General features: G+C 77.4%; 98 protein-coding genes, 1 rRNA gene, 2 pseudogenes and 1 riboswitch (1 of these 102 running past the window's edge). Of the genes and pseudogenes, 62 read left to right on the forward strand and 39 right to left on the reverse strand.

The window, feature by feature from the left end:
• Positions 1-152 precede the first annotated feature (152 nt).
• From rrf to LO771_RS18985, 12 genes are all read left to right on the forward strand, one after another.
• Positions 153-269, forward strand: a 5S ribosomal RNA gene (gene rrf, locus LO771_RS18930).
• A gap of 157 nt (positions 270-426) precedes the next feature.
• Entirely contained in the window at positions 427-1,035 is a 609-nt protein-coding gene (locus LO771_RS18935) for a CDP-alcohol phosphatidyltransferase family protein (RefSeq protein ID WP_230654054.1), read from the forward strand.
• Between the two features lie 99 nt (positions 1,036-1,134).
• Positions 1,135-3,630, forward strand: coding sequence for a mannose-1-phosphate guanyltransferase (locus tag LO771_RS18940; protein WP_230654241.1), 2,496 nt, complete (start codon positions 1,135-1,137; stop codon positions 3,628-3,630).
• A gap of 200 nt (positions 3,631-3,830) precedes the next feature.
• Positions 3,831-4,739, forward strand: a complete 909-nt coding sequence (locus LO771_RS18945) for a DUF881 domain-containing protein (RefSeq protein ID WP_230654056.1) — start codon at positions 3,831-3,833, stop codon at positions 4,737-4,739.
• Entirely contained in the window at positions 4,736-5,068 is a 333-nt protein-coding gene (locus LO771_RS18950; RefSeq protein WP_230654058.1) for a small basic family protein, read from the forward strand. Before LO771_RS18945 ends, LO771_RS18950 begins: the two co-directional genes overlap by 4 nt.
• A 111-nt stretch (positions 5,069-5,179) precedes the next feature.
• Positions 5,180-6,457: a DUF881 domain-containing protein gene (locus tag LO771_RS18955; RefSeq protein ID WP_374228197.1), complete on the forward strand. Its 1,278-nt coding sequence runs from the start codon at positions 5,180-5,182 to the stop codon at positions 6,455-6,457.
• Between the two features lie 115 nt (positions 6,458-6,572).
• Positions 6,573-7,466, forward strand: a complete 894-nt coding sequence (locus LO771_RS18960) for an FHA domain-containing protein (protein ID WP_308188944.1) — start codon at positions 6,573-6,575, stop codon at positions 7,464-7,466.
• Positions 7,467-7,749: 283 nt separating this feature from the next.
• Positions 7,750-8,445 carry a MerR family transcriptional regulator gene (locus tag LO771_RS18965; protein WP_230654060.1) on the forward strand — a complete coding sequence of 232 codons (696 nt, stop codon included), beginning with the start codon at positions 7,750-7,752 and terminating at the stop codon, positions 8,443-8,445.
• Positions 8,446-8,533: 88 nt separating this feature from the next.
• Positions 8,534-9,010: a bifunctional nuclease family protein gene (locus LO771_RS18970; protein ID WP_230654062.1), complete on the forward strand. Its 477-nt coding sequence runs from the start codon at positions 8,534-8,536 to the stop codon at positions 9,008-9,010.
• Between the two features lie 349 nt (positions 9,011-9,359).
• Positions 9,360-10,010 carry a MerR family transcriptional regulator gene (locus tag LO771_RS18975; protein WP_230654063.1) on the forward strand — a complete coding sequence of 217 codons (651 nt, stop codon included), beginning with the start codon at positions 9,360-9,362 and terminating at the stop codon, positions 10,008-10,010.
• A 407-nt stretch (positions 10,011-10,417) separates the two neighbouring features.
• Positions 10,418-11,137: a vancomycin high temperature exclusion protein gene (locus tag LO771_RS18980; protein ID WP_230654247.1), complete on the forward strand. Its 720-nt coding sequence runs from the start codon at positions 10,418-10,420 to the stop codon at positions 11,135-11,137.
• Between the two features lie 66 nt (positions 11,138-11,203).
• On the forward strand, positions 11,204-12,721 hold the full coding sequence (locus LO771_RS18985) for a DNA polymerase IV (protein WP_230654064.1): 1,518 nt from the start codon (positions 11,204-11,206) through the stop codon (positions 12,719-12,721).
• A 267-nt stretch (positions 12,722-12,988) separates the two neighbouring features.
• Here the strand turns inward: LO771_RS18985 and LO771_RS18990 are convergent, their stop codons facing one another.
• The 3 genes and pseudogenes from LO771_RS18990 to LO771_RS19000 form a co-directional block, all read right to left on the reverse strand.
• Positions 12,989-14,485, reverse strand: coding sequence for an MFS transporter (locus LO771_RS18990; RefSeq protein ID WP_230654066.1), 1,497 nt, complete (start codon positions 14,483-14,485; stop codon positions 12,989-12,991).
• Positions 14,486-14,670: 185 nt separating this feature from the next.
• Positions 14,671-15,639 carry a DUF2382 domain-containing protein gene (locus LO771_RS31390; RefSeq protein WP_308188950.1) on the reverse strand — a complete coding sequence of 323 codons (969 nt, stop codon included), beginning with the start codon at positions 15,637-15,639 and terminating at the stop codon, positions 14,671-14,673.
• Between the two features lie 3 nt (positions 15,640-15,642).
• A pseudogene (locus LO771_RS19000) lies at positions 15,643-16,005 on the reverse strand (PRC-barrel domain-containing protein); the annotation flags it as partial.
• A gap of 267 nt (positions 16,006-16,272) precedes the next feature.
• Positions 16,273-16,378: riboswitch (glycine riboswitch) on the forward strand.
• Positions 16,379-16,632: 254 nt separating this feature from the next.
• On the opposite strand from LO771_RS19000, the gene gcvP reads away from it, so the two are divergent.
• The gene (gene gcvP / locus LO771_RS19005; protein ID WP_230654068.1) at positions 16,633-19,554 is read left to right on the forward strand and encodes an aminomethyl-transferring glycine dehydrogenase; all 2,922 of its coding nucleotides are present in this window, start codon (positions 16,633-16,635) and stop codon (positions 19,552-19,554) included.
• A gap of 97 nt (positions 19,555-19,651) precedes the next feature.
• Here gcvP and LO771_RS19010 read toward each other — a convergent pair whose 3' ends face one another.
• Both LO771_RS19010 and LO771_RS19015 read right to left on the reverse strand, forming a co-directional pair.
• A complete protein-coding gene (locus tag LO771_RS19010) occupies positions 19,652-19,849 on the reverse strand; it encodes a DUF5999 family protein (protein ID WP_230654069.1) in 198 nt (65 codons plus the stop codon).
• Between the two features lie 357 nt (positions 19,850-20,206).
• Positions 20,207-20,857 carry a hypothetical protein gene (locus tag LO771_RS19015; protein ID WP_230654071.1) on the reverse strand — a complete coding sequence of 217 codons (651 nt, stop codon included), beginning with the start codon at positions 20,855-20,857 and terminating at the stop codon, positions 20,207-20,209.
• 355 nt (positions 20,858-21,212) lie between these two features.
• Here LO771_RS19015 and LO771_RS19020 point away from each other — a divergent pair, with 355 nt between their 5' ends.
• The 3 genes from LO771_RS19020 (at position 21,213) to LO771_RS19030 (ending at position 25,255) form a co-directional block, all read left to right on the forward strand.
• Positions 21,213-22,718, forward strand: a complete 1,506-nt coding sequence (locus LO771_RS19020; RefSeq protein ID WP_230654072.1) for a glutamate--cysteine ligase — start codon at positions 21,213-21,215, stop codon at positions 22,716-22,718.
• Between the two features lie 147 nt (positions 22,719-22,865).
• A complete protein-coding gene (locus LO771_RS19025; protein WP_230654074.1) occupies positions 22,866-23,654 on the forward strand; it encodes a CPBP family intramembrane glutamic endopeptidase in 789 nt (262 codons plus the stop codon).
• A 167-nt stretch (positions 23,655-23,821) separates the two neighbouring features.
• The gene (locus tag LO771_RS19030; protein WP_230654250.1) at positions 23,822-25,255 is read left to right on the forward strand and encodes a CoA transferase; all 1,434 of its coding nucleotides are present in this window, start codon (positions 23,822-23,824) and stop codon (positions 25,253-25,255) included.
• Positions 25,256-25,342: 87 nt separating this feature from the next.
• On the opposite strand, the gene LO771_RS19035 is transcribed toward LO771_RS19030, so the two are convergent.
• Positions 25,343-26,176 carry a PhzF family phenazine biosynthesis protein gene (locus LO771_RS19035; RefSeq protein ID WP_230654075.1) on the reverse strand — a complete coding sequence of 278 codons (834 nt, stop codon included), beginning with the start codon at positions 26,174-26,176 and terminating at the stop codon, positions 25,343-25,345.
• A gap of 277 nt (positions 26,177-26,453) precedes the next feature.
• Between LO771_RS19035 and LO771_RS19040 the strand changes: the two genes are divergently transcribed.
• Genes LO771_RS19040 through LO771_RS19050 form a run of 3 tightly spaced genes read left to right on the forward strand, consistent with a single transcriptional unit; the run spans position 26,454 to position 29,883 of the window.
• Positions 26,454-26,978 carry a PadR family transcriptional regulator gene (locus tag LO771_RS19040; protein ID WP_230654077.1) on the forward strand — a complete coding sequence of 175 codons (525 nt, stop codon included), beginning with the start codon at positions 26,454-26,456 and terminating at the stop codon, positions 26,976-26,978.
• Positions 26,975-27,661, forward strand: coding sequence for an ABC transporter ATP-binding protein (locus LO771_RS19045; protein WP_230654079.1), 687 nt, complete (start codon positions 26,975-26,977; stop codon positions 27,659-27,661). Before LO771_RS19040 ends, LO771_RS19045 begins: the two co-directional genes overlap by 4 nt.
• The gene (locus LO771_RS19050; protein WP_230654081.1) at positions 27,658-29,883 is read left to right on the forward strand and encodes an ABC transporter permease; all 2,226 of its coding nucleotides are present in this window, start codon (positions 27,658-27,660) and stop codon (positions 29,881-29,883) included. The genes LO771_RS19045 and LO771_RS19050 overlap by 4 nt, the downstream gene beginning before the upstream one ends.
• Positions 29,884-30,208: 325 nt before the next feature.
• On the opposite strand, the gene LO771_RS19055 is transcribed toward LO771_RS19050, so the two are convergent.
• Entirely contained in the window at positions 30,209-30,622 is a 414-nt protein-coding gene (locus tag LO771_RS19055) for a hypothetical protein (protein ID WP_230654082.1), read from the reverse strand.
• 230 nt (positions 30,623-30,852) lie between these two features.
• Here LO771_RS19055 and LO771_RS19060 point away from each other — a divergent pair, with 230 nt between their 5' ends.
• Entirely contained in the window at positions 30,853-31,461 is a 609-nt protein-coding gene (locus LO771_RS19060) for a PadR family transcriptional regulator (RefSeq protein ID WP_230654084.1), read from the forward strand.
• A 28-nt stretch (positions 31,462-31,489) separates the two neighbouring features.
• On the opposite strand, the gene LO771_RS19065 is transcribed toward LO771_RS19060, so the two are convergent.
• On the reverse strand, positions 31,490-32,035 hold the full coding sequence (locus LO771_RS19065) for an HAD domain-containing protein (protein WP_230654086.1): 546 nt from the start codon (positions 32,033-32,035) through the stop codon (positions 31,490-31,492).
• 325 nt (positions 32,036-32,360) lie between these two features.
• Positions 32,361-33,107, reverse strand: a complete 747-nt coding sequence (locus LO771_RS19070; RefSeq protein WP_230654088.1) for a VOC family protein — start codon at positions 33,105-33,107, stop codon at positions 32,361-32,363.
• Positions 33,108-33,704: 597 nt separating this feature from the next.
• On the opposite strand from LO771_RS19070, the gene LO771_RS19075 reads away from it, so the two are divergent.
• The gene (locus LO771_RS19075; RefSeq protein WP_230654090.1) at positions 33,705-34,454 is read left to right on the forward strand and encodes a pyridoxal 5'-phosphate synthase; all 750 of its coding nucleotides are present in this window, start codon (positions 33,705-33,707) and stop codon (positions 34,452-34,454) included.
• 234 nt (positions 34,455-34,688) lie between these two features.
• On the opposite strand, the gene LO771_RS19080 is transcribed toward LO771_RS19075, so the two are convergent.
• Positions 34,689-35,390, reverse strand: a complete 702-nt coding sequence (locus LO771_RS19080; RefSeq protein ID WP_230654092.1) for a dienelactone hydrolase family protein — start codon at positions 35,388-35,390, stop codon at positions 34,689-34,691.
• Positions 35,391-35,763: 373 nt separating this feature from the next.
• Here LO771_RS19080 and LO771_RS19085 point away from each other — a divergent pair, with 373 nt between their 5' ends.
• The gene (locus tag LO771_RS19085) at positions 35,764-36,327 is read left to right on the forward strand and encodes a Clp protease N-terminal domain-containing protein (protein ID WP_230654094.1); all 564 of its coding nucleotides are present in this window, start codon (positions 35,764-35,766) and stop codon (positions 36,325-36,327) included.
• Between the two features lie 133 nt (positions 36,328-36,460).
• On the opposite strand, the gene LO771_RS19090 is transcribed toward LO771_RS19085, so the two are convergent.
• From LO771_RS19090 to LO771_RS19100, 3 genes are all read right to left on the reverse strand, one after another.
• Positions 36,461-37,936, reverse strand: a complete 1,476-nt coding sequence (locus tag LO771_RS19090; RefSeq protein WP_255744558.1) for a sugar porter family MFS transporter — start codon at positions 37,934-37,936, stop codon at positions 36,461-36,463.
• A 223-nt stretch (positions 37,937-38,159) separates the two neighbouring features.
• The gene (locus LO771_RS19095) at positions 38,160-38,813 is read right to left on the reverse strand and encodes an FMN-binding negative transcriptional regulator (protein ID WP_230654096.1); all 654 of its coding nucleotides are present in this window, start codon (positions 38,811-38,813) and stop codon (positions 38,160-38,162) included.
• Between the two features lie 43 nt (positions 38,814-38,856).
• On the reverse strand, positions 38,857-39,579 hold the full coding sequence (locus LO771_RS19100; RefSeq protein WP_230654097.1) for a pyridoxamine 5'-phosphate oxidase family protein: 723 nt from the start codon (positions 39,577-39,579) through the stop codon (positions 38,857-38,859).
• A gap of 34 nt (positions 39,580-39,613) precedes the next feature.
• Here LO771_RS19100 and LO771_RS19105 point away from each other — a divergent pair, with 34 nt between their 5' ends.
• Together LO771_RS19105 and LO771_RS19110 are read left to right on the forward strand one after the other, a co-directional pair.
• Entirely contained in the window at positions 39,614-40,966 is a 1,353-nt protein-coding gene (locus LO771_RS19105) for an aminotransferase class I/II-fold pyridoxal phosphate-dependent enzyme (RefSeq protein ID WP_230654099.1), read from the forward strand.
• A 251-nt stretch (positions 40,967-41,217) separates the two neighbouring features.
• Complete coding sequence (locus LO771_RS19110) at positions 41,218-42,708, forward strand: bifunctional phosphatase PAP2/diacylglycerol kinase family protein (protein WP_230654101.1); 1,491 nt, start codon at positions 41,218-41,220, stop codon at positions 42,706-42,708.
• Between the two features lie 54 nt (positions 42,709-42,762).
• Here the strand turns inward: LO771_RS19110 and LO771_RS19115 are convergent, their stop codons facing one another.
• From LO771_RS19115 to LO771_RS19125, 3 genes are all read right to left on the reverse strand, one after another.
• Positions 42,763-44,223: a glycoside hydrolase family 47 protein gene (locus LO771_RS19115; protein ID WP_230654103.1), complete on the reverse strand. Its 1,461-nt coding sequence runs from the start codon at positions 44,221-44,223 to the stop codon at positions 42,763-42,765.
• Positions 44,224-44,385: 162 nt separating this feature from the next.
• Positions 44,386-46,029, reverse strand: coding sequence for a cell wall metabolism sensor histidine kinase WalK (locus LO771_RS19120; RefSeq protein ID WP_230654254.1), 1,644 nt, complete (start codon positions 46,027-46,029; stop codon positions 44,386-44,388).
• A 56-nt stretch (positions 46,030-46,085) separates the two neighbouring features.
• A complete protein-coding gene (locus tag LO771_RS19125; protein ID WP_230654256.1) occupies positions 46,086-46,868 on the reverse strand; it encodes a response regulator transcription factor in 783 nt (260 codons plus the stop codon).
• A gap of 254 nt (positions 46,869-47,122) precedes the next feature.
• On the opposite strand from LO771_RS19125, the gene LO771_RS19130 reads away from it, so the two are divergent.
• The 3 genes from LO771_RS19130 to LO771_RS19140 all read left to right on the forward strand — a co-directional run bounded on the left by LO771_RS19130 (position 47,123) and on the right by LO771_RS19140 (position 50,169).
• Positions 47,123-48,520 (forward strand): ferric reductase-like transmembrane domain-containing protein, encoded by a 1,398-nt coding sequence (locus LO771_RS19130; protein WP_230654104.1) that lies wholly within the window; start codon positions 47,123-47,125, stop codon positions 48,518-48,520.
• Positions 48,521-48,652: 132 nt separating this feature from the next.
• Complete coding sequence (locus LO771_RS19135) at positions 48,653-49,213, forward strand: FMN-binding protein (protein ID WP_230654106.1); 561 nt, start codon at positions 48,653-48,655, stop codon at positions 49,211-49,213.
• Positions 49,214-49,344: 131 nt separating this feature from the next.
• A complete protein-coding gene (locus tag LO771_RS19140; RefSeq protein WP_230654258.1) occupies positions 49,345-50,169 on the forward strand; it encodes an FAD:protein FMN transferase in 825 nt (274 codons plus the stop codon).
• On the opposite strand, the gene LO771_RS19145 is transcribed toward LO771_RS19140, so the two are convergent.
• Complete coding sequence (locus tag LO771_RS19145; protein ID WP_230654108.1) at positions 50,149-51,507, reverse strand: NAD(P)/FAD-dependent oxidoreductase; 1,359 nt, start codon at positions 51,505-51,507, stop codon at positions 50,149-50,151. The two genes, LO771_RS19140 and LO771_RS19145, sit on opposite strands and share 21 nt — an antisense overlap.
• 240 nt (positions 51,508-51,747) lie before the next feature.
• Between LO771_RS19145 and LO771_RS19150 the strand changes: the two genes are divergently transcribed.
• Complete coding sequence (locus tag LO771_RS19150) at positions 51,748-52,506, forward strand: HipA family kinase (protein WP_230654110.1); 759 nt, start codon at positions 51,748-51,750, stop codon at positions 52,504-52,506.
• On the forward strand, positions 52,503-52,949 hold the full coding sequence (locus tag LO771_RS19155; RefSeq protein WP_230654112.1) for a DUF3037 domain-containing protein: 447 nt from the start codon (positions 52,503-52,505) through the stop codon (positions 52,947-52,949). Before LO771_RS19150 ends, LO771_RS19155 begins: the two co-directional genes overlap by 4 nt.
• A gap of 146 nt (positions 52,950-53,095) precedes the next feature.
• Here LO771_RS19155 and LO771_RS19160 read toward each other — a convergent pair whose 3' ends face one another.
• Both LO771_RS19160 and LO771_RS19165 read right to left on the reverse strand, forming a co-directional pair.
• Positions 53,096-53,803 (reverse strand): cache domain-containing protein, encoded by a 708-nt coding sequence (locus tag LO771_RS19160; RefSeq protein WP_230654260.1) that lies wholly within the window; start codon positions 53,801-53,803, stop codon positions 53,096-53,098.
• Between the two features lie 222 nt (positions 53,804-54,025).
• Positions 54,026-54,769, reverse strand: coding sequence for a FadR/GntR family transcriptional regulator (locus LO771_RS19165; protein ID WP_230654114.1), 744 nt, complete (start codon positions 54,767-54,769; stop codon positions 54,026-54,028).
• A 161-nt stretch (positions 54,770-54,930) separates the two neighbouring features.
• On the opposite strand from LO771_RS19165, the gene LO771_RS19170 reads away from it, so the two are divergent.
• The 9 genes from LO771_RS19170 to LO771_RS19210 all read left to right on the forward strand — a co-directional run bounded on the left by LO771_RS19170 (position 54,931) and on the right by LO771_RS19210 (position 63,533).
• Positions 54,931-56,013, forward strand: a complete 1,083-nt coding sequence (locus LO771_RS19170; protein ID WP_230654116.1) for an ABC transporter ATP-binding protein — start codon at positions 54,931-54,933, stop codon at positions 56,011-56,013.
• A gap of 131 nt (positions 56,014-56,144) precedes the next feature.
• Complete coding sequence (locus LO771_RS19175; RefSeq protein WP_230654118.1) at positions 56,145-57,341, forward strand: ABC transporter substrate-binding protein; 1,197 nt, start codon at positions 56,145-56,147, stop codon at positions 57,339-57,341.
• Positions 57,308-58,204, forward strand: coding sequence for an ABC transporter permease (locus LO771_RS19180; protein ID WP_374228198.1), 897 nt, complete (start codon positions 57,308-57,310; stop codon positions 58,202-58,204). The genes LO771_RS19175 and LO771_RS19180 overlap by 34 nt, the downstream gene beginning before the upstream one ends.
• 105 nt (positions 58,205-58,309) lie before the next feature.
• Positions 58,310-59,125 (forward strand): ABC transporter permease, encoded by an 816-nt coding sequence (locus LO771_RS19185; RefSeq protein WP_230654119.1) that lies wholly within the window; start codon positions 58,310-58,312, stop codon positions 59,123-59,125.
• Positions 59,126-59,292: 167 nt separating this feature from the next.
• Complete coding sequence (locus LO771_RS19190) at positions 59,293-59,937, forward strand: thiol:disulfide interchange protein DsbA/DsbL (RefSeq protein WP_230654121.1); 645 nt, start codon at positions 59,293-59,295, stop codon at positions 59,935-59,937.
• Positions 59,938-59,990: 53 nt separating this feature from the next.
• Positions 59,991-60,449, forward strand: a complete 459-nt coding sequence (locus LO771_RS19195) for a MarR family winged helix-turn-helix transcriptional regulator (RefSeq protein ID WP_230654123.1) — start codon at positions 59,991-59,993, stop codon at positions 60,447-60,449.
• A 127-nt stretch (positions 60,450-60,576) separates the two neighbouring features.
• Entirely contained in the window at positions 60,577-62,007 is a 1,431-nt protein-coding gene (gene purB, locus LO771_RS19200; RefSeq protein ID WP_230654125.1) for an adenylosuccinate lyase, read from the forward strand.
• Positions 62,008-62,188: 181 nt separating this feature from the next.
• Positions 62,189-62,617 carry a hypothetical protein gene (locus tag LO771_RS19205; RefSeq protein ID WP_230654127.1) on the forward strand — a complete coding sequence of 143 codons (429 nt, stop codon included), beginning with the start codon at positions 62,189-62,191 and terminating at the stop codon, positions 62,615-62,617.
• A gap of 247 nt (positions 62,618-62,864) precedes the next feature.
• A complete protein-coding gene (locus LO771_RS19210; protein ID WP_230654129.1) occupies positions 62,865-63,533 on the forward strand; it encodes a class I SAM-dependent methyltransferase in 669 nt (222 codons plus the stop codon).
• A gap of 55 nt (positions 63,534-63,588) precedes the next feature.
• Here LO771_RS19210 and LO771_RS19215 read toward each other — a convergent pair whose 3' ends face one another.
• Positions 63,589-65,961 carry a SpoIIE family protein phosphatase gene (locus tag LO771_RS19215; protein WP_230654131.1) on the reverse strand — a complete coding sequence of 791 codons (2,373 nt, stop codon included), beginning with the start codon at positions 65,959-65,961 and terminating at the stop codon, positions 63,589-63,591.
• Between the two features lie 125 nt (positions 65,962-66,086).
• Here LO771_RS19215 and LO771_RS30765 point away from each other — a divergent pair, with 125 nt between their 5' ends.
• On the forward strand, positions 66,087-66,212 hold the full coding sequence (locus LO771_RS30765; protein ID WP_255744560.1) for a hypothetical protein: 126 nt from the start codon (positions 66,087-66,089) through the stop codon (positions 66,210-66,212).
• Between the two features lie 402 nt (positions 66,213-66,614).
• Here the strand turns inward: LO771_RS30765 and LO771_RS19220 are convergent, their stop codons facing one another.
• The 4 genes from LO771_RS19220 to LO771_RS19235 all read right to left on the reverse strand — a co-directional run bounded on the left by LO771_RS19220 (position 66,615) and on the right by LO771_RS19235 (position 69,756).
• A complete protein-coding gene (locus tag LO771_RS19220; protein WP_374228199.1) occupies positions 66,615-68,105 on the reverse strand; it encodes a chloride channel protein in 1,491 nt (496 codons plus the stop codon).
• Between the two features lie 155 nt (positions 68,106-68,260).
• On the reverse strand, positions 68,261-68,893 hold the full coding sequence (locus LO771_RS19225) for a potassium channel family protein (RefSeq protein ID WP_230654133.1): 633 nt from the start codon (positions 68,891-68,893) through the stop codon (positions 68,261-68,263).
• 90 nt (positions 68,894-68,983) lie between these two features.
• Positions 68,984-69,292 (reverse strand): SHOCT domain-containing protein, encoded by a 309-nt coding sequence (locus tag LO771_RS19230; protein ID WP_230654135.1) that lies wholly within the window; start codon positions 69,290-69,292, stop codon positions 68,984-68,986.
• A gap of 5 nt (positions 69,293-69,297) precedes the next feature.
• Positions 69,298-69,756, reverse strand: coding sequence for a DUF6325 family protein (locus LO771_RS19235; protein ID WP_255744578.1), 459 nt, complete (start codon positions 69,754-69,756; stop codon positions 69,298-69,300).
• A 381-nt stretch (positions 69,757-70,137) separates the two neighbouring features.
• Between LO771_RS19235 and LO771_RS19240 the strand changes: the two genes are divergently transcribed.
• The 3 genes from LO771_RS19240 to LO771_RS19250 all read left to right on the forward strand — a co-directional run bounded on the left by LO771_RS19240 (position 70,138) and on the right by LO771_RS19250 (position 73,491).
• A complete protein-coding gene (locus tag LO771_RS19240) occupies positions 70,138-70,584 on the forward strand; it encodes a hypothetical protein (RefSeq protein ID WP_374228200.1) in 447 nt (148 codons plus the stop codon).
• A gap of 382 nt (positions 70,585-70,966) precedes the next feature.
• Entirely contained in the window at positions 70,967-72,355 is a 1,389-nt protein-coding gene (locus tag LO771_RS19245; RefSeq protein ID WP_230654137.1) for a hypothetical protein, read from the forward strand.
• A gap of 200 nt (positions 72,356-72,555) precedes the next feature.
• On the forward strand, positions 72,556-73,491 hold the full coding sequence (locus LO771_RS19250; protein ID WP_230654138.1) for an aldose 1-epimerase family protein: 936 nt from the start codon (positions 72,556-72,558) through the stop codon (positions 73,489-73,491).
• 76 nt (positions 73,492-73,567) lie between these two features.
• Here the strand turns inward: LO771_RS19250 and LO771_RS19255 are convergent, their stop codons facing one another.
• The 3 genes from LO771_RS19255 to LO771_RS31110 form a co-directional block, all read right to left on the reverse strand.
• On the reverse strand, positions 73,568-74,971 hold the full coding sequence (locus tag LO771_RS19255; RefSeq protein WP_230654140.1) for a DUF2252 domain-containing protein: 1,404 nt from the start codon (positions 74,969-74,971) through the stop codon (positions 73,568-73,570).
• Positions 74,972-74,982: 11 nt separating this feature from the next.
• Complete coding sequence (locus LO771_RS19260; protein WP_230654142.1) at positions 74,983-75,315, reverse strand: carboxymuconolactone decarboxylase family protein; 333 nt, start codon at positions 75,313-75,315, stop codon at positions 74,983-74,985.
• A 173-nt stretch (positions 75,316-75,488) separates the two neighbouring features.
• The gene (locus tag LO771_RS31110) at positions 75,489-76,535 is read right to left on the reverse strand and encodes a CAP family protein (RefSeq protein ID WP_304944840.1); all 1,047 of its coding nucleotides are present in this window, start codon (positions 76,533-76,535) and stop codon (positions 75,489-75,491) included.
• A 260-nt stretch (positions 76,536-76,795) separates the two neighbouring features.
• Here LO771_RS31110 and LO771_RS19270 point away from each other — a divergent pair, with 260 nt between their 5' ends.
• From LO771_RS19270 to LO771_RS19335, 14 genes and pseudogenes are all read left to right on the forward strand, one after another.
• Positions 76,796-77,917: a PP2C family protein-serine/threonine phosphatase gene (locus LO771_RS19270; RefSeq protein WP_230654143.1), complete on the forward strand. Its 1,122-nt coding sequence runs from the start codon at positions 76,796-76,798 to the stop codon at positions 77,915-77,917.
• A 377-nt stretch (positions 77,918-78,294) separates the two neighbouring features.
• Positions 78,295-79,758, forward strand: a complete 1,464-nt coding sequence (locus tag LO771_RS19275; RefSeq protein WP_374228201.1) for an MFS transporter — start codon at positions 78,295-78,297, stop codon at positions 79,756-79,758.
• A 110-nt stretch (positions 79,759-79,868) separates the two neighbouring features.
• Positions 79,869-80,252 carry a chaplin gene (locus tag LO771_RS31115; RefSeq protein WP_230654146.1) on the forward strand — a complete coding sequence of 128 codons (384 nt, stop codon included), beginning with the start codon at positions 79,869-79,871 and terminating at the stop codon, positions 80,250-80,252.
• Positions 80,253-80,595: 343 nt separating this feature from the next.
• Positions 80,596-81,033 (forward strand): DUF2267 domain-containing protein, encoded by a 438-nt coding sequence (locus LO771_RS19285; RefSeq protein ID WP_230654148.1) that lies wholly within the window; start codon positions 80,596-80,598, stop codon positions 81,031-81,033.
• A 95-nt stretch (positions 81,034-81,128) separates the two neighbouring features.
• A complete protein-coding gene (locus tag LO771_RS19290) occupies positions 81,129-81,521 on the forward strand; it encodes an archease (RefSeq protein WP_230654150.1) in 393 nt (130 codons plus the stop codon).
• A 116-nt stretch (positions 81,522-81,637) separates the two neighbouring features.
• On the forward strand, positions 81,638-83,050 hold the full coding sequence (locus LO771_RS19295) for an RtcB family protein (protein ID WP_230654152.1): 1,413 nt from the start codon (positions 81,638-81,640) through the stop codon (positions 83,048-83,050).
• 259 nt (positions 83,051-83,309) lie between these two features.
• Positions 83,310-83,744, forward strand: a complete 435-nt coding sequence (locus LO771_RS19300; protein ID WP_230654154.1) for an SRPBCC family protein — start codon at positions 83,310-83,312, stop codon at positions 83,742-83,744.
• A 112-nt stretch (positions 83,745-83,856) separates the two neighbouring features.
• Positions 83,857-84,777: pseudogene (locus LO771_RS19305) on the forward strand (hypothetical protein).
• A 254-nt stretch (positions 84,778-85,031) separates the two neighbouring features.
• Positions 85,032-86,714, forward strand: a complete 1,683-nt coding sequence (locus LO771_RS31395) for a PP2C family protein-serine/threonine phosphatase (protein WP_230654156.1) — start codon at positions 85,032-85,034, stop codon at positions 86,712-86,714.
• A 22-nt stretch (positions 86,715-86,736) separates the two neighbouring features.
• Complete coding sequence (locus LO771_RS19315) at positions 86,737-87,795, forward strand: B12-binding domain-containing protein (protein ID WP_230654157.1); 1,059 nt, start codon at positions 86,737-86,739, stop codon at positions 87,793-87,795.
• Between the two features lie 29 nt (positions 87,796-87,824).
• The gene (locus LO771_RS19320; RefSeq protein ID WP_230654159.1) at positions 87,825-88,226 is read left to right on the forward strand and encodes an STAS domain-containing protein; all 402 of its coding nucleotides are present in this window, start codon (positions 87,825-87,827) and stop codon (positions 88,224-88,226) included.
• Between the two features lie 204 nt (positions 88,227-88,430).
• Positions 88,431-89,918 (forward strand): phytoene desaturase family protein, encoded by a 1,488-nt coding sequence (gene crtI, locus LO771_RS19325; RefSeq protein WP_230654161.1) that lies wholly within the window; start codon positions 88,431-88,433, stop codon positions 89,916-89,918.
• On the forward strand, positions 89,915-91,486 hold the full coding sequence (locus LO771_RS19330) for an FAD-dependent oxidoreductase (RefSeq protein ID WP_230654163.1): 1,572 nt from the start codon (positions 89,915-89,917) through the stop codon (positions 91,484-91,486). Before crtI ends, LO771_RS19330 begins: the two co-directional genes overlap by 4 nt.
• Positions 91,487-91,654: 168 nt before the next feature.
• Positions 91,655-92,485, forward strand: coding sequence for a hypothetical protein (locus tag LO771_RS19335; protein ID WP_230654165.1), 831 nt, complete (start codon positions 91,655-91,657; stop codon positions 92,483-92,485).
• Positions 92,486-92,534: 49 nt separating this feature from the next.
• Here the strand turns inward: LO771_RS19335 and LO771_RS19340 are convergent, their stop codons facing one another.
• The 5 genes from LO771_RS19340 to LO771_RS19360 form a co-directional block, all read right to left on the reverse strand.
• Positions 92,535-93,536 carry a DUF5914 domain-containing protein gene (locus LO771_RS19340; RefSeq protein ID WP_230654167.1) on the reverse strand — a complete coding sequence of 334 codons (1,002 nt, stop codon included), beginning with the start codon at positions 93,534-93,536 and terminating at the stop codon, positions 92,535-92,537.
• The gene (locus LO771_RS19345; protein WP_230654169.1) at positions 93,533-94,489 is read right to left on the reverse strand and encodes a phytoene/squalene synthase family protein; all 957 of its coding nucleotides are present in this window, start codon (positions 94,487-94,489) and stop codon (positions 93,533-93,535) included. The genes LO771_RS19340 and LO771_RS19345 overlap by 4 nt, the downstream gene beginning before the upstream one ends.
• Positions 94,486-95,229, reverse strand: a complete 744-nt coding sequence (locus LO771_RS19350) for a class I SAM-dependent methyltransferase (RefSeq protein ID WP_230654171.1) — start codon at positions 95,227-95,229, stop codon at positions 94,486-94,488. Before LO771_RS19350 ends, LO771_RS19345 begins: the two co-directional genes overlap by 4 nt.
• Positions 95,230-95,347: 118 nt before the next feature.
• A complete protein-coding gene (locus tag LO771_RS19355) occupies positions 95,348-95,800 on the reverse strand; it encodes a GNAT family N-acetyltransferase (RefSeq protein WP_230654173.1) in 453 nt (150 codons plus the stop codon).
• 98 nt (positions 95,801-95,898) lie between these two features.
• Complete coding sequence (locus tag LO771_RS19360) at positions 95,899-97,212, reverse strand: lycopene cyclase family protein (RefSeq protein WP_308188945.1); 1,314 nt, start codon at positions 97,210-97,212, stop codon at positions 95,899-95,901.
• 209 nt (positions 97,213-97,421) lie between these two features.
• Between LO771_RS19360 and LO771_RS19365 the strand changes: the two genes are divergently transcribed.
• Positions 97,422-98,105, forward strand: a complete 684-nt coding sequence (locus tag LO771_RS19365; RefSeq protein ID WP_230654174.1) for a CBS domain-containing protein — start codon at positions 97,422-97,424, stop codon at positions 98,103-98,105.
• A gap of 336 nt (positions 98,106-98,441) precedes the next feature.
• On the opposite strand, the gene LO771_RS19370 is transcribed toward LO771_RS19365, so the two are convergent.
• The 3 genes from LO771_RS19370 to LO771_RS19380 form a co-directional block, all read right to left on the reverse strand.
• Positions 98,442-99,071 carry a hypothetical protein gene (locus LO771_RS19370; RefSeq protein WP_230654175.1) on the reverse strand — a complete coding sequence of 210 codons (630 nt, stop codon included), beginning with the start codon at positions 99,069-99,071 and terminating at the stop codon, positions 98,442-98,444.
• 56 nt (positions 99,072-99,127) lie between these two features.
• A complete protein-coding gene (locus LO771_RS19375) occupies positions 99,128-99,814 on the reverse strand; it encodes a CBS domain-containing protein (RefSeq protein ID WP_230654176.1) in 687 nt (228 codons plus the stop codon).
• A gap of 285 nt (positions 99,815-100,099) precedes the next feature.
• Positions 100,100-100,600 (reverse strand): universal stress protein, encoded by a 501-nt coding sequence (locus tag LO771_RS19380; RefSeq protein WP_230654177.1) that lies wholly within the window; start codon positions 100,598-100,600, stop codon positions 100,100-100,102.
• A 321-nt stretch (positions 100,601-100,921) separates the two neighbouring features.
• Here LO771_RS19380 and LO771_RS19385 point away from each other — a divergent pair, with 321 nt between their 5' ends.
• Both LO771_RS19385 and LO771_RS19390 read left to right on the forward strand, forming a co-directional pair.
• Entirely contained in the window at positions 100,922-101,812 is an 891-nt protein-coding gene (locus tag LO771_RS19385; RefSeq protein ID WP_230654179.1) for a universal stress protein, read from the forward strand.
• 339 nt (positions 101,813-102,151) lie between these two features.
• On the forward strand, positions 102,152-103,042 hold the full coding sequence (locus LO771_RS19390; protein WP_230654181.1) for a universal stress protein: 891 nt from the start codon (positions 102,152-102,154) through the stop codon (positions 103,040-103,042).
• Here LO771_RS19390 and LO771_RS19395 read toward each other — a convergent pair.
• The 3 genes from LO771_RS19395 to LO771_RS19405 form a co-directional block, all read right to left on the reverse strand.
• Entirely contained in the window at positions 102,984-105,935 is a 2,952-nt protein-coding gene (locus tag LO771_RS19395) for a cation-translocating P-type ATPase (RefSeq protein WP_230654183.1), read from the reverse strand. The genes LO771_RS19390 and LO771_RS19395 overlap by 59 nt on opposite strands.
• Positions 105,936-105,938: 3 nt before the next feature.
• Positions 105,939-106,823 carry a universal stress protein gene (locus LO771_RS19400; RefSeq protein WP_230654185.1) on the reverse strand — a complete coding sequence of 295 codons (885 nt, stop codon included), beginning with the start codon at positions 106,821-106,823 and terminating at the stop codon, positions 105,939-105,941.
• 178 nt (positions 106,824-107,001) lie between these two features.
• Positions 107,002-107,631 (reverse strand): DoxX family membrane protein, encoded by a 630-nt coding sequence (locus LO771_RS19405; RefSeq protein ID WP_230654187.1) that lies wholly within the window; start codon positions 107,629-107,631, stop codon positions 107,002-107,004.
• A gap of 456 nt (positions 107,632-108,087) precedes the next feature.
• Between LO771_RS19405 and LO771_RS19410 the strand changes: the two genes are divergently transcribed.
• Positions 108,088-109,719 carry a pyridoxamine 5'-phosphate oxidase family protein gene (locus LO771_RS19410; protein ID WP_230654189.1) on the forward strand — a complete coding sequence of 544 codons (1,632 nt, stop codon included), beginning with the start codon at positions 108,088-108,090 and terminating at the stop codon, positions 109,717-109,719.
• Between the two features lie 289 nt (positions 109,720-110,008).
• Here LO771_RS19410 and LO771_RS19415 read toward each other — a convergent pair whose 3' ends face one another.
• Positions 110,009-111,346: a sodium:proton antiporter gene (locus tag LO771_RS19415; protein WP_230654191.1), complete on the reverse strand. Its 1,338-nt coding sequence runs from the start codon at positions 111,344-111,346 to the stop codon at positions 110,009-110,011.
• Positions 111,347-111,898: 552 nt separating this feature from the next.
• On the opposite strand from LO771_RS19415, the gene LO771_RS19420 reads away from it, so the two are divergent.
• Together LO771_RS19420 and ppdK are read left to right on the forward strand one after the other, a co-directional pair.
• Positions 111,899-112,750, forward strand: coding sequence for a universal stress protein (locus tag LO771_RS19420; protein ID WP_230654193.1), 852 nt, complete (start codon positions 111,899-111,901; stop codon positions 112,748-112,750).
• A gap of 130 nt (positions 112,751-112,880) precedes the next feature.
• Positions 112,881-114,518, forward strand: the 5' portion of a protein-coding gene (gene ppdK / locus LO771_RS19425; RefSeq protein WP_230654195.1) for a pyruvate, phosphate dikinase. It continues 1,086 nt past the right edge of the window; 1,638 of the gene's 2,724 nt are visible here — the first part of the coding sequence; it begins with the start codon at positions 112,881-112,883; its stop codon lies beyond the right edge, outside the window.

A 114,518-nucleotide genomic window follows, 5' to 3' on the forward strand; every position in this document is an offset into this window, starting at 1 on the left:
GATAGGCCGGGTGTGGAAGCCGAGTGATCGGTGGAGCTGACCGGTACTAATAGGCCGAGGGCTTGTCCATAGTTGCTCCGCGTCCACTGTGTAGTTCTGAAACCACGACCGCATTGCCCCTGGCCGGGGGGCGGTTGACAGTTTCATAGTGTTTCGGTGGTCATAGCGTGAGGGAAACGCCCGGTTACATTCCGAACCCGGAAGCTAAGCCTTACAGCGCCGATGGTACTGCAGGGGGGACCCTGTGGGAGAGTAGGACGCCGCCGAACAATTGTTGAGGGAGGGCCCCGCAGCCGGGAACGGCAGCGGGGCCCTTTCGCATGCCCGGAAACGGGACCGCACCGCAGGCAGGGCCGTCGTCGGCCGGCTTCCGGCGGCGGGTACAGTCGGCGTGCACCGTCATCGCCCCGGACAGGAGGCCCCCGGGTGGAGGTCCAGGAGACGCGCGTCCAGACCGACCGCGTCCTCACCATCCCCAATCTGCTCAGCATGGCGCGCCTGGTCGGCGTGCCCGTGTTCCTCTGGCTGGTCCTCTGGCCCGAGTTCGGCGGCCCCGACTGCGACGGCTGGGCGCTGCTGATCCTGCTGCTGAGCGGGGTGAGCGACTACCTCGACGGGAAGCTCGCGCGCAAGTGGGGCCAGATCAGCCGGCTGGGGCAGATCCTCGACCCGGCCGCGGACCGGCTGTACGTCTTCTCGACGCTGCTCGGCCTGACCTGGCGGGAGATCATTCCCTGGTGGCTCACGGCGATTCTGCTGCTGCGCGAGCTCTTCATGGGCGTGATGCTTCTGATCCTGCGCAGGAACGGCTACGGCCCGTTCCAGGTGAACTTCCTCGGCAAGGCCGCGACCTTCAATCTGATGTACGCATTCCCGCTGCTCCTTCTGAGCGGCAGGGGCGACTGGCTGGGCAATGCCGCAGATGTTTTCGGATGGGCCTTCGCCTGGTGGGGTACAACCCTCTACTGGTGGGCAGGAATCCTGTACGCGGTGCAGGTCCGCCGGATCCTGAAGGCGGACACCGCGGCCGGCTGATCCCGTTGCGTCGGACGGGTCGTACGTCGCCCGAGCAGGGGGAGCTGGGAACAGCCGGACGGACTGATGTCCACAGCCCTGAAGGAGGACGCACCCGACATGAAGGCCGTCGTGATGGCCGGAGGCGAGGGCACTCGCCTGCGCCCGATGACCTCGAGTATGCCGAAGCCGCTCCTGCCGGTGGTCAACCGGCCGATCATGGAGCACGTCCTGCGGCTGCTCAAGCGGCACGGTCTGCACGAGACCGTGGTCACCGTGCAGTTCCTCGCGTCACTGGTCAAGAACTACTTCGGTGACGGCGAGGAACTGGGCATGAGCCTGACCTACGCCAACGAGGAGGTGCCGCTCGGTACCGCGGGCAGTGTCAAGAACGCGGAGGACGCCCTCAGGGACGACTCCTTCCTGGTCATCTCGGGCGATGCCCTCACCGACTTCGACCTCACCGACCTGATCCGGTTCCACCGCGAGAAGGGCGCGCTCGTCACCGTCTGCCTGACCCGGGTGCCCAACCCCCTGGAGTTCGGCATCACCATCGTCGACGACGAGGGCAAGGTCGAGCGGTTCCTGGAGAAGCCCACCTGGGGCCAGGTGTTCTCGGACACGGTGAACACCGGCATCTACGTGATGGAGCCCGAGGTCTTCGACTACGTCGCCGCCGACCAGTCCGTCGACTGGTCCAGCGACGTCTTCCCGCAGCTCCTCAAGGAGGGCAAGCCGATCTACGGCTACGTCGCCGAGGGCTACTGGGAGGACGTGGGCACCCACGAGAGCTACGTCAAGGCCCAGGCGGACGTCCTGGAGGGCAAGGTCGACGTCGAGATCGACGGCTTCGAGATCTCGCCCGGCGTGTGGGTCGCGGAAGGGGCGGAGGTCGACCCGGACGCGGTCCTGCGCGGGCCGCTGTACATCGGCGACTACGCCAAGGTCGAGGCGGGCGTCGAGCTGCGGGAGCACACCGTGCTCGGCAGCAACGTCGTCGTCAAGCGCGGCGCCTTCCTCCACAAGGCGGTGGTGCACGACAACGTCTACATCGGTCCGCAGAGCAACCTGCGCGGCTGCGTCATCGGCAAGAACACCGACGTGATGCGCGCCGCCCGGATCGACGACGGCGCCGTCATCGGCGACGAGTGCCTCATCGAGGAGGAGTCGATCATCGCGGGCAACGTCCGCGTGTACCCCTTCAAGACCATCGAGGCCGGCGCCTTCGTCAACACCTCGGTCATCTGGGAGTCCCGGGGCCAGGAGCACCTCTTCGGTGCCCGCGGCGTGTCCGGCATCCTCAACGTCGAGATCACCCCCGAGCTGGCCGTGCGGCTGGCCGGCGCCTACGCCACCACCCTGAAGAAGGGCGCCACGGTCACCATCGCGCGTGACCACTCCCGCGGCGCCCGCGCGCTCAAGCGGGCGATGATCTCGGCGCTGCAGACCAGTGCCATCGACGTCCGCGACCTGGAGAACGTCCCGATGCCCGTCGCCCGTCAGCAGACGGCGCGCGGCAGCGCGGGCGGCATCATGCTCCGCACCACGCCGGGCGTGCCGGACTCGGTCGACATCATCTTCTTCGACGAGCGCGGCGCCGACCTCTCCCCGGCCGGACAGCGCAAGGTCGACCGGGTGTACGCGCGGCAGGAGTACCGGCGGGCGTTCCCCGGCGAGATCGGTGACCTCACCTCCTCCTCCCGGGTCTTCGACGCCTACGCGGGCACCCTTCTGAAGGCCGTGGACATCAGCGGCGTGGCCGGCTCCGGCCTCAAGGTCGTGGTGGACGCGGCCCACGGCAGCGCCTCCCTCGTCCTGCCGACCCTGCTGGGCCGGCTCGGCGTCGAGGCGCTCACCGTCAACGGCGGACTCGACGAGACGCACCCCACCGAGACCGCCGAGGACCGGCGGGCCGGCCTGGTGCGCCTGGGCGAGATGGTCGCCTCCTCGCGTGCGGCGTTCGGCGCCCGCTTCGACCCCGTGGGCGAGCGGATCTCCTTCGTCGACGAGCGGGGCCGGATCATCGAGGACGACCGCGCGCTGCTGGTCCTCCTGGACCTGGTGGCCGCCGAGCGGCGCAGCGGCCGGGTCGCGCTCCCCGTCACCACGACCCGGATCGCCGAGCAGGTGGCCGCGTACCACGGCACCGAGGTGCTGTGGACGACCACCTCGCCGGACGACCTCACCCGGGCGTCGTCCTCCGAGGGCACGGTCTTCGGCGGCGACGGGCGCGGCGGGTTCGTGGTCCCGGAGTTCAGCGGCGTCTTCGACGGCGCGGCGGCCTTCGTGCGGCTGATCGGCCTGGTGGCGCGCACCCAGCTCACGCTCAGCCAGATCGACGCCCGCATCCCCAAGGCGCACGTCCTGCGCCGCGACCTCGCCACCCCCTGGTCCGCCAAGGGCATGGTGATGCGGTCCGTCGTCGAGGCGGCGGGCGACCGGGAGGTCGACACCACCGACGGCGTGCGCGTGGTGGAGCCGGACGGGCGCTGGACCATGGTGCTGCCCGACCCGGCCGAGGCCGTCACCCATCTGTGGGCCGAGGGTCCGGACGAGGCCTCGACGGAGGCGCTGCTCGACGAGTGGGCGACCGTCGTCGAGGGCGCCGGCCGGTAGCAGGGCGGCCGGGCGGGCGGCAGGCCCGGCGACCCCGCCGCGGGAACGGCCCTCCGGGGGCGTTCCCGCGGCGTCGTCCTGCCTTCCCCCGCGCTTTCCCCCGCCGTATCGGAGGCTTTGTCACGATCGTGTCCCCGATCACGGCGCGTGTGGCGGGGGTTGTGCGAGCGGACCCCCGTCGACATGCGACGATGTCCCGCATGCCGGAGAAGCGGACGACCCGAGAGCCCGACGCGCGGTACGCGCGCCCGGACGCCTCCATGTCGCTGCTGACCAGCGTCATGGACAACACCCTGGACGACGGGTACGCCGAGGCGGCGCGCCGCAGGGGCGAGTACGGGACCAGCAGGATGCCGTCCGCGGGGCGCGGGCGGCTGGTGCTGGCCGCGGGTCTGGCGCTGGCAGCCGTCGTCATCACCGTGGCCGGGGTGCAGTCCCACAAGGCCGCGCCGACGCTGGCCAAGGAGCGGCAGGAGCTGGTCGACCGCATCAACACCGCCGGATCCTCGGCGGACCGCCTGCAGCGCGACATCGAACGGCTCCGGAGCCGGGTGGCGACCGCGCAGCAGCAGGCGCTGCGGTCGACCGGGGAGGACGTGCGGCTCCAGGAGCTGGGGGTGCTCTCCGGCACGCTCGCCGCGTCCGGTCCGGGCGTGAAGCTCGTCGTCGACGACGCCGCGGACGCCGGGGGCACGGAGGGCGGCACCGACCCGCGGGAGGCGGGCGGCTTCGGCAACAGCGGGCGGGTCCGCGACCACGACCTGCAGCTCGTCGTGAACAGCCTCTGGGAGTCCGGCGCGGAGGCGGTCTCCGTGAACGGGCAGCGCCTCACCGCCCTCTCCGCCATCCGGGCCGCCGGCGACGCCATACTCGTCGACAACCGTCCGCTGGTGCCCCCGTACACGGTCCTGGCGATCGGCGACGGCAAGCAGCTCGCCGCGGGCTTCCGGGACAGCGTGGGCGGCCGCTACCTCAAGCTGCTGCAGGACAACTACGGGATCCGTGCGAACATCTCGGCCCAGGGGAACGTCGACGTGCCGGCCGCGACCGGGGTGACGCTGCGCTACGCCTCGCCTGACGGGGCAGGGACAGGAGGAGCAACACCGTGATTGCCGTACTGGGGCTCGTCATCGGGGTCGTGGTGGGACTCGTGGTCCAGCCCGAGGTGCCCGACGCCGTCGTGCCCTACCTGCCGATCGCCGTGGTCGCCGCGCTGGACGCCGTGTTCGGCGGTCTGCGGGCGATGCTGGACGGGATCTTCGACGACAAGGTCTTCGTCGTCTCGTTCCTCTCCAACGTGGTCGTCGCGGCCCTGATCGTCTTCCTGGGCGACCAGCTCGGCGTCGGGTCCCAGCTGTCGACCGGCGTGGTCGTCGTGCTCGGCATCCGGATCTTCTCCAATGCGGCGGCCATCCGGCGCCACGTCTTCCGGGCGTGAGGACCGGTGGCGGTGCGGGGCGGCCGGGCGGACGTGGCGGCACGGTGAGTACGGCGGGACGATGAACACGGGGACACTGGACGACTGCGGGGCCGGGCGGGAGCACGACGGGTGAGTCAGGACGAGAGCGAGCCGAGGCGCGGCGACGGCACCGGGGCAACGCCCCCGGAGCGGCCGGACGGGCCCGTGCTGCCCGAGGGCGGTGCGGCCGCGGACGCCGGGCGCGGGCCGGACGCGCCCGCGGGCCCGGTGCCCGCCGGGCCGGGAGAGGCCGAGGCGGGGGAGGCCCGCGGGCCGGGCGGGGCCCGGGGCGCGGGGGAGGCGGCGCCGGAGCGTCCGCAGGACCCCGTCTCCCGGACCTGGGGGTCCGCGCCCGGCGGCCCGGCGGCCCGGGACCGGATGCCCGGAGGCGGCCGCGTCCCCGGACCCGACCGCGACCGCTCTCCCGAGGGCCGCGGCGCCGAGGACCGCACCCCGGGGGACCGCACCCCCGTGGGCATGCCCTCCGAGGGCCGTGCCCCCGACGGCCACGGCCCGCTCGGCGACCGCTCCGGCAGCCCCCGTGACCCCGGCGTCCCCGCCGACGGCGACGTGCCCTCCGACAGCTCCTCCTCCGGGGCCGCCGGGACCGGCGCCGGGAGCGGCTCCGCCGCGGGCGGCCCCCCGCGCGACGGCCGCCGCCGCCTGCTGTCGGCGGCGTGGCCGCCGCGGTTCTCGCGCGCCCAGCTGGTCGTCGCCGTGCTGCTCTTCGCCCTCGGGCTGGGCCTGGCGATCCAGGTCAGCTCCACCAACGACCAGAGCCGCCTGCGCGGGGCCCGCCAGGAGGACCTGGTGCGCATCCTCGACGAGCTCGACAGCCGGCAGCAGCGGCTCCAGGAGGAGAAGCACCAGCTGGAGCAGTCGCTGGCGCAGCTGGAGAGCAGCTCCAACCAGGCCAAGGAGGCCCAGGCGCAGACCCGCCGCAAGGAGGAGGAGCTCGGCGTGCTGGCCGGCACGGTCCGGGCGACCGGGCCCGGCATCACGCTGACGATCAGGGACCCCGGCGGCCACGTCAAGGCGGATATGCTGCTGGACACCCTGCAGGAGCTGCGGGCGGCGGGTGCGGAGGCGATCCAGATCGACAACGTGCGGGTGGTGGCGGACACGTACTTCACCGATCCCGCGTCGGGGGGTGTCCAGATCGACGGAAGGAGCGTGTCGCAGCCCTACGTCTTCACCGTGATCGGCAATCCTCAGGATCTGCAGCCGGCCCTCAACATCCCCGGCGGCGTGGTGCGTACCCTGGAGAAGGAGCAGGCCACGGCCACCATCCAGGAGCAGCGGAAGCTCACGGTGGACGCCTTGATCCAGCCGAAGCCGCCTGAGTACGCTCGGCCGGCGCAGCCATGACCGGTGCGTCCGCGCGCCCCCGGTGCCGCCCGCGGCGGGTGCGTCCGCAAGACTGTCCGACGACCACACCACCTCGCCCCGCGGGCGGGTTCGTTTCTTTCAAGGGGATTCGCCCGTGAGTCTGTTCTCGAAGCTGTTCGGCCGCAACGCCCGCCGCGGTGCGGAGGAGGCGCAGACGGCCCGCCACCGCCGTGCCGGCGAGGACCCCGGCGGCGTGCCGGGCATGCGCGGGGCCCCGCAGGGCGACGAGTTCGCCACGCAGGTGGGCGAGCGCCCGCTCTTCCGCGACCAGGCGGGGGGGCAGGGCGGCGGTACGGGTGGCCGCGGCGGCGTCCCCGGCGCGTCGGTTGACCCCTCGGGCGCGCCGCGCATAGGTTTCGACGCGGGACCCTCAACCTCGGGTGGAGGGTTCTCCCCTGACCCCTACACGGCCGCCGCCCACCAGGGCGGCCCGCGCCAGGAGGCTGCGAACGCCATGGCTGCGACGGTGTGCACCCGGTGCGGGAACCACAATCCGGAGGCGGCCCGGTTCTGCTCCAACTGCGGGGCGCCGCTGCGCGGTGGGCAGCCCGTGGAGCGTCCGGCCGAGACGACCTCGACCATCTCCATCTCGGGTCTGGAGTCCTACGACCCCGACGCGACCGGCACCGGCACGCAGCCGGCGCTCTCGCCGGAGGTGCTGGCGGCGATCGACGCCCTGCCCGCCGGCTCGGCGCTGCTGATCGTCCGCCGGGGCCCCAACTCGGGCAGCCGCTTCCTCCTCGACTCCGACCTGACGACGGCCGGACGCCACCCGGAGAGCGACATCTTCCTGGACGACGTCACCGTCTCCCGCCGCCACGTGGAGTTCCGCCGCACGCCGACCGGCTTCACGGTGGCGGACGTCGGCAGTCTCAACGGCACCTACGTGAACCGCGAGAGCATCGACGAGTGGACGCTGTCCAACGGCGACGAGGTGCAGATCGGCAAGTACCGGCTGGTCTTCTTCGCCGGTCACCGCGGGTTCTGACCGGCGGTGTCCGGCCGGTGGGGCCGGTCCGGCGGGCTGCCGGACCGGCCCCTGGCCGGCGGCCCGGGCCGGTGCGGCCCGGGCGGCACGGCTTCGAGCAGCGGAGGTACGGGCGCCGGGGGTCCGAGCAGCCCGACCGGGAGGAGCGCACCCAGCCGTGCCCAGTGACCAGGGAGCCCGCAGTGACGCCGGCGGCGTCCGCCCGCCCGCGGCGGCGGGGACGGTGCCGGCGTCCCGGTCCGTGGACCGCCCGCGGGCGAGGCCGGCGGGCCGGGACAGGCCGATGAGCATCGGCGCCGTCCTGGCGCTGCTGCGCGACGACTTCCCCGAGGTCACCATCTCCAAGATCCGCTTCCTGGAGGCGGAGGGCCTCGTCGAGCCGTCGCGGACGCCGTCGGGCTACCGGAAGTTCGGCCCCTCCGACGTCGAGCGGCTCGGCTACGTCCTGCGCATGCAGCGCGACCACTACCTCCCGCTGCGCGTCATCCGCGAGCACCTGGACGCCATGGACCGGGGCGAGGCGCCCCCGGCGCTGCCCGGCCCCGACCAGCGTCCGGGGCCGGTGGCCGAGGCCGAGCGCGAGCTGGTCCCCGGCGTCGGCGGACCGGGCGGGGTCCGGCTCGGCCGGGCCGAGCTGCTGGCCGCCGCGGAGGCCGAGGAGTCCGAGCTGCGCGAGTGGGAGTCGTACGGCCTGGTCAGCGCGGGACCGGACGGCGGCTACGACGCGGAGATGCTCCAGGTGGCCCGTCTGGTCGCCGAGTTGGGCCGGTTCGGACTGGAGCCGCGCCACCTGCGGGCGGTCAAGGCCGCCGCGGAGCGGGAGGTCGGCCTGGTCGAGCAGGTGGTCGCGCCGCTGCGCCGGCACCGCAACCCCCAGACGCGCGCCCACGCCGAGGCCACTGCCCGGGAGCTGGCGGCCCTCTCCGTGCGGCTGCACGCCGCCCTGGTCCAGGCGGGGCTCCGGGCGCTGCCGCAGTGACCGGCGGGCGGCCCACGGGTCCGGCGCGCCGTGCCCGTGGCGGCGGCTGCGCTTTCATATCCGGGGCGTGGGCCATAGGGTTGCTCTTGTGAACGAGCTCGACGTCGTGGGTGTCCGGGTCGAGATGCCCTCCAACCAGCCGATCGTCCTGCTTCGGGAAGTAGGGGGCGACCGGTACCTTCCCATCTGGATCGGTCCGGGGGAGGCCACCGCGATCGCCTTCGCCCAGCAGGGGATGACGCCGGTCCGGCCGCTGACCCATGATCTCTTCCGCGACGTGCTGGAGGCGGTGGGGCAGCAGCTCACCGAGGTCAGGATCACCGACCTGCGGGAGGGCGTCTTCTACGCCGAGCTGGTATTCGCGAGCGGCGTCGAGGTGAGCGCCCGGCCGTCCGACGCGATAGCGCTCGCCCTGCGCACCGGTACGCCCATCTACGGGAGCGACGGGGTGCTGGACGAGGCCGGGATCGCGATCCCGGACGAGCAGGAGGACGAGGTCGAGAAGTTCCGCGAGTTCCTCGACCAGATCTCCCCGGAGGACTTCGGGAGCACCGGGCCCCAGTAGCGGCCCCCGTGCGCGGGCGCGGCGCGGGCGCGCACGCCCGGGTGCTCCGCCGCCCGCGGACCCCGGGCCGTGCCCGCGGGCCGGCCGGGTCGACCCGGCCGGCCCCGTCGGCGGTGCCCCGGTGGGAGGGCTCCGGTCACGATGCGGTGACGCTCTCCGGGGACCCTCCTGATCGTTTTGCCAAAACGTTCAGTCGTACCCACACTAAGGGCACGCGAAACCACTCACGCGGTGGACTTCGCCCGGCGTGCCCAGCGTGGCGATCGTTGACGCGCCCCTGGCGACTGCCTACCGTCGGGAGTGTGCCCGGAGTCCGACGGCCCCGGGAGACGAGTGGACGGAGGTCGGCGTGAGCAGCACCGGCGACAGTACAGCCGCAGGTGGCTCCAGCCCCGTCCACCCGGTGCGCGAGGACCGCCGCCAGGTGCGGCGCACCTGGGAGGCGCGCGTGTCCGAGGTCCCCGCAGACCCGTCCCCGCAGGACGACGCGCATCCCGGCCCGGCCTCGGCCCTCGTCGGGTTCCGCGGTCCGACCGCCTGCGCCGCGGCCGGCATCACCTACCGGCAGCTCGACTACTGGGCCCGGACCGGGCTCGTCGAGCCGAGCGTCCGCCCGGCCCAGGGCTCCGGCAGCCAGCGGCTCTACAGCTTCCGCGACATCCTCATCCTCAAGATCGTCAAGCGGCTCCTGGACGCGGGCGTCTCCCTGCAGAACATCCGAGTGGCCGTCACCCATCTGCGCTCCCGCGGTATCGCGGACCTCACCGGCGTCACGCTCATGAGCGACGGCGCCACCGTCTACGAGTGCACCTCGCCGCACGAGGTCGTCGACCTGCTCCAGGGCGGCCAGGGCGTCTTCGGGATCGCCGTGGGCGCGGTCTGGCGCGAGCTCGAGGGCTCGCTCGGCAGGCTCCACGCCGAGCGGACGGACACCGGCGAGACCCTGGTCGCCGACGACCCGGGCGACGAACTGGCCCGCCGCCGCATCCGCGCCGTCTGACCCGCTCCCCGCGCCCCCGGCCCCGTCCTGCGGGCGCTGCGCCCCGCGAGCCCCGTTCCGCGAGCCCCGTTCCGAAGGCCCCGCTCCGCGCGGCCGCCGTCCGGACCGCCCCGTGGCCGCCCCGGGCGCGGCCCGCGCGTCCGTACCGTGCCCGCCCGGTGCGCGTCCGGCAGGCGGCGCGACCCGCCCCGGCGGTCGTGCCCGACCGAGCGGCCCTGGCGGCCAGGCCCCGCAGGGAACCGTCCCGCGCCCGGGAGCGTCCGCAGCCGTGGAGGAGGACCACGGTGCGGCGGCGGGAGGAAGCGGTGGGCGTGGCGGGACGTCGGTCGAAGCGGCCGGACCGGCCCGGCAGGGGAGCGGCCCCCGCCGGGCCCGGCCTCCGGGCGGCCCGCGGGCCCGCCGCGCGGCTGCGGGCCCCCGCCGCCGCGGCGGCCGCACGGGTGCGCCGCCTCCTCGCCACCCGGCGGGGCCGCCGCCGGGCCCTGCGGGCGCTGGTGGCGCTCTGCACCGCCGCCCTCCTCCCCGCCACCTGGCTCTGGCTCACGGCGGGCGACCGCGTCCGCACCGAGGCCACGGTGCCGTCCGAGCCGGTCGCGGTCGTCTTCGGCGCGGGCCTCCTCTCCGGCCGCCCCTCGCCATACCTGGCGAACCGGGTCCACACCGCCGCCCGGCTGTACCGGGCGGGCCGGGTGCAGGCGGTCCTGGTGACCGGTGACAACAGCACCACCGACTACGACGAGCCGACCGCTATGCGCGACCAGCTCCGCCGCGAGGGCGTCCCCGCGGTCCGCATCGTCCTGGACTACGCCGGCTTCGACACCTGGGACTCCTGCACCAGGGCGCACCGGATCTTCGGCGTCGACCGGGCGGTGCTGGTCAGTCAGGACTTCCACATCCGCCGCGCGCTCGCCCTGTGCCGCGCGGCGGGCATCGACTCCTACGGCGTCGGCGTCGCCGAGCCGCACGACGCCACCTGGTACTACGGCGGGGTGCGCGAGCTGGCCGCGGCCGGCAAGGCCGCGGTCGACGCCGCCGTCCGGCCGGACCCGCACTTCCTCGGCCCCGCCGAGCCCGGCGTCGCACGCGCGCTGGCCGCGGCCCGCACCGCCGGCGGCCGCAGCCGATAACAGGCCGTGGCGCCCCTCGTGCGGCGGGGCCCGGCGACTGTCCGACCGGTGAGGGAGGATCGGGGGGTGCGCTCCCTGCCGACGATCCTGCACCTGGACATGGACGCCTTCTTCGCCTCGGTGGAGCAGGCGGCCAAGCCCAGCCTGCGCGGGAGGCCGGTCGTGGTGGGCGGCCTCGGCGGGCGCGGCGTGGTCGCCACCGCCTCGTACGAGGCGCGCCGCTTCGGGGTGCACTCGGCGATGGCCATGGCCCACGCCCGGCGCCTCTGCCCCAACGCGGCCTACCTGGTGCCGCGCTTCGAGCTCTACCGGCAGGTCAGCGAGACCGTCATGGGCCTGCTGCGGCGGCTCTCCCCGCTGGTGGAGCCGCTCAGCCTGGACGAGGCGTTCGTGGACCTGGAGGCCGGCCCGTACGGGGAGGTGCTGGCCGGTGCCGCGCCCGCCGCCGGCGCCGACCTGGTCCGGGCGCTGGGCGAGGACCTGCGGGCGGACATCGCGGCCGCCACCGGGCTCACCGGCTCGGTCGGCCTGGCGAGCTGCAAGCTCCTGGCGAAGATCGCCTCGGAGGAGGCCAAGCCGGACGGCCTGGTCCTGGTCGGGCCGGGCACCGAGCGGGCCGTGCTGGCCCCGATGCCGGCCCGGGCGCTGCCGGGCGTCGGCCCCGCCACCGCGGAGACGCTGCGGCGGGCCGGCCTGACCACGGTGGGGGACGTCGCCGCCGCGGCGGAGCCGGAGCTGGTGCGGCTGCTGGGCAGGGCGCACGGGGGCTCGCTCCACGCCATGGCGCTGGGCCTGGACGACCGGCCGGTGGTGGCGGAGCGCGACGCGAAGTCCGTCTCGGTGGAGGACACCTTCGAGGTCGACCTGGTGGAGCGGGACCGGATCGTCCGCGAGGTGGACCGGCTGGCGGCGCGGTGCGTGCGCAGGCTGCGCGGGGCGGGCCGGTCGGGCCGCACGGTGGTGGTGAAGGTGCGGCGGTTCGACTTCAGCACGCTGACCCGCTCGGAGACCCTGCGGGCGCCGACGGACGACCTCTCGGTGATCGCGGAGACCGCCCGGCGGCTGGTGGAGCAGGTCGACGTGACGGGGGGCGTGCGGCTGCTGGGGGTGGGCGTGTCGGGCCTCGCCGACTTCACGCAGGAGGACCTCTTCGCGCAGGCCGCCCAGCGCCCCGGGGAGGACGCGGCGGGGCAGGCGCAGGGCGGGGACGCGGCGCACGGGGACGCGGCGTACGGGGGACCGGGGCAGCCGCGGGCCTTCCACCCCGGCCGGTCCGCCGCTCCGGACGGGGCGGCTGCCGGCGGTGCGGATGGCTCCGACGACGGGGACGACGGGGACGGGGGCGCGCCGGCGGCCCGGCGGTGGATGCCGGGGTACGACGTGCACCATGCGGACTTCGGGCCGGGGTGGGTGCAGGGCAGCGGGGTGGGCCGGGTGACGGTCCGCTTCGAGACCCCGGACTCGCCCCCGGGCCGGGTGCGGACCTTCCGGGTGGACGACCCCGGGCTGCGGCCGGCGCCGCCGGTGCCGCTCGTCGCCTCGGACGGGACGGCCGGCGTGGCCGCGTCCGGCGGCGGCGACTGACGGGTCCGGCCGGGACCTCGCCCCGCGGCTCCCGACGAGGCCTCGGCGGGAGCCGCGGCACAGGGGCGTCGGTGCGGGGGCCGTTCCAGGCGGGTCGGGGCGGGTCGGGGGAGCGGGTGCGGCCGGTACGCCGTGCGCCCCGCGCGGGGAGTGGGATGCCCTTCCACTCTCCACGCGGGGCGCGGTCGGCCCTCGGTGACCCGTCCCTTGGCACCGGGGCCCGTGCGCCGGGGTGTGTCCTCACCCGGCGTCGGTGCGGCGCCCTTGTCAGGCGCCGGTCCTGACCCCCTCGGGGGAAGCCGCCGGCTCGGCGGCGGCGGGCACGGCCCCGGCTGCCGCAGGCGCGGCGCTCGCGGCGGTGGCCGTGCGGCGGATGGCGAAGGGGACGACGGCGGCGACCAGGCAGCCGACCGCGGTGATCCAGAAGGCGTGGCGGTAGGCGTCCAGGGTGGGCAGCCCGATCGCCGGGATGGTGTCGCCGGTGAGCACCGCGCCCATGACGGCGGTGCCGATGGCGCCGCCGACGGTGCGGAGCACGGCGTTCATGCCGTTGGCGATGCCGCTCTGCTCGGCGGGCACCGCGCCGTTGATGTACGCGGGCATCGCGGCGTAGGCGAGGCCGACCCCGAGGCCGAAGAGCCCGGACGCGGTGTAGACGTCGCCCTCGCGGCCGTGCCGCAGGGCGAGGTAGCCCATGGCGACCGCGCCCAGCAGGGCGCCGAGGACCAGCGGCAGGCGCGGGCCGCGGCGGGCGATGAGCAGGGCGCCCACCGGGGCGGCGACCAGGCTGCCGAGGGCGGAGGGCAGCAGCATCACGCCGGCGTGCAGCACGGTGGCGGAGAAGCCGTAGCCGACCTTGGCGGGGGTCTGCGCGAAGTCGCTGATCACCATGAACGAGCCGTACATGCCGAAGCCGACGAGCAGGCCCGAGAGGTTGGTGAAGGCCACCGCCGGGCGGGCCATCATCGACATGTCGACCAGCGGGTGGGCGACCTTGAGTTCCAGGGCGACCCAGGCGGCCGCGACCACCGCGGCCACGGCGAACAGGCCGAGGGTGCGGCCGGAGGTCCAGCCCCAGCCGTTGCCCTGGCTGACGGCGACCAGGAGGGCGGAGAGCCAGGCCGCCAGGGTGAGGGCGCCGAGCGGGTCGGCGCCGCCGGCGCGGTCGACGACGGGGTCGGAGGGGACGCGCAGCGCGACCAGCAGGAGGGCGACGAGCCCGAAGGCCAGGCCCATCCAGAAGATCGACTTGTAGCTCCAGTGCTCGATGAGCAGGCCGGTGGCGACGAGGCCGAGGCCGCTGCCGACGCCCATGCTGGCGCTGATCAGCGCGACGCCGCCGGTGACCTTCCGCGGGGGCAGCTCGTCGCGGACGATGCTGATGGCCAGCGGCAGCACACCGCCGCCGGCGCCCTGCAGGACCCGGGCGACGACCAGCCAGCCGAAGGAGTGGGTGGCGACGGCGATCCCGGAGCCGGCCACCAGGCCGGCGAGGGAGAGGAGCAGGACGGGCTTGCGGCCGCGCAGGTCGCCGAAGCGGCCGAGCAGCGGGGTGAGGACCGCCGCGGCCAGGAGGTTGGCCGTCATCAGCCAGGTGATGCTGGACCCGGTGGCGTGGAGCTCGCGGGCCAGGGACGGCAGGATCGGCACCACCGCGGTCTGCACCACGGAGAAGGCCAGCATGGCGAGGACGAGGGCGGGCAGCACCCGCCCGCTTCCCTGCTGCACGGGGGCCGTGGCGGCGGGCTGGGGTGCCTCACTCACGGGTCTTCCTCCCAGAAGTCATAGTCGTTCATGCCCATTAAGCTTGAAGTGGTGAAGCAATCGTGCGGAAGTTGCTTCAGCGTGTCAAATTTCAAAGTATGAAGTTTAGGTAAAGCGAAGCCCGCGGCCAGGAGGTCCTGGCCGCGGGCTTCGCTGCTGCGGGGGATCGGGGGATCGGGGGCCGGTCAGCCGATCGGCTGATCGCGCTGCGAGACCGGGCCCGAGCCGTTGTACTGCACGACGTGCGGGGGCTCCTGCGGGCCGCCCGCGGCGCCGTGACCGTACACCTGTCCCTGTCCCTGTCCCTGGCCGCCGGCCTGCTCCGGCGTGCCGGACGCACCCGCCGGGCCCCGGCCCTCGGCTCCCGCGTCGCCGCCGTCGTGCACCTTCACCTGCTCGCGGCGCAGCTGCGTGCGGACGACCTCCTCGTGCGTGACGCGCTCGACGACCAGCCGCACCCGCTCGATCGGCACCATCCGCTTGCGGACCACCGGGCGCTCCTCGCGCAGGGTGACCTCCTCCACGGCCTCCGCGATGTCCTCCTCGCTCATCCCCGCGAGCTCGGCCTCGCCCACCGGCACCCGCTCGACCCGGACCCGCTCGCGGACCACCGGGATACGGCGCTCCACCTCCTCGGTCACCACGTACTTGCGCAGCCGGGCGGTGCCGAGGACGTGCCACTCCGTGCCGACGTCCACCCGCTCCTCGCGGCAGACCACGTCGAGGTGGGAGGGGCCGGGGGCGGCCGCCGCCCGGACCTGGCCCTGCTCCGCCGGAGCGGCCTGCTCGCGCCGCGGGTGCTCCTGCAAGGAGGGGGCCTGCACGGAGGGGGCCTGCGCGGCGGGGGCCTGGACGGTGGGCGCCTCGGCGAAGCGGGGCGCCGGGTGGACGTGCTCGGCCGCCGGCCGCACCGCCTGGGCCGTCTGCTGGGGCTGGTACGTCTCGACGGGCCGCGCCTCCTGGGGCCGGTACTCCTGCACGGGCTGCGGCTGCGGCTGCGGCTGCGGCTGCGCTTGGGCGTAGGGCTGGGGCTGCGCCTGGTGCTGGGGCGCCTGCACCTGGGCCTGCGCCGCCTGGGCCTGCTGCTGGTACGCCTGGTGCGGCGGCTCGGCCGCCGCGCCGCGGGCGTCCGGCGCGGGGCTGGCGGCGGGCACGGCGCCGAACTCCCGGTCGGGGGCGTGGGGGGCGCCCTGCGCGGGCCGGCCGCCGGGGGCGTCGAGGCCGTAGTAGCGGTAGAGCTGCAGTTCCTGCGCGGGGGAGAGGTGCTGGCCCGCGCCGAAGTCCGGCGACTCCTTGACGAGGGACTTCTCGTACGGCACCCGCAGCTGGTCGCCCGAGAACTCGCTCGCGTTCAGGGGGACGAAGGCGTCGCGGCCGAAGACGCCGGTGCGCACGGCTGCCCACTCGGGACGTCCGGTGGCGTCGTCGAGGTACACCTCGTCCACGGTGCCGATCTTGTCCCCGTTCCGGTCGACGGCCTTGTGGCCGATCAGGTCCCGCGGATCGATGTCGGTCTGCACGGTTCCTCCAGTGCAATTTCCCGGCATGCGCCGGCGGCCCCGGGCGCCGGGGCGGCGAATGAGTGGCAGGCGGTCACACCGCCAATTCACACAAAAATGCATATTCCGCCCGATGTCGACCCGGGGAGGGCCGTGCGGGATTCCGGTGGACCGTTCGGGGGTAGGCGTGCGGCTCCACCAGCGGCGCTCCGTGTACGGGCGGGCCCGGACGGGAGGCGGGCGAGCCGGGGCGTGCGGGCGCGCCGCTGGTAGTGTGGGATCGACCGTCGAGCCCGTTCGGGAGAGTCCTCACGCCCCCGCCCCGGCGGGAGCAGGGCGCCGAAGGAGCAACTCCTCCCCGGAATCTCTCAGGCATCCGTACCGGACGGGCGAGGTCACTCTGGAAAGCAGGGAAGGGTGCGGCCGGCACAGGCGCCGGCGGCCGGTCCCTCACCGACGGTGCAAGCCGGCGGGCGCGGGCGCGGGGGTGTTCCCCCGGGCGCGGGTGCGCGGCGAAGCTCTCAGGTTCCGATGACAGAGGGGGAGGCCGTCCGGGCCCGCACGCGCCGGCCGCCGGCCCCGCAGGACGCCGGCGCACCGTACGCGCGCGAGCCCCCACCGGTCCGTGACCAGGAGGCCTCAAGCGCCATGAACGCCGACCAGACCCTCGGGCGCCCCCGCGCCGCGACGCAGCCGGCGACCCTCGCCGAGCTGGAGCAGGCGAGCCCCTTCGAGAACCGCCACATCGGCCCGGACCGGGCCGAGCAGGACAAGATGCTGGCCCACGTCGGCTACGGCTCCCTCGACGAGCTGACCGCCGCCGCCGTGCCCGAGGCGATCCGCAGCCTGGAGGCGCTGGACCTGCCCGGGGCCCGCTCCGAGGCCCAGGTCCTCGCGGAGCTGCGCGAGCTGGCCGACCGCAACACCGTCCTCACCCCGATGATCGGCCTCGGCTACCACGGCACCTTCACCCCGCCGGTGATCCTCCGCAACGTGCTGGAGAACCCCGCCTGGTACACGGCCTACACCCCCTACCAGCCGGAGATCTCCCAGGGCCGGCTGGAGGCGCTGCTCAACTTCCAGACCGTCGTCGCGGACCTCACCGGCCTGCCCACCTCCGGCGCCTCCCTGCTGGACGAGGGCACCGCCGCCGCCGAGGCCATGGCGCTCTCCCGCCGCATGGGCAAGGTCAAGGGCGGCGTCTACCTGGTCGACGCCGACTGCCTGCCGCAGACCACCGCCGTCCTGCAGACCCGCGCCGAGCCCACCGGCGTCGAGGTCGTCGTCGCCGACCTCTCCGGCGGCATCCCGGCCGACGTGGCCGAGCGCGGCGTCTTCGGCGTGCTGCTCCAGTACCCCGGCGCCTCCGGCGCGGTGCGCGACCTCGCCCCGCTCGTCGAGCAGGCCCACGCCCTCGGCGCGGTCGTCACCGTCGCCGCCGACCTGCTGGCCCTCACCCTCCTGCGCGCGCCCGGCGAGCTGGGCGCGGACATCGCGGTCGGCACCACCCAGCGGTTCGGCGTGCCGATGGGCTTCGGCGGCCCGCACGCCGGCTACATGGCCGTGCGCGCCGAGTACGCCCGCAGCCTGCCCGGCCGCCTGGTCGGCGTCTCCGTCGACGCCGACGGCAACCGCGCCTACCGGCTGGCGCTGCAGACCCGTGAGCAGCACATCCGCCGCGAGAAGGCCACCAGCAACATCTGCACCGCCCAGGTGCTCCTCGCCGTCATGGCGTCGATGTACGCGGTCTACCACGGCCCCGACGGCCTGGCCGCCATCGCCCGCCGCACCCACCGCTACGCCGCGGTCCTCGCCGAGGGCCTGCGGGCCGGCGGCGTGGAGGTCGTGCACGGCTCCTTCTTCGACACCGTCACCGCCCGGGTGCCCGGGCGCGCCGCCGAGGTCGTCGCCGCCGCCCGCGAGAACGGCGTCAACCTGCGCCTGGTCGACGCCGATCTGGTCTCCGCCGCCTGCGACGAGACCACCTCCCGCGAGCACCTGGCCGCCGTCTGGGCCGCCTTCGGCGTGGCCGTCGGCGACGCCGACGCGCTGGACGCCGCCGCGGGCGAGGTGCTGCCCGAGGCGCTGCTGCGCACCGACGAGTACCTGACCCACCCGGTCTTCCACAGCCACCGCTCCGAGACCGCCATGCTGCGCTACCTGCGCCGCCTGGCGGACCGGGACTACGCGCTGGACCGCGGCATGATCCCGCTGGGCTCGTGCACCATGAAGCTCAACGCCACCACCGAGATGGAGCCGGTGACCTGGCCCGAGTTCGGCCAGCTGCACCCCTTCGCCCCCGTGGAGCAGGCGGGCGGCTACCTCACGCTCATCCGCGAGCTGGAGCAGCGCCTCGCCGAGGTCACCGGCTACGACGCGGTCTCGCTCCAGCCGAACGCCGGCTCCCAGGGCGAGCTGGCGGGCCTGCTCGCCGTCCGCGCCTACCACCGGGCCAACGGCCAGGAGCAGCGCGACGTCTGCCTCATCCCGTCCTCCGCGCACGGCACCAACGCCGCCTCCGCCGTCATGGCGGGCATGCGGGTGGTCGTGGTGAGGACGAGCACCGACGGCGACGTGGACGTCGAGGACCTGCACGCCAAGATCGCGCAGCACCGCGACGCGCTCGCCGTGCTCATGGTCACCTACCCCTCGACCCACGGCGTCTTCGAGGAGAACATCACCGACATCTGCGCCGCCGTGCACGACGCGGGCGGCCAGGTGTACGTGGACGGCGCCAACCTCAACGCGCTGGTCGGCCTCGCCAAGCCCGGCCGCTTCGGCGCGGACGTCTCGCACCTCAACCTGCACAAGACCTTCTGCATCCCGCACGGCGGCGGCGGCCCCGGCGTCGGCCCGGTCGCGGTCCGCGCCCACCTGGCGCCGTACCTGCCCAACCACCCGCTGCAGCCCGAGGCGGGCCCGGCCACCGGCGTCGGCCCGGTCTCGGCCGCCCCGTGGGGCTCGGCCGCGATCCTGCCGATCTCCTGGGCGTACGTGCGGCTCATGGGCGGCGAGGGCCTGCGCCGCGCCACCCAGGTGGCGGTGCTCGGCGCCAACTACGTCGCCAAGCGCCTCGCGCCGTACTACCCCGTGCTCTACACCGGCCCCGGCGGCCTGGTGGCGCACGAGTGCATCATCGACCTGCGGCCGCTGACCAAGGCCACCGGGGTGACCGTGGACGACGTCGCCAAGCGGCTCGTCGACTACGGCTTCCACGCCCCGACCATGTCCTTCCCGGTGGCCGGCACGCTGATGATCGAGCCCACCGAGAGCGAGGACCTGGGCGAGCTCGACCGGTTCTGCGACGCCATGGTCGCGATCCGCGCCGAGATCGAGAAGGTCGGCGCGGGGGAGTGGCCGGCCGACGACAACCCGCTGCGCAACGCCCCGCACACCGCGGCGGTGCTGACCGGCGAGTGGACGCACCCGTACGGGCGCGAGGAGGCGGTCTTCCCGAAGGGCGTCAGCCCGGCCGACAAGTACTGGCCGCCGGTGCGCCGGATCGACGGCGCCTACGGCGACCGCAACCTGGTCTGCTCCTGCCCGCCGCTGGACGAGTACGGCGCCTGACCCGGCAGGCCCCGGGGGTCCCGCGGACCCCCGGGGCGCACGGAGGGGCGGGGCGGCGCGTGGTGCGCCGTCCCGCCCCTTCCCGCAACCGCGCGCCTCAGCGTGCGCCCGCGCCGGCCAGCGGGCGGTGGGGTGCGATCACCCGGCCGTCCGGCAGGAGCTCGCCGGTGTCGTCGAAGACCAGCACGCCGTTGCACAGCAGGCTCCAGCCCTGCTCGGGGTGGCAGGCCACGGTCAGGGCGGCCTCGCGGTCCGGGGAGTCGGCCGACGGGCACTCGGGTCGGTGCTGGCACATGTCGTACCCTCGCTTCGCAGGTTTCCGGTCACCGCGCGGCGGCCCGCAGCCCCGGTGCCGGGGATCACGCCCCCGGCAGGTGTGAGCCGTCCGCTCACGGGGTAGGACATTGGGCCCTCCGCGCTGGTTCCCAGTGTCTGCATCCGGGGACCGTCCCGCAGCCGTTTGGTGACACGCGCCACACGCCCGCGCCGCCGGACCACCCGTCGGGGTGGCCCCGGCGTCCCCGGACCACCCGGAAGGACCCCCGCGTCCTGGTCCGTCCGGAGGGGTGCGGGAGGGCCCGTCAGCAGGGGGCGGGCAGGGCCCGTCCGGGCGGGGGCGGCGGCCCGGCGCGCGCCGGACCCCCGCCCCGCGTCACCGGCCTGCCACGGTCAGCGCGTCCGGGTCGGCGGGCGGCGCACCGTGCTTCCCCTTCCCCGCCGCGCCCTTCCCCGCCGCGCCCTTCCCCGGCGTACCCTTCCCCGGCGCCGCGGAGCGCCGGAACAGGCCCAGCAGCTCGCCCGCCGGGTACGGCCGGTGCGCCGCCACGCCCAGCGGCGCCGGCGCCAGCGGGATCAGCAGGTCCGCGCCGCCGGGCCGCAGCGGGTGCAGCCACAGCGCGGTGGTGTACAGCGCCGGCACCGACAGCAGCCGCGGCTCGTACGGGCCCGCGGGCCCCGCGGCGCGCCCGGCCTGCCTCAGGGCCCGGAGCGTCGCCTCCAGATAGGGGCCCTCGGCGAAGTGCGAGAACGCGTGGCCGTCCCGCGTCTCCAGGGTCTCCGCCGCGGCGACCACCTCCTCCCCGCACCGGATCAGGAACCGCCAGCCGGTGCGGGGCGCCGCATCCAGCGGGGTGCCCGGCCGCAGCAGGTGCACGGGCAGGGGGTGGGCGGGCACCGGTGGACGGGCGGCGTCCGGCGAGCGCAGGCCGGGCGCGGTGACGTGGCGCACCGCGGTGGGCGACGCGAGGGCGGTGAGGACGGAGCGCAGGGCTCCGTCGGGCGGCGCGGTGAGTTGCAGGGTCATGGCGGGTCGCCTCTCCGGTAGAGATCGGCGTGCAGGCGCTGGGCGGTTCGGCGTGCGGTGCCGGCGGGGCTGCGGGCACGCGGGCGGCGGCGGGTGGGGCCTCCGGGCGGGCCGGCGGACCGGGCGCGGGCGGTGACTGCCGACTGTGACTCTTGTATGGCGCCCGGCGGCGCCGCGCAAGGGGACCTCCCCCCGCGGGCGCCCCTCCGGCGCGTGATCCCGGGCACGCGCCGCCGGTCCGTGGTGTGAGCGGCGCGCGGGCGGAAAGGCGTCCCGCCGCAGATGAAGGGCCGGGCTATCGATCACCCCGTCGGGGCATGATGCAGGCACGGTGCACCGAGGAGGGATGGCGCCCATGGGCGAGAAGGTCGCGGCCGCTGGTTCCGACCTGTCCGACCGGCAGCTCTACCGCAGGAAGCTCAGGACGTGCCTGGAGGCACTGGAGCGCATGCTGCGGGAGAAGCGGTTCGACCGCCCGAGGGCGGTGATGGGCCTGGAGATCGAGCTGAACCTCGCCGACGAGCAGGGCCTGCCGGTCATGCGGAACGAGCAGGTGCTGAAGGCGATCGCCAGCCCGGACTTCCAGACCGAGCTGGGGCAGTTCAACATCGAGGTGAACATCGCCCCGCACCGGCTCGGCGGCCGGGTCTTCGAGGAACTGCGCGAGGAGATCGACACCGGTCTGCGCTACGCGGACCGCAAGGCGTCCGAGGTCGGCGCGCGGATCGTGATGGTGGGCGTGCTGCCCACCCTCACCAATGACCACGCCGTGCTCGACAACATGTCGCGCAACGACCGGTACAGCCTGCTGAACGACCAGATCCTCGCCGCCCGCGGGGAGGACATCGCCCTCGACATCGACGGCGTGGAGCGGCTGGAGGTGGAGTCCGCGTCCATCGTCGCCGAGGCCGCCTGCACCTCCCTGCAGCTGCACCTCCAGGTCACCCCGGAGCGGTTCCCCGCCGTGTGGAACGCCGCCCAGGCGCTGGCCGGGGCCCAGGTCGCGGTGGGCGCCAACTCGCCGTTCCTCTTCGGCCGCGAGCTGTGGCGCGAGACCCGCCCGGTCCTCTTCGAGCAGGCCTGCGACACCCGCCCCGAGGAGCTCAAGGCCCAGGGGGTGCGGCCGATCACCTGGTTCGGCGAGCGGTGGGTGGAGTCGCCGCTGGAGCTCTTCGAGGAGAACGTCCGGTACTTCCCCTCGCTGCTGCCGATCTGCGACGACGAGGACCCGGCGAAGGTGCTCGCCGACGGCGGCGTGCCCCGGCTCTCCGAGCTGCGGCTGCACAACGGCACCATCTACCGCTGGAACCGCCCGGTCTACGACGTCGCCGACGGCGTCCCGCACCTGCGGGTCGAGAACCGCGTCCTGCCGGCCGGCCCCACGGTCGCCGACACCCTGGCCAACACCGCCTTCTACTACGGCCTGGTGCGCTCGCTCGCCGAGCAGCAGCGGCCGGTGTGGACGCGGCTGCCCTTCGCGCTGGCGTCGGAGAACTTCCACGCCGCCGCCCGCGCCGGCATCGACGCCGTCCTGCACTGGCCGCGCCAGGGCCGGGCCGGGCGCGGCGGGCCGCCGGTCCGGGTGCCCGCCGTGGAGCTGGTCCTGGAGGAGCTGCTGCCGCTGGCCGCGCAGGGCCTGGACGCCTGGGGCGTGGAGGCCGCCGACCGCGACCGCTACCTCGGGATCATCGAGGCCCGCTGCCGCCGGCGCACCAACGGCGCCTCCTGGCAGAGCGCCACCTTCCACCACTTCCGGGACCGCTACGGCCAGGACCGGGCGACCGCGCTCGCGTCCATGACCCGGCGGTACATGGAGTACATGCGCGGCGGGGAGCCGGTCCACACCTGGCCGGTGGGCTGAGGGGCGGCCGGCCCGGGGCGACGGGGCCGGGGCCGGGCGGCGCCCGCCCGGCCCCGTCGTGGCCGGGGTGAACCCGCCGCGCACGGCGTGCGTGAACGGCTGTGGAATGATGATCCGCCCGGCCCTTCGCGCGTGTGGGAGCCCCCTTTGACCACCACCGAGAACCCCGCGCACGCCCCCGCGGTACCCCGGCGCCTGCTCGGCCAGGAGACGGTCATCGTCCTGGCCCTGTCGCTGGGCGCCAGCGGGCTGAGCGCGCTGATCCACTTCGTCGGCTCGCTCACCAGCCCCGCCGCCCTCAAGCAGCAGACCGCCACCCTCAACGGCTCCCTGGCCCCCGGCCGGCCCTGGCTCGACCTCGCCTGGCAGCTCTTCGACGTCGCCACCGCCCTGGTGCCGGTCGCCCTGGTCGCCCACCTGCTGCTCCGCGAGGGCTCCTCGGTCCGGGCGGTCGGCTTCGACCTCACCCGCCGCCGCTCCGACCTGGCCCGGGGCGCCGTGGTGGCCGCCGCCATCGGCGGCTCCGGCCTCGCCCTCTACCTCGGCGCGCGGGCGGCCGGCGCCAACCTCACCGTCGTGCCCTCCTCGCTGCCCGACGTGTGGTGGCGCATCCCCGTCCTGGTCGCCTCCGCCTGGCAGAACGCCGTGGTGGAGGAGGTCATCGTCGTCGGCTACCTGCTGCGGCGCCTCTCCCAGCTGGAGTGGTCCTGGCCGGCGGCGCTGGCGGCCAGCGCGCTGCTGCGCGGCTCGTACCACCTCTACCAGGGCGTCGGCGGCTTCGCCGGCAACGTGGTGATGGGCGTGGTCTTCTGCCTGCTGTACCGCCGCTGGGGGCGGGTCGGGCCGCTGGTCGCCGCGCACGGCCTGATCGACACGGTGGCGTTCGTCGGCTACGCGCTGCTCGCCGGGCACGTCGGCTGGCTGCCGACGGGCTGACCGTCCGGTCCGCCGCCCCGGCGGTGCCCGATCCCCGACCCCCGGGGGCCGGGGCCGGGGCGTAGGGTCGCGGACGGAGGGCGCCCGGCGGGCGGGCGGCCGGAGGCGGCGGAGGACGGGGAGCGGACGTGACGGAGCCTCAGGAGGAGCGCCGGCAGGCGCAGGCGATGCTCGGCGAGGCGTGGACGCTGCTGGGCGGCGACCCCGCCGCACCGTACCGGGTCCGCTGGACCGGGCCGGAGGGCCTGCTGCCGGCCCGCCTCCCGCTCGCCGCCCTCGCGGGCGCCGCCGTCGGCGCGGCGGCCCTCGCCGCGGCCGAGCTGGCCGCCCTGCGCACCGGCGCCGCCGGGCCCCCGGCGGTCACCGTCGACTCCGCCGCCGTCGCCACCGCCTTCGCCGGCGAGAGGCACCTGCGCCGCGACGGGGAGCCCTGGCACGCCTGGGCCCCGCTCTCCCGGTTCTGGCCGGCCGCGGACGGCTGGGTCCGCACCCACGCCAACTACCCCCACCACCGCGAGCGGCTCCTCGCGGCCCTCGGCGTCCCCGACTCCGCCGCCGACCCCGCCGCCGCGGTCGCCGCCGCCGTCGCCGGGCGGCCCGCCGAGGAGACCGCCCGGCTCGTCACGGACGCGGGCGGCCTCGCCGTCGCCGTCCGCACCCCGCAGGAGTGGGCCGCCCACCCGCAGGGCGCTGCGGCCGCCGCCCTGCCGCTGCTGACCCTGGAGCGGACCGGCGCCGCCCCCGCCGCCCGCCCCGGTCCGCCGGCCGCGGCCGACGGCCCCCTGCCGTCCGGCGACGGCCCGCTGCTGCCCGCCGCCGGCCTGCGGGTTCTCGACCTCACCCGGGTGATCGCCGGACCGGTCGGCACCCGCACCCTCGGCCTGCTCGGCGCCGACGTGCTGCGGATCGACAGCCCCCGGCTGCCGGAGATCCCCGAGCAGCACCTGGAGACCGGCTTCGGCAAGCGGTCCGCCCTCCTCGACCTCGACCGGCGGACCGACCGCGACCGCTTCGAGGAGCTGCTCGGCGGCGCCGACGCGGTCGTCACCGGCTACCGGCCCGGAGCCCTGGACCGCCACGGCCTGTCCCCCGAGGCCCTCCTGGAGCGCCGCCCCGGCCTGACCGTCGCCACCGTCGACGCCTGGGGCCCGGTGGGGCCGTGGGTCGGGCGGCGGGGATTCGACAGCCTCGTCCAGGCCGCGAGCGGCATCGCCCACCTGCACGCCGCCGCCGACGGCACCCCCGGCGCCCTGCCCGTGCAGGGGCTGGACCACGCCACCGGCTACCTGCTGGCCGCCGCCGTCCTGCGCGCCCGGGCGGACGCCGCCGTTGACGGGGGAGGGCGCGTCGCCCGCCTCTCCCTCGCCCGGACCGCCGCCTGGCTGCTGCGGCAGCCGCGCCCGGAGCCGTCCTCCGCTCCGGCCCCCGCGGCATCCGCCGCCGACGCCGCGGAGGCGGCCGCGGCGCCGTACCTCGCCGAGGCCGACACCCCGATGGGCCGCGTCCGCCACGCCCTGCCGCCGGTGCACCTCGACGGCGGTCCCCGCGACTGGCGGCGCCCGGTCGGCCCCTGGGGAGCCGACCCGGCCGCCTGGGCGTGACACCGGACCCGGGGCGTCCGCCCGGCCCGGCGGGCTCCCCGGGGCCGCACCCCGCCGCAGGCCCGTCCTGCGGGCCGGCGGTCCCGCTCAGACCCGGAGGACGCCGTCCAGGACGGTGACCGCGTGCCCGGACAGCAGGACGCGGTCGCCGCGCAGCCGGGTGCGGACCACGCCCGAGCGCGGGGACACCTGCAGGCCGGTCAGGTCGCTGCGGCCCAGCCGGGCCGACCACAGCGGTGCCAGCGCGGTGTGGGCGCTGCCCGTCACCGGGTCCTCCGGAACGCCCACGGCCGGGCCGAAGAACCGCGAGACGAAGTCGTGGGCCGCCGCCGGGTCCTCCGCCGCCGCGGTGACGACGACGCCCCGGGTCTCCAGGCGGGCGACGGCGGCCAGGTCGGGCTCCAGGGCGCGCACCGTCCGCTCGTCGGCGACCTCCACCAGCAGGTCGCCGAGGGGCCCGGTGTCGTAGGCGGCCGTCACCGCCGCCCCGAGGGCCTCCGCGGTCCCCGCGGGCACGGGGACGGGCACGACGGGGGAGGCGGGGAAGTCCAGGGTGAGCCCGCCGTCCGGTGCGGCCCGGGCGGTGAGCACGCCGCTGCGGGTGGCGAACCGGACGCCGCCCCCCGCGGCCTCCCCGCTCTCCCGGAGGAGCCCGTCGGACCGCAGGGCGTGCGCGGTGGCGAGGGTCGCGTGCCCGCACAGGTCGACCTCCACCGCCGGGGTGAACCAGCGCAGCCCCCAGTCGGCGTCTCCGCCGGGCGGCAGCGGACGGGCGAAGGCCGTCTCGGAGAGGTTGAGTTCGGCGGCGACCTGCCGCATGCGGGCGTCGTCCGGCCAGGTGTCCCCGTCGAGGAGGCAGACGCCGGCCGGGTTGCCGGAGAAGGGCCGGTCGGTGAAGGCGTCGATGATCCTGATGCGCATGGGCCGAGGGTAGGCGCCCGGCGCCGGGCCCCACCACGGCCGATCCACCACCGGTGGCCTGCCGCGCAGCGGACGGGGGGACGGGCCGTCCCCTCCGCCGACCCGACGAACCGGCGAACCGGCGAACCGGCGAACCGGCGAGCTGCCGACCCGCCGACCCGGAGAACCGGCGAGCTGCCGACCCCCGGGCCGCGCCGCCGGTGCCGCCCGCGCGATCGGGGCGCCTTACTCTCTCCGACTCTACACTCGGTGTATACATCTGATGTATGGTCACCTCATGAGTGTTCCCCTGACCCTCCTCGGGCTGCTGGAGCGAGAGCCCAGCCACGGCTACGACCTCAAACGCGACTACGACGCCTTCTTCGGCCGGGGCAAACCCCTGCCGTACGGCCAGGTCTACGCCACGCTCGGCCGGCTGGCGCGGGACGGCAAGGTCGTGGCCGGAGAGGCGGAGCCCGGCGACGGCCCCGAGCGCAAGCGCTACGTCATCACCGAGGCGGGCGTGACGGAGTTCGAGACCTGGCTCACCGAGCCGGTGGCGCCCGAACCCACCCTGCAGACGGTGCTGTTCACCAAGGTGGTGCTGGCCCTGATGCTCGGCCGCGACGCCGGGCAGTACCTCGACACCCAGCGCGCCGCCCACATGCGGCGCATGCGCGAGCTGACCGAGCTGCGGCGCACGGGCGCGCTGGTCGACGCCCTGCTCGCCGACCACGGGCTGTTCCACCTGGAGGCCGACCTGCGCTGGATCGACCTGACCGCCGCCCGGCTGGACGCGCTCGCCGAGGCGGTGCGGCCGTGACGCACCTCATCGAGGCCCGCGACATCCACCTCGCCTTCGGCGAGACCCCCGCCCTGCGCGGCGCGAGCCTGGCGGCGGACGCCGGCGAGGTGCTCGCCGTCATGGGCCCCAGCGGCTCGGGCAAGTCGACGCTGCTGCACTGCCTGGCCGGCATCCTCACCCCCGACGCGGGCGAGGTCCGCTTCGACGGCGAACGCATCGACACCCTGGGCGAGGCGCAGCGCAGCGCCCTGCGGCGCGACCGCTTCGGCTTCGTCTTCCAGTTCGGCCAGCTCGTCCCCGAGCTGACGGCCGAGGAGAACGTCGCCCTGCCGCTCCTGCTGAACGGCACCCGCCGGACGGCCGCCCTGGCCGAGGCCCGGCCGTGGTTCGCCCGGCTCGGGCTGGACGGCCTGGAGCGGCGCCGCTCCGGCGAGCTGTCGGGCGGTCAGGCGCAGCGCGTCGCCCTCGCCCGCGGCCTGGTGGCACGCCCCCGGGTGCTCTTCGCCGACGAGCCGACCGGCGCGCTCGACTCGCTCACCGGCGAGCAGGTGATGGAGCTGATGGTCGGCGCCGCCCGCGAGCAGGGCACCACCGTCGTCCTGGTCACCCACGAGCCCCGGGTCGCGGCCTACGCCGACCGCGAGAGCGTCGTCCGGGACGGCCGGGCCACCTCGCTCTCCGCGGAAGGGGTCGCCCCGTGATCCGGTTCGCCCTCCGCCTCGCCGTCAGCGGCGGACGGGAGGCCGCGGCCCGGCTGGCCCTCATCGCGGCCGCCGTCGCCGTCGGGGTCGGCCTGCTGCTGTCGACGCTGGCCTGCATCAACGCCGTCGGCAAGGCCAACGGCCGGCTGCTCTGGTACAACACCGGCTCGGCGGCCCGGACCGCGACGGCGGCCGTGGACCCCCTGTGGTGGTGGGCCCACGACGACCACTACCGCGGCAGGCTGATCTTCGAGGTGGACGTCGCCGCCACCGGGCCGGCCTCGCCCGTGCCGCCCGGCCTCGCCGCGCTGCCGGCGCCCGGCACGTACGCCGCCTCACCGGCCCTCGCCGCGCTGCTGCGCCGCACCCCGGCCGCCGAGCTTGGGGGCCGCCTCCCGGGGAGGATGGCCGGCGTCCTCGGGGACGAGGCGCTGCAGTCCCCGGACTCCCTGGTCGCCGTCGTCGGCCGCACCCCGGACCAGGTGAGGGGCGCACCCGGGGCCAGGACCGTCACGACCATCGCCACCGACCTGCCCGCCCACTGCCAGGACTGCCCCGGGCGCGGCGTCCGCGGCGACGCCATGACACTCGTCCTCTCCGTCGTGGCCGGCGCCCTGATCTTCCCGCTTCTCGTCTTCATCGGCACCGCCACCCGGCTCTCCGCCGCCCGCCGGGAGCAGCGGTTCGCCGCGATGCGGCTGGTCGGCGCCACCCCCGGCCAGGTGTCGGTGGTCTCGGCGGTGGAGTCGACGCTGGCCGCCGCCGTCGGCACGGCCGCCGGTTTCGGCGTCTTCCTCCTGCTGCGTCCCGCCGTCGCGACCGTCCCGTTCACCGGCGAGCGCTTCTTCACCGCCGACCTGACGCTCACCGGGGTCCAGGCCCTCGCGGTGGCCCTCGGCGTCCCGGCCGCGGCGGCGGTCGCGGCCCGGATCGCCCTGCGGCGGGTCGTCATCTCCCCTCTGGGCGTCGCCCGGCGGGTGACCCCGCCCCCGCCCCGGGCCCGGCGACTCCTCCCGCTGCTGGCCGGCCTCGGCGAGCTCGCCTGGTTCGTCGGCCGTCGCCCGGATACCAGCAGCGGGCAGACGGCGGCCTACCTCTCCGGCTTCCTCCTGGTCATGACGGGCCTGGTCGTCGCGGGCCCCTGGCTCACCATGGCCGCAGCCCGGGCCGTGGCCCGGCGCACCGGCCGGCCGGCCACGCTGATCGCCGTGCGGCGGCTCGCGGACGACCCGAAGGCCGGCTTCCGCTCGGTCAGCGGCCTGGTCCTCGCCCTCTTCGTCACCAGTGCCACCGTCGGCATCATCGGCACCATCAACGCCCACCGCGGAGTCCTCAGCGGCGCCCCGCAGACCCGCGCGGCGGTGGAGCACGGCGCGCTGCCGGACGAGCCGCCCCTGACGGACTCCGTGCCGGACCGCGTGCGGGCGGACGTGCGGGCCGTCCCGGGCTCCCGGGGCCTGGCCGTCGTCCACGCCAACCCCGGAGGCGTCGCGGAGGACACGGACCCGCACGCCCCCTGGCCTCCCGGCCTGGTGCTCTGCTCCGACCTCGCCCGGATCCCGGTGGTCGGGCACTGCCCGGCCGGGGCGCGTGTCGCGGCCGTCCCGCTCTTCGCCTTCCTCGACCTGCGGTCCCAGGAGGCGCAGGAGTGGCCCGCCGCCCCGATCGCACCGGAGGCCGCCGCGCGGCTGCCCGTGCAGCTGCTCTACGCGACCACCGACGGATCCCCGGCGGCCATGGAGCGGACCCGCACCGTCCTCACCCGCGCCTACCCGCACGCCATGTCACGGACCGTCGACGACTGGGCCTCCGGACAGCAGCGCGAACTGGCCGGCTGGCGGCAGCTGGCGGACGTGGTGCTCCTCACCACCCTGCCCATCGCGGGCTGCAGCCTCGCGGTGAGCGTGGTCGCGGGCCTCTCCGACCGCCGGCGGCCGTTCGCGATGCTGCGGCTCACCGGCGCGCCGCTGCGCCTGCTCCGGCGGGTGGTCGGCCTGGAGAGCGCGCTCCCGCTCCTGGTGGTGGCGGCGGTCGCGACCGGGACGGGCTTCCTGGCGGCGCACCTCTTCCTCAGGTCGCAGATGAACTACACGCTGGTGGGGCCGGGCGCCGCCTACGTCGTCCTCGTCGCCCTCGGGCTGGCGGCCTCGCTCGCCGTCATCGCCTCGACGCTCCCGCTGCTGCGGCGGATCACCGGCCCCGAGGCGGCCCGCAACGGCTGACCGCGACGGGGCCGGCCGCGACGGCTCCGCACCCTGGTGGGCACGGCCCGGGCGCCTGCGGCGTCCGGGCCCCGGCGGTGCCGCCCCGGCGCCGGACCCGGAAGCTCCCTGACGTGCCATCAGGCGGCCGGGTTCCCCCGGAGCGGCGGGTGGACGCGCCGCGGCCCTCCGGCGGCGGCGCACCCCGGCCGGTCCGGGCCCCGGCGCCGGGCGGTCCGTGCCGGGGGCCGCAGGACGGCTCCGTCCCGTCCCGGCGGATTCCGACCGCTCTCGCCGGAGTCCGACCGCGCGGTGGGCCGAGCCCGGGAACGGTGACACCCGACCCCTACGGACGTGCGGGCCCGGCGTCCCCGGCTCTCGCGGCGGCCGCCGCCTCCAGCAGGGACCAGCCGTCGACCTCTGCCGCCTGCCGCTCCTCCGGCCGCCACCCCCGGGCCAGCGCCGTGTCCAGCAGGGCCCGGACGGCGCCCGGTTCGTGCAGGTTCAGGGAGCCGCCCCGGACGTACCCCACATCCCCGGAGCCCATGGGGAACCCGCCCGGGACGTACCGGCCCGGCCCCTCGGTGAAGACGATGCGCAGCGGCCCGCCGGTGCCGGCGGGCTGCGGGTGCAGCGTGAGGGTCTCGCGGCACTCCGCGGACCGGCCGCCGACCGGCACGTGGTGGCTGTGGCGGAGCGTCCACAGGTACACGCGCCCGTCGGCCACCAGTCGACGGGGCTTCTTCGCACGGCGGGGCACGGGACCGAGGCTACGCGCTCCGATCCGCGAGGCACCCCCGTACCGGCGATCGGACCTCGACGGGACGGGCGGGCCGGCCGGGCCGGCCGTCCGGCTCCGGCGGGGCCGGTCGGGGTCCGATGGGGCGGGACGACGGCCGGGGCCCTTCGGAATCCGTTGACCGTCGACTGTTGCCGATATATCGTCGAGACATCGAGATGCTACGGCCAACGCGGAAGGTGGCAGACGCCATGCGACCCGGATTCCCCTTCGGCCCGGGCAGGCCCGGGCCCCACCCCCACGCGGGCCCCTGCGCCCGTCCCGCCTTCGGCTCCTTCGGGCCGCCGTTCGGCGGACCCGGCTTCGGGGGCTTCGGCCCCGGTCCGCGCGGCCCCCGGGGCCGGCACGGCGGCCGTGCCCGGCGCGGCGACGTGCGCGCCTCGCTCCTCGCCCTGCTGCGGGAGCGCCCGATGCACGGCTACGAGATGATCCGGGAGATCGCCGAGCGCACCTCGGGCGCCTGGCGCCCCAGCCCCGGCTCGGTCTACCCCAACCTCCAGATGCTGGAGGAGGAGGGGCTGATCCGCAGCCGGGAGGAGGGCGGCAAGCGCCTCTTCGAGCTCACCGACAGCGGCCGCGCCGAGGCCGACGCCGGTCCCGAGGCCCCCTGGGAGGAGGCGGCCGGCGGTCCGGGCCCGGACTGGGAGGCCGCGCAGGACGCCATGAAGTCCCTCGGCGGCCTCGCCGACGCCCTGCGGCAGGTCGTGGCGGCCGGCAGCGCCGAGCAGCGCACCAAGGCCCTCGCGCTCCTCGCCGAGACGCGCCGGAGGCTCTACCTGATCCTCGCCGAGGAGGACTGAGCCGCCGGGCCGCCGCCGCGTCCCGCGGCTACCGAGCCGAGGAGGGCCGGGCCGGACGCCTGCCGGCCCGGCCCAGCAGTCCCGGCGCCGGGGGCCGGGCCAGCAGCCGGTCCACGTGCCCGCGCGTCAGCCCCTCCAGCGGGTCGACCCGGAGCAGCAGCCGGTCGCGCCGCAGCAGGGAGCGCCGCACCAGCCGCGGCGGGATCACGTCGTCGACCCAGGCGAACGGGCGGCCCGCCGCGTGGCGCAGGAGCGGCGCCCACTTCCGGGCCGACAGGAGCTCCATCAGGGGCACCCGGGGGTCGCCGGGCTGCGGCCGGTACCCGGTGAACCGCACCACCGGCAGGGGCGGGACGCCCAGCAGCGGCGCGAGGTGCACGTTGGCGTCCTCCTCCCAGGTGGTCGCCCACACCAGGGTGTAGACGTCGGCGAGCTCGCGGAGCCAGGCGCCGTGGCGGGCGTGGAGCCGCACCGTCAGGCCGAGCACGCGCCGGTCCTCGAAGTCCGTGCCGGGCGGCGGCGCCAGGGGGTTGAGCACCCCGTCGACGTCCAGGTACAGCAGCGGCCTGTGCATGCGACCCCTCCCCGCGCCCGGCGGCCTCGGGGGAGACGACGCGCGGGAGGGGAGGGCGGTTGCGCCGGCAGGAGCGGCCCGCCCCGCGGCGCCCGGCCCGGCCTCCGTCGTTCCCCGGGGCCGCCCCGCGGCCCGCGCGCCTTCGGCGGACCCGGGCCCGGCCGCGCCGGGAGGACGCCGGCCCCCGGGGCAGGGGTCGGCCGCCGAAGCCCCCGCGCAGGACCGGGTGCCGCCGGCGGCCGTGCACGGGCGGACCGGTCCCGCCCGGTGGCGGCCGGCGCCGCTGTCCGGGGTGCCGGGGCCCGCCGCCGGTCGGGACCCGGCGTCAGGACCGCGTCGCGAGGACGCAGAACTCGTGGCCCTCCGGGTCGGCCAGGCACCTCCACGGGACGTCCCCCTGGCCGAGGTCGAGGTCGGTGGCGCCGAGGGCCCGCAGCCGGGCCACCTCCGCCCCCTGGTCGTCGCCCGGGTACGGCAGCAGGTCGAGGTGGACGCGGTCCGGCACGGTCTTCACGCCGGGCACCCGGAGGAACTCGAGGTACGGGCCGACCCCCTCGGCCGAGCGCAGCACCGCATGGTCGTCCGCCACCTCGTGCACCCTCCAGTCCACCGCCTCGCCCCAGAACCGGGCCATGGCCCGCGGATCCGCGCAGTCGACGACCACCGCGGCGATCGGCCCGGTGTCCCGGTAGACCTCCCGGGGCTCCAGCACGCAGAACTCGTTGCCCTCCGGGTCGGCGAGGACCGTCCACGGCACGTCGCCCTGGCCCACGTCGGCGGGCGTCGCCCCCAGGGCCCGGAGGCGCGCGACCAGCTCCGCCTGATGGGCCGCGGAGGTGGTGGCGAGATCGAGGTGCACGCGGTTCTTCACCGGCGGCTTGGGCTCCGGCACGACGACGACGTCGACGCAGACGGCGACCGGGTCCGGCCGGACGAAGCCGCCGCCGGGTTCGACGTTGGTCACGCCGGGCCCCTCGCTGGAGACGCCCCAGTCGAGCGCCTCCGCCCAGAACCGGCCGACCGCCGAGTCGTCGAGAGCCTTGATGTTCACCTGGACAGGTCGCAGCGCCATGCGGGCGATCCTATGCACCCGTTCCGCGACGACGCAGGCACCGTCACCGAACGGGGACCGGCCCGCCCGCCGGCAGCGTGCCCGGCTCCCGACCGCGTGCCCGGCTCCCGGCCGGAGCGCGCGGCCCCGCCGGGTGGAGCGCCGGGCCGCGGCCGCCGCGGGACCGCTGCGGGGCGGCCTCCGGAGACCGGGTCGGCCTGCGGAGGCCGTGTGCGGGGGCACGCGGCCGAAGGCGCCGCTGGTGTGCCGCGTGTTGCGGACGGTCGTCCCCGGTGCCCGTGAGCAGGCCGCCGAGGTCCGGGTGCCGCCCGCGGGGCGTCCACCGCCCGGCTGCAGGCAGCGGTGGGCCCACCCGCGTCCGGCCCGGAACGCCCCCCGGGGCGGCGGCGTGCGAGGGGTGCCCAGGGGGCGTGCAGGGGTGCGGCTGCGGAGTCCGGTCGGCCCGGTCCCGCCCGGCGGTCCGGCCGCCGCGCCGCCGGGCGTCCCGTCTTTCGCCCGGCTTCTGGTGATCCGGCCCGGACGAGCCCGCGCCGCGCGGGGCGCGCCCGTGCCGGACGGCCCCTCCCGCCTGCGGGTGTGCGGCAGTATGGGCGGGGAATGATCACCGAGGTCGCCCGCCGGGGCGGCAGTGAGGAGGCTGCTGTGCAGCACACGGTGGAGGGCGCCGGGGCGGGCGGCCGGGCGGAGGGGCCGCTGGCGGCCCTGCTGCGCGGGCGGCCGCCGATGGCCCGCGAGCTCCCCTCCTTCGACGTCGGGCACGTGCCGGACGAGCCCGGCCCGCTCTTCGTCGACTGGCTGCTGCAGGCGTTCGAGGCGGACGCCCCCGACGCCCAGGTGGTCACCCTGAGCACGGTCGACGCCGACGGCCGCCCGGACGCCCGGATGCTGGTCCTGCGGGACGTCGACGTCGCCCGCGGCGCCTGGTGGTTCGCCGCGGACGCGGACAGCCCCAAGGGCCGCCAGCTGGCCGCCACCCCGTGGGCGGCGCTCACCGTGTACTGGCCGGTGCAGGGCCGCCAGGTGCGGCTGCGCGGCCGGGTGGAGACGGGGGACCCCCGGCTCGCCGCCGCCGACTTCCTCGGCCGCAGCCCCGCCTCCCGGGTCGCCGGCCTGGTCGGCCGCCAGAGCGAGCGACTCCAGGGCGCGGGCGAGCTGGACGCCGCCTGGCAGGAGGCCGCCGCCCTGATGGACGCCGACCCCGGGTTCGTGGCCCCCGGCCACACCCTCTACGGCCTGGTCGCCGACGAGGTGGAGTTCTGGCAGGGCGACCGGCACCGCCGGCACGTCCGGCTCGCCTACACCCGCCACGCCGACGGGACCTGGGGCCGCGGCCTCCTCTGGCCCTGACGGCCCGGTCGGCGCCGCGAGCGGGGGCGGCGCCGGCCCGCAGGGCGGGCGGTGGAGCGGTTCTCGCCGCGGCGCGGGGCCGCCGGGCGTGCTGCGGCCGACCGGGGCCGCCGCCCGGTGCGGCCGGACGCCGGCGGGCCGGGCGGACCGGACACCGCCCGGCGGCCCACCGGCAGTACGACGGCCCGGCGCGGTCCTCCTGCGCCGGGCCGCCGGGCCGCCGGGCCGCCTGCCTCAGCCGAGGACGCCGTGCAGGAAGGCCAGCGTCCGCCGCCAGGCGATGGCGGCCTGCTCCGGGTCGTAGGTGCCGATCAGGTTCTCGTCGTTCATGAAGGCGTGGCCGGCCGGGTAGAAGTGGATCTCCGGCTTGCGTCCGGAGGCCGCCTCGATCCGCTCCGCCGCCTCGTCCACCGCGGACATCGGGATGCCCGCGTCCTGCTCGGCGTAGTGGCCGAGGACCTGTGCGGTCAGCCCCCGGTAGTCGTACCCGGGGACGCGCGGCAGTCCGTAGAACGGGACCGCGGCGGCCACCCGGTCGCCCTCCTGGGCGGCCAGGACCAGCGCGAAGCCGCCGCCCATGCAGAAGCCCACCACGCCGACGGCGTCCCCGGTGGCCGCCGGGTGCTCCAGCAGGAAGTCCACCGCGCCCCGCAGGTCGCGCGCGGCCCGCTCGACCGGCATCTCCTGCAGCAGCCGCGCGGCCTCCTCCTTGTCGTGGGTGGTGGCGCCGCCGTACAGGTCGGGCGCCAGGACCGTGAAGCCCTCGGCGGCGAACCGGTCGGACATCTCCGCGATGTGCGACGTCAGCCCCCACCACTCCTGGACCACCACCAGGCCGGGCCCGGATCCCGAGGGCGGCGGGGCGAGGTACCCGTGGGCCTCACCGCCGTTGCTCGGGAAGGTCACGTTCTGCCGGGAGCCTCCCGGGTCTGCCATGGCCCCTCCTCTGGGACGGCGCGTGCGGCGTGCGGGCGCTGCCGCCCGTGCCGACGATCGTATGCGGACGCCGCCGCCCGGGGGCGTCACCACGCTGACCTCTTCCGACGCCGGGGCCGCTCCGGATGCGGCGGACCGGCCGGAAATCCGGCTGGTGCGACGTCACTCCTGCTTCCGCGGTGCACCGGAGGGGCGATGGTGCCTGTGGGTTGACGCCCCGTCACCGTACGCAGCACACTGCTCGCAGCCGTCCCGGCCGGGGCGGCCTCCTTCCCGCGGAGGAGTGCGGCCCGCGTCGGCCCTCCTCCCGGTGGATCCCGGGCGGTACCCCGGGCGGACGACCGCACCCGGGGCCGAGTGATGGGGTGGAACCGTGCAGCCAGAACTCCTCCGCACCACCCCTCTGCCCGCAACACCCGCCGTCCTGGGCGCCGTGGCGGCCGCGGCCCGCCGCAGGGCCGCGCGGGCCGGCGACGAGGCCGTCGACACCGGCCACCTGCTGCACTCGCTGCTGGAGTCGGACGCCGCCGCGCTGGAGGCCGCCGCGCCCCTGCCCCGGCAGGCCGTGCGGCTGATGGGCTACCTGGTGCAGCGCTCCATCGGCTTCGGCCGGGGCTGGCGGGCCACCGCCGAGCAGCCGGGCGCCGACGCCGACGCCGAGGGTGATGCCGATGCCGATGCCGAGGGTGGTGCCGTTCCCGACACCGCCGGTGCCGAGGCGCCGCGGAGCGCCCCCGACCGGCCCGGCCTGAGCGGGGCGGCCGTCGCCGCCCTGGAGGAGGCCGCCGCGCGCCCGGAGGCCCTCCCCGTCGGCCACCGCCTCCTCGCCGCGCTGCTCGCCGACCCCGACAGCCGGGCGGCGCAGATCCTCCGCTCGTCCGGCATCGACCCGGTGGCGGTCCGGGCCCGCTGCGCCGGCGTCCGGCAGACCGTCTGAGGCCCGGCAGCCGCCCGAGGCGCGCCCGGCCGGTGCCGGGAGGCCTGCGACACCCGTACGCCGACGGGCGGCCTGCGCGGACGCCGTGTCCGCGCAGGCCGCCCGTCGGCGGTCCGTACCGGCCCGTGCCGGCTCAGCCCATCGACTCCAGGGTGCGGCCCCGGGTCTCCTTGATGGCGAACATCACGAACGGGATCGACAGCAGGGCGAACCCGGCGTAGATCGCGTAGGTGGCCGACAGGTTCCAGTTCGCGAGGGACGGGAACGTGACGGTGATCATCCAGTTGGCGAGCCACTGGGCGGAGGCCGCCACGCCGAGCGCCAGGGCGCGGATCCGGTTGGGGAACATCTCGCCCAGCAGGACCCACACCACCACGCCCCAGGAGAAGGCGAAGCAGAGCACGAAGAAGTGCGCCGCCACCAGGGCGATCACGGCCTGCAGGTTCGGGATCTGGGCCGTGTCGCCGGTGCCGGTGCGGTACGAGAACGCCCACGAGGCGACGGCCAGGGCGACCATCATGCCCGCCGAGCCCGCGAGCGCCAGCGGCTTGCGGCCCACCCGGTCCACCAGCGACATCGCGATCACCGTGCCGATGATGTTGATGATCGACGTGGAGAGGCTGATCAGCAGCGAGCTGCTCTCCTTGATGCCCACCGACTGCCACAGCAGCGACGAGTAGTAGAAGATCACGTTGATGCCGACGAACTGCTGGAACACCGAGGCGCCGATGCCGATCCAGACGATCGGCAGCAGCCCGAAGCGGCCGCCCAGCAGGTCGCGCAGGCTGGAGCGCCGCTCGGTCGCCATGACCGACCGGATCTCGGTGATCCGGGCGTCCAGGTCGGCCTCCGGGCCCTCGACCTCGGCGAGCACCTCGCGCGCCTTCGCCTCGCGGCCGGAGGCGATCAGGTAGCGCGGCGACTCCGGGATCGCCAGCGACATCAGGCCGTACACGAGGGCGGGGATGGCCTCGACGCCCAGCATCCACCGCCAGGCCTCGATGCCGGCCAGCTGCCCGCTGGAGTCGCCGCCCGCCGCCTGGTTCAGGGCGTAGTTGGCGAGCTGGGACACGGCGATGCCCAGCACGATCGCCATCTGCTGGAACGACCCCAGCCGCCCCCGGTAGGCGGCGGGGGACACCTCCGCGATGTAGGCGGGGGCGATCACGGACGCGATGCCGATGGCGATGCCGCCGATCACACGCCACATGGCCAGGACCTCGATGTTCGGCGGGAACATCGACCCGACGCCGCTCACGGCGAACAGCACGGCGGCGAGCTGCATGATGCGGATGCGGCCGAACCGGTCGGCCAGCCACCCCGCGCCCGCGGCGCCCACCGCCGACCCGAGGAGGGCCGCCGCCACGGTGGCGGCGGTCTCCCCGCTGCCGACGGCGAAGTGCTTCTGGATGCCCGTCACCGCGCCGTTGATCACCGCGCTGTCGTAGCCGAAGAGGAAGCCGCCCATGGCGGCGCTCGCGGCGATGAAGACGACGTGGGCGAGGGGGGTCTCTCCGGCCTGGTGTGCCGGTCTGGTGCTGGTCAGGGTGTGCTCCCGAGGACTGGGGCGGGCCGCCCGCGAGGCCGGATGGACGTCGTCCGCTCCCATGACATCAGGTAAACGGTCATACCGCACGCAAGGGTGCGATACCACCTTTTCCGGATCCGGGAGCCGTCGGTCCCTTGCCCCCCGGCCCCTGCCCCGCCGTCCGGCGGCCAATCTCCCCCGGTCGGAGCCCGGTTGGCGGCCTGCCCCGGCAGCTCCCCGCCCCGCCCCGGCAGCTCCCCGCCCCGTCCCGCCCCGGCCGCCGGCCGCGCCGCCCGGTCGGCGGTCAGGCGGGGAGGTCCCCGGCGCGCGCCGCGGCGCGGCGCAGCAGCTGCCGCCGGGCGCCCGCGTCGCCGGGCCGGCCCCGCTCCGCCAGCCGCTCCCCGGCGGCGGCCTGCCGGGCGGGCGTCAGCTTGTCGTCGTACTTGAACTTGGCCCGCACCTCCCGCACCGTGAGCCGCAGGCCGCGCAGCCCGGGCAGCAGGCCGCCGAAGGGCGCCGCGCCCGGCGCGACCGACAGGCCCGGGGTCTCCGGCTGGAAGTGCGCCAGCTGCCGGGTGAGCAGCTCCGCCTTCTCCTCCGGGTCGTCCACGATCGCGGCGGTGCAGTGGAACTGCACGGAGGCGTAGTAGCTCGTGGGGGTGCCGTGCTCGGGCGGCGCGCCGTCGGGGGCGCGCCACGTGCCGGGGGCGAAGGCGTGGTCGCCGGTGACGGTGAGGGTGACGTGCGGGTCCGCCCGCAGCGCCGCCCAGAGCGGGTTGGCGGCGGAGAGGTGGGCGAGGATCTCGGTGCGGTCGGCGTCGAGGACGAAGTGGGCAGGGGTCACCACCGGACCGCTGCCGGCCGGGCCGTTGGCGGCGAGCAGTCCGAAGTCGCGGCCCTCGGCGAGCCAGGCGCGCCACTCGCCCTCCTCGCCGCGGTCCCAGGGGCGGATGAGCACGGTACGTCCTCTCGTCGGCGGGTCCTCGGTCCGTCCGGCGGCCTCAGTCGGCGCCGCGCAGGTAGTCCGGCAGCGGCCGCCCGGGCGGCAGGGCGGGGTCGGGCACGGGCGCGTCGCGGACGGTGCGGACCGGGACCACCCCGGCCCAGTGCGGCAGCCCCAGGTCCTCCGGGTCGTCCTCCGCGCCGTCGGCCCGGACCTTCGCCGACACCTCGTCGAGGTCGAGCCGCAGCACCGCGGTCGCGGCCAGCTCGCGGGCGTTCGCGGGCCGGCAGTCCCGGGACCGGCCGGGGACGGCCTGGTCCACGATCGCGTCGAGCGCCACCGCCAGCTCCCCGGGGTCGGTGACCCGGTGCGCCGTGCCGTGGGCGACGACGGAGCGGAAGTTGACCGAGTGGTTGAACGCGGAGCGGGTGAGCACCAGCCCGTCGACCAGGGTCACCGTCACGCAGACCCGCACGCCCTCGCCGGTCCCGCCGTCCCCGCCCCCGGCGGCGCGCAGCGGGCGGCTGCCGGTCGAGCCGTGGACGTACAGGCGGTCGCCGACCCGGGCGTACACGGTGGGCAGCACCACCGGGGCGCCGTCCGCCACGAAGCCCAGGTGGCAGACGAAGCCCTCGTCCAGGACGGCCCGGACCGCCTCCCGCTCCCAGGTGGCGCGGTCGCGGTACCGGGTCGGGGTCGTGCGCGGGGTGCGCGCGTACTCCCCGGCCTCCCCGGCCCCTCCGGCCGTCCCGGTCCCGTCCGCGTCCGTGTGCGCCGACATGACAGCCCCTCTGCACTAGTGCATACTCTGCTTTGTGCTAGGAGATTATCGGATCCGTGGCCGCCGTGCCACGGAGATCGCAGCCGACGTCGAGCGCGCGGTCGGCTCCGGTGAGCTGGCGCCCGGCCAGGCCCTGCCGCCGCTGCGCGACCTCGCCGCCGGCCTCGGCGTCAACCCCAACACCGTCGCCGCCGCCTACCGCCTGCTGCGCGACCGCGGCGTCATCGAGACCGCCGGGCGGCGCGGCAGCCGCATCCGGCCCCGGCCCGCCGTGGCCCCCCGCGACCAGATCCGGGTCGAGGTGCCCCCGGGCGTCCGCGACCTGTCCACCGGCAACCCCGACACCGCCCTGCTGCCCCCGCTCGCCCCGGCCCTCGCGGCCGCGGCCGCCGCGCTGGACCGCGAGCCCGTCCTCTACGGCCACCCCGCCGCCGACCCCGGGCTGCTCGCCCTGGCCGCCGCCGCCTTCCGCGCCGACGGCGTGCCCGAGGGGCCGCTCGCCGTCGCCTCCGGCTCCCTCGACGCCGTCGAGCGCATCTTCACCGCCCGCCTGCGCCCCGGCGACGCCGTCGCCGTCGAGGACCCGGGCTGGGGGAGCCTGCTCGACCTCGTCCCCGCGCTCGGCCTGCGGCCCGTCCCCGTCGCCGTCGACGACGAGGGCCCGCTGCCCGACCGCGCCGCCCGCGCCCTCGCGGCGGGCGCCCGCGCCCTGGTCGTCACCAGCCGCGCCCAGAACCCCACCGGCGCCGCCCTCACCGCCGCCCGCGCCCGCGACCTGCGCGCCGTCCTGGCCCGCCACCCCGACGTCCTGCTGGTCGAGGACGACCACGGCCACGGCATCGTCGACCAGCCGTACCGGCCCCTCGCCGCCGCGCCGGACGGGCGGCCGACGGTCCGCCACTGGGCGGTGGTCCGCTCGGCGGCCAAGGCGTACGGGCCGGACCTGCGCCTCGCCGTCGCCACCGGCGACACCGACACCGTGGACCGGGTGCTCGGCCGCCAGCGGCTCGGCGCCGGCTGGGTCAGCCACCTGCTCCAGCGCACCGTCGCCGAGCTGTGGCGCACCGACGCCGCCCCCGCCGCCCGCAACGCCGCCGCCTACCGCGAGCGGCGCGACGCCCTGCTGGCCGCGCTCGCCGCGCACGGGGTCGCCGCGCACGGCGCCGGCGGGCTCAACGTGTGGGTGCCGGTCCGGGACGAGGCGGCCGCCGTCGCCGGCCTCCTCCAGCGGGGCTGGGCCGCCGCGCCCGGGGCCCGCTTCCGGCTGGAGTCGCCGCCCGGGATCCGGCTCACCGTCTCGCCGCTGACGCTCCACGAGGTCCCCGCCCTCGCCGCCGACACCGCCGCCGCCCTCGGCCGCGGCGCCGCCTCCGGCCGCCCGGTCTGAGGCGCCCCGCCCCGACCGGCCCGCTTCTGCCCCGACCGGCCCGCTCCCGCCCGTACCGGCCCGCTCCTGCCCGTACCGGCCCGTCCCGCCCGGCACCGGCGGGACGGTACCGGTCCGCCCGCCCGCCCGCCCGGCCCGCCGGCCGCCGCCCGCCCGGGCGGTCCGCCCCCGCGTACCTGCCCGTCCCCCCGCCCCGGGCGTGTCGGCCCTGCCCAGGCGTGTCCGGACGCCGCGAGGGGTATCCGCCGGGCATGCAGAGGATCAGCGAGTTCGACCGGCGGCTGTTCGAACGCGTCGCCGCCGCCCGCCTGCGCGGCGCCCACCCCGTCCTGCCCCGTCTCAGCCGCGCCGCCGACCACGGCGTGCTGTGGATGGGCGCGGCCGCGGCCCTCGGCGTCGTCGGCACCCGCAGCGCCCGGCGCGCCGCCCTGCGCGGCATCGGCTCCCTCGCGGTCGCCTCGCTGGCCACCAACACCGCCGCCAAGTGGGCGGCCCGCCGCACCCGGCCCGGCATCGGGCCGGTCCCGCTGATGCGGCGCCTGTCCCGGCAGCCGCTCAGCAGCTCCTTCCCCTCCGGCCACTCCGCCTCGGCCGCCGCCTTCGCCACCGCCGTCGCCCTGGAGGCCCCCCGCTACGGCGCGGTCCTTGCGCCGGTCGCGGCCGCCGTCGCCGCCTCCCGCGTGTACGTCGGCGTCCACTACCCCGGCGACGTGCTGGCGGGCTGCGCCCTCGGCATGGGCGCCGCGGCCCTCACCACCCGCTGGTGGCCGCTGCGCCCCGAGTCGCCGGCCGAGGCCCGGGTGCGGACCTCCGCGCCCGCGCTGCCCGGCGGCGAGGGCCTGGTCGCGGTGGTCAACGACCGGGCCGGACTCGGCACGTCCGACCCGGCCGCGGACCTCCCCGCCCGGCTGCGGGCCCTGCTGCCCGCCGCCGAGATCGTCCCGTGCGGGCCCGACGACGACCTGGCCGAACTGCTGGAGAAGGCCGCCCGCCGCGCCGCCGAGCTGGGCGGCGCGCTCGGGGTGTGCGGCGGCGACGGCAGCGTCAACGCCGCCGCCGTGACCGCGGCCCGCGCCGGGCTGCCGCTCGCGGTCTTCCCCGGCGGCACCCTCAACCACTTCGCGCTGGACCTCGGCATCGACGGCCTGCAGGCGTGCGCCGACGCGGTGTGCGCGGGCGAGGCCGTCAGCGTCGACCTCGGCCTGGTGCGCGCCGCGGGGCCGGACGGCGGTCCGGAGACCGAGCGGGCGCGCTTCCTCAACACCTTCAGCATCGGCGTCTACCCCGACCTGGTCCGCGCCCGCGAGCAGCTGGAGAGCCGCCTCGGCAAGTGGCCGGCCGTCGCCGTCGGGCTGGTGCGGGTGCTGCGGACCGCCGAGCCGCTGCGGGTCGAGGTCAACGGCAGCCCGCGCCGCCTGTGGCTCCTCTTCGCCGGCAACGGCGTGTACCGGCCCGACGGCTTCGCCCCCACCTACCGCGACCGGCTCGACGACGGGCTGCTCGACATCCGGACGGTGGACGGCAGCACGCCCTTCGCCCGGACCCGGCTCATCGCCGCCGTCCTCACCGGCACCCTGGGCCGCTCCCGGGTGTACGGGGCCGCCCGCCTGCACCGCCTGCGGCTCTCCGGACTGGAGGACGTGGGGCACATGGCGTTCGACGGCGAGGTGGCGCCCGCCCCCGACGCGCTGCTGCTCGACAAGCAGCGGCAGGCGCTCACCGTCTACCGCCCCGCCGACTGACCGGCGGCCCCGGCGGCGGCCGGCCCCGCCCGGGCCGGCCGCCGCCGCGCGCGGTCAGGACCGCACCGCGCCCCGCAGGATCTTGCCCTCGGTGGAGAGCAGCCCCTTGCGCTGGTCGAAGCGCCTCGTCCGGGCGAACATCAGGTACAGGTACTTGGGGTTCTCCGCGAACCAGTACCCGGGCGTCAGGTCGCCCAGCTGCACCGGGGACGTCGTCACGTCGGCCGCCACCGTGTACCCGCCGGGCACCCGCAGGTGGTCGCGCAGGCCCTTGAAGTACCGGTACGCCGTGCGCTTGTAGGACGCGTCGCCCGTGAGCCGCCACAGGTCGAAGGAGGAGTTGACGTACTCCGGCCGCAGGTCGTTGCGCGCCGACAGGATGGTCCCCTCCCCGAAGTCGACGGCCTCGGGCAGCACCGGGTGCCGGTCCAGCAGCATCGTCCAGGACTTGTAGTAGTCCTCGCCCGCGGCGCGGTCCCCGCCCTTGCCGAGCAGCCCGGCGTAGAAGGCGCCGAGCTCCGACTGGCTGCGGCCGACGACCTCGCCGGTCTCCTGGTCGACCTGGGCGAACCACAGCCGCCCGTCGCTCCGCTCGCCCTGCGCCCGCAGCACCGCGTCGGTCAGCAGCCGGTACCAGTCGCGCAGCTCGGGGTCGCCGAAGAGCTCGCCGCCCGCCCACAGGTACTCGTAGAAGGAGTCCACCGGCGGGTTGGGCACGCTGGAGGTGGTGTCCGTCCAGCGCCCGCTCTCGGTGTCGATGCTGGTGCCGAGCAGGTCGAGCGAGGAGCGGCGGTCCAGCACCGCCCGGTAGGCGCGCTTGGCCGCGTCGAAGTAGCGCCGGTCGCCGGTGAGCTGCGACAGCACGCCGAACTCCAGGATGTTGCTGCCCACCTCCGCCAGCGGCGGGTTGGTGCCCGACACCGCGCCCGTGCGCAGGTTGACCCGGGTGTACGGGATGCCCGTCGGGGACGCCGTGAACGCGGGGAGCAGCCGGTCCGCCAGTTCGCGGCAGCGGGCCAGCAGCTTGGGGCGGCCGGTGCACAGGTGGCCCGAGAGCAGGCCGCCGACCAGGCGGATCACCGCCTCGAAGACGTGGATGTCGCCGTCCTGCGCCGGGTCGAAGTGCTTCTCGATCCAGTCGGCGGCCCGTTTCACCTCGTGGTCCAGCTCCATGACCCACAGGGTGTCCAGGGCCTCGACGATGGACAGGCCGAAGGTGCGGCCGGGCAGGTAGAAGTCGTTGTGCCCGGCGGACAGGGGACGCACCTCGTCGCGGCCCCAGGCGCTGCGCTTGTACCCCTCCCAGCTGTGCACGAACTCGGCGCGCACCTGCCGGGCGACCTCCGTGTCCGAGGGCAGGGCGCGCAGGCCGTCGGCTGCGGCGGCGGGCGGGGGCGCCGCGGCGGAGGCCCGGCGCGCCGGCAGGAGGGAGGCCACGGAGGCGGCCGCGCCGGCGCCCAGGACGGCACGGCGGGGCAGCCGCGCGCGGAGCGCGGCGGGGGAGAGCGATCGCATGGTTGTGGGACGCTACCGCCGCCCCGCGCCCGCGCCGGGACCCGCAGGTGCGGCGCGGCGCCGCCCCCGGGGCCCGGGACCGGTATCCCGCCGGGCCTCCGGCCCGTCCGGCCCCGCCGCGGGACCACTCCCACGGGTGACCCGGCCGTGGTGCAGCCGGCGTCACCCGGAGGGGTGCACCCGGCCGCCGTACGGGGATCCGCCGCCCGCGGGGCCGCGCTCCTCCGCGTCCCCGGCCGCGGCGCCGCCGTCCTCCGGGACCCTGTCCGCGGCGCCGCCCGGGGACTGCGGGCGGGCCGACGGCAGCGCCACCCGGAACGCGGTGCGGCCCGGACGGCTCTCCACGGACACCGAGCCCCCGTGCGCCTCCGCCACGGCCCGGACGATCGCCAGCCCCAGCCCGGTGCTGCCGGTGGCACGGGAACGCCCGCGGTCCCCGCGCACGAACCGGCCGAAGACCGCGTCGCCCAGCCCCGGCGGCAGGCCCGGGCCGTCGTCGGTGACGGTCAGCACCACCGGGCCGCCCGGCACGGCCGCCGGGTCCACGCGCAGCGTCACCGTGGTGCCCTCCGGGGTGTGCGTGCGGGCGTTGGCCAGCAGGTTGCCGACGACCTGCTGCAGCCGGTGGGAGTCGCCGGGCACCGACACGGGCTCCTCGGGCAGCTCCAGCCGCCAGCGGTGGCCGGACCCGGCGGACCCCGCCCCGGCGGCCCGGACGCCCGCGGCCTGCACGCCCGCGGCCTGCACGTCGGCGGCCCGGGCGTCGGCGGTGCAGTCCAGCGCCAGCCGGGTCAGGTCGACCTGTTCGCGGGCGAGCGGGCGGCCCGCGTCGAGCCGGGCGAGCAGCAGCAGGTCCTCCACGATCGCGCCCATCCGCAGCGACTCGGCCTGGACGCGCTCCAGCGCGTGGCGCACCTCCGGCGGCACCGGCCCCGGGTGCCGCAGCGCCAGCTCCGCGTGGCCCCGCACGGCCGCGACCGGGGTGCGCAGCTCGTGGCTGGCGTCCGCGGCGAAGGCCCGCAGCCGCTCCTCCACGGCGTGCCGCTGGGCGAGGGAGTCCTCGACGTGCCCGAGCATCCGGTTGAGGGAGGCGCCGACCCGGCCGACCTCGGTCCGCGGGTCGGCGTACGGCACCCGCTCGGACAGGGCGACCCGCCCGCTGGCCAGCGGCAGCTCGCCCACCCGCTGCGCCGTGTCGGCGACCCGCCGCAGCGGCCGCAGCGACAGCCGCACCCACGCCGCGCCCGCCGATCCGGCGACCACCAGCGCGACGGCGAAGACCACGGCCTCCACCGCGGCCAGCCGGTGCACGGTCTGCTCCACCGGCGCCAGCGGCAGGCCGGTGACCAGGACGTCCCCGTCGCGTCCGGGCACCGCGCGCATCCGGTACGGCGGCAGGGAGGCGAGGTGCACCGTCCGGGCGCGGCCGTCGGCGGGCAGCGCGGCCAGGGCGGCGCGGTCCCGCCCGGCGAGGGGGACCGCGTCGTCGGTCCCGGCCGCCGAGTCGTCGCCGTCGCCGTCGACCACCCCGGCCCGGGTGACCTGCCCGCCGACCAGGCGGGCGCCGAAGGTGCCGTCGGCCTGCCCCCGGGTGTCGCCGCCCTGCCCGGGGCGCTCGTCGTCGTGCTCCAGGCTGGCCGCGTACCGGCCGCCGGTGTCCGCCAGCTGCTGGTCCAGCCGGTCCACCAGGAACCGGCCGAGCGCCGCCGTGGTCGCCAGGCCCACACCGGCGCAGGTGACGGCCAGCAGTACCACCAGCCCCGCGATCAGCCGGGCCCGCAGGGTGCGCGGCACCAGCCGCCGCAGGCCGCGCGGGCCGACGGCTGCCCGCCCGTCCGCCGCGGCTCCCGCCCGTCCGCCGGTCACTGGGCCTGCTTGAGGACGTACCCGGCGCCCCGCACCGTGTGGATCAGCGGCGCACGCCCGGCGTCGATCTTCTTGCGCAGGTAGCTGATGTACAGCTCCACCACGTGGGCCTGGCCGCCGAAGTCGTACGACCACACGTGGTCCAGGATCTGCGCTTTGCTCAGCACCCGGCGCGGGTTGCGCATCAGGTAGCGGAGCAGGGCGAACTCGGTGGGGCTGAGCTCCACCGCCTCGCCGCCCCGGGACACCTCGCGCGCCTCCTCGTCCATCACGAGGTCGCCCACCACCAGGCACCCCTCGCCGTGGACCGGCCCCGCGTCCCGGCCCGGCGCGGGCGCGCCCGCCCGGGACATGCCCGCCCGGCGCAGCAGGCCCCGCAGCCGGGCCACGACCTCCTCCAGGCTGAACGGCTTGGTCACGTAGTCGTCGCCGCCGGCCGTGATGCCCGCGATCCGGTCCTCCACGGCGTCGCGCGCGGTGAGGAAGAGCACGCACACCTCCGGCTGCGCCGCCCGGATGCGGCGCAGCACCTCCAGGCCGTCGACGTCGGGCAGCATCACGTCCAGCACGACGGCGTCCGGGCGGAACTCCAGGGCCCGCGCCACCGCCGCGGCGCCGTCCGCGGCGCCCCGGACCTCCCAGCCCTCGTAGCGCAGCGCCCCGCACAGCACGTCCACCAGGTCGGGCTCGTCGTCCACGACCAGGACCCGCACGGGGCCGTCGCCGTCCTGCGCGGCCGCCGCCGGCGCGGTGGCTGCTGCTGCGGTCTGCTCGTCCATCGTCCCCGTCCGGTCCGCCGTCAGGTGCCCCGGCACCCGTGCTCCTCCCGACAGTGTCACGCCTTCCTCTGAGAACCCTATGAGAACCCTGGGGGGACCCGGAGGCCCCGGACGCCCTCCGCACCGCTCCGACCTGCGGGTTCGCCGTCCGGGGGCGGTCGGGGGGCCGCAGGGCTCAGAGGGAACGCAGAGGGAGCGGTGCCAGGGTTGCGGCGTACCGGCCCCCACGCCGGCCCCGGCGAAGGAGGAACCCCATGGCGACTGTCACGGACGGACGCACCCGCACCGGCGGCCCCCCGGCACACCGCCGTCCCGCCGCACCCGGGAGCCCCGCCCTGCCCCCGGGCGTGCTCCCCGCGGCGGTCCTGGCCCTGGTGTGGGCCGGCGCCGCCGGCGTCCTCGCCCTGTGGTGGACCGGCACCCCCGCCGTCCCCGGCACCGGCGCCTGGCTCACCGGGGCGGGCCGCATCACCGGCCTGCTCGCCGGCTACGCCGCCCCGCTGCTGGTGCTGCTCATGGCCCGGCTGCCGCTCCTGGAGCGCGGCGTGGGCGCCGACCGGCTCGCCCGCTGGCACGCCATGGGCGGCCGGTACATGATCAGCCTGGTCGCGGCCCACGTGGTGCTGACGATCTGGGGCTACGCGCTCACCAACCGCCACGGCGTCGCCGGCGAGACCGTCGACATCGTGCTCCACTACCCGGAGATGCTGAAGGCGACCGCCGCCACCCTGCTGCTGTTCGGCACCGCCGCCGTCTCGGCCCGCGCCGCCCGCCGCAGGCTCGGCTACGAGGTCTGGTACTACCTCCACCTGGCCACCTACGCGGCCGTCGCCCTCGGCTTCGCCCACCAGCTCGCCAACGGCGCCGACTTCGTGTCCAGCGCCCCCGCCCGCGCCGCGTGGTACGGGCTCTACCTCGGCACGGCCGCGCTGCTCGGCTGGTACCGGCTGCTCGTGCCGTTCCGGCTGGACCGCCGCCACCGGCTGCGGGTCGCCGAGGTGCGCCCCGAGGGACCGGGCACGGTCTCGGTCTTCCTCACCGGCCGGCACCTGGAGGAGCTGCGGGCCGAGCCCGGGCAGTTCTTCCGCCTGCAGTTCCTCGCGCCGGGCCTGCGCTGGGCCGCCAACCCGTACTCGCTCTCCGCACCCGTCCACCCGCGGTACCTGCGGTTCACGGTCAAGGACCTCGGCGGCCACAGCCGGGCCGCCGCCCGGCTCCGGCCCGGCACCCGGGTCCGCGCCGAGGGCCCGTACGGCGCCTTCACCGCCGCCCGCCGCCGCTCGCGCAAGGTGCTGCTGCTGGGCGCCGGCGTCGGCATCACCCCGCTGCGCGCCCTCTTCGAGACCCTGCCGGCCGCGCCCGGCGACCTCACCCTCGTCTACCGGGCGAGCCGCGCCGAGGACCTGCTCTTCCGCGGCGAACTGGAGGCGATCGCGGCGGGCCGCGGCGCCGCCCTGCACTACCTGGTGGGCCGGCGGGCCGAGGTCGGCGAGCCGCTCAACCCGGACACGCTGCGCCGCCTGGTGCCCGACCTGGCCGCCCACGACGTCTACCTCTGCGGCCCCGACGCCATGGCGGAGACCGCGGTCCGGGCCCTGCGGGCGGCGGGGGTGCGGCGGAGCCGGATCCACCACGAGTCCTTCGCCCTCTGAGGCCGGAGGCCGGCCCGCCTGTCCCGGCCCGCCCGCCTGTCCCGATCCGCCCGACCCACCCGACCTGCGCGATCCGCCCGACCCGCGCGATCCGCCCGACCCGATCCGATCCCGGACAACGAGGAGCCCGCCGTGCGCCGAGCCGTCATCACCAGCGCAGCCACCGTCTCCGGAGTGGTGCTGCTGCTCTCCCTCAAGCCCCACGGGCAGTCCACCGCCGGAGCGCCCGTCTCGACCGGCGCGGGGGGCGGCACGTCCACCGCGTCCGGCGGGACCGCCGCAGGGGGCGACGACCAGGGCGGTGCCGGCGGCGGGACCGACGACGGCGGCACCACCGGGTCCACCGGCTCGTCGGGCTCGTCCGGCACGTCGGGCTCGTCGGGCTCGTCCGGCTCGTCCGGTACGGCGTCCGGGACCGCCCGCACCGTGACCGGCGACGCCGCCGACACCCGCTACGGGCCGGTCCAGGTGAAGGTCAGCGTCCAGGGGAAGAAGATCACCGACATCTCGGTGGTGCAGTACCCCAACGAGGACCACCGGGACCAGGAGATCAACGGCTACGCCCTGCCGATCCTCAACCAGGAGGCCCTCAGCGCCCAGAGCGCCCGGATCGACGCCGTCTCCGGCGCCACCTACACCAGCGACGGCTACACCCGCTCCCTGCAGAGCGCGCTCGACAGGGCGGGCCTGTGACCGCCGCCGCGCCGGCCGGCGCCACCCCGGAAGGCCCCCCGGCCACCTGTCCCGCAGCCGTCGACCCCGCGACCACCGACCCCGCGACCACCGACCCCGCTGCGCCCCCGCTGCGCCACGTCGAGCACGCCATGGGCACCGTCTTCTCCTTCGACGTCCGCGACGCGGGCCGCGGCCGACGCCGGGCCGCCGTCGAGGACGCCCTGCGCGAGGCGGTCGTCTGGCTGCACCGGGTGGACGCCGTCTTCTCCCCCTACCGCGAGGACAGCCAGATCAGCCGCCTCGACCGCGGGGAGACCGCCCTGGGGGAGTGCGACCCCGACGTCGCCCTGGTCCTGGAGTGGTGCGAGGAGGCGTCCCGGGAGACCGGCGGCTGGTTCACCGCCCGCCCCGCCGGGCGCCTGGACCCCTGCGGCCTCGTCAAGGGCTGGGCCGTGGAGCAGGCCGCCCGGCTGCTGCGCGAGGCGGGCTCGCGGAGCCACAGCGTCACCGGCGGCGGCGACGTGCAGACCACCGGCGGCCCGGCGCCCGGCCGGCCGTGGCGGATCGGCGTCGCCCACCCCCTGCTGCCGGGGCGGCTGGCCGCGGTGGTCTCCGGGTACGGCATCGCGGTCGCCACCTCGGGCACCGCCGAGCGCGGCGCCCACATCACCGACCCGCACACCGGCCGCCCCGCCACCGCGCTCGCCTCGGTCACCGTGGTCGGCACGGGCCTCACCGAGGCCGACACCTGGGCGACCGCGGCCTTCGCGATGGGTCCCGCCTGCGTGGCGCGGCTGGAGGCCCGTGAGGGACTGGAGGCGCTGGCGGTCCTGCCCGACGGCGCCCTGCGCCGCACCTCCGGCTTCCCCGACGCGCCCGAGGCACCCGACGCGCCGCGGGCCGCCCCCGCCCGGGCCTCCGCGGACCCGGGCGAGTGGCGGCCCGCCGTGCCGTCAGCCCTTGGCCAGCAGTGACCGGGTGTGCTCCCGGACCTGCTCCGGGGTCAGGTACGCGTCGGTGTACTCGAAGTCCCGCAGCGCGGCCGGGCGCCGAGCGAGGAAGCCGGTCCGCACGAAGTCGTCGCCGGCCGTGGCGTTGAGCGTCCAGTTGGTCGACACCCTGACCTTGGCGACGTTCGTCCGCAGCGCCATGAGGTGGTAGCCGCGGGCGACCACCTGGGCGGGCAGGCCGTGCAGCTCCACGCCGAGCGGGCGGGAGACCGCGTCCATGCCGCCGAGGTCCACCACGAGGCCCAGGTCCTTGTGCCGGTAGGGCTTCAGCGGCTGGTTGCGCAGCGCCGCCACCACGTTGCCGGCGACCGCCTTGCCCTGCCGCATGCCGTGCTGGGCGGTGGGCGGGCACACCGCGCCGTCCCCCTTCTCCAGGTCGGGCACCGCCGCCGCGTCGCCGAGCGCGAAGACGCCCTCCACGCCGGGCAGCCGCATCTCGGCGGTGACCGCCAGGCGGCCCTTGACCGTCTCGGCGCCGAGGGTGCCGATCAGCGGGCTGGCGGCGACGCCGGCGGTCCAGATGAGGGTGCGGCTGGGGATGAGCCGCCCGTCGGTGAACTTCACGCTGTCCTCGCCGACCTCGGCGACGGACACCCCCAGCGACACCTCGATGCCGCGCCGCTGCAGGATCTCCAGCGCGGTGCGGCCCAGCTTGTCGCCGAGTTCGGGCATGAGCCGGGGTGCGATGTCGATGAGGTGCCACTTGATCAGCCGGGGGTCCAGCCGCGGGTACCGCTTGGCGGCGGCCGTGGTGAGCCGCTGCAGGCAGGCGGCGGTCTCGGTGCCCGCGTAGCCGCCGCCGACCACCACGAACTGCAGCCGGGACTCCCGCTCGGCCCGGTCCGTCGTCGCCGAGGCCAGGTCCAGCTGGGAGATCACGTGGTCGCGGATGTACGCGGCCTCGGCGAGCGTCTTCACGCCCCGCGCGTACTGGTTCAGGCCCGGGATGTCGAAGGTGCGGGTGATGCTGCCGGGTGCCAGCACGATGTAGTCGTACTTCTTGACGATCACCTTGTCGGTGATCGTGCGGATCACGCACATCTTGGCCTGGGTGTCCACGCCGATCGCGCCGCCGGGGATGATGTTGGTCCGCCGCAGGACGCGTCGCAGCGACACGGCGACGGACTGCGGGGTGAGCACGCCGGCCGCCACCTGGGGCAGCAGCGGCAGGTACAGCTGGTAGCTGAAGGGCGTGACGAGTGCGATCTCCGCCTCGGCCGGGGCGAGCTTGCGCTCCAGCCGCCGGGCGCACTCGACTCCGGCGAAGCCGCCGCCCACCACCAGGATCCGGGGTCGTTCCATCAGGCATCCCTCACAGCGCTGGTCTCGTCACTGCCGCCGGTGTCCCCGAGCGGCGGCACCGTCGCCGCCTGCGGCCACAGTGGCACGGCGCCGTCGGCCCCGCCACCGGTCCGCACGGCCTCGTCCCTGCTCCTCACCGGCCCGCAGCGGATCATGCGCGGCGGACGGGTGCGGTCGGTGCGGCCGCCCCCGCGGACCGCGGATTCCCGGCGGCCGTCCGGTGGTGGGTAGGGTGTGCGGGTGCTTCCCGAGGTGACGGCGGTCCGGTACGTGACGCCACTGCGTGAGGGCGGGTCGATGCCGGGCCTCGTCGAGGGCGACGACCACCGGGTGTGGGTCGCCAAGTGGGTCGGCGCCGCCCAGGGCCGCAAGGCGCTGGTGGCCGAGGTGCTGGCGGGGGAGATCGGCCGGCGGCTGGGCCTGCGGGTGCCCGAGCTGCGGCGCCTGCACCTCGACCCGGTCCTCGCCCGCAGCGAGCCCGACCAGCAGGTGCAGGACCAGCTGCGCGCCAGCGGCGGCCTCAACCTGGGCATGGCCTTCGTCTCCGGCGCGCTCGGCTTCGACCCGCTCTGCTTCGAGGTGGACCCGCGGGAGGCCGGGCGGATCGTCTGGTTCGACGCGCTGGTCGGCAACGTGGACCGCTCCTGGCGCAACCCCAACCTGCTCGTCGACGGCGGCGGCCTGTGGCTCGTCGACCACGGCGCCTGCCTGATCTTCCACCACCACTGGCCCGGGGCCGCGGCCTGGACCCGCCGCCCGTTCGACGCGGGCGACCACGCGCTCCTCCGCTTCGGGCCCGACGTCGCCGCCGCCGACCGGGAGCTCGGGCCCCTGGTCACCGACGACCTGCTGCTGGAGGCCGCCGCGCTCGTCCCCGACGAGTGGCTGGCGGACGAGCCCGGCTTCGACTGCCCGGACGCGGTCCGCGAGGCGTACGCCGCGCAGCTCGCCGCCCGGGCGGCCGGGCCCCGCGACTGGCTCCCGGAGGTGCCCGCATGACCGCCGACCGCCCCGTCCCGGCACCCGGCCCGGCGTCCGCCCCGGCACCCGGCGGCCCGGCCCCGGTGCTCCACGACTACGAGTACGCCCTGCTCCGCGCCGTGCCCCGGGTCGAGCGCGGCGAGTGCGTCAACGTGGGCGTCCTCCTCTACTGCCGCGTCCCCGGCTTCGTCGGCGCGCTGACCCACCTGGACGAGGCGCGGCTGCTGGCCCTGGACCCGCACGCCGACACCGAGGGCGTCCGGCGGGTGCTGCGCGGGGTGGAGGGGGTCTGCCTGGGCGGCGGGCACGCCGGACAGGCCGCGGCCGACAGCCCCGGGCAGCGGTTCCGCTGGCTGACGGCGCCGCGCAGCACCGTCGTGCAGCCGGGGCCGGTCCACACGGGCCTCACCGCCGACCCGGCTGCCGAACTGGAGCGGCTCGCGGACCTCCTGGTCCGCTGAGGCAGTCCTCCTGGTCCGCTGAGGCAGTCCTCCTGGTCCGCCGAGGCGGCCTTCCCGGTCCGCCGAGCCGGCCCTCCCGGTGCGGTCAGGACGCCCCGGTGTGTCCGGGGCGGCCCGCGTGTGCCGCCGCGCCGCCGCGTCCCGCGTCAGCCCGTGACCAGGACCAGCGGCAGGGTCCCGCAGCGCCGCAGCTCCAGCCCGCCCTGGCGGTGGGCGCCGGTCTCCGGCACCGCCGCCGGGTCGACGCCCCGCAGCAGCGAGCCGGCGACGTGCCGGGCGGTGTTGGAGGCGGCGATCCGCCCGCGGGCGTTGACCAGGCAGGCGGGGGCCGGCAGCCGCCGCAGGACGGGCCGCACCGCCGCCTCGAAGTGCCGCAGGTAGACGTCGGCCGCCGCGATCCCGGCGAACTCCCCGCCGACGGTGACCGGCGCGGCCAGGGTGAGGCTGTACTCGTCCGAGCAGAGGTAGTCGACGTACGGGCCGGAGACGGCGCGCTGCCCGGTGGTGCGGGGGATCGCGAACCAGTCCCAGTGGGTGTAGTCGGCGTACGCGGAGCGGTCGGGGTCCAGGTGCAGGCGCAGCGGGCGCGGGGCGCCGTCCGGGCCGGGCTGCCACCACTCCAGCCAGGCGGGGGCGTCGGCGAGGCTGCCGGGCTCGGCGACGAAGCCCGCGCCGGAGATCAGGGGGGCGTGCTCCGCGAGCTGCCGCAGCAGCAGCGGGCGCAGTGCGGCCAGGTCGGCGGTGGAGGGGGCGGCGCCGACGGCACGGGCGCCGCCCACGATCCGCTCCGCCGCCTCCCGGGTCCGCTCGACGGCGGCGAAGACCCGCTCCAGGGTGTCCCGGACCCGTGCCACCGCCTCCTCGGCCGTGGCGGCCGCCGCTCCCGGGTCCGCCGCGGCCGCCGGGGCGGCGGGGTCCGCGGGGGTGCGGCCCGGTCCGCCGCGGGCCGTGCTGCGGGCCGCGGTGCGGGGGGAGGCGGGGGAGTGCTGGACGGTCACGGGGCCTGCCTGGGTCGGGGTGCCGCGGCCGCGGGGGCGGGCGGTGTCGGGTGCCCGGCCGGTGCCCCGGGAGGGGGCTCAGTCGGGCAGGTGCAGCCGGAGGTCGACCAGGCGGTCCACGGCGGCCCGCACGTGCTCCTCGGCGAGGGCGCGGGCCCCCTGCCCGTCCCCGGCCTCGACGGCCGCCAGCAGGGAGCGGTGCTGCCGCACCGCCGCCCCTGCCAGATCGTCCTCCGAAAGTGCGAGACAGAGTAGCGCTCCGGACTCCGTCTGGAAACGGATCTCCTCCCGGGTCAGCCGGGGCGACTGCGCGGCGGCCGCGACCTCCACGTGCAGCCGCCGGTCGGCCCGGGCCAGCGCGGCCGCGTCGCCCGCCGCCGCGGCGAACTCCTCCTCCAGCCGGCGCAGCCGGGCCAGGCCGTCCTCGTCGGTGCGGCAGGCGGCCAGCAGGGAGGCGGCGCCGGAGACCGCGGCGTGGTGGTCGCCCAGGTCCCGCAGCTCCTCGACCCCGTACTCGGCCAGGCGCGTGCGCAGCCGCTCGGCGGGCGGGCCGGAGGGCGCGGTGACGAAGCTCCCGCCGCCCCGGCCGCGGCGGGTCTCCAGCAGCCCCTGCTCCCGCAGCGCCACCAGCGCGCCGCGCAGGGTCACGGTGGAGACGCCGAGGCGGGCGGCGAGGTCGGCCTCGCCGGGCAGCTGCTCGCCGTCGGCGAGCAGGCCCAGCTCGATGGCGTCGCCGAGGCGGCGGGCGACGGCGCCGACGCGCGCCTGGTTCTGCACGGGGGCGAAGACGCCGAGGTGGGCGCCGCCCGAGAGTCGTTCCAACCTCCGCCGTCCTTCTGACCGTTCCGCGCTGGCCCCGTACGCACGGATGTCCGTGTCCACTCTCCCACTTGGCCGAAGCTTTACCCGGCCCGGGTCTTGTCCTTTGAAATATAACTCCATAGGTTTTCGCCCACACCCCTACGGCGAGGAGGAACCGCACCATGCCGGCGCAGCCGACCAGCGACACCCCGGCCATCGCACTGCGCGGACTGCGCAAGTCGTACGACCGGGTCGAGGCGGTCCGCGGCGTCGACCTGGAGATCGCCGACGGCGAGTTCTTCGCCATGCTCGGCCCCTCGGGCTCCGGCAAGACCACCGTGCTCCGCATGATCGCGGGCTTCGAGGCCCCCACCGCGGGCACCGTGGAGCTCGCCGGACGCGACGTCACCCGCCTCGCCCCCTTCGAGCGCGACGTCCACACGGTCTTCCAGGACTACGCCCTCTTCCCGCACATGACGGTCGAGCAGAACGTCGCCTACGGCCTCAAGGTCCGCCGCGTCCCCCGGGCCGAGCGGGCCGAGCGCGCCCGCGAGGCGCTGCGCGGCGTCCGCCTGGAGGGCTTCGGCGACCGGCGCCCCGGGCAGCTCTCCGGCGGCCAGCGCCAGCGCGTGGCCCTCGCCCGCGCCCTGGTCACCCGCCCCCGGGTGCTGCTGCTGGACGAGCCGCTGGGCGCCCTCGACCTCAAGCTCCGCGAGCAGATGCAGGTCGAGCTCAAGGAGATCCAGCGCGCCGCCGGGATCACCTTCGTCCTGGTCACCCACGACCAGCAGGAGGCGCTGACCCTCAGCGACCGGATCGCCGTCTTCAACGCCGGCCGCATCGAGCAGGTCGCCACCCCGGCCGAGCTCTACGAGCGGCCCGCCACCGCCTTCGCCGCCTCCTTCGTGGGCACCTCCAACCTGCTCGACGGCGACGCCGCCGAGCAGGTACTGGGGGAGCGGGGGACCTTCAGCGTCCGGCCCGAGAAGATCCGCGTCCTCACCGGCGAGGACGCCGCGCAGCCCGGCGGCGGGGACGGCGGGGACGGCGACGCGAAGCTCTGCCGGGCGTCCGGCCGGATCGCCGAGGCGGTCTACCTCGGCGAGACCACCCGCCTGGTCGTCGACCTCGACGCGGGCGGCCGCCTCACCGCGCTGCGCCAGAACCTCGACGCCTCCGCCACCGACTCCGCCGCCCTGCGCGGCGCCCGGGCCCTGCTCGTCTGGGACCGCCGGCACAACGTCCGGATCGGCGAGGCCGCCTGACGCACCGCCGCACCGCCGCGCGGCCGCTCCTCCCCGGGCCCCGCGCCGCCCGCAAACCCCCGTACCCCCCGGGCTATCCCGCTACCGCCCGCACACCCCCGTCCCCGTCGCCCCCGAACGGAGCCCTCCCCGTGCGCCGCACCCCCGCCCTCGCCGCCGCCCTCTGCGCCGTCGCGCTCGCCGCGACCGCCTGCTCCTCCACCGCGAAGCCGTCCGCCGCGGGCGGCGCCGGCTTCACCCCGCCCAGGCTCCAGGCCATGAAGACCCTCGGCCCCGGCGAGGGCAGGGTCAACCTCATCGCCTGGGCCGGCTACGCCGAGGACGGCTCCGACGACCCGAAGGTCGACTGGGTCCACCCCTTCGAGAAGAAGACGGGCTGCCAGGTCAGCACCAAGGTCGCCGGCACGTCCGACGAGATGGTCAACCTGATGAAGACCGGCGAGTACGACGCCGTCTCCGCCTCCGGCGACGCCTCGCTGCGCCTCATCGCCTCCGGCGACGCCGCCCCCGTCAACACCGACCTCGTCCCCAACTACAAGGACGTCTTCGCCTCCCTCAAGATGCAGAAGTGGAACTCCGTGAACGGGGTCGCCTACGGCATCCCCCACGGCTACGGCGCCAACCTGCTGATGTACCGCAAGGACAAGGTCAGCCCCGCCCCCGACTCCTGGGCCCCGGTCTTCGCCGCCGACTCCCCGTACAAGGGCAGGATCACCGCCTACGACTCGCCGATCTACATCGCGGACGCCGCGCTCCACCTCATGAGCACCAGGCCCGAGCTGGGCATCAGGAACCCCTACGCGCTGGACTCCAAGCAGTTCGACGCCGCCGTCGCCCTGCTCCGGCAGCAGAACGCCAACATCGGCGAGTACTGGAGCGACTACCTGAAGGAGGTCTCCGCCTTCAAGTCCGGCAACTCGGTCCTCGGCACCACCTGGCAGGTCATCGCGAACACCGCGCAGGCGGAGAAGGCGCCCGTGGACGCCGTCCTGCCCAAGGAGGGCTCCACCGGCTGGTCCGACACCTGGATGGTCTCCGCCAAGGCCAAGCACCCCAACTGCGCCTACCGGTGGATGGACTGGATCGTCTCCCCCGAGGCCAACGCCCAGGTCGCCGAGTACTTCGGCGAGGCGCCCGCCAACCGCCTCGCCTGCGACCACACCGCGGACAAGTCCTTCTGCGCCACCTACCACGCCTCCGACGCCGCCTACTGGAAGCGGGTCTGGTTCTGGACCACGCCCATCCCGCAGTGCGTCGACGGCCGCAAGGACACCACCTGCGTCCCCTACGCCAAGTGGGTCCAGGCCTGGACCGGGATCAAGGGCTGAGCACCGACGTGACCGCCCTCGCCGCCTTCCTCCACCGCCACCCCCGGCTGCGCCTGGCCGGACTGCTCTCCGCGCCCACCGCCTGGCTGGTCGTCGCCTACCTGGGCTCGCTGGCCGCGCTCTTCCTCTCCGCCTTCTGGACCACCGACCCCTTCACCTCCGACGTCGTCCGGATCTGGAGCCTCGACAACCTGAGGGCGGTCGTCACCACCGACGTCTTCCGCACGGTGGCGCTGCGCAGCATCGGCGTCGCCGTGGCGGTCACCGTCATCGACGTCCTGCTCGCCCTCCCCGTCGCCTTCTACATGGCCAAGGTCGCCCGGCCCCGCCACCGCCGCCTGCTGGTGGTGGCGGTGCTCACCCCGCTGTGGGCGAGCTACCTGGTCAAGGTGTACGCGTGGCGGGCGATCCTCGCCGAGGGCGGTCCGCTGGACTGGGTGCTGCGGCCGCTGGGCCTGGGCAGTCCGGGCTTCGGCCTGCCCGCCGTGGTCGCCGTCCTCGCCTACCTGTGGCTGCCGTACATGATCCTGCCGATCCACGCCGGCCTGGAGCAGCTCCCGGACAAACTGCTGGAGGCCTCCGCGGACCTGGGGGCCGGCGCCGGGCGGACCTTCCGCTCGGTGGTGCTGCCCATGGTGCTGCCGTCGGTGGCGGCGGGCTCGGTCTTCACCTTCTCGCTCAGCCTGGGCGACTACATCGCGGTGCAGATCGTCGGCGGCCGCACGCAGCTGATCGGCAACCTCGTGTACGCCAACATCACCCTCGACCTGCCGCTGGCGGCCGCGCTGGGGACCGTCCCCGTCGTCGTCATCCTGCTCTACCTGCTGGCCGTGCGGCGCAGCGGCGCCCTCCGCAGCCTGTGAGGCCGTGCGGGGCCGCAGGAGCCGCGGCCCCGCACGGCCCCGACCCGGTACGGCGTCCCCCCGACGCGCAGCCCGCCCGCCCCGCCCGTGAGGAGCCGAGCCCCCATGAACCTCTCCCGACGCGCCCGGACCGCCCTGCGCGTCGCCGCCGCCGCCGTGCTCGCCGCCGTCTACCTGCCGCTGCTGCTGGTCCTGGTGCAGTCCTTCAACGCCGACCGGACCCTCGGCTGGCCCGTCTCCGGCCTCACCCTGCACTGGTGGTCCGACGCCTGGCACAGCGACGGCGCCCGCTCGGCGCTGTGGACCTCGGTCAAGGCGGGCCTGGGCGCCACCGCCCTCGCGCTGGTGCTGGGCACCATGGCGGCCTTCGCCGCCCAGCGGCACCGCTTCTTCGGCCGCGAGGCGCTCTCCTTCGCGCTGGTGCTGCCGATCGCCCTGCCCGGCATCGTCACCGGCGTCGCCCTCAACACCGCCTTCCGCACGGTGCTCCAGCCGCTCGGCGTCGGGCTCGGCCTGTTCACCGTGGTCGTGGGGCACGCCACCTTCTGCGTGGTGGTGGTCTACAACAACGTCGCCGCCCGGCTGCGGCGCACGGCCGCCTCGCTGGAGGAGGCGGCGATGGACCTGGGCGCCGACACCTTCCGCACCTTCCGGGACGTCACCTTCCCGATGGTGCGCTCCGCCCTGGCGGCGGGGGCGCTGCTGGCCTTCGCGCTCTCCTTCGACGAGATCGTGGTGACCACCTTCACCGCCGGGGCGGGGGTGCAGACCCTGCCGGTGTGGATCTTCTCCAACATGTCCCGGCCCAACCAGGCGCCGGTGGTCGACGTGGTGGCGGCGGTCCTGGTGGTCGCCTCGGTGGTGCCCGTCTACCTGGCGCAGCGGCTCTCCGCCGACTCCGCCTCCGGCGGCCGCCTGTGACGGGAGCCGGGCCGGGGCCGGTCCCCGCCCGGCCCGCAGGGGGGCGGTCGGCCGCCCGCCCCCCTGCGGGATAACGGGCCCTGGCCCGGTCGTCCCATCGGGGGAATCCGCCGCCGGCCGCCGTGCGCCCCGCACCCGCCCGCGCCCGCACCTGCCAGGGTGCCGCCATGAAGCTCCGCACCCGGGCCGCCGCCGTGCTGGCGGCCCTCGCCGCCGCCCTCTGCCCCGCCGCCGCCACCGCGGCCGGCGCGCCCCCGCAGGGGTACGTCCGGCTCGACCGCCCCCAGGCCGTGGACCGGCCGGGCGGCCGAGAGGCGGTCGAGTTCTTCTGGTACGACTGCCGGCACTCGCAGCGCCTGGAGAGGCCGCTGGCGGCCTGGGCCGCCCGGCAGCCGCGCGACGTGCGGCTGCGCCGGGTGCCGGCCGTGTGGCCGGGAGGCGACCGGGTGATGACCGCCCACGCCCGGCTCTACTACACGCTGGAGCGGCTCGGCCTGGTCGACCGCCTCCAGGCCGCCGCCTTCCACGCCGTGCGCGACCTGCACCGCGACCTCACCACGGAGGCGTCGGCGGCCGCCTGGGCGCGCGAGCAGGGCGTGGACGGCGCCCGGTTCCGCCGGGCCTACGCGTCGGCCGAGGTCCGCCGCGAGACCCGGGAGGCGCCCGCGCTGATGGCCCGCTACGCCGTGCCCGAGCTGCCCAGCGTGGTGGTCCAGGGCCGGTACCGCACCGCGCCGACCCTGGCGGGCGGCGTGGAGGGGATGGTGCCGGTGGTCGACCGCCTGGTGCGCCGGGCGGCGCCGCGCCGGTAGCTTGCGCCCATGAAATCTTGAACCTGTCAAGTTGTCTGCCGTACCGTGGGGGCATGGCCGAGACCGCTGCCGCCCCCACCGCCGAGACCCCCACCACCGCCGACCTCATGGAGGCGGTCGCCGCCGTGGGCGCCGCCTACTTCCACGACTTCGCGGCCGCCGCCGCCCGCCTCGGGCTCACCTCCGCCCAGGCCAAGGCGCTCGGCGCGGTCCAGGAGCCGGTGCCGATGCGCGCGCTCGCCGGGCGGCTGGGCTGCGACGCCTCCAACGTCACCGGCATCGTGGACCGGCTGGAGGGCCGCGGGCTCGCCGTGCGGCGGGCCGCCGAGACCGACCGCCGGGTCAAGATCGTGGTGGTCACCGACGAGGGCCGCGAGGCGCTGCACAGCATCCGGGCCGGGATGGAGCGGGCCCGGCGGGCCTTCGACTCCCTCGACGACGGCCAGCGCCGCGCCCTGCACGGGCTCTGCGGCGCGCTGCTGCCGCTGCTGGCCGGTCCCGGCCAGGACTGATCCGGGCCAGGACCGGTCCCGGCCGGGACCGGCCTGCCGCCGGGGCCCCGCCGCCCGCGGTTCCCGCGCGGGCCCCGCGGCGTCCCGGGCGGCTCCGCGCTGACCAGGACTGTTAGGCTTGCGCAGCGTGAGCGCCAAGCCCAACATCCCCGATGTCCTGGCCGCCCGGTACGCCTCCGCGGAGCTGGCCCGCCTCTGGTCCCCCGAGCACAAGGTGGTGCTGGAGCGCCGCCTGTGGCTGGCGGTGCTGAAGGCCCAGCAGGACCTCGGCATCGAGGTCCCCGCCGACGCCGTCGCCGCCTACGAGCGCGTCGTCGACCAGGTCGACCTCGACTCCATCGCTGCCCGCGAGCGGGTCACCCGGCACGACGTCAAGGCCCGGATCGAGGAGTTCAGCGCCCTCGCCGGCCACGAGCAGATCCACAAGGGCATGACGTCCCGGGACCTCACCGAGAACGTCGAGCAGCTCCAGATCCGGCTGTCCCTGGAGCACGTCCGCGACCGCACCGTCGCCGTGCTGGTCCGCCTCGGCCGCCTCGCCGCCCAGTACTCCGAGCAGGTCATGGCCGGCCGCTCGCACAACGTCGCCGCCCAGGCCACCACGCTGGGCAAGCGGTTCGCCACCGCCGCCGACGAGCTGCTCGCCGCCTTCGCCCGCCTGGAGGACCTCCTCGGCCGCTACCCGCTGCGCGGCGTCAAGGGCCCGGTCGGCACCTCCCAGGACATGCTCGACCTCCTCGGCGGCGACACCGCCAGGCTCGACGAGCTGGAGGGCCGCGTCGCCGCCCACCTCGGCTTCGACCGGGTCCTCACCAGCGTCGGCCAGGTCTACCCGCGCTCCCTGGACTTCGACGTGCTCAGCGCGCTCGTCCAGCTCGCCGCCGCCCCCTCCAGCCTCGCCAAGACCATCCGCCTGATGGCCGGCCACGAGCTGGTCACCGAGGGCTTCAAGCCCGGCCAGGTCGGCTCCTCCGCGATGCCGCACAAGATGAACACCCGCTCCTGCGAGCGCGTCAACGGCCTCGCCGTCATCCTGCGCGGCTACGCCTCGATGACCGCGGAGCTCGGCGGCGACCAGTGGAACGAGGGCGACGTCTCCTGCTCCGTGGTCCGCCGCGTCGCCCTGCCGGACGCCTTCTTCGCCTTCGACGGCCTGCTGGAGACCTTCCTCACCGTCCTCGACGAGTTCGGCGCCTTCCCCGCCGTCATCGAGGCCGAGCTCGACCGCTACCTGCCGTTCCTGGCCACCACCAAGGTGCTCATGGGCGCGGTGCGGGCCGGCGTGGGCCGGGAGACCGCCCACGAGGTCATCAAGGAGCACGCCGTTGCCTCCGCCCTGGCCATGCGCGAGGGCGCCCGGCACAACGAGCTGCTGGACCGGCTCGCCGCCGACGGCCGCATCCCGCTGGACCGGGCCGCCCTCGACGCCCTCCTCGCCGACCGGCTCTCCTTCACCGGCGCGGCCGGCGCCCAGGTGGCCGAGGTCGCCCGCCGCGTGCAGGAGGTCGCCGACCGGTACCCGCAGGCCGCGAAGTACACCCCCGGCGCGATCCTCTGACCCGCCGCCGCGCCGCCTGACCCGCCGCGCCGCACCGCCCGACCCGCGGCCGCCCCGCCGGCGGCCGCGCGGTACGGACGGCCGCCGCGCCGCCTCCCCCCGGACCGGGCCGCCACCCGGCCGGGGGAGCGGCGCGCCGTCCCGGCGTGCCCCGGGGCCGCCGTGGTGCTGGGATCGGGTCATGTACAGCGACGCACCCGGAGGACGGCCCGCGCAGCCGGAGGAAGCCATGCCTCCCCGGGTGGAGTTCGCCTCGGTGATGATGGTGCTGCTCGGCACCTTCCTCGTCATCGCCGCCGTCACCGAGTGGGCCGGCAGCAGCTGGCTCTCCCCGCGCGCCTTCGCCGTCTTCGGCTCCGCCCACGCCTGGTGGGGCGTCCTCGACCTGGTCCTCGCGCTGCTCGCCTTCTACGCGGCCTGGGCGCTCAACGGGCGGCAGCGTGTCACCGGCAGGCTGCTGGCGCTGGCCTTCGCCGTGGTCAGCGCCGTGCGGTGGATGTTCTTCATCCCGTCCGCGCCGGTGCTGGGCGTCCTGGTCGTGGCGATCGACGCCGTGATCGTGTGGGGCCTGACCTCCGCGCGGGAGTGGTTCGCCCAGCCGTCGGTCTGACCGGTCCGCGGGGAGCGCCGGAACGGTGGCCGGCGGTGGGGCACCGCGCGGATGCCGGGGACGCTCCCGGCCGAAGGCCCGACCCGAGGCCCGACAGCGGCCCCGGCAGCGGCCCCGGCCCGGCGCAGCCGCACGTCGCGACGACGGGAAGCGCGTCGGCGCCCTCGCGGCGGCGGCCGGACCCCGGCCGGTCCGGGTTCCGACGGCTGTACCGCCGGAACCGGGACCGTCGTCCTATCCTCTGCTGATGCGCGCACACCGCACCGACCGCCCGGCCGATCTCGACGCGGTCCGTGAGTCCTACGACCGGGTGGCCGACACCTACGCCCGCATGGTGGTGACGACGGGGTTCGGCGACATCCGGCGCCATCCCTGGCTCAAGGCGGCCGTCGACGCCTTCGCCGACACCGTGAGCGGTCTCGGGCCCGTTCTCGACGTCGGCTGCGGACCCGGGACGGTGACCGCCTACCTGGCCGAACGCGGACTCGACGTCTCCGGGGTGGACCTCTCCCCCCGCATGGTCGAGAACGCGCGCCGTCTCCATCCGCAGTGCCGCTTCGACGTCGCCTCCGCCACCGACCTCGACCTCGGTGAGGCGTCCCTCGGCGGCGTGCTCGCGTGGTGGTCCCTGTTCAACCTTCCCCGCGACGTCCTTCCCCAGGTCCTCGCTCTGTTCGCGCGCGCCCTGGAGCCGGGCGGGCACTTCATCACCGCGACACACGCCGGCGACGGGGACGTGGTGCGCACCGAGGCCTACGGAGGTGTGCCCGTCCGGTGGACGACGCACCGGTGGCGGCCGGAACAGCTCGTGGACCTCATCGAGCGGGCCGGGCTGCGCCCGGTCGCCGAACTCCGGCTCCCCGCGGGCGAGCAGAGCGGGCCGGGCCTGGTCGTCATGGCCGAGCGCCCCGCCTGAGGACCGGGCGCCGGAGGCGGCACAGGGTCCCGTATCGGGACTCGTCACCCGGCGCCTACCGCTGTCTTCCGTCCGGGTCCTCCCCGGGCGCCCGGCCCGCGGCGAGCTGCGCCCAGATGACCTTGCCGTCCGAGGTGTAGCGGGTGCCCCACCCCTGGGCCAGCCGGGCCACGATGAACAGGCCCCGCCCGCCCTCGTCGTTGGCACGGGCGTGCCGCAGCCGCGGCGCGTTGTCGCTGCCGTCGAAGACCTCGCAGGTCAGCGCCCGGTCGCGGATCAGCCGCAGCCGCAGCGGCGCCGCCCCGTGGCGGACCGCGTTGGTGACCAGCTCGCTGACGACGAGCTCGGCGGCGGACGCCTCCTCGCCCAATCCCCACGCGGCCAGCCGCTCCCGCACCAGGCGCCGCGCCGCCGCGGCCGACGACGTCTCGAAGGGCAGCGACCAGGTGGCGACCCGCGCGGGGTCCAGGGTCCGGGTGCGGGCCAGCAGCAGGACGGCGTCGTCCTCCGGCCGGGAGGGGAGCAGCCCGTAGACGGCCTCGTCCCGGATCGCCCGCAGCGGCCGGTCGTGCCGGGCCACCGCCCTGCGCAGCAGCTCGGTCGTGCCGCCCGGCCGGCCGGCCTCGCCCGTCGTCGCGCCGCGCAGCAGCCCCGGCGTGTAGAGCGTGAGCAGGCTGCCCTCGGCCAGCTCCAGCTCCACGGCGTCGAACGGCAGGCCGCCCTTGCCGAGGGGCGGCCCCACGGGCACGCCCACCTCCTCGACCGTCCCGTCCGGGCGGGTCAGCAGCGGCGCCGGATGGCCGGCGCTGGCGGCGGTGAACCGCCGCGACAGGGGGTCGTACACCGTGTACAGGCAGGTGGCGAGCAGCAGGTCGGAGCCTCCGGACGGGGTCGGCGGCCAGTCCGAGCCCTCCTCCGCGATGCGCAGGGCGGTGTCGTCGAGGCGGGCCAGGAGCTCGTCGGGCTCCAGGTCGAGGACGGCCAGCGCGTCGATCGCGGTGCGCAGCCGCGCCATGGTGGCTGCCGCCCGCAGCCCGTGCCCGGCCACGTCGCCGACGACGAGGGCCACCCGGGCGCCGGAGAGCGGGATGACGTCGAACCAGTCGCCGCCCGCGCCGGCCGGCAGGTAGTAGTGGGCGATCTCCGCCGCGGCCTGCTCGGGCGGCGTGCAGCGGACCAGCTCCCGCTGCAGCGTCACGGCGACCATGTGCTCGCGGGTGTACCGTCGGGCGTTGTCGACGCACAGCGCCGTGCGGGCGGCGAGGTCGGCGGCCACGGGCAGGTCGTCCTGGTCGTACGGCTCCGAGTCGCCCGACCGGTAGAAGGCGGCCAGGCCCAGCACCGCGCCCCGGAGGACCAGCGGCACCACGACCAGCGAGTGGACGCCGGCGGCGCGCAGCTGCCGGGCCCGCTCGGGGTCCCGGGCCAGCCAGGCCTGCCCCTCCCCGTCCAGGCTGCGGACCAGGCGCGGCTGCCGGTCGGCCAGGCTCTGGGTGAACGGCGTCGGGAAGGGGTACCGGCCCACGTTCCCCACCGGCAGGGTGCCCGGCAGCCCCTGCCGGGAGCGGAAGGCCGCCCGGCGCAGGGGCACGTCGGGGTCGACGGGCCCGGACGGAGGGTCGGAGCCCCGCGCGAGGGAGTCGAGGAGGTCCACGGCGGTCGCGTCGGCGAAGCCCGGGGTCGTGACCCCCGCCAGCTCGTCGGCGGTCCGCATCATGTCCATGGTGCGGCCGATGGCGGTCCGCGCCTGGCCCAGCAGGACCAGGCGGGCCCGGGACCGCTCCTGCTCGGTCACGTCCACCACGGACACGGCCAGGCCCAGCACCCGCCGGTCCCTGCCCAGCAGCCGGAAGGCCGACAGTGCGAAGGACCGCTTGCGGCCGGGGTCGGCCACGGTGCCGCAGCGCACCAGGTGGTTCCGCACGGGCATCCCGGTGGCGAGGACCTCGCGCAGCATCGGCTCGGCCCGGGTCGGCTCGCACAGCGGGTAGACCTCGGTCACCGGATGGCCCAGCAGACCGCCCGGATCCGTGCCCTGCACCCCGGAGGCCGCGGCGTTGAAGCGGAGGAGGCGCAGTTCCGGGTCGAGGAGGTGCAGGCCGACGGGCGACTGGGTGAAGAGCGCCTCCACCAGGGCGGCCCCGAGGCCGCCGGCCGCCGCGTCCCCGCCGTCCACGCCTCCCTCGCCCCCGCGGTCCGCCCCCGCCGGGCGGGCGGTCACCTCCCACACGGCCGCCCCGTCCGCCCGGGGCACCGGCCGGACCTCCAGGCGCAGGTCCGCCGCCCCGTCGGGGAACGGGCCCAGCGCGGCGGCCGCCCTGCCCAGCGCCTCCGCCGCGGTGCGGCCGAGGAGCCGCTCGGCCTCGGGGCTCCACTCCACCACGACGCCCCGGGTGTCGAGCCGCATGAGCACGTCTCGATCGGACACCGGTCGGCTCACCTCCCGCACGCACGACCCCCGCAACCTCGATCGTCGCAGACTTCTGCACCGCTCGCCCCGCCGTGCCCTAATGGACTGGTACCGGGCACACCGCCCGGCGGAAGGGGACCGCGATGATCGCCCTCCAGATGATCGGCTACGCGCTGCTGGTCCTGGCCGTCTGCGCCGGGACGCTGCTCTTCCTCATGGGCGGCCTCCGCTACCGCGACCGCCCGGCGCCTCCCCGCCACCGCTCCTGACGCTCCTGACCGGTCCGTTCCCGGCCGGCCCGCCCGCCGCGGCCCCCGGCCGCCCCGGGCCCGCCGCCGCGGGCGCGGCGCCGCCGTCCGGGGACAGCCCGCCGAGGTTGCGGCCGACCGCACCCAGCCGCGTCCGGAGGTCGGCCAGGTGGACGGCGGCGGCGGAGGCACCCGGCCCCTCCCCGCCCACCGCCTCCCCGTGCGGCCCGAACCCGCGGGCCCGGCCCGGGGCCGCTGCCGTGCCCCGCCCCCCGTCCGGCTTCCGGGTCGGCCGGGGAGGCCCGGTCCACCGCCGCGGCCTGTGCCGCCTCGAACACCGCGACGGCCCGCTCCAGCTGCGCGGTGTCCGGTGGGGGTCCGGGTCCCGCCGCCGCAGCCGGGCGGCGGGCGCACGGGCGGCGGTCACGGTCCGGTCCGCGCCGGTCCGCCCGGCCCCGGTCCACCGCCCGCCCCCGGCGCCCCCGGGGCCCCCGCCCCCGGCGCCCCCGGCGCCCCCGGTGCCGCCGCGTCCTCCCCGTGCGTCCGGTTGCGCAGCAGCTCGCCGACGGCGAAGCCCACAACCGCCGCGAGGACGACCAGCGGGATGTCCTCCGCCGCGTCCTTGCCCAGCAGCAGCGAGGAGAGCACCACGGCCGAGACCGGCAGCCGCATGACGGCAGTGGCGGCCGCGGTGAGCCCCGCGGCCATGGCCGGCACCGTGCCGAAGCCGGGCAGGCCCGAGCACGCCGTCCCGAACGCGGCCCCGAGCAGGATCGAGGGGAAGATCGGGCCGCCGCGCAGGCTGCCCAGTGAGACCGCCCAGCCCAGCCCCTTGAAGAGCACGAGCAGCAGCAGCGCCGAGACCGGCCACGCGTGCGGGTCGCCCGCCAGCGCGGCCAGGGTGCTCTGGCCGGAGAGGGCGGCCTCGGCGGGGTCGCGCCCGGTCGCCAGCGCGTACGCGGCGATGCAGATGCCGACCGCCGCCGCGCACAGCACGGTCCGCTCCACGGTGCGCCGCCCCGTCCAGGCGGCGGTGCGGCGGCCGAGCGTGGTCAGGCCCGCCACACCGGCGGCGACGAGGGCGGCCAGCGGGAGCCCCCACAGGAAGTCGCCCGTGTCCAGGTGGGGCACCGGGGCCCCCAGCGGCAGTTTCAGCGAGCCGACGTCCAGCCCCGTCCACCGGCCGAACCCGGTGAAGACCAGCGCGCCCACCCCGCTGGCCAGCAGGCTCGGCAGGATCAGCGCGAACAGCTGCGGCCCGCCGATGCCCGCCGCCTCGATCAGCAGCACCGCCGCCACCAGCGGACTGCCGAAGATCGTCGAGATGGCCGCGGCCGAACCCGCCGTGCCCAGGACCGTGACCAGCTGCGGCGCCTCGGCCCGCCGCGCCGACCGCACGACCGCCAGCGCCAGCCCGCTGCCCAGCGCCATCAGCGGCGCCTCCGGGCCCAGCACCGCGCCGAGGGAGAGGCTCGCGAGCGCGGCCAGCACCACGCCCGGCACGTGCGACGGCAGCGAGGGCCCGCCCGCGCCGAACCCCGCCGCGGGGACGTGCCCGCCGTGGCCGGGCAGCCGGGTGACGCACGGCGCCACCAGCAGGCCGGCCAGCGTCAGGCACGGCAGCGGCCACCACCAGGGCGGGGCGGACAGGCCGAGCGCGTGCGGCAGGGACACCCACACGCCGTGCTGCATCTCGTGCTCCAGGGCGACGAACCCGAAGGCGAGCAGCGACACGGGGATGCCCACCAGGGCGGACAGCAGCAGCATGCGCCGGTAGCCTGAGGTCCGCAGCAGGTCGTGGAGCTCCACGGTCTCGGGGGCCTGGACCGGCCGGACGGCCTCCCGCTCCACCGCTCCGGCCTGCGCCCCCCTCGGTGAGGCCGGCCCCTGCGGGTCCCTGCTCGACTGGGCCATCCGCGCGTCTCCTCGCCCGTTCGGCCGCGGGGGCGCGGCCGGCACCTTCCCCCAGCGTCGGCGACCGGCGGGCTTCCGGCACCCCGGGAGCCGCCTCCCGGGGCACCCGCCCGGGTCCCGGACGCCCCGGGCCGTACGGCAGGGGACCCGCGCCCTCAGCCGCCCGTGCCGCCCGTGCCGCCCGTGCCGCCCGGGTCTCCGGCGGCCTCCTCCGTCCCGGCGGACCCCGTCTGCGCCCCCCGGCGCCGCAGGCCGATCTGCACCGCGCCCAGGAGCACCTTGGCGATCACGCCCACGAGGAGCACGTCGAGCACCATCTGGACCGTGGTCGCGATCCGGGCGTCCGCCGTCACCGGGGCGATGTCGCCGAAGCCCACCGTCGCGAAGACGGTGATCGTGAAGTACAGCGCGTCCGTGCGGCCCAGCCTCTCGGTGAAGGAGTCCGGCGTGCTGCGGGCGATCATGAAGTACGTCGCGGAGAAGAGCAGCAGGAACAGCGGGATGACGCAGGAGAGCGCCTGGATCGCCCGCAGGCGCGGGTGGTCCGCGTGGACGATCGCCCGCACCTGGAGGGCGACCACGGCACCGAAGACCAGCAGCCCGGCCACGAGCGCCAGCGCCGTCCAGGCGTCGACGGGGGTGTCCAGCGGGGCGATGGAGTAGAGGGCGACCAGCATGGCGACCGTCGCGGCCGAGCTCGCCAGCGAGCGCAGCACCAGCCACGGGCTCGTCCGTCCGCCGGGGACGCCGGGCGGTGCCCCGGGGTCGGAACCCCCGTTGTCCGGCATGAGTCCTTCGCCCCTTCCGTTGCCGTGGCCGGCCCGCGTCCGACGGCCGGTCAGGGAGGGCCGCCCGCCGCGGGCGGCGGGCGCGGCGGTTCAGCCGCTGAGCACGGCCCGCTTCTGCGCCTCGAACTCGGCGTCCGTCAGCACGCCCTGCTCCCGCAGCTCGGCGAGCTCCTTGAGCTGGTCGATCTTCCGGCTGACCGGGTCGCCGCCCGGTCCGGGCGCCGCGGCGGGCGCCGGAGCCGGCGCCTCCTGCGCGGGTGCCTGCTGCACCGGTGCCTGCTGGGCGGCCTCCTGCTGGGCCCAGCGGCCCGCCTGACGCCGCGACACCCGGTTGGACACGGCGGTCGCCGTCCCCGAGATCACGGCCGTGCGGGCGACCCCGCGGATCAGTCCGGGCACGCTCCTCACCTCCCCACGGTGGGCCGGGGGCCGCCTGCGGACCCCGGCGCTGCTTCTGCGGCGTCCAGCGACGCCAGGACGTCCTGGACCGGGATGCGGCCCCCGGCCACCATGCGGGCCCCGGACCGGCGAAGGGCGGCGGCCAGCGGCGCCGCCCACAGGTTCTCGTAGACCACGACCGCCGCCGAGCTGCCCGGCTCCAGGGCGGCGGCCGCCTCGTCCAGGTCGTCCCGGCCGAGCAGCCCCGAGGAGACGCCCTCGAAGACCGCCAGGTCGAGCCGCCCGCCGCGGTCGAGGTCGGCCAGCTCCAGCGCGGTGACGGAGCCGTCGGCCTCCCGGCGCAGGAACGCCAGGTCGAGGAGCCGGATGACGCCCCGGTCGACGAGGTCGACCAGCAGCGGCATCCCCTCACCGGTCGTCCGGCCGCCGGGGAACTCCACGACCAGGTAGTCGATGGGCCCCATCTCGTCCACGTCGTCGCTCACGTCGGCTCCTCGCCGTTCAGGAGTGCGGTCGTCCCGGGGTCCGGGGCCTCCGGCGGCACCGGCCGCCTGCGCGGGGCGGGCCCCGGACGGTCCCGCGGCGGCGGGGGTCCCGCCGCCCCCGCCATTGCACCACCGGCCGGACCCGGCCGCACGTCACGGCCGCGTGCCGCGGCCGCCCGCCGCGGGCGGCGGGAGGGCCCTCCCGCCTGGGCCTTTCGGCTGGGCCGTAGGGCACGTCCGTGAGCCGGGCGGGTCCACGGGGATGCCGACCGGGTGAACCGGTGCCACGCTGGACACGGGGGTCGCCGTCCGGCCCGACCGGCCGGCGTGAGGTCTTCTCTCACCCCGGAGGAGTACGACATGGCCAGTCATGTGAGCGGGGCGGGTGCAGCCGGTACGGCTCCCCGCGCCACCACCGGCGTCAACACCATGGTGACGGGCTGGACGATGTTCGCCGCCGTCCTCATGATCTTCGCCGGCCTGATGGCGATCTTCGAGGGCATCTCCGCCCTCGCCAAGGACAACCTGCTGGTCGTCACCCGCAACTACGTCTACCAGTTCAACCTCACCGGGTGGGGCTGGATCCACCTGATCCTCGGCGTCCTGGTCGCCCTCGCGGGCTGTGCCCTGTTCACCGGCGCCATGTGGGCGCGCGTCGTCGGCGTCGCGCTCGCCGGACTGAGCATGCTCGCCAACTTCGCGTGGCTCCCCTGGTACCCGCTGTGGGCCATCGTCGTGATCGCGCTCGACGTCGTCATCATCTGGGCCCTGGTCGCCCGGACCGGCGAGGGAGCGGCCGAGGCCTGACCTCCCGCCGCCTTCCTGCGGCCCCGGCCGGCTCCGCCCGGCCGGGGCCGTCCCGTGCCCGGCCGCCCGCCGCCCGCCGCCCGCTACCCGTCGCCCGGGCCCCTGCCCGGTCCGGCCCCTGTTCGGTCCGGCCCCTCCCGCCCCCGGACCCTCGCACCGCCGCCCCCGACCGCCGCCCCCGCCGTCCGGGCCGCTGGGCCGTCCGCCGGATCCCCGCCCCGGACGGAGCAGCCGGAGCCGCCCACGGCGTGCCGCCCCGCCGCACCGGTGGTTCCGTCGACGGGAGGACCGGTACCGGCGCATCCCCGCCGCCGCGTCCCGCGCCGGGTCCGCCCGCCGCACCGCACCGCCCGCCACCCCCACCGGACGCAGGAGGCCGACCATGGCGGACCACGCCCCCGGCCCCCCGCCGGAACCCCGCGGCCCCGCCCGCCCGGACGGCCCGGACGGCCCCCACCGTCCGGACGGCCCGGACGGCCCCCACCGTCCGGACGGCCCCGACCACCCGGGCGGGCCGCGCGAGCTGGACGAGCTGCGCCACCGGGTCGAGGTGCTGGAGCACGCCGGTCCGCCCCCCGCCCGCCACCACCGCCTGCGGTCGCTCTCCTCCTTCCTGCTGATCCTGGCCGCCTCGCTCCTCTCCCTGCTCGCCGTCGTCGCCGTCTGGGCGGACAGCATCGTCGACGACACCGACCGGTACGTCGCCACCGTCGCGCCCCTGGCCTCCGACCCGGCCGTCCAGCAGGCCGTCACCAACCGGGCCACCGCCGAGATCGTCGCCCGGATCGACGTCAAGGGCCTGGTCGACCAGCTCGCGAAGGCCGCGCAGCAGAAGGGCGTCCCCCCGCAGGCCGCCGACCTGATCACCCGCCTCAGCGGCCCCATCACCAGCGGGCTGAGCGACCTCGTCGGCAACGCCGTGCACAAGGTGGTCACCAGCAGCGCCTTCGCGACCGTCTGGACCGAGGCCAACCGGGCGGCCCACGCCTCCTTCGACAAGGCCCTCTCCGGGAAGGGCGGGGGCGCCGTCGCGCTGACCGACAACCAGGTCACCGTCGACATCGGACCGGTCATCGCCCGGGCCAAGGACGAACTCGTCAAGGCGGGCTTCGCCCCCGCCGCGAAGATCCCGGTCGTCCACACGACCATCACCGTCTTCGCCTCGAAGGACGTCGGCAGGCTCCGCACCGGGATCCGCCTCCTCCAGCTGGCCGGCACCTGGCTCCCCGTGGCGGCCCTGCTGCTCGCCGCCTGCGGGGTGCTGCTCGCCGCCGACCGCCGACGGGCCCTGCTCGGCGCCGCCCTCGGCGTCACCGCGGCCATGCTCGTCCTCGGCCTCTCCCTCAGCGCCTTCCGCGCCCTCTACCTGGACCGCCTCCCGCCCGGCACCTCCCAGGCCGCCGCCGGGGCCGTCTTCGACGCGCTGGTGCGGTTCCTGCGGGCCGCCGTGCGGGCGCTCGGGGCCCTCGCCGCCGTCACCGCCCTGGGCGCCTGGCTGGAGGGCCCCTCGCGGCCCGCGGTGGCCGTCCGCTCGGGGTGCGCCCGGGCGGTCGGCGCGCTGCGCGGCGCGGCCGCCTCGGCCGGGATGCGCACGGGCCCGGTCGGCCGGTTCGTCCACCGCCGCAAGCGCTGGATCGGGGCGCTGATCCTCGCCGTGGCCGCGGTCGTGCTCCTCACCTGGTCGTACCCGACGTGGGGGGTCGTCCTCTGGACCGCCGCCGCGGTGCTCGCCGCCCTCGCCGTCCGCGAGTTCCTGGACACCGGCCCCTGACGGCCCCGGGCGGTCCCGGACGTTCCCCGACGGCCCCGTCGCCGGCTCCGGCGCGCCCCCCGCACACGGCCCTGCGACACCCGCCGCGCCGGGGCCGCGCGGCGGCCGCCCCCGGGTACGGTGTCCCGACGGGCCGCACCGCGGCGGCCCGCCCGCGCGAGGTCCCCCGGGAGATCCCGCAGCCGAGAGGGAGGCGCCGGATGCCGCAGACGGACGACGACACGCCCACCGGCCGTCAGTTCCGCATCGCCCGCGGCGACCAGAGCGCCGTCGTCGTGGAGCTGGGGGCCGCGCTGCGCCACTACGAGGCCGGCGGCCGCCCGGTGCTCGACGGCTTCGCCGCCGACGACCGGATCAGCGGCGGCCGCGGCCAGCTCCTGGTGCCCTGGCCCAACCGGATCACCGACGGCCGCTACCCCTGGGAGGGCGGCGAGCAGCAGCTGCCGCTCACCGAGCCCGCCCGCGGCAACGCCATCCACGGCCTGCTGCGGTGGACCTCCTGGCAGCCGCTGGAGCACGGGGAGGACCGGGTCGTCCTCGGCGCCACCGTCTGGCCGCAGCCCGGGTACCCCTTCCGCCTCGACGTCCGCGCGGAGTACGCGCTCGGACCCGGGGGCCTGGAGGTCGCGGTGACGGCCCGCAACCGCTCCGGCGCCGCCGCGCCCTACGGGATCGGCCAGCACCCCTACCTCACCGCCGGCACGGACCTGGTCGACGAGGCCGTCCTCACCGTGCCCGCCCGCCTCCGGCTGCGCACCGGCGACCGGGGGACCCCGGTCGGCGACCCGGAGCCCGTGGACGGCACGCCCTACGACTTCCGCACCCCGCGCCCCGTCGGCGCGCTGGAGCTGGACACCGCCTACACCGGCCTGGAGGCCGGGCCCGGCGGCCGCCCTGCGGTGCGCCTGGCCCACCCGTCGGGGGAGCACGGCACCGACCTGTGGCTCGGTGAGGGCGTCCGGGCGGTCCAGCTCTTCACCGGGGACACCCTGGCGGAGGGCGCGCGGCGCCGCGGCCTGGCGGTCGAGCCGATGTCCTGCCCGCCCGACGCCTTCCGCAGCGGCACGGACCTCGTCGTGCTGGCCCCGGGGGAGCGGCACGTCCTGCGGTGGGGGCTCACCCCCTGGCGCGCCTGACGTGCCGTGCCCCGCGGCCGCCGCGCCGGCACGGGCCCCGCGCCCGTGCCGGCGCCGTGGCCCTACCGCGCCCGCGTCACGCCCGCGTGGCCGCGACCCGCCCGCTGCGCACGGCCTCCACCAGGGCCCGGTGGTCGCGCTCGTTGAGGTCGGCGTAGCTCTCGGCGAACCGCACCAGCGCCCGGTCGAACACGTCGCCCGACCCCAGGTAGGCGGCGATCGCGATCCGGTCGCCGGACCGGGCGTGCGCCCGCGCCAGCGTCGCCCCGCACAGCTCGCCGAAGACCCGCATCCCGCGCGGCGCCATCGCCTCGGGCACGGCGATGCCCTTCCAGTCCCGCAGCTGGCGGACGTAGAAGTCGCGCGGCCGCCCGTCGATGCCGCTCACCCGCTCCCAGCCCAGGAAGATGTCGCTGGCGGCCTGCATCAGCCGCTGCCCGGAGACGACCCGCTCGCCCTGGTTCGGGTACGCGCTCTCCCCGGCGTACGGCGCGAGCACCGACCGGTCGGCCTCCTTGGCCTGGAGCAGCAGCGGGTCCCCGTCGTCGCGGCCCAGCAGCAGCACGATCCAGCAGCGCGTGCCGACGCTGCCGACCCCGACCACCTTCCGGGCCATGTCCGCGATCCGGTACTGCTCCAGCAGCTGCCGCCGGTCGGACTGGAGGGTGCGGCCGTAGCTGAGGATCAGCCCGCGGATCCGGTCCTCCAGGGCGCCGCGCTCCAGGTCCGGCAGCAGGTCGGCCACCGGGACGACCAGCGGCGGGTCGGGCGTGATCCGGCGCTCGCCGTCCACCAGCCGGGTGAGCGCCCCGAACGCCTGCAGATTGTCGCGGGTGCGGGCCCTCGCGACGGCCCGGGAGACCTGCCGGCGCCCCGCCTCGTGCAGCCGGCCGCGGAGCAGCACCTGCAGCTCCTCCGCGTCCGCCTTGGCGTAGTGGACGGCGAGGTTGCCCATGAGGGCCAGGGAGCGCATCCACTCCCGGTACGACCGCACGGCGCCCTGCACCACGGACGACCGCTCCCGGCGGTCGAACCCGTTGGCGCGGCCCGCGATGACCAGGCTGGCCGCCAGCCGCTTGACGTCCCACTCCCACGGGCCCGGCAGCGTCTCGTCGAAGTCGTTGATGTCGAAGACCAGGCGCCGCTCGGGCGTCGCCAGCAGCCGGAAGTTGAGCAGGTGCGCGTCGCCGCAGAGCTGCGCCGTGAGTCCGGAGTCCGGCGTCCCGGCCAGGTCGCCCGCCATGATCGCGGCGGCGCCCCGGTAGAAGCGGAACGGCGACTCCGTCATCCGCCCGTACCGGATCGGCACCAGCTCGGGCAGCCGGGTCGCGGACTGGCGCTCGACGACGTCCACCGGGTGCGGCCGCCCCCGCGCCGGGGTGAACTCGCCGTGCAGGGAGCGCGGGGTGCGCGCCCGGGCGGCCTTGCCGCGGGCGGCCCGCTCCCGGGGGGTGCGGCCCGCGGCCGTCGTACCGGTCATGGCGTGCCCGCTCAGTGGAGGTCGAAGGCCTGGACGATGTTGCCGGCCGCGGTGACGGTGCGGGCGCTGCCGACCAGGGGGGCCAGGGCCACCAGGACGCCCTCCAGCCTCTCCGCCGGCACCCCGGCGTGCACGGCTGCACCCAGGTTGACCAGGTAGGACGCGGGGGAGGCGTCCATGGCGATCAGGGCGGCGATCCGTATCAGCAGGTAGGTCTCCTCGTCGAGGCCCGAACGCTCGAAGGCGCCCGCCGTCATCGTGGTGAGCCCCTCGATGAGCTGCGCGTCGCCCCGGGCCAGCACGCCCAGGAGCTCCTCGGTGGTCAGCGGGCGGCTCGTGGTCATCCGGCGCCTCCTCGTCCTGCCCCCGTCGTGCCGTCCCTGCGGGGCGGACACTCCCAGTCTCCTCCCGGCGGCTGCCTCCCGCAGTCCGTGGCGGGCGGGGCGCCGGGGACCCGCCGCCCCCGCGGGCCGCGGCCCCTCCCGCCGGAGGGGCCGCGGCTGCGGCGGGCGGGGCGTCAGCTGCCGACGACGGGGCCCGCCTCCGGCGCCGGGGCGGCCGCGGAGCCGCCTCCCGGTGCCGTCACCGGACCGCTACCGGCCCCCGGACGGCCCCCGGCGCCCGTGCCGGGCCGGGTGCCGGTGGCGCCGGTGGCGCCGTTCCCGACGCCGTTCCCGCTCCCCGTGCCCGGCTGGGCCCCGGCCCCGCTGCCGCTCCCCGTACCGCTCCCGGTGCCGGTGCCGTTCCCCGTGCCCGTGCCCGTGCCGGTGCCGGGCCGCGTGCCGCCGCCCTGTCCCGCGCTTCCGCCCTGACCCGTACCGCCACCGGTCCCGCCGCCCGCACCCGGTCCGCCGGTCCCGCTCCCCGCTCCCGGACCGCCGCCGTTCCCCGGACCGCCGCCCGCGCCGGGCCCGTTCCCCGCACCCGGCCGCGGACCCGGGCCCGTGCCCGGTCCGGAGCCCCCCGCCGGGCCGGGGTCGGCGGCCAGGACGTTCCGCCCGTACTGCCCGGGCACGTTCCCGGCGCCGCGGAAGACCACGACCACGTACGTCTCGAACCAGTGCGCGCCCCGCCCCGCCACCCGGGCCGCGCCGATCCGCGTGGTGGCCCGCCAGACCAGCTGGGTGAAGCGGCCCGTCCCGCGCGAGGTGCCTGGGTGCCCGAAGTCGTACGCCCGGGCCTCGCGGTACCAGGCGTCCACCGCCTCCCCGGCGGTGCGCACCACCCGGACCGAGCTGCCGCTCCAGTACAGGTCCTCCCCGGTGCCGGGTGCGGGGGCCCCGCGCCGGGCGGACAGGCCCTCCCACCGGGAGACCTCGCGGGCCCGCTGCTCCGCGTACTCGGTGAGTCGCCGGTCCAGGACCACCGGCGGCGCGTGGTGCCGCGCCCGCACCGAGTTCACGGCCTGGAGCGCCTCCTGGAGGAAGCGCTGCGAGGTGGCGTCCGGGAGGGCGGGCCGGGCCGGTCCCGGGGCGGCGGCCAGTCCCGCCAGGGCCGCCGCGGCGGCCAGGGCGCCCAGCCTCGTCGTACGGTTCAGCCGGTTCTGCCGGTTCGGCCTGTTCATGGACAACCTCCAGATCGGGCGGCGCCGCGTCCGCGCACGGCCGGGTGACGCAGTCCACCCCACCCGGCGCCCCCGGCCCGCCGATTGCTCCGACCGGCGGCGTGGCAGAGCGCCCCGGGTTCACCCGTCCGGCCGACACGGCACGGATCCGGGGAGGCGGCAGGGCGCACCGGCGGGCGAGGATCGGCCGTGGGACCCGGAGAGGAGCGCAGCAGGATGCGATCCACCCTTCCTGCAGGCCCCGACGGCCGGCGGCGCCCGTGAGGACGCCGCTGCGGCCCCGGGGCGGACGAAGGCGGCGTCCGCACGGACGGCGCGGCACGGCGCTCAGGGCCGTCCTCGCGACCCTGGTCGCGGTCACCGCCCTGGTCCTCGGCAGCAGCGTCCTGCTCGGCGTCGACGTCCGGCTGGCCCCGCTGCTCGCCTTCCTCCCCGCCTTCGCCGCGATCTTCGGCACGGTGGCGCAGACCGTGCTCGCCGCCGTCTGGGCGACCGCCGCCGTCTCGACCGCCTACAGCTACCTGTCGGACCGGAGCGGGGTGACCAGCCTGGTGGCCGCCGGCTTCTGCGCGGTGCTGGGCGGGCTCAGCGTGGAGGCGTGCCGCCGCCGCATCCACCGTGAGGAGGAGCTGGGGCGCCTGCGGTCCACCGCCGCAGCCCTCCAGCGGCAGATCCTGCGCCCGCTGCCGCTCCTGACCGACCGGCTGCTGGTCGGCGGCCTCTACGACCCGGTCGAGAGCGACATCCTGGTGGGGGGCGACATCTACGAGGTGGTCGCCTCCCCGTACGGCAGCCGGGTGCTCATCGGCGACGTCCAGGGCAAGGGCCTCGCCGCGATCGGGACCGGCTTCGCGGTGCTCGGCGCCTTCCGGGAGGCGGCGTACCGCGAGCCGACGCTCACCGCCGTCGTGGACGCCCTGGAGGACGCCGTCGTCCGGCACAACACCTACGCCCTGGGGGAGGGCGAGCAGGAACGGTTCGTCACCGCCCTCGTGCTCGGCGTGGACGGCGCCACCTCCTGCCAGGCGGTCAACTGCGGGCACATCACGCCGCACCTGCTGGACGGGGACGGCGCCCGGACCGTGCCGCTCGGCGAGCCGGGCGTGCCCCTGGGGCTGGAGCGCCTGGCGGCGGTCCCCCGCACCGTCGCCTGGTTCGACTTCCCGCGGGACAGCGCCCTGCTGCTCTGCACCGACGGCGTCACCGAGGCCCGGGACCGGCACGGCTCCTTCTACCCGCTGACCGAACGCCTCGCGCGCTGGGCGGGCCGCAGCGTCCCGGAGGTGACCGAGGCGCTCCGGGACGACCTGGACAGCTACACGGCCGGGGTGCACCGCGACGACATCGCCGTCCTCCTCGTCCGCCGCACCGCCGCCGCCTGACCGCGCCGCCGTACCGTCGCCCTGCCGCCTGCCGCCTGCCGCCTGCCGCCTGCCGCCTGCCGCCTGCCGCCTGCCGCCTGCCGCCTGCCGCCTGCCGCCTGCCGCCTGCCGCCTGCCGCCGACCCCGCCGTGCATCCGCCCCGGCCCTGCGGCCCGAACCCTGACGCCACCCCCGCCCCGCATCCCGGCGACCAGCCGGGGCAGCAGACCAGGCAGGGAGCGGCGCCCGGCGTCCTGCGACCGGCGCCGCCCGACGACGCCCGAAAGGCCCACCCGTGAGCACAGCATCCGCCGTCTTCGGCAGGCCCGGCGGCGGCGGCCGCCCGCAGGCCGCGCACCGCTGGCAGGCCCTCTCCGTCTGCCTGATCGCGGCCTTCATGACGCTGCTCGACGTCAGCATCGTCAACGTCGCCCTGCCGTCGATCCGGTCCGGCCTGCACACCTCCGAGAGCGCCCTGCAGTGGGTGCTCTCCGGGTACGCCCTCGCCTTCGGGCTGGTCCTCGTCCCCGCCGGGCGGCTCGGGGACGTCCGCAGCCGCCGGGCCGTCTTCATGGCGGGCCTCGCCCTCTTCACCGCCGCCAGCGCCCTGGTGGGCGCCGCGCAGAACGAGGTCTGGCTCGTGGGCGCCCGCCTGCTCCAGGGCCTGGCCGGCGGCCTGCTGATGCCGCAGGTGTCCGGGTTCGTCCAGCAGCTCTTCCGGGGCGAGGAGCGGGGCCGGGCCTTCGGCCTGCTCGGCGCCACCGTCGGCGTCTCCACCGCGATCGGGCCGCTGCTGGGCGGGCTGCTCATCCAGGCCTTCGGGGTGCAGGAGGGCTGGCGCTGGGTCTTCTACGTCAACCTGCCGATCGGCGTGGCCGCCCTGCCGGTCGCGTACCGGCTGCTGCCCGGCCCCCGGGCCCAGGGGGCCGGGGACGGCGCGGCCGTCCGGCGCGACCGCGGCTTCGACCCGGTGGGCGTCCTCCTGCTGGGCGCGGGCACGGTGGCGCTCCTGCTGCCCTTCGTCCAGGAGCAGCAGTGGCCCGGCGCCCGCAAGTGGCTGCTGCTGCCGGCCGCCGCCCTGCTGCTGGCCGCCTTCACGCTCTGGGAGCTCCGGTACGCGGGCCGCGCCGAGCCGCTGGTGGACCTGCGGCTGTTCCGCGCCCGGTCCTTCGCGCTGGGGGCGCTGCTCTCCCTGGTGTACTTCGCGGGCTTCACCGCGATCTTCTTCATGTTCACGCTCTACCTGCAGAACGGCCTGCACTACAGCGCCCTGCAGGCCGGACTCGCGATCACGCCCTTCGCGCTCGGCTCGGCCGTCGCGGCGGCGGCCGGCGGCCGGGTGGTCAACCGGATGGGCCGGCCGCTGGTGGCCTGGGGGCTGGTGCTGGTCGCGGTCGGGATGGCGGGCGCGGCCCTCGCCGTCCACCTGGTCCCGGGGCACTCGGCGGGCCTGGCGACCCTCGCCCCGCTGCTCCTCGCGGGTGTCGGCAGCGGGCTGGTCATCACCCCGAACCAGACCCTCACGCTCAGCGAGGTCCCCGTGGTCCGGGCGGGCAGCGCGGGCGGCGTCCTGCAGACGGGCCAGCGCATCGGCTCGGCCGTGGGCATCGCCGCGGTCGGCTCCGTCTTCTTCGCCCACCTGAACTCCCACGGCGGCGACTGGGCCGGCGCCTTCCAGCGCGGCATCGCGGTGGCCACCGGGTTCGTGCTGCTGGCCCTGGTGGCCGCCCTCGTGGACGTGGCGGGCGGCCGCGGGCGCGCCGGGACCGGCCGGGTGCAGGGCCGGCCGCCGGGGGCGGGCGCGGAGCCGGAGCCGGGCGGCGCGGCCGCTGCTCCCGGCGGGGGGCGGCGTCTGGGCTGATCAGGGCGTACGGGCGGGCTATCCGGGTGAGAGTGCGTGCGCCGCGCGCTGACGCGGCGTCGGATCGGTTAACCAGTAGGCGACCACTTCTTCACCTGAGGAGCTCCTCGATGAACAAGATCACCAAGGCTGCCGTCCTGGCCGCCGTCGCCGGCTGCCTGACCGCCACCGCTGCGGGCACCGCCAGCGCCTCCGGCGCCCAGGGTGCGGCCGTCGGCTCCCCCGGCGTCCTGTCGGGCAACCTGGTCCAGATCCCGATCGACGTCCCGATCAACGTCTGCGGCCTGGGCGTCAACGTCCTCGCGGCGCTCAACCCGGTCGGCGGCAACACCTGCATCAACGCCGAGGGCGGCTTCGGCCGCGGCTACGGCCGTGAGGGCTTCGGCCGCGGCTACGGCCACGGCTTCGGCGGCGAGTACGGCGAGCGCGGCCGCGGCGGCCACGAGGGCGGCGAGCGCGGCCACGGCGGCCACGAGGGCGGCAAGGACTGGTAGGTCCTCCGTCCCTCACGCACCACCACCCCCACCCCCCGGCCCGGCGCGCTGTCGGCGCGGCAGCACGGTTCGCCGGTGGGTACGGCTCCCGTCCGAGCACCTGCTCGGGCGGGAGCCGCCTTTTCGCCGTCTTTTCGCCGCCTCTGCGCCGCGCCTTCGCGGATCCCGCCACGGGCCTCTCCGCAGGCCCGTTCCCGGTCCCGGCGGCCCGGCGGGGTTTCGGCCGGCTCCCTGTGGACACGCGACCCTCGGACAGCGCGGCGGCGGCCCGCACGCGCTGCGACGGATCCGACGCGCTGCGGCGGGCCGCCCGGCGACCGTTCGACGACGGAAGGCCGGTCCCATGCACCACGACGAGTTCATCGGCCAGGTCCGGGCGCGCGGCGCGCTGCCGGACCGCGCGGCGGCGGAGCGCGCGGCCCGCGCCACCCTGGAGACCCTCGGGGAACGGGTGCCCGTCGGCCTCGCCGAGCACATGGCCGCCCAGCTGCCGCCCTCCCTCGGGCAGTACCTGCTGCGCGCCGCCGTCGGACACGGCGCCTCGCGGGACGAGCGGCGGCGGGGCGAGCGGTTCGACCTGACGACCTTCGCCGGGCGCATCGCCTGGCGGTCCGGCACCGACGAGGAGGTGGCCCTCCGCGAGGCGGGCGCCGTCCTCGACGTCCTCGACGCCTCCCTCTCGCCCGAGCTGATGCGGAAGCTCGGCCACGTCCTCCCGCACGACATCCGCGAACTGCTGCCCGAGGCACGGACGCAGGACGCGCCGTGGTCCACGGCCTGACCCCGCCCGCCGGACCTCCGGCCCCTGGGCCTCCCCCCGGCTCCCCGTCGCCCGGGCCTCCCGCCGGGCGGCGCCGGCCGGCCGGGCACCGGACCGTGCCGCACACCGCCGACCTGCGCGTCGAGGCGTGGGCACCCGACCGCGAGGGCTGCCTCGCCGAGGCCGTCGCCGGACTCGTCGACGCCTTCGCCGACCGCGCGGCGGCCCGGCCGCACCGCACCGCCTCCCTCCGCCTCCCTCCGGCCCCCGACGAGGACCTGCTGGTGGCCCTGCTGGAGGAGGTGGTCTACCGCCTCGACGTGGCGGGCGAACTGCCGGTCGCGGTGGAGGCCGCCCCCGTCCCCGGCGGCGGGCTGGACGTGCGGCTGGCCATGGCCGGCACCGGGGAGGTCGAGGCCGTCGGCGCCCTGCCCAAGGCGGTGTCGCTGCACGGGCTGCGGATGGGCGCGGGGGACGGCTGGTCCTGCTCCTTCACGGTGGACGTCTGACCGCCGCCGGATCCCGCCGCCCCCCGCCGGGCCCTGCCGCGCCCGCCGACCCCCGCCCCGGGTCCCGGCCGGACCCGCCGTTTCGGGCCCGCCCCCGCGGGTACCCCGGGACCGCCATGGACCTCACCCAGACCGGCCCCTACGAGTTCCGGGTCGAGCAGCGCGGCGGGATGCGCGTCCCGGGCGTGGTGTTCGCCTCTCGGGACCTCCTCCGCGACGCCGGGCAGTCGCTGGAGCAGGTCCGCAACGTCGCCACCCTGCCGGGGATCGTCGAGGCCTCGTACGCCATGCCCGACGTGCACTGGGGGTACGGCTTCCCCATCGGCGGCGTCGCCGCCACCGACCCCGCCCGCGGCGGCGTGGTCTCCCCGGGCGGTGTCGGCTTCGACATCTCCTGCGGCGTCCGGCTGCTCGCCGCCGACACCACCGCCCGTGAGCTGGCGCCCGTCCTCGGCAGCCTGATGGACGCCCTCGACCCGGCCGTCCCGCGCGGCATGACCCGCGGCGCGGTCTGGACCCCGCCGGACCGCGGCGAGCTGCTGCGCCTGCTCACCGGCGGCGCCCGCCGCGCCCTGGAGCGCACCCACGGCGAACCGGGCGACCTGGAGCGCTGCGAGGACGGCGGCGCGGTCGGCGGCGCCGACCCCGCCCAGGTCAGCGACCGGGCCCTGGAGCGCGGGATGCAGCAGGTCGGCAGCCTCGGCTCCGGCAACCACTTCCTGGAGGTGCAGCGCGTCGCCGAGCTGTACGACGAGGCGACCGCCGCCGTCTTCGGCCTCGGTCCCGACCAGGTCTGCGTGATGATCCACTGCGGGTCGCGGGGGCTGGGCCACCAGATCTGCGGCGACCACGTGCGGCGGATGGAGCAGGCCATGCCCCGGTACGGGATCCGGGTGCCGGACCGGCAGCTCGCCTGCGCCCCCGTGGAGTCGCCCGAGGGTCGCGCCTACCTCGGCGCGATGGCCGCCGCGGCCAACTACGGCCGCGCCAACCGCCATATGCTCGCCGAGGCCGCCCGCCGGGTCTTCTCCGCCGTCGCGGACGCCCGGCTCTCCCTGGTCTACGACGTCTCGCACAACCTCGCCAAGCTGGAGGAGCACGCCGTCGGCGGCGTCCCGACCCGGCTGTGCGTCCACCGCAAGGGCGCCACCCGCGCGCTGCCGCCCGGCCACCCCGACCTGCCGCCGGACCTGCGGCCGGTCGGGCAGCCCGTCCTCATCCCCGGCACCATGGGCACGGCCTCCCACGTCCTCACCGGGGTGGCGGGAAGCCGCGCCTTCCACTCCGCCTGCCACGGCGCCGGCCGGGTGCAGAGCCGCCACCAGGCCGCCCGCGGGGTCAGCGGCCGGGAGCTGCGCGACCGGATGGAGGCGGCGGGCATCGCCGTGCGGCCCTCCTCCTGGCGCGGACTGGCCGAGGAGCACCCGGGGGCGTACAAGGACGTCGACGCCGTGGTGGCGGCGGCCGCCGGCGCCGGGCTGTGCCGCCCGGTCGCCCGGCTCGTCCCGCTCGGCGTCGTCAAGGGCTGAGCCCCGGACCCCGGCGGCCCGCCCCCGGCGCCGTGTCGCGGCGCCGCCCCTGCACCCGGCGCGGCGAGGCCGTCCGCCATCCTGCCCCCGGCGCCCGGACCTGCCCCCGGCGCCCGGACCCGCCCCCGGCGCCCGGACCCGCCCCCGGCGCCCGGACCCGCCCCCGGCGCCCGGCCCGCGCACCCCGGCCCCGCCCCGGCGCCCCGCCGCCCGGCGCGGCCCCGCCCCCGGCGCGGCCCGCCGGGCCTATGCTCGCGCCGTGGCCCCCTTCCGCATCGAACGCCTCACCGCCCTGCCGCCCGACGAGGCCTGGCGCCGCCTCACCGACTGGGAGCGGCACGCCGCCCACGTGCCCATGACCCGGATCACCGTCACCACCCCGCCGCCCAACCGGGCCGGCACCGCCTTCACCGCCCGCACCGCCGTGGGCGGCGTAGGGTTCGACGACCCGATGGAGGTCGTCGCCTGGGAGCCGCCCGCCGCCGGCCGGCCCGGCCGCTGCCGCCTGGAGAAGCGCGGCCGCACGGTCACCGGCTGGGCCGAGATCGAGGTGGCACCGCACGGCGCCGGCTCCCGGGTCGTGTGGACCGAGGAGGCCCGCGTCCGCGGCGTGCCCGCCCTCTTCGACGCGCCGTCCCGCTGGGCGGGCCGCCTCCTCTTCGGCCGCGCCGTCGACGGCCTCCTGCGCGGCTAGCCGGGCTCTCCGCCGGCCGGCCGCCGGGCCGCACCGCCGGAGTCCCGCCGGAGTCCCCGGCAGGGGCCGGCGGCCCCCGGGGCCGTCGGCGGCCCGTGCCAGAATGCGCGCCATGCTCGAGATCACCGTGCGCACGGAGGACGGACGGCGGCACGTCCGGCCGACCGCGCAGGAACTCGCCGGCCTGGTCCGCCGGATCGGCGGCGCGGGCGACCGGTTCCTGGTCGTCCAGCCGGTCCCCGACCTCCCCGACGTCTTCGTCCAGGTGTGGCACGAGGCCGGGGGCGGCTACACCCTGGAGCACCGCGCCGGGGCGCCCGACCGCCACGTCGCCGCGACGCTCGACGGGCCAGAGCCGGTGGCCGCCGCGATGACCGCCTGGGCCCGCCGCGATGACGGCTGGGACGCCGGACCGGACTGGTCCCCGCTCGACCTGGGGCCCGTCCCGCCGCCCCCGCCGCCGCTCGACCTCGACGACGACGACCGCAGGCGGCTCGAGGAGCACGTCCGCGCCGTGCTCGTCGGCGGCTACGCCACGCGGGCGCAGCTGGCGGAGGCGGCCGAGGACCACCTCGTCTCCGGCGACCGCCGCCCGGTCTCCCGCGAACAGGCGCAGCACCTGGCCGACCGGATGTGGCTGGAGCGCGTCGAGGAGCAGGCGGCCTGGGAGGGCGAGACGGACCCGGAGCGGCTCACCCGGGCCTTCGCGGCGCTGGAGGAGGCGGGCATCACGGCACGGGAGCACTTCACCTGCTGCCGCACCTGCGGCGGCGCGGAGATCGGTGCCGCCGGCGCGCCGGACGCCCGCGGCTTCGTCTCCTTCCACTCCCAGTGCACCAGGGGTGCTGCGGCGGGGCACGGGCTGACGCTGCTGTACGGCGGGTTCGACGGATCCCGGGAGACGACGGCGGCCGTCGGCCGGGAGGTCGCCGAGGCCTTCGGGGCGGTCGGCCTGCCGGTCGAGTAGGACGGCGATCCCGGGCGTGCCCTCACGGTCACGCCGCTGGACTGGCGCAGGAGGCTCGTCGGGTAGGGCCCCGCCGCCCGGCCGGCGCGGCCCGTCGCGCGGCGGCCGGGCCGTCCCGCCCGCCGCCCGCGGACGCGCCACGCACACCTGCCGCACATTCGCGGGGGACACCCGGAAGGGCGTACCGTTGCCCTTGGTAACGGATCTGCGACCGGAGACGGACCGACGACAGGCGGAGGTGGAGAGATGGGGAACAGCACGGCGGAGGCGGCGGCCCGCCCCTTCCTCGCGTCCCGCGCCACCGCCCCGGGTCGGCGCCGGTGACGGAGCACACGGAGAGGACCGCCCAGCCGGCCCCCGGCGACCTCAGGGAGGCCGGAGGCCCCGCCCGCGGCGCCCGGCGCCCCGCCCCGGCGGCGCCCCCCGCCCCCGCTGCACCGCAGCAGGCCCCGGCGCACCCCGAGGAGGGCCTGCTGGACCTCGTGGACCAGGCCGTGGTCGTCTGCGACGCCGACGGCGTGGTCCTGCGCACCAACGCCCCCGCCGGGCGGCTCTTCCCCCGCCTGCGGGTGGGGGAGGTGCTCGGCGCCCCCGCCGCCGGCCCCCTCGCGGCAGCTGCGGGCGACGGCTCCGACGCCTTCGACGCCGACTTCCTCGGCCGGCGGCTCAGCGGCCGCCGCACCGCCTGGGACGGCCGCACCGTGTGGCTGGTCCGCGACGACAGCGCCGTCCGCGAGCGGGAGGACGCCCTGCTGGCCGAGCGGTCCCGGTCGGCCTTCCTCGCCCAGGCCGGCAAGCAGCTCGGCGCCTCCCTCCACCACGGCCGCACCGTCCGCACCCTGGTCCGCACGGCCGTCCCCGTGCTCGCCGACAGCGCCGTCGTGGTGCTGCCGCTGCGCGGCAACCGCACCACCTGGCACCGCTTCGGCCCGCACACCCCCGAGCCCGTCGCCGGGCGGATCGCGGCCGCCGTGCTGGAGGGCGTGCCGCGGGTCGCCGACGCCCTGTCCGGCCTGGAGCCCGAGCCCACCGCCTGCCCCTGGCAGGAGCTGGAGGACCTCGGCGTCGTCCCGCAGCAGCTCGGCGAGGGCGGCGAGGCGCTCGTCATCCCGCTGCCGGGCAACGGCGTCCCCGCCGGCGCCCTCGTCCTGGCCCGCGGCCCGGACCGCGAGGGGTTCACCGCGGTCGACACCGAGCTGGTGCGCCAGTTCGCCTCCCGCGCCGGCATCGCGCTGGCCGCGTCCGCCTTCTACACGCAGCAGTCCCACACCGCCTCCGTGCTGCAGTCGGGCCTGGAGCCCGCCGCGCTGCCCGCCGCCGACGGCGTGCGGCTGGGCGCCGCCTACCGCCCGGCGCGCGAGGCCCTGCGGATCGGCGGCGACTTCTACCAGGTCGACCCCCGCCCCGGCGGCGGCCTGGACTTCTTCTTCGGCGACGTCTGCGGCAAGGGTGTGGAGGCGGCGGTCCTCACCGGCCGGGTGCGGCAGAGCCTGCGCACCCTGGCCCTGGTGGAGATCCGGCCGGTCCGCGTCCTGCACCTGCTCAACCAGGCGCTGCTGGACGCGGGGGAGGCCCGCTTCACCACCCTGGTGACCGGCTCCGCCCGCTCCGCCGCCGACGGCGGCCTCGACGTGGTCCTGGCCGGCGGCGGCCACCTGCCGCCGCTGGTGCTGCGCGACGACGGCCGGGTCGAGCCGGTGCAGATCGGCGGCACGCTGGTCGGCGCCCTGCCCGACCCGATCTTCGACCAGGCCGAGATCCACCTCGCCCCCGGGGAGCTGGTGCTGCTGTACAGCGACGGCGTCACCGAGGCCCGAGGCGGCCCGGCCGGGTACGAGATGTACGGGGAACGGCGGCTGGTCCGGGACCTCGGCACCTGCCGGGGCATGCCCGCCGGCGCCGTCGCCCAGCGCGTCGAGCTCCTCGCCACCGAGTGGCTCGGCGGCCGCCCCCACGACGACATCGCCGTTCTCGTCCTCCAGGCGCCCGCCCGCACCGACTGACCCCTCAGCCAGGAGCACCCGAGTGACCACCGCCACCCGACCCGCCCTCGACCCCGACGTCCGGTCCGCCTACGACGCGCACCTCGCCCGCGCCGACGAGGACGCAGCCGCCGCCCTCGTGCTCGGCCTGCTCGACGCCGGCTGGGCCCCGGAGCGGATCCTGCTGGACCTGGTCGCACCCGCCCAGGTCGCGGTGGGGGAGCGGTGGGCCTCCGCCGAGTGGAGCGTCGCCCAGGAGCACGCCGCGACCCACGTCAGCGAGCAGACCGTCGCCGCGCTCGCCGCCGCCACCCGCCGCCCCGCCGAGGAGGGCGCCGGGAGCATCGTGGTGGCCTGCGTCGACGGCGAGTGGCACGCCCTGCCCGCCCGCATCCTCGCCGAGGTGCTGCGGCTGCGCGGCTTCCGGGTCACCTTCCTCGGCGCCCACGTCCCCGCCCCCCACCTGGTCTCCTACCTGCACCAGCACGGCCCGGACCTGGCGGCCCTGTCCTGCATGCTCCCGGTGCGCCTGCCCCGCGCCCACCGCATGGTCGAGGCCGCCCGCCTCGCCGGGGTGCCGGTGCTCGCGGGCGGACCCGGCTTCGGGCCCGACGGGTCCTGGGCGGCCGCCCTCGGCGCGGACCTGTACGCGTCCGACGCCGCGGGCGCCGCCGACCTGCTGCAGCGTGCCTGGCCGCCGCCCTTCGACGGCGCGGTCTCGCTGCCGCACCTCGCCGACGAGGAGTACGCACAGCTCGTCCGGCGCCGTCCCGAACTGCTGCGGCACCTCGTCGACACCCTGCACGAGCGGTTCCCCGCCATGCGCGACTACAGCGACCACCAGCACGAGGCCACTCTGGAGGACCTCGGCCACCTGCTGGACTTCCTCACGGCGGGCGTCTTCGTCGACGACCCCCGCGTCCTCACCGGCTTCCTCGACTTCAGCGCGCACATCCTCGCCTCCCGGCGGGTGCCCCCCGCCGGCCTCCACCTGGCCGTGGACGCGCTCACCGGCCCCCTGCACGACTTCCCGAGGACCCTTGCGCACCTCACCGCCGGGAAGGAGGGCCTGGAGGAGGCCGGACACGCCCACTCCCGCTGACCCCCGAGCCCGAGGAAGGAGACGACCCGTTGCACGCCCCCGAACACCGGCCCGCACTCGACATCACCGAGGCGCGCCGCGACGACGGCACCGTCCACCTCGTCCTGGAGGGCGAGCTGGACTACGACACCTGCGAGGACCTCGACCACGCCCTCGGCCGGGCGCTCACCCCCGGCACGCACCGCCTCGTCGTCGACCTCGGCGGCGTCACCTTCATGGACTCCTCCGGCATCGTGTGCCTGCTGCGCGCCCGCCGTGCGGCCCCGGCGCCCGGCGGCCTCCGCGTCGTCAACGCCGCCCGCCAGCCGCTGGAGCGCCTCTCCATCGCGGGCGTCCTCGACCACCTCACCCGCACGGCCGAGGACGAGGACCCCGCCTCCGCCGCCGGATCCGCCTCGCTGGCGGACTCCGCGCCGTCCGGCACCGGCTGATCCGGCGTCCGCCCGGCACCCGTCCCGCAGCCCCCGCCCTGCGGTCCCCGCGCCGAGGAGCCGGACTGCTGCGGCGGGTCCCGCGGTCCGGGGGGCGCTCCCGCGATACGGTCCGAACGGTACCGTCCCGAGGACGGCCGGCCGCCCGCACGGCGGCCGAGAGGGTGAGGGCGTGCCGGGCGGCACGCCGGGTGAGGAGGGGCGATGCGGACCGTACCGGGGCCTACCGACCACGTGGTGGTCGTCGGGGCGGGCCTGGCGGGCCTGTCCGCGGCGCTGCACCTGACCGGCGCCGGACGCCGCGTCACCGTCCTGGAGCGGGCCGCCCTCCCCGGCGGCCGGGCCGGCCGCGAGGACCTCGACGGGCACCTCCTCGACACCGGTCCCACCGTCCTCACCATGCCCGACCTGCTCGACGAGGCGCTCTCCGCCGTGGGCCGCTCCAGCGCCGAGATGCTCGACCTCGTCCCGCTGCACCCCGCCTACCGCGCCCGGTTCGCCGACGGCTCCTCGCTCGACGTCCACACCGACGGCCCGGCCATGGAGGCCGAGGTCGAGCGGTTCGCCGGCGCCCGCGAGGCGGTCGGCTACCGGCGGTTGCGCCGCTGGCTGACCGAGCTGTACCGGGTGCAGATGCGCAGCTTCATCGACGCCAACTTCGACTCCCCGCTCTCCCTCCTCGGACCCGATCTGGCCCGCCTCGCCGCCCTCGGCGGCTTCGGCCGCCTCGCCCCCCGCATCGGGCGGTTCCTCCACGACGAGCGGCTGCAGCGCGTCTTCTCCTTCCAGGCCCTGTACGCGGGCGTCCCCCCGCAGCGGGCGCTGGCGGCGTACGCCGTCATCGCCTACATGGACACCGTCGCCGGCGTGTACTTCCCGCGCGGCGGCATGCACGCCGTGCCCCGCGCCATGGCCGAGGCCGCGGCCGGCGCCGGGGCGGAGTTCCGGTACGGCGCCGAGGTGACCGGACTGGAGCGCGGCCCCGGCGGGAGCCGGGTCACCGCCGTGCTCACCGCCGACGGCGAGCGGATCCCCTGCGACGCGGTGGTCCTCACCCCCGACCTGCCCGGCGTCCACGCCCTGCTCGGCCGCACCCCGCGCCGGCCCGTGCCGCTGCGCTGGTCCCCGTCCGCGTTCGTCCTGCACGCCGGCACCGACCGCACCTGGCCGGACCTCGCCCACCACACCATCTCCTTCGGCCGGGAGTGGGACCGCACCTTCCGCGAGCTGACCCGCGACGGCGCCCTCATGTCCGACCCGTCGCTGCTCATCACCCGCCCGACCGCCACCGACCCCTCGCTGGCGCCCGACGGCCGCCACCTCCACTACGTCCTCGCGCCCTGCCCCAACCTGGAGACCGGCCCGCGGGACTGGGAGGAGCTGGCCCCCCGCTACCGCGACGAGGTCGTCACCGAGCTGGAGAAGCGCGGCCTGGAGGGCTTCGGCGACGCCGTCCGCGTCGAACGGACCGTCAGCCCCGCGGACTGGGCCGCGCAGGGGCACGCCGCCGGCACGCCCTTCTCCGCCGCCCACACCTTCGCCCAGACCGGCCCGTTCCGCTCCCGGAACCTGGTGCACGGCACCGAGAACGCCGTCATCGCGGGCTGCGGTACCGTGCCGGGCGTCGGAGTCCCCACCGTCCTGGTCTCCGGCAAGCTCGCCGCCGCCCGTATCACCGGAGGAAGCCGATGACCGCCCCGCACCTCCTCCGGCCCCAGGCGCAGCCGCAGGCCCCCCGGCGCGGCCGCGACCGCCGCGCCCGCACCTGGCCCGCCCCCGCCGGCCGCCCCCGCGCCGCCGGACCCGCCCCCCGCACCGCCGTCGTCGGCGGCGGCATCGCGGGCCTGGCCGCCGCCACCGCCCTGGCCGAGCGCGGCGTCCGCGTCGACCTCCTGGAGGCCCGCCCCACCCTCGGCGGGCGCCTGGCCGGCTGGTCCACCACCCTCGCCGACGGCTCCACCGCCACCATGAGCCGCGGCTTCCACGCCTTCTTCCGCCAGTACTACAACCTGCGCGGACTGCTGCGCCGCGCCGACCCGGGCCTCGGGATGCTCGTCCCGCTGCCCGACTACCCGCTCCAGCGCCGCGGCGGCGCCCGCGACAGCTTCGCCCGCGTGCCGCGCACCCCGCCGTGGAGCGCCCTCGGCTTCGCCGCGCTCAGCCCCACCTTCACCTGGTCCTCCCTGGCCGGCATCGACCCGGTGGCCGCCCTGCCCCTGCTCGACGTGCGGGTCCCCGAGGTGTATGAGCGCCTCGACGGCACCAGCGCGCAGGACTTCCTCGACGCCGTGCGCTTCCCCGAGGAGGCCCGGCACCTGGCGTTCGAGGTCTTCTCCCGCAGCTTCTTCGCCGACCCGGGCGAGCTCTCCGCCGCCGAGCTGGCCCTGATGTTCCACATCTACTTCCTCGGCTCCAGCGAGGGCCTGCTCTTCGACGTGCCCGCCGAGCCGTTCCCGCAGGCCCTGTGGGACCCGCTGGCCGCCTACCTGGAGCGCCACGGCGCCCGGCTGCGCACCGGCACCGCCGTCGGCCGCGTCGACCCGCTGGCCGGCGGCGGCTTCGAGGTCGCGCCGGACGGCGGCCCCGCCGAGGCCTACGACGCGGTCGTCCTCGCCCTGGACTCCGGCGGCCTCCAGCAGCTCGTGGCGAAGTCGCCCGATCTCGGCGACCCCGCCTGGCGGGGCGCGATCGGGACGCTGCGCCAGGCGCCGCCGTTCCTCGTCTCCCGCCTCTGGCTGGACCGCCCGGTCCGCGCCGACCGGCCCGGCTTCCTCGGCACCAGCGGCTACGGGCCGCTGGACAACGTCAGCGTCCTCGACCGCTGGGAGGGCGAGGCCCGCCGCTGGGCCGACCGCACCGGCGGGTCGGTGGTGGAGCTGCACGCCTACGCCGTCGACGCTGGCGCCGACCGCCGGACCGTGGAGGACCGGCTGCTCGCCGAACTCCACCGGATCTACCCCGAGACCGCCGCCGCCCGCACGGTCGACGTCCGCCACGAGTGGCGCGCCGACTGCCCGCTCTTCCCCGTCGGCGGCTACGGGGACCGCCCGGAGGTCCGCACCCCGCACCCCCGGCTGGTCCTGGCCGGCGACCTCGTCCGCACCCGGGTGCCCTGCGCGCTCATGGAGCGTGCCGCCACCACCGGCTTCGAGGCCGCCAACCACCTGCTGCAGGGCTGGGGCGTCCAGGGCCAGCACCTGTGGTCCGTGCCCACCGCCGGCCGCTCCGCCCCGCTCCGCGCCCTGGCCCGCCGCTTCTGACGGCGGGTCAGGTGAGCACGCCGGACCGCCGCTCCCCAGGAGCGGCGGTCCCACGCCCGTGGCCTGCGGGGATGCGCGCTCTTATTCCCCGCGGGTTGTCCTGACAGTCCGCTAGGCTCCCCGGGCCGGAACGGATTCCGGCACAGGAACTACCGGGGAACAGCACACATGCGCACCATACGTACCGCCGCCGTCGCGGCCGCCGCCTGCGTCCTGCTGGGCGGGCTGTCCGCCTGCGGCGGGGAGAAGAAGGACGAGCGGACGCCCGCGGACGCCCTGAAGGCCGCCTCCGCGGTGATGGCCAAGGCGGGCAGCGCCGCCTTCACCCTCGACGCCCAGGACCCCGAGGACGGGAAGAGCACCGCCAAGGGCGCGATGAGCTGGACGGGTGCCAAGGCCATGGACCTGGCCTTCACCTCCGAGGACGGTCCCGCCCGCATGCGGTGGGTCGGTACGACCCTCTACTTCGGCGGGGACGACAAGGACGCCGCGGACCACGACGGCAAGCACTGGATGAAGCTGGGCGGCGGGCCCGCCACGGCCGGTGCCGACACCGGGCAGATGGGCGCCTGGGTCGACCAGGCCAACCCGTCCTCCGCCCTCGACGCCGTCGTCGCCGTCGGCACGCTGAGGAAGGTGGGCGAGGAGAAGGTCGCCGCCGCGGACACCGTCCACTACCAGGGCACCGCCCCGGTCGCGGACCTCGTGGCCGCCACCCGGCAGCTCAGCGCCAAGCAGCGGAAGTCGACCCTGGAGATGTACCGGAAGCAGGGCGCCACCTCGGTCACCCTCGACTTCTGGCTCAACGGCGACGACGAGGTCGTCCGGCACGTCCAGACGGCCAAGGGCACCAAGGGCACCTCCACCACCGCGTTCGTCTACTCCGAGCTGGGCCGGCACGCGGGCATCCAGGCACCGCCCGCCTCCGACGTGTACTCGCTGGAGGACATGATGAAGCAGGCGGCCGGCGCCCTGAAGGACGAGGGATCCGGGAGCTGACCGACCCTGCCCGGGGGCGCGCCGGCGGGGCGCCCCCGGAGATCGGGCCTCAGCCCGGGAAGCGGCCCGTGCTGCGCAGCTCCCAGCGGCGCTCCGCGTAGGCCAGGTCGTCCTTCCACAGCCGGGCGGCGGTGTGCCGCATCAGCGGCCGGACCAGCGGCGCCGCGCGGCGGGCGGCGGCGAAGCCGGCCCGGTCCGAGGCGGCGACCACGGCCTCGACGACCGCGGTGCGCGGCCGCCCGTGCCCGTCCGGCGTCAGGGGCGTGGCGTGGGTCTCCACGACGCTGCCCTCGCCCTCGCCCTCGGTGATGCGCATGACGACCGTGCGCGGGTCCGGCGCCGTGAAGACCGCCCGGACCGGCACGCCGAAGCGGCCCCGCACCCGGAACGCCACCTCCACCACGAACGTGTCGTCCTCCTCGGCCACCGGCCCCGACCCCGGCGCGCCGACGACGGTGAGGTCCGCGAAGGCGTACGGGTGGAACCACGCGCCGTGCCAGGGGTCCAGCCGGTTCGCCACCACGTCCTGCGGCTCGCAGCGGCCGACCGCCGTCGTCACCGCCGACAGCGCCAGGCCGAGGGGCGGGCGCTCCGGCACCACCGGCTCCGGCAGCGGCTCCTCGCCGCCCGCCGCGTCCAGCCGTACCCACGCCAGCACGCCGTCGTCGTGCGCCGGGAACGGCTCCCAGCCCGCGAAGCCCTTCTCGCCCAGCGTCAGTCCGTGCCAGTGGCAGACCAGCCTCCCGCCCGTGACCCGGCTGTCGCACAGCGGCGCGCCCAGGTGCGGGCAGGCGCCCGGGCCGGCGAGCAGCCGCCCGTCCGCGCCGCGCCAGGCGACGACCTCCACGCCCGCCACGGTCCGCCCGAAGGGGCGGCCCCGCCGGACCTCGTCGCTGGCGCCCAGCACGAACCAGTTGCCCGACGGCCGCGCCTCGGCGCGCTTCAGCGCCCCGTCGATGACGTCGGGGCGGGCGCCGCGCCAGGTCGGCTCCTGCTCGGCCCAGCGGGTGCCGCCCAGCAGGCTCAGCGGCAGCGGACGCGGCCTCCTCATCGGCCCCTTCCCTTCCTCGCGCCGCGGCCCAGGCGGGCCGCGGCCAGTCGTCCCAGGCCCGCGGCGGCGACCGCCGCCCGCCGGCCCGCCGGCACCACGACCCGCCGGTGCAGCACCGGGTAGCCGTTGTGCTCGATCTCGTCCAGGATGCGCCGGTACAGCACCAGCGCCGTCGCCACGCACGGCCGGGAGACCGGCGCCAGCATCGGCACGCCCAGCGTGGCCTGGGCGTAGATCTCGCGGGTGGAGGCGATGATGTCGCGCAGCGCCTCCCGCACCCGGTGGTCGGTGCGGCCGGTGCGGCGGCACCACAGCAGCAGCTCCCGGTCCACACCGTGCGGGGAGAGCCGGTCCGCGGGCAGGTAGACCCGGTCGCGGTCGAGGTCCTCGCCCACGTCGCGCAGGAAGTTCGTCAGCTGGAAGGCGACACCGAGGGCCGCCGCGTGCGGCTCCGCCTCCTCGCGCGGCGCCGACGTGCCCAGCACGGGCAGCACCTGCAGCCCGATCACCGCCGCCGAGCCGTGCATGTACCGGTGGAGGTCGGCCCAGGTGGGGTAGTCGGTGACGCTGAGGTCCATCCGCATGGAGTCCATGAAGTCGGCGAAGTGCCGGTGGTCGATGCGGTACCGGGCGGCGGTGTCGGCCAGCGCCGCGACCACCGGGTGGCCGCTGGACCCGGTCGCCAGGCCCTCGTCCAGCTCCTTCTGCAGGCCGCGCAGCGTCTCGTCGCGCTCCTCCGTGGAGGCGTCGCTGCCCAGGTCGTCCACGATGTCGTCGGCCCAGCGCGCGAACCCGTACAGGGCGTGCACGGCCGGACGCTGCGGAGGCGTCAGGAAGCGGGTGGCCAGGAAGTAGGTGCGGCCGTGGCGGGCGTTCAGCTCGCGGCACCGGGTGTAGGCCGCACGCAGCTCGGGATCGGTGATGCCCGCGCTGTCCAGTTCGCGGACGGTCACGAGGCGCCCTCCGCCGGATCCGGCCCCTCCGCCGGGCGGCGGGCCGTGAAGGTGTGCACGATGCCCTGCTGCCAGCCGCCGACCGGCAGCGCCCGCACCCCGGTGAAGCCGGCCCGGCCCACCCGGGCGTGGAAGTCGGCGGCGGTGTCGAAGTCCAGCACGCTGCGCCACAGGTGCCGGTACAGGCCCGCGCCGCCCGGGCCGAGGGCCCCCAGCGGCATGACGACCGACCAGCAGACCCCGTGCCACACCGCGCGGTGCAGCGGCGATCCGGTGAGGGTGTACTCGTGGACCACCAGCCGGCCGCCGGGCCGCAGCAGGCCGCGGACGGACCCCAGCACCGCGTCCGGGTCGGCGGTGTTGCGCACCAGGTACGCGGCGAACACCGCGTCGAAGGGGCCGGTGACGCCCGCCTCCGCGAGCCGCTCGGCCGGGCTGTGCACGAAGCGCACCTGCCCCGGCCAGCGCTTGGCGCGGGCCTGCCGCAGCATGCCCTCCGAGGCGTCGGCCGCGGTGATCCGGGCGTGCGGGGCGGCGCGCAGCAGGGCCGCCGTGGAGGCGCCCGTCCCGCAGCCGAGGTCCAACACCTCCAGCCCCCGGCCGCCGTCCGGCAGGCCCAGCCGCCGTGCGGCGAGCCGGAGATGGCGGTGGTACCCGGGATTGGCCCCCACCAGCCTGTCGTAGGCGGGAGCCGCCCGGTCGAACGCGTCCGAGAGCTCCCGGCTGCGCAGCAGACTCAACCCCTGCCTCCTCGTTGTCGCGGACCGTCGTCCGCGGGACCAGACGCTACCGCCCCTACCCCTGCGGCGGTACCGCGCAACGCCCCGGCGCGCCGCGCCGGGCGTCCCGGGCGGCGGCTCAGAGCTGCAGCTTGAAGCCGACGTGCGACCCGACGAAGCCGAGCTGCTCGTAGAAGCGGTGGGCGTCCGGCCGCGCCGCGTCGGAGGTCAGCTGGACCAGCGAGCAGCCCTGGCGGCGGGACTCGTCGACCGCCCACTCCATCAGCTGCCGGCCGAGGCCCCGCCCGCGCTCCGAGCCGTGCACGCGCACGCCCTCGACGACCGACCGGGTGCTGCCGCGGCGGGACAGGCCGGGGATGACGGTCAGCTGGAGGGTGCCGACCACCTCGCCGTCCCGCTCGGCCACCACGAGGTGCTGGTTCGGGTCCCCCTGGAGCCGCTCGAACGCGGCGACGTACGGGCTCAGGTCGTCGGGGGACTCGCGCATGGCCCCCAGCACGTCGTCGGCCAGCATGGCCACGATGGCGGGGATGTCGTCCGCGACGGCGGACCGGATGCCGATATCTGTCATGATCCGCATCGTAACCGGACGTCCGTGCGGGGCCCCCGGGCCTGCCGCGGCGGGGCGGGCGCGCGGACGGCCCTCCGGGACGGCGGGACGGTGGGGCGCTACCGGGCGCGCGGGACCCCGGTACGGCGCAGCAGCGGCAGCTCCAGGCAGGTCAGCGCCATCGGCACCACCGGCGTCCGAAAGCCCATCAGGACCTCCTCGCGCAGCGACGAGCCGCCGTCCAGGAAGCGCAGCAGCCGCTCCGGCGGACCGGACGCCACGAGCCCGGCCAGCAGCTCCGCGCCGCTGATCCGCCCGGTGTCCACCGCCCGCAGCAGGGCCGCGTCCATCGCCAGGTGCCGGCGGCGGTGCGGCGGCGGCGGCACCGGCACCCGCCCCGCCGCGTACGCCGCCGCGACGGCCCGGGCCTGCCGCTGCGCCGTGCTGAAGGTGTAGCCGGTCGCCGGGCGGGTCGCGCCGCCCGCCGTGCCGATGCGGAACGTCCGGGCGCCGGTGCGGCGGGGGAAGGCCGCATCGGTCATCGGCACCGCGCCCTCCTCGGTGCCGGTCACCTCGAACTCCGCCACGCCCAGCACCTCCCGCAGGTAGTGCTCCAGGCCGGCGTCGTACGCGGGCCCGTCCAGCCGGGCGCGGGAGAAGAGGGTGTACTCCACCAGCGCCTCCCGCGGCCCGGTGGGCAGCACGTAGCCGAAGGCCACCCCGCGCGGGGGCTGCGGCAGCCGGAAGTCCATCAGCAGCGCCGCCCCCGGGTCGAAGACCGGCGCGGCCGTGCGGACGAACCAGCCGCGGAAGTGCTGGAGCAGGCTGGTGCGGGCGGGCGGCAGCGCCGGGAGCGGGCGGGAGTCGAACACCCAGCGGGCCCGCAGCCGCCGGGGGCCCTCCGGCGCCTCCACGTCCACCTCGGCGCGGTGCGCCCCGTCGCGGACCGCCGTCACCCGCCCGGTGACCCGCCGCACCGCCGGGTGCGCGGCGAGCTCCGCGCCGACCAGCGCCTCGAAGTCGTCCGACCGCAGCATCCGGTACCGCAGCGGGGCGATCGGCCGGTCGGTCAGCGTGCCGTCGGGGCCGTGGACCGCGATCCGGTCCCAGGCGTGCCGCACCGCCGCGTCGTACGGGCCGGGCCCCGCCTCCCACCAGCACCAGGTCCGCAGCGGGCTGCGGGCCGGGCCGTCCGGCGGCTCGACCACCACCAGCGGACCGTCCGTCACCACCCCGGCCAGGTGCCGGGCCAGGGACAGCCCCGCCGCCCCCGCCCCGACGACCACCACCTCGGCGTCCTCGGCGTACCCGGCGCCCTCCGCCGGCCCGGCCGTGTCCGCCGTCATCCGCGCCCCTCCCGCACGGCGGCCGCCGGGGGCGTCCGCACGGCCGGGGTGCTGCACGGGGACGTCCGGCACGGGGACGTCCTGCACGGGGCAGTCCTGCACGGGGCCGGGGTCCCGGCCGGGAGTTTCCGCATGGCCCCGAGTATCGGCCACCGGGGCTGCCCCCGGGGACCTTCGGCCCCTGACCGCGCGCCGCCGCCCGCGCGCACGATGGCAGTGGGGCCCGGCGGGCCCCGGGGCCCGCCCCCGGGGAGCCGTCCGACCAGGGGCGGGACGGACCGGAGGAGGAGAGAACGATGGCTGCGCCCTACCGCGTGCGGGACGTCATGAGCACCCCCGTGGTCGCCGTCTCCCGGCACGCCCCCTTCAAGGAGATCGCCGCGGCCATGGGCCACTGGCGGATCAGCGCCCTCCCGGTGCTCGACGCCGACCGCCGGGTCGTCGGCGTCGTCTCCGAGGCGGACCTCCTGCAGAAGGAGGCCTACCGCGGGTACGAGCCGTCCCGCCGGGAGCAGCTGCAGCAGATCCAGGAGATCGAGAAGGCCGGCGGCGTCACCGCCTCCGACGTGATGACCGGGCCCGCCGTGTGCGTCGCGCCCGACGTCCCGCTCGCCGAGGCGGCCCGCCTGATGGCGCGGCACCACGTCAAGCGGCTCCCCGTGGTCGACGCCGAGCGGCGGCCGGTCGGCGTGGTGAGCCGCACCGACCTGCTGAAGGTCTTCCTGCGGGCGGACGGCCAGCTCGCCGACGAGGTGCGGCGCGAGCTCGCCGAGGGCCTTCCCGGCCCGGCGTCCGCCGGCGTCTCCGTCACCGTCGTGGAAGGGGTGGTGACGCTGGACGGCGAGGTCGGCGACGCCTGCCTCGTCCCGGTTGCCGCCCGCCTGGCGCGCGCCGTCGAGGGCGTCGTCGGCGTCGACTGCCGCCTGCACGCCCCGCACCCGCAGCACCGCGAGCCGCCCAGGACCGCCCCGCTCTACTGAACCGGCCGGGAGACCCGCAGGCGGCCGGTGCCCCGAGGGCACCGGCCGCCCGTGTGCGCCTCCGCGGCCGTCCGGGCCCCGGCCCGGCCGCGGAGGCCGCCACCGGCCGCGGGGCGCCCCCGCGGCACGCACACCGGCCCGGACCCGTACGGCGCCCGTCCCCGCACGGCGCCCCCCACGGCACGTCCCGGGCCCCCGCCGAAGGCCCCGAGGAGCCTCCCCGGGGCCTTGCGGAGGGCCGGCCCGGAGGGCGCCCCGGGGACGACGCCCGCGCGGACCGGGCTCCCGCCGCGCGCCGCGTGCGGATCCCGGCCCGTGCGGGCCCGGGGAACGGGGTCAGGACGACCGGGAGCGACCCGACCAGCCCGGCTCGACCTGCTCCCACTCCCGCTCCCAGGCCGCCGCCGTGCGGGCGTCGATCCGCCGGCGGCCCACCGCCTGGACGGACCCGCACAGCAGCGCCGAGCCGGTGAGCGCGGCGAAGCCCGCGAGGACGGCGCCCGTCACGATGTCGGCGGAGGAGCGCAGGGGGCCGGCCGGCGCCCCGTGGTCGTCGACCCACACGGTGACGGTGCTCCTCGCGGGGGTCCCGCTCCTCACGGGCACCGGCGCGGTGTGCGTCCGCTGCGCCGGGTAGTGCCAGCGGGCCGGGACCGGCGGGCCCAGCGCCCCCGGCATCCAGGTGCCGTCCTGCGGCGCCGCGGCCAGGGTCGTGGCCGCCACCCGGTGGCGGTGCGCGGCGAGCGCGTCGGCCGCCCTCAGGTCCGACCGGTACAGCGTCCAGGAGAACGCCGCGGACAGCGCCACCGCCACCACCGCCAGCAGCAGCACCACCGAGGCGAGCCTGGTCCGCGCCCGGTCGACCGGGCGCCACAGGGGGTTGCCGTCCCGGCCCAGGGCGCGGCGCAGGCGGACGGCCCGGCCGGGACGGCCGGGCTGACGCTGCTGGGGTGCGGTAGGGCGCATCGGACTCCGCCTCCTCGCGTGGCCCCGCGGCCCCCACCGGGCCGCGGGGACTCCGGTCACCTGCGGCCGGCCGGTCCCACCGGCTGGCCCGTCGTGTCGTCGGCCCGGTAGCCGAGCCGGTCGTGGACCGCGACCACGCCGTCCACGCCCCGGCACAGCCGGACCAGGGCCTGCTGCTGGCTGTGCCGCTCCAGGACCCCGGACAGGGTCACCTGCCCCTCGTGCACCTGGACGTCCACCGAGTCCGGGTACAGGCCGAGGGTCCCGTCGAGGACCTCGTGCCGGATCTCCTCGTGGATCGCCCGGTCGCTGCGCAGGAAGACCCGCAGCAGGTCCGAGCGGCTGACGATCCCGATCAGCCGGCCCGCCTCGTCGACGACGGGCAGCCGCTTGAGCCGCTTGCCCTCCATCAGCCGGGCGGCCTCGACGACCGTCCACTCGGGGCGGGCGCACACCGCCGGACTGCTCATCAGGCCCTGCCCGGTGAGGGCCTCGCTCCTGGCCCGCTCCCGGGGGGACAGCCGCGCCGGGGGCAGCAGCCCCGCCGGGTCCTCGCCGGCCGCGGCGTGCCGCAGCAGGTCCGCCTCGGACACCACCCCCAGGGGGCGGTCCTCCTCGTCCACCACCGGCACCGCCGTCACGTCGTTGCGCTCCAGCAGCTGGGCGAACTCCTTGAAGGGGGTGTCCGGGTGCGCGCGGACCACCCCGGAGGTCATCAGCTCTCCCACGGTACGGTGTCGCATCGTCAAGGCTCCTTCCGGTCCGGCGGCCGCCGGGCGTCCCCTCGGGACGCCGGCCCGGCCCCACCCCCTCACTGTCGCCCCGCCGCCGGGGCCGCCGCGTGGGCCGTCCGTCCCCGGCCGCCGCCGCCGACCGGCCCTGCCCCGGCGGCGGCCGGTCCGGTCCGCTCCGGTCCGCTCGGGTCCGGGCCGGGGCGGCCCCGTGCGGCCCCGTGCGGAGGCCCGGCCCCCGGCCGGCGCGGCACGGCGGGACCGTGCGGCCCCGGCCGCCGCCCGGGCCGGGCCGGGTCAGCCGCGGCCGTGGGGGATGACCACCACGGGGCAGTCCGCGTGGTGCACGCAGTGCTGGGTCACCGAGCCGAGCAGGGCCCCCGCGAACCCGCCGTGCCCGCGGTTGCCCAGGACCAGCAGGTCCGCGCCGTGGGCACGGTCCAGCAGCACCTGGGCGGCGTTGCCGGACGCCGTGCACCTGTGCACCTCCACGGCCGGCTCCGGACCCAGCACCTCGCGGACGCTCTCCGTCAGGGTCTGCTCCGCCGCCGCGGCCAGCTCGGGGTCGAGCGACGGGACGCTCCACCCGTACACCGGCGTGAACTCCCAGCCGGTGACCGCCTCGACCACCGCGCCCGTCAGGGCCGCCTGGTCCGCCGCCCAGCGCAGGGCCGCCCGCGACGGGGGCGAGCCGTCCACGCCCACCACGATCCGCCGCCTCCCCCGTGCCTCCTGCCCCTGCCCGCGCTCCTGCTGCTGCGCGCCGGGCTCCCGGCCCCGTCCCTCGTCCGACGTCATGACCGCCACCTCCCGCACCGCCTGCCGGCCTCCAGGCTGACCCCGCGCCCGCCGGGCCGCCAAGGGCCGCCCCGGCCCGGCGGCCCGGGACCTTCGTACCCGCACCGTCCCCGGACCCGGGCCCGGTCCCGGCCCCGCGCCGTCCCGACCGTCCCCGGACCCGGCCCCGCCCGGCCGCGCCGCCGCCGGGTCCTGGACCGTTCGGCCCTCGCCCGATCGGGTGGCCCCGGCGTGCACTGGTACCGGAACGGGCACCGTCGCCCGTGCACCGCCCGCGCGCCGCACCCCGGACGCGCGGGCCCGTCCGGACGGAGGACCACCATGCCCCTCCCCGTCGTCGTCGGCATCGACGGCTCCGCCTCCAGCCTGCGCGCCGTCGACTGGGCGGCCGACGAGGCCCACGTGCGCGGCGTGCCGCTGCGCCTGCTGCACACCTCGCTGTGGGACCGCTACGAGCCCGACGCGTCCGACAACCCCGACCTGGCCCTCGCCCGCAAGGCCGTCGCCGAACTGGTCGACACCGCGTCCGAACGGGCCGGGACCCGCCGTCCCGGGGTCGAGGTCCGGGCCGAGGTGGTCCCGCAGGCCACCGTCCCGGCGCTGCTGGAGGCGGCCTGCGAGGCGTCGGTCCTCGTGGTCGGCGACCGGGGGCGCGGCGGCTTCGCCGGGCTGCTGCTCGGCTCGACGGGCCTGCAGACCGCCGCCCGCGCGGCCTGCCCCGTCGTCGTGGTGCGCGGCGGGGACGACGCGGTGGACCGCCGGCACGGCCGCGTCGTCCTGGGGGTGGGGGACCCCGGGTCGTCCCGCGCCGCCGCGGAGTTCGCCCTCGACCTCGCGGAGACGTGGGGCGCACGGCTGGAGGCCGTGCACGCCTGGCACTCCACCGACCCGTTCCTGCTCTACGGTCCGGCGATGAACGCGATGGCGGACGCCGGGTACGTCCAGGCGCGCCGCATGCTGGAGGCGGCCACCGCCGACGCGGCCGCGGCCCACCCGGGCGTGCTCCTCCGGCTGGAGCCGCGCAACGCCGGCTCCCACAAGGCCCTGCTGGAGGCCGCCGCCGACGCCGACCTGCTGGTCGTCGGCGCCCGCCGCCGCCACAGCGCGGTCGGCCTCCAGCTCGGCCCGGTCAACCACGCCGTGCTGCACCACGCCCCCTGCCCGGTCGCGGTCGTGCCCGAGGCGCGGACCCCGCCCCCGGCACAGGACTGACGGGTCCTCCGCGCCGCCCGGGCGCGCGGGCCGCCCCACCGGACGGCCCGCCCGCGGCCGGGACGCCGTGCGACCGCCCGCCGCGGGGACCTTCGCCCCTGGCCGGCGGCGGGTCCGGGCGCCGAGGCTGGACGCACGGAGCCCGGACCGGCCGCACGGACCGTCCGCACGGACCGGCCGCACGGCGCCCGGCAGGGCGCCGCCGCGCCCGGGCGCACCGGGACGGCCCGCACCCCGACCGGCCGCACCCCGCGGCCCGCACCCCGACCGCCCGCACCCCGGCCGGCCGGGCAGGACCGGGGCGGACGGCAGCGTCCGCCCCGCCGACAGGAGGCCCCCATGCCCCGACCGATCGTCGTCGGCCTCGACGCCTCGCCCGAGAGCGTCGCCGCCGCCGACTGGGCGGCCCGCGAGGCGCTGCTCCGCGGCCTGCCCGTCGAACTCGTCCAGGCGTGGCCCCGGCTGCCCGAAGGCCACCGCCACGCCGAGGCCGACCGGGAGGGGCGCCGCTGGGGCGAGCGGGTGCTGGCCCGGATGGAGGTGGAGCTGCGCACCCGCCACGCCGGTGCCGCCGTCACCACCGCGCAGGTGCCCGGCGCCCCGGCCGAGGTCCTGACCGCGGCGGGGCGGCGCGCCGCCCTGCTGGTCCTCGGCTCGCGCGGCCTCGGCGCCCTCCGGGGCTTCCTGATCGGCTCCGTGGCCCAGACGGTCCTGTCCCGGTCCGCCTGCCCGGTGGTGCTGGTCCGGGCCGCCGCGGACCTGCCGCCCGCGCCCGCCGCGGAGCACCCCGCCGGAGCGCCGCCCCGGGAGGTGGTCCTGGGCCTGGACCTGCGCAGGCCCTGCGACGACGTGCTCGCCTTCGCCTTCGAGGAGGCCGCCCTGCGGTCCGCCCTGCTGCGGGCCGTCCATGCCTGGAACCCCCCGGCGGGCTTCGAGCACGGACCGGCCCCGCTGGAGCCGGCGGCCGCCGCCCGGCTGCTCGTCGCGGACGAGGAGCGGGCGGAGGCCGTGCTGCGGCCCTGGCGGGAGAAGCACCCGCAGGTGCGGGTCGTGCACCAGACGGTGCGCGGGAGCGCCGGGGCCCCGCTGGCGGCGGCGGCCGTGCAGGCCGGGCTGCTGGTCGTGGGGCGCCGGGACCGGGAGTCCGCCGTGGGCCTGCACATCGGCCCGGTCACGCACGCCGCCGTCCACCACGCCGCGTGCCCGGTCGCCGTGGTCCCGTACCGCTGACCCCGGCCGTTCCCGGCCGCCCGCCCCCGGCCGACCCGCCGTCCGCCCGAGCGTCCGCCCCGCCGTCCGTCCGGGCGTCCGCCCCGCCGGCCGTCCCGCCGTCCGTCCGGACGTCCCGCCGCCGCGCCCGCCGCCGCACCAGCCTGGCCGCGGCGGCGGCCGCGACCCCGGCGGCCGCTGCGGCCAGCAGTTCCGCCCCTCCCAGGGGGACCGTCTCCAGCACCGCGCGCAGCGCGGGCACGTACACCGCCGCGAGCCCGAGCCCCGCCGAGGCCGCCAGGGCCAGCGGCAGGTACGGGTTCTCCCGGGTGCGCCAGCGCTCCCGCAGGCCCGCGCACACCCCCAGCTGGGCGGCGAGCAGCGCCAGGAAGAGCGTCGTCTGCCACGGCCCGCCGCCGTGCCGGACCCACAGGCCGGCCCCCAGCCCGACGGCCGTGACGAACACCCCGAGCTCCAGCACCCCCGCCCACAGCCCGTCGCCCAGCACGTGCTGCTCGGGCGGGCGCGGCGGCCGCCGCATCGCCCGCGGCGACGCGGGCTCGGCGCCCATGGCCACCCCCGTCAGGCCGTGCGTCAGCAGGTTGATCCAGAGGATCTGGCCCGCCCGCAGCGGCACGGCCGGGCCGAGCAGCGGACCGGTGAGCATGACCAGGATCTCGGCGGCGCCCCCGGCCAGCCCGTACAGCAGGAACCGGCGGATGTTGTCGTAGACGCGGCGGCCCTCCTCGACGGCGGCCACCACCGTGCCCAGCTCGTCGTCGGCGAGCACCAGGTCGGCGGCCTGCCGGGCGACCTCGGTGCCGCGGCGGCCCATGGCGACGCCGATGTCGGCCCGGCGCAGGGCGGGGCCGTCGTTGACGCCGTCGCCGGTCATGGCGGTGACCTGGCCCCGGTCGCGCCAGGCCTGGACGACGTCCACCTTCTGCTCGGGGGAGGTGCGGGCGAAGACCCGCACCCGGGTGATGTCGCCGACCCGGCCCGCGGCGAGGTCGCCGCCGGTCACCACCCCGTCCGGCCCGCCGCCGCGCCCTCCGCCGGTTCCGCCGTCCCCGTCCAGCAGGCCGAGCCGGACGGCGACGGACCGGGCCGTCGCCGGGTGGTCCCCCGTGACGAGCACCGGGACGATCCCCGCGGCGCGGCAGGCCGCGAGGGTGCCGGCGGCGGCGGCCTTCGGCGGGTCGTCGATCCCGACCAGGCCGAGCAGCCGCAGCCCCGACTCGGCGGCCGACGGATCGGGGCCGTCCGCCTCACCGCCCGCCACGGCCAGGACCCGGAAGCCGTCGCGGGCCAGCCGCGCGGCCTCCGCCCGCGCCCGCTCCAGCACGGCCGGGGGCTCCGCCACGACCGCCGGGTCGAGCACCGCCTCCGGGGCGCCCTTCAGGCACACCCGCACCCGGCCGGAGGGCCGCCGGTGCAGGGTCGTCATGCGCCGCCGCGCGCTGTCGAACGGCGCCTCGGCGATCCGCGGCTGCTCCCGGACCAGGGCGTCCCGGTCCAGGCCCGCCTTCGCGGCGGCGGCGAGCAGGGCGGCCTCGGTGGGGTCGCCCAGGGCGGTCCAGCGGTCCGTGCCGGGGGCGGGCGGCCGCAGGGACGCGTCGTTGCACAGCGCCGCCGCCTCCAGGGCCGCGCGCACCGCGGCCCGCGCCGCGGCGTCCGCCCCCGCGCCCCCGGGCCCGCCCGCCCGGTCCGGGCGGCCGTCCGGGCCGTCCGCCCCGGCCCCGCCCTTCGTACCGGCCCCGCCCTCCGTACCGGCCTCGACCAGCACCTCGCCCACGGGCCGGTACCCCGTCCCGGTGAGGCGCGCCGACCCGTACGGCGTCCACACCCGCCCGACCGCCATCCGGCCCTCGGTGAGGGTGCCGGTCTTGTCGGTCGCGAGCACCGTCACCGACCCCAGCGTCTCCACGGCGTGCAGCCGGCGCACCACCGCGTGCCGGGCCGCCATCCGCCGGGCGCCCAGCGCCAGGGAGAGCGTCACCACCGCGGGCAGCGACTCGGGCACGGCCGCCACCGCCAGGCTGACCGCCGTCACCGCCATCAGTTCGAAGCCCTGGCCCCGTGCCAGGCCGGACGCGAAGACGACCAGGCAGAGCGCCACCGCGGTCAGCGCCAGCACCCGGCCCAGGTCCGCGAGCCGGCGCTGCAGCGGGGTGCGCTGCGGACGGGCCTCCAGCAGGGCGGCGATCCGGCCGAGGGTGCTCGCCGCCCCCGTCGCGGTCACCTCCGCCACGCCCCGGCCGTGCACGACCACGGTCCCCGCCTGCAGCAGGCCCCCAGCCCCGGCCGCGCCCCCCGCGCCGGCGGCCCCCGCCGCGCCCGCGCCCCCGGCCACGGCCCCCGCCCCCGCGACGGCCTTCTCCACCGGGACGGACTCGCCGGTCACCGCCGACTCGTCGACCAGCAGCGCGGAGGCCTCCACCAGCGCCGCGTCGGCGGCCACGACGTCCCCCTCGCCGAGCAGGAGCACGTCCCCCGGCACCACCTCGGCCGCCGGCACCCGCTGGCCGCTCCCGTCCCGCAGCACCCGTGCGGTGGGCGCGGACATCTCCGTCAGCGCCTCCACCGCGCTGTCCGCGCGGACCTCCTGCGCCACGCCGACCGTCGTGTTCGCGACGACGACGAGGGCGATGACGACCGCGTCGGCGTGGTCGCCGGTCGCCACGGTCAGCACGACGGCGGCCAGCAGCACCAGGATCAGCGGGTCCCGGAGCTGCGCCGCCACCCGCGACCGCAGCGGCACCCGCCGGCGCTGCTCCACCCGGTTCGGCCCGTGCACGGCGAGCCGCCGGGCCGCCTCCTGCGGCGTCAGGCCCCGGGCCCGCGCCCCCGCGGCGGGTGCCCGCGCCGCGCCGCCCCCCTGCCGCACGGCGCCCTCCCGCTCCGCGGCGGCCACCGGTCAGCCGGTCCGCGGCGGGACCACGATCAGCGGGCAGGCCGCGTGGTGCAGCAGCACGTGGCTCACCGAGCCCAGCAGCAGGCCGCGGAAGCCGCCGAGGCCCCGCGTCCCCACCACCAGGCAGCGGGCGTGCGCGGCCTCCCGCAGCAGGACCTGCGCCGGCTTGCCGGGCAGCACCTCGTGCCGCACCTCGACCTCCGGGTACTTCTCCTGCCAGCCCGCGGTCGCCTCGGACAGGTCCGCGCGCACCCGCTCCTCCAGCTCCCGGTTCCGGGACTCCGCGAGCGGCCGGCCGACGTGCTGCCGGGCCTCCACCGCCAGCAGCCGGGCGCCGCGCAGCGCGGCCTCCTCGAAGGCGACGGCCACGGCGTCCCGGCAGTTCTCCGAGCCGTCCACGCCGACCACGACCAGCGGCGGCTCGTGCGTCACGTGCTCGGGCACCCGGACCACCGCCACGGGGCAGCCCGCGTGCGAGGTCAGCGCCACGCCCAGGTTGCCGGTGGTCAGCACGTCCTCGGCGGCCAGCCGCTTCGCCCCGATGACCAGGAGCGCGGCCTCGTCGCCCTGCGCGCGCAGCACCGCGGCCCGCGACCCGTCCGCCAGGAGGGTCTCCACGTCCGCCTCGGGGCGGCGGCGGCGCACCTCGTCGGCCGCCTCGCGCAGGACGGCCTCGCCGGCGGCCCGGTAGTGGGCGCTCCAGGTCCGCTCCGGGTGGTCCACCGCGGGGTGCGGGTCCGACCCGGGCGGCCACTCCAGGGCGTGGACCATCCGCAGCGGGACGCCCCGCCGCACGGCCTCGTCCGCGGCCCAGTGCGCCGCCCGCAGCGCCGTCGCGGACCGCCCCACGCCCGCGACCACCGGCCGCCCGCCTCGGAACGCGCTCATGGCTGCCTCCGTACGTCGTCGGACGGGCCGGAAGGGCCCCTCGCCCCCAGCGTGCGGCGGTCCCGGCGGGCGCGGCAGGGCCGATCGGCGCCCGGCTCCGAGCCCAAGGTCCCATGGCCGCGGGGCCGGGACGGAGGCCCGTCCCGGCCCTCCGTCCCGGCCCCGCGGCCCGCGCCGGTCAGCGCAGCCAGGGGTGGTCGCGGACCACCGGGAGCGCGGCCCACCGGCGCCCCAGCCCCCAGGTGCCGCCCGCGCCGAGCACCGCCACGGCGACCAGGACCAGCGCGTAGACCACGTGGTAGTCCACCAGCGGGTTCGTCGACATGCTGGCCGAGCCGTCCGACAGGTGCCGGGCCGGGGGCCACTCCGCCGCCCACATCAGCGCCATCAGGACGGCCCCGCCGGCCGCCGCGATCCGCAGGGCGACCCCCGCGGTCAGGGCCAGGCCGATGCCGAGCAGGCCGGCCATGAAGAGCCAGTCCGCCCACCACGCGCCGGCCCAGGAGTGGAACACCGACTGCAGCGGTCCGGCCGCCACGTGGCCCAGGAACCCGCGGGTGGGCGAGCCGCCGTTCACCCAGGCGCCCTTCGACGGGGTCGCCCAGCCCCAGCCGAAGGCCTTGTCGAGGAAGGCCCAGAGGAACACCGCTCCGGTGGCGACGCGCAGGACGGCGAGCGCCCGCACCCCCGCCGCCCCGGCGGCCGCCGCCTCCGGCCGCACGGCCGCCTTCCCCGCCTCGCCGGCCTCCCCGGCCGGTGTCCGCCCGGGTCTGCCGATCCGGATCCGGTGTGCACGCAGGACTGCCATGGCCCTCTCCCCATCTCCGCTGCTCGTTGCTGCCCGTCGCTGCCGTCCGCGCCCCGACCCGGCCGGGACCCGGCCGGGACCCGTCCTCCCGTCAGGGCCCCGTCCCCCGGTCCGCGCCTGCCGCCCGTCCGTGGCGGCCGCCCGTCCGTGGTTGTCGCCCGTCCCTGGTGGTCGGGGCGCCGCCAATGTCCCGCCCCGGCGCGGCCCGTGCGCAGGTGCCGGAGGTCCCGGCCCCGCGGGCCGTCCGGCACCGCCGCCGGCCCGCGGGCAGGCCTCTGGGCGCGCCGTCGGGACCCCTTCGGCCCTCGGTCCGCGCCGTCGGCGGGGTGCAGCCTGGTGGCCGGAGGAGGAGGTGCACTGATGACCGGTCCGAAGGTGCTGCCCGCAGGGAAGGGGCCCGCCGGCCCGCCGGCCGGGACACGGCCCGTGGGAACGCCGCCCCTGGGAACGCCGCCCGTGGGAACGCCGCCCGTCGAGGTGTCGCCCGTCGCCCTGCCGGGCGGCGTCGAGGTGCTGGTGGAGCGGCACGGCGACGTCCCCCGCCGTGCCGCCGACCGCGCGCGGACCGCCGTCGGGGCCGTCGTCGCCGCCCTGCCCGGACCGGTGCTCGGGGTCCGGGTGCGGCTCACGCAGGCGGCCTGCCCGTCCGGCGCCCGTCCGGCCTCCGCCGAGGCGGCCGTGGACGTCGGCGGGCGGCTGGTGCGGGCCCGCGCGGGCGGCCCCACCCCGGCGGCGGCGGTCGACCTGCTCGCCGAGCTGCTGGCGGGCCGGCTCGACCGCGCGGGCCTGCGCCGGACCCCGGCCGGCCGCGAGGGCGCCCCGGCACCGCGCCGACTGCCCCCGGGGGAGCGGCGCGTCGTGCGCCGCGCGCCGTCCGGACCGCCCGTCGAACCGGTCCACGAGGCCGTCTTCGAGATGGACGCCCTCGGCCACCGGTTCCGCCTCTTCACCGACACGGCCACCGGCTTCGACACCCTGGTCTACCGGGCCGGTCCCACCGGCTACCGCCTGGCCCGCACCGGCCCCGCCGCCGGCGCGGGCCTGCCCCCGGCCGGCCTGCCGGTCACCGTCAGCGAGGTCCCCGCGCCCCGGACCACGGTGGCCGAGGCCGTGCGGCGGCTGGAGGCCACCGGCCTGCCCTTCGTCTTCTTCACCGACGCCGCCACCGGGCGCGGCGCCGTGCTCCACCACCGCAGCGACGGCCACTACGGCCTGGTCACCCCCACCGGCGGCCCCCGGCGGCCCGGGCGGGCGGCGCACCTGGCGGACCGCCGCCGCGGGTGCTTCCCTGGGGAGGGGAGGGGACGTCCCGTACCGCCGCGCACACCCGACCCGGAGGTGTCCGCCGTGACCCAGCAGCAGGACCAGTCCGGCAGCCCCGGACAGCTCGGCCGGCCCGACGTGCCCGTCCCGTCCGGCAGCGACCAGCCCGGCAGCCCCGCCGAGCCGCCCCACGCCGGCGACATCGGGCGCCGCGCGGCCCTGCGCCGCCGCCAGCTCGGGCTCAGCCGCGAGCAGGTGGCGTCCCGCGCCGGCATGGCCGTCCGCTACCTGCAGTACGTGGAGGAGCGGCCCGCCCAGATCGAGCCCGGCGCCCTGCTGCGGCTGGCCGGAGCCCTGCAGACCACCGCCGAGCAGCTGCGCGGCGGGGACGTCGGCCTCCCGCCCGGCCGCTCCGAGGCCGCCGCCCGGCCCGAACTGGAGGAGCTCGGCGCCGAGGAGTGCCGCACGCGCCTGGACAGCCGCGGGGTGGGGCGTGTCGCCTTCACCACCGACCTCGGCATCTCCGTCCTGCCGGTCAACTACGCCGTCGACGGCGACCGCATCGTCTACCGGACCGCCGCGGGAGCGGCCCCCGCCGCCGCCATCGGCCAGGAGGTCGCCTTCGAGGTCGACCAGGTCGACGACGCCCTCAGCCAGGGCTGGAGCGTCCTGGCCACCGGCCGGGCCGAGCGCGTCACCGACCCGGACGAGCTGCGCGCCCTCGCCTCCCGCGCCGCCCCCCGGCCCTGGGCGGGCGGCGACCGCGACCTGTGGATCCGCATCGCCGTCACCCGCCTCACCGGCCGCGTCGTCCGGGCCCTCTGAGGGCCGGGGCGCCGGGCGGCCGCCCCGGGACACGCTCGGGATCCCGGGGGCGCCGCCCCGCGGACGGCCCGCACACGGACGTGGTGTGCCGGTCGGCCGAGCAGGTCGGTGCAGCCGTCCTCACGCAGTACCGGAGGGCCGGACGGTGACGGGGCCACCCTGAGCCGCGGGCCTTCCCCGGCCCGGACGCGGGCCCGGAGCGGCCCGCCCCGCAGGGCCGCGGGCGCGGTGGCGGGGCGCCGGGCGCACGAGATGCGCGCGGCGCCCGCGCCCCGCCGGGCGGCTCCGCTCACGTCCCGCCGGGCCGCCCCGGTCCCGTGGCGCGGGCGGAGAGCCCCCGCACCGGCAGCTCGGCACCCCGGGCGCCCCCGGGACCGGCGGCCGCGCCCTCCGCGGCCGCCGGTCCTTTCGCCGCCGCCCCTTTCGCTGCCGCCGCCTCCGTCTCCGCCGCACCGTACCGGCGGGCCAGCGGCCCCGCGCTGAGGCCGTGCGCCAGGACGCTCAGCAGCACCGTGCACACCACCACCGGCACCACCGCCCGCTCCGCGGCCGGGTCCAGCTCCTCCACCGCGAGCAGCACGAAGATCACCGACGCCAGCCCGCGCGGCCCGAACCAGCCGACGAACAGCACCGTGCGGCGGTCCAGTCCGCTGCGGACCAGTGACAGCGCCACCGGCACCATCCGCAGCACCGTCAGGCTCAGCAGCGCGTAGGCGACCGCCTGCCAGGTCAGGTGCCCGAACGCGTACGGCACCGCGACCGCGCCGAAGACCAGCCACACCAGCAGCGACAGCACCGACGCGGTCTGCTCGGTGAACCGCAGCTGCCACTCCGGCGCGCCCCCGTGGACCGTGCCGAACGCCAGCCCCGCGACGAAGGCCGCCACGAAGCCGTTGCCGCCGACCGCCAGCGCCGAGGTGTAGCAGAGCAGCGCCAGCGCCAGCACGGCCGCACCGGTGAACTCCTCCGCCGCCCACCCGCGCCGCAGCGCCGCGCGGACCAGCCACCCGCCGCCCGCCCCCACCGCCGCGCCGTACACGACGCCGACCAGCAGCTCCACGGCCGCGCCGCCCGCGCCGTGGTGGCCCGTGCCCCCCGCCACCGCGGACGCCGTCCCCGCCACCGCCAGCACCACGAAGGGCGTGGCGATGCCGTCGTTGAGCCCGCTCTCGACGTTGACCATCCGCCGGACCCGCGCCGGCACCAGCGGGTTCACCATCATCGCCGCGCCCAGCGCCGCGTCGGTCGGCGCCAGCGCCGCCCCCACGTACAGGGCGGCCCAGCCGGACACGCCCGGCAGCAGGCCGGCCGCCAGCAGCGCCCCGAACGCCATGCACAGCGGCAGGCCCACGCCGAGGAGCCGCACGTACAGGCCCAGGTCGGGCCGCACCTCGCGGAACGACAGCCGGGCGGCGTCGGTGAAGAGCACCCAGGTGAGGCTGATCTCGGCCAGGGCCTTGACCGTCTCCCGGGAGGGGGCGAGGTCGACGGCGCCGGTGCCCGCGCCGAGCAGCAGCCCGGCGAGGACGAAGGCGATGGGGGCGGTCAGCTCGACCCGCTCCACCCGCTGGGAGCACAGGCCCCAGAGGAAGAGCAGCAGCAGGACCAGCGAGAGGGTCGCGTCCATGCCCCTACCGGTACCCGCGCCGGGCGCCCCCGCCCGCCCGGGACCGGCCGCCTCCCCGGCGGCCCGCCCCGGGGTCCCGAGCCGCCCCGGTCCCGTCGGCGCGGCCCGCCGGTCCCGGGGGCCGCCTCCCGCACGGGTCCGCAGGGGGTCGTGCGCCCCCGCACCGCCCGGCCGCGCCGTCCGGGGCCCGGCCTCCTCCGACCGGGGGCGTCCGGGCGGTTTCACCCGGACGGCCCGCCGGCCGCCACCCGTCCGGCCCAGCGCCCGCCCCGCGGCGGCACCCGGGCGTCCCGCCGGGCGGGCGCCGCCGCCGCACCGTCCGGCGCGGTGCCCGGCGGGGCCGGACGGGCGGCAGGTCGGGACCTGTGGCCCCAGCGGGCACCGCCCCCGGCCGCGAAGGTGGGAGGTGTCCGGACCGGCCGCCCGCCGGCCCGGCACAGGCCGCGCCCCCCGCGCATCCCCGCCACCGGAGGTGTCACCGTGTCCCGACCCGCGACCGACCGAGCTGCGACCGACCGGCCCGCGACCGACCGAGCTGCGACCGACCGGCCCGTGACCGTCGGCGTCGACGGGTCCCCCGAGAGCCTCGCCGCGGCCGACTGGGCGGCCCGCGAGGCCCTGCGGCGCGGGCGGCCGCTGGTCCTGGTCCACTCCTGGAACACGCTGCCGCCGGACGCCCCCGCCGTCCAGGACGAGGAGACCCGGCGGTACTGGGCCGCCCGCATGGTCCGGGAGGCGGAGCGCGCCCTGCTCGAGCGCCACCCCGGCCTGGAGGCCTCCGTCGAGCAGGAGGGGGAGTCGGCGGTCGCCGTGCTGCTCGACCGGTCGGAGCGGTCCGAGCTGCTGGTCCTCGGCTCGCACGGCTACGGCGCCGTCGCCGGGTTCGTCCTGGGCTCCGTCGGCGCCCAGGTGCTGGCCCGCGCCGCCGGACCGGTGGTGATGGTCCGCGCCCAGGGCGGCAGGGCGCTGGAGGGCGCGGGGGAGGAGGTCGTGCTGGGCGTCAAGGGCTACCGCGACCCGGCCCCGGCGCTGCTGGGGTTCGCCTTCGGCGAGGCGGCCCTGCGCGGCGCCGTGCTGCGGGTCGTCCGGGCCTGGAGCCTGCCGCCGGTGTACGGCTACGGCGAGGCGGCGGTGAACCTCGCCGAGGGGCAGTCCGACATCGAGCGGAAGGCCCTGGCCGCCGCACTGGCCCCCTGGCGGGAGAAGTACCCGCAGGTCGAGGTCGTCGAGCAGGTGGAGCTCGGCTCCCACGGCGAGGTGCTGGTCCGGGCCGCCGGGCACGCCGGGCTGCTGGTGGTCGGCCGCCGGGTGCGCCGGCCCGCCGTGGCGATGCGGGTCGGGCCGGTGGCGCACGCCGCCCTGCACTTCGCCCGCTGCCCGGTGGCGGTCGTCCCCCACGACTGACGGCCCCGCACGGCCGGCGGGCCCGTCCCGCCCCGAACCGCCGCCCCCGAACCACCGACCCCGAACCGCCGACCCCACCCCACCGACCTCGATCACCGACCCCGACCACCCCGCACGGGAGGCGCACCGCATGGCCGCGTACGTGTACGACTTCGCCGAGGGCGGCCGCGAGCAGGCCGGCCTGCTGGGCGGCAAGGGCGCCAACCTGGCCGAGATGACCAGGCTCGGCCTGCCCGTGCCGCCCGGCTTCACCGTCACCACGGACGCCTGCCGCGCCTACCTGGCCACCGGCGCCGAGCCGGAGGGCCTGCGCGAGGAGGTCGGGCGGCACCTGGCGGCCCTGGAGCGGGCCGTCGGCCGCCGGCTCGGGCAGCCCGACGACCCGCTGCTGCTCTCGGTCCGCTCCGGCGCCCGCTTCTCCATGCCCGGCATGATGGAGACCGTCCTCGACATCGGCCTCAACGACGACTCGGTACAGGGCCTCGCCAAGACCTCCGGCAGCGAGCGCTTCGCCCGCGACTCCCACCGCCGCCTGCTGCAGATGTTCGGCAGCACGGTGATGGGCGTCGACGCGGCCGTCTTCGAGGACGCCCTCACCCGCATGAAGCGGGACCGCGGCGCCGCCGACGACCTCGGCCTGGACGCCTCCGACCTGGCCGTCCTCGCGGGCGAGTACCGGCGGCTGATCCGCGAGCACACCGGGGAGGACTTCCCCGAGGACCCGGTCGAGCAGCTGCGCCGCGCCGTGCTCGCCGTCTTCCGGTCCTGGAACACCGAGCGGGCCCGCGTCTACCGCCGCCGCGAGCACATCCCCGACGACCTGGGCACCGCCGTCAACGTCCAGGCCATGGTCTTCGGCAACCTCGGCGCCGACTCCGGCAGCGGCGTCGCCTTCACCCGCGACCCCGCCACCGGGCGCCCCGGCGTCTACGGCGACTACCTGCCCAACGCGCAGGGCGAGGACGTCGTCTCCGGCATCCGCAACGCCGTGCCTCTCGCCGAGCTGGAGCGGCTCGACAAGCCGTCGTACGACCGGCTGCTGGAGATCATGCGGACCCTGGAGCACCACTACCGGGACCTGTGCGACATCGAGTTCACCATCGAGCGCGGCACGCTGTGGATGCTCCAGACCCGGGTGGGCAAGCGCACCGCCGAGGCCGCCTTCGCGATCGCCGCCGCCCTCACCGACGAGGGCCTGACCGGCCCCGACGAGGCGCTCGCCCGGGTCTCCGGCGAGGGACTGGCCCGGCTGATGTTCCCCCGGTTCGACACCGCCGCGGTCGGCGAGCCGCTGGCGCGCGGCATCCCCGCCTCGCCCGGCGCGGCCGTCGGCACCGCCGTCTTCACCTCCGCCGAGGCAGTGCGGCGGGCGGCGGCGGGGGAGAGGGTCGTCCTCGTCCGGCAGGAGACCACCCCCGACGACCTGCCCGGCATGATCGCCGCCCAGGCCGTGCTCACCAGCCGCGGCGGCAAGACCAGCCACGCCGCCGTCGTCGCCCGCGGCATGGGCAAGGTCTGCGTCTGCGGCGCCGACTCCCTCACCGTGGACCCCGCCGCCCGCCGCTTCACCACCGCGGCCGGGACCGTCGTGGAGGAGGGCGCGCTGCTCTCCGTCGACGGCACGGCGGGCGCCGTGCACGCCGGCGCCGTGCCCCTCGCGGACTCCCCGGTGATGCGCTACTTCGAGGACGGCGGCACCGCGGACGCCGCCCGCGCCGCCGGCGGCGTCGCCGAGGCCGTGCACCGCGCCATGGACCGGGCCGACGGC

This window comes from Streptacidiphilus sp. ASG 303, from assembly GCF_020991365.1.
Lineage (GTDB): Bacteria > Actinomycetota > Actinomycetes > Streptomycetales > Streptomycetaceae > Peterkaempfera.

Bases quoted from the DNA above. Each gene is read 5' to 3' on its own strand.
- LO771_RS18940 (WP_230654241.1), top strand. From the start codon at position 1,135: ATGAAGGCCGTCGTGATGGCCGGAGGCGAGGGCACTCGCCTGCGCCCG.
- LO771_RS18945 (WP_230654056.1), top strand. From the start codon at position 3,831: ATGCCGGAGAAGCGGACGACCCGAGAGCCCGACGCGCGGTACGCGCGC.
- LO771_RS18965 (WP_230654060.1), top strand. From the start codon at position 7,750: ATGAGCATCGGCGCCGTCCTGGCGCTGCTGCGCGACGACTTCCCCGAG.
- gcvP (WP_230654068.1), top strand. From the start codon at position 16,633: ATGAACGCCGACCAGACCCTCGGGCGCCCCCGCGCCGCGACGCAGCCG.
- LO771_RS19010 (WP_230654069.1), bottom strand. From the start codon at position 19,849: ATGTGCCAGCACCGACCCGAGTGCCCGTCGGCCGACTCCCCGGACCGC.
- LO771_RS19015 (WP_230654071.1), bottom strand. From the start codon at position 20,857: ATGACCCTGCAACTCACCGCGCCGCCCGACGGAGCCCTGCGCTCCGTC.
- LO771_RS19020 (WP_230654072.1), top strand. From the start codon at position 21,213: ATGGGCGAGAAGGTCGCGGCCGCTGGTTCCGACCTGTCCGACCGGCAG.
- LO771_RS19030 (WP_230654250.1), top strand. From the start codon at position 23,822: ATGCTCGGCGAGGCGTGGACGCTGCTGGGCGGCGACCCCGCCGCACCG.
- LO771_RS19035 (WP_230654075.1), bottom strand. From the start codon at position 26,176: ATGCGCATCAGGATCATCGACGCCTTCACCGACCGGCCCTTCTCCGGC.
- LO771_RS19040 (WP_230654077.1), top strand. From the start codon at position 26,454: ATGAGTGTTCCCCTGACCCTCCTCGGGCTGCTGGAGCGAGAGCCCAGC.
- LO771_RS19060 (WP_230654084.1), top strand. From the start codon at position 30,853: ATGCGACCCGGATTCCCCTTCGGCCCGGGCAGGCCCGGGCCCCACCCC.
- LO771_RS19065 (WP_230654086.1), bottom strand. From the start codon at position 32,035: ATGCACAGGCCGCTGCTGTACCTGGACGTCGACGGGGTGCTCAACCCC.
- LO771_RS19070 (WP_230654088.1), bottom strand. From the start codon at position 33,107: ATGGCGCTGCGACCTGTCCAGGTGAACATCAAGGCTCTCGACGACTCG.
- LO771_RS19075 (WP_230654090.1), top strand. From the start codon at position 33,705: ATGATCACCGAGGTCGCCCGCCGGGGCGGCAGTGAGGAGGCTGCTGTG.
- LO771_RS19080 (WP_230654092.1), bottom strand. From the start codon at position 35,390: ATGGCAGACCCGGGAGGCTCCCGGCAGAACGTGACCTTCCCGAGCAAC.
- LO771_RS19090 (WP_255744558.1), bottom strand. From the start codon at position 37,936: ATGGGAGCGGACGACGTCCATCCGGCCTCGCGGGCGGCCCGCCCCAGT.
- LO771_RS19100 (WP_230654097.1), bottom strand. From the start codon at position 39,579: ATGTCGGCGCACACGGACGCGGACGGGACCGGGACGGCCGGAGGGGCC.
- LO771_RS19110 (WP_230654101.1), top strand. From the start codon at position 41,218: ATGCAGAGGATCAGCGAGTTCGACCGGCGGCTGTTCGAACGCGTCGCC.
- LO771_RS19115 (WP_230654103.1), bottom strand. From the start codon at position 44,223: ATGCGATCGCTCTCCCCCGCCGCGCTCCGCGCGCGGCTGCCCCGCCGT.
- LO771_RS19125 (WP_230654256.1), bottom strand. From the start codon at position 46,868: ATGGACGAGCAGACCGCAGCAGCAGCCACCGCGCCGGCGGCGGCCGCG.
- LO771_RS19130 (WP_230654104.1), top strand. From the start codon at position 47,123: ATGGCGACTGTCACGGACGGACGCACCCGCACCGGCGGCCCCCCGGCA.
- LO771_RS19140 (WP_230654258.1), top strand. From the start codon at position 49,345: ATGGGCACCGTCTTCTCCTTCGACGTCCGCGACGCGGGCCGCGGCCGA.
- LO771_RS19145 (WP_230654108.1), bottom strand. From the start codon at position 51,507: ATGGAACGACCCCGGATCCTGGTGGTGGGCGGCGGCTTCGCCGGAGTC.
- LO771_RS19155 (WP_230654112.1), top strand. From the start codon at position 52,503: ATGACCGCCGACCGCCCCGTCCCGGCACCCGGCCCGGCGTCCGCCCCG.
- LO771_RS19170 (WP_230654116.1), top strand. From the start codon at position 54,931: ATGCCGGCGCAGCCGACCAGCGACACCCCGGCCATCGCACTGCGCGGA.
- LO771_RS19185 (WP_230654119.1), top strand. From the start codon at position 58,310: ATGAACCTCTCCCGACGCGCCCGGACCGCCCTGCGCGTCGCCGCCGCC.
- LO771_RS19190 (WP_230654121.1), top strand. From the start codon at position 59,293: ATGAAGCTCCGCACCCGGGCCGCCGCCGTGCTGGCGGCCCTCGCCGCC.
- LO771_RS19195 (WP_230654123.1), top strand. From the start codon at position 59,991: ATGGCCGAGACCGCTGCCGCCCCCACCGCCGAGACCCCCACCACCGCC.
- LO771_RS19205 (WP_230654127.1), top strand. From the start codon at position 62,189: ATGTACAGCGACGCACCCGGAGGACGGCCCGCGCAGCCGGAGGAAGCC.
- LO771_RS19210 (WP_230654129.1), top strand. From the start codon at position 62,865: ATGCGCGCACACCGCACCGACCGCCCGGCCGATCTCGACGCGGTCCGT.
- LO771_RS30765 (WP_255744560.1), top strand. From the start codon at position 66,087: ATGATCGCCCTCCAGATGATCGGCTACGCGCTGCTGGTCCTGGCCGTC.
- LO771_RS19220 (WP_374228199.1), bottom strand. From the start codon at position 68,105: ATGGCCCAGTCGAGCAGGGACCCGCAGGGGCCGGCCTCACCGAGGGGG.
- LO771_RS19225 (WP_230654133.1), bottom strand. From the start codon at position 68,893: ATGCCGGACAACGGGGGTTCCGACCCCGGGGCACCGCCCGGCGTCCCC.
- LO771_RS19235 (WP_255744578.1), bottom strand. From the start codon at position 69,756: ATGGGGCCCATCGACTACCTGGTCGTGGAGTTCCCCGGCGGCCGGACG.
- LO771_RS19240 (WP_374228200.1), top strand. From the start codon at position 70,138: ATGGCCAGTCATGTGAGCGGGGCGGGTGCAGCCGGTACGGCTCCCCGC.
- LO771_RS19245 (WP_230654137.1), top strand. From the start codon at position 70,967: ATGGCGGACCACGCCCCCGGCCCCCCGCCGGAACCCCGCGGCCCCGCC.
- LO771_RS19250 (WP_230654138.1), top strand. From the start codon at position 72,556: ATGCCGCAGACGGACGACGACACGCCCACCGGCCGTCAGTTCCGCATC.
- LO771_RS19255 (WP_230654140.1), bottom strand. From the start codon at position 74,971: ATGACCGGTACGACGGCCGCGGGCCGCACCCCCCGGGAGCGGGCCGCC.
- LO771_RS19260 (WP_230654142.1), bottom strand. From the start codon at position 75,315: ATGACCACGAGCCGCCCGCTGACCACCGAGGAGCTCCTGGGCGTGCTG.
- LO771_RS31110 (WP_304944840.1), bottom strand. From the start codon at position 76,535: ATGAACAGGCCGAACCGGCAGAACCGGCTGAACCGTACGACGAGGCTG.
- LO771_RS19275 (WP_374228201.1), top strand. From the start codon at position 78,295: ATGACGCTGCTCGACGTCAGCATCGTCAACGTCGCCCTGCCGTCGATC.
- LO771_RS31115 (WP_230654146.1), top strand. From the start codon at position 79,869: ATGAACAAGATCACCAAGGCTGCCGTCCTGGCCGCCGTCGCCGGCTGC.
- LO771_RS19285 (WP_230654148.1), top strand. From the start codon at position 80,596: ATGCACCACGACGAGTTCATCGGCCAGGTCCGGGCGCGCGGCGCGCTG.
- LO771_RS19295 (WP_230654152.1), top strand. From the start codon at position 81,638: ATGGACCTCACCCAGACCGGCCCCTACGAGTTCCGGGTCGAGCAGCGC.
- crtI (WP_230654161.1), top strand. From the start codon at position 88,431: ATGCGGACCGTACCGGGGCCTACCGACCACGTGGTGGTCGTCGGGGCG.
- LO771_RS19330 (WP_230654163.1), top strand. From the start codon at position 89,915: ATGACCGCCCCGCACCTCCTCCGGCCCCAGGCGCAGCCGCAGGCCCCC.
- LO771_RS19335 (WP_230654165.1), top strand. From the start codon at position 91,655: ATGCGCACCATACGTACCGCCGCCGTCGCGGCCGCCGCCTGCGTCCTG.
- LO771_RS19340 (WP_230654167.1), bottom strand. From the start codon at position 93,536: ATGAGGAGGCCGCGTCCGCTGCCGCTGAGCCTGCTGGGCGGCACCCGC.
- LO771_RS19355 (WP_230654173.1), bottom strand. From the start codon at position 95,800: ATGACAGATATCGGCATCCGGTCCGCCGTCGCGGACGACATCCCCGCC.
- LO771_RS19365 (WP_230654174.1), top strand. From the start codon at position 97,422: ATGGCTGCGCCCTACCGCGTGCGGGACGTCATGAGCACCCCCGTGGTC.
- LO771_RS19370 (WP_230654175.1), bottom strand. From the start codon at position 99,071: ATGCGCCCTACCGCACCCCAGCAGCGTCAGCCCGGCCGTCCCGGCCGG.
- LO771_RS19375 (WP_230654176.1), bottom strand. From the start codon at position 99,814: ATGCGACACCGTACCGTGGGAGAGCTGATGACCTCCGGGGTGGTCCGC.
- LO771_RS19380 (WP_230654177.1), bottom strand. From the start codon at position 100,600: ATGACGTCGGACGAGGGACGGGGCCGGGAGCCCGGCGCGCAGCAGCAG.
- LO771_RS19385 (WP_230654179.1), top strand. From the start codon at position 100,922: ATGCCCCTCCCCGTCGTCGTCGGCATCGACGGCTCCGCCTCCAGCCTG.
- LO771_RS19390 (WP_230654181.1), top strand. From the start codon at position 102,152: ATGCCCCGACCGATCGTCGTCGGCCTCGACGCCTCGCCCGAGAGCGTC.
- LO771_RS19400 (WP_230654185.1), bottom strand. From the start codon at position 106,823: ATGAGCGCGTTCCGAGGCGGGCGGCCGGTGGTCGCGGGCGTGGGGCGG.
- LO771_RS19405 (WP_230654187.1), bottom strand. From the start codon at position 107,631: ATGGCAGTCCTGCGTGCACACCGGATCCGGATCGGCAGACCCGGGCGG.
- LO771_RS19415 (WP_230654191.1), bottom strand. From the start codon at position 111,346: ATGGACGCGACCCTCTCGCTGGTCCTGCTGCTGCTCTTCCTCTGGGGC.